83 protein-coding genes (1 of these 83 cut by a window edge) are annotated in these 115,343 nt (G+C 40.3%); 44 read left to right on the top strand and 39 right to left on the bottom strand.

Annotation, left to right across the window (positions count from 1 at the left end; all coding sequences use genetic code 11):
- Window positions 1–612 precede the first annotated feature (612 nt).
- Window positions 613–3,900, top strand: a complete 3,288-nt coding sequence (locus BMW86_RS07345; protein WP_089780422.1) for a SusC/RagA family TonB-linked outer membrane protein — start codon at window positions 613–615, stop codon at window positions 3,898–3,900.
- A gap of 242 nt (window positions 3,901–4,142) precedes the next feature.
- Window positions 4,143–5,561 (top strand): RagB/SusD family nutrient uptake outer membrane protein, encoded by a 1,419-nt coding sequence (locus tag BMW86_RS07340; protein ID WP_089783590.1) that lies wholly within the window; start codon window positions 4,143–4,145, stop codon window positions 5,559–5,561.
- A gap of 1,222 nt (window positions 5,562–6,783) precedes the next feature.
- Here BMW86_RS07340 and BMW86_RS07335 read toward each other — a convergent pair.
- A complete protein-coding gene (locus BMW86_RS07335) occupies window positions 6,784–7,281 on the bottom strand; it encodes a TlpA family protein disulfide reductase (protein ID WP_089780420.1) in 498 nt (165 codons plus the stop codon).
- A gap of 20 nt (window positions 7,282–7,301) precedes the next feature.
- Complete coding sequence (locus tag BMW86_RS07330; protein WP_089780418.1) at window positions 7,302–8,810, bottom strand: hypothetical protein; 1,509 nt, start codon at window positions 8,808–8,810, stop codon at window positions 7,302–7,304.
- 401 nt (window positions 8,811–9,211) lie between these two features.
- Here BMW86_RS07330 and BMW86_RS07325 point away from each other — a divergent pair, with 401 nt between their 5' ends.
- The gene (locus BMW86_RS07325; protein WP_255372865.1) at window positions 9,212–11,875 is read left to right on the top strand and encodes a glycoside hydrolase family 2 protein; all 2,664 of its coding nucleotides are present in this window, start codon (window positions 9,212–9,214) and stop codon (window positions 11,873–11,875) included.
- A gap of 194 nt (window positions 11,876–12,069) precedes the next feature.
- A complete protein-coding gene (locus BMW86_RS07320; protein ID WP_089780414.1) occupies window positions 12,070–14,748 on the top strand; it encodes an alpha/beta hydrolase family protein in 2,679 nt (892 codons plus the stop codon).
- A gap of 439 nt (window positions 14,749–15,187) precedes the next feature.
- Here BMW86_RS07320 and BMW86_RS07315 read toward each other — a convergent pair whose 3' ends face one another.
- From BMW86_RS07315 to BMW86_RS07295, 6 genes are all read right to left on the bottom strand, one after another.
- The gene (locus BMW86_RS07315; protein WP_089780412.1) at window positions 15,188–15,523 is read right to left on the bottom strand and encodes a hypothetical protein; all 336 of its coding nucleotides are present in this window, start codon (window positions 15,521–15,523) and stop codon (window positions 15,188–15,190) included.
- A 409-nt stretch (window positions 15,524–15,932) separates the two neighbouring features.
- Window positions 15,933–16,073 (bottom strand): hypothetical protein, encoded by a 141-nt coding sequence (locus BMW86_RS32755; protein WP_177189183.1) that lies wholly within the window; start codon window positions 16,071–16,073, stop codon window positions 15,933–15,935.
- 81 nt (window positions 16,074–16,154) lie between these two features.
- On the bottom strand, window positions 16,155–16,514 hold the full coding sequence (locus tag BMW86_RS07310; protein ID WP_089780410.1) for a transposase: 360 nt from the start codon (window positions 16,512–16,514) through the stop codon (window positions 16,155–16,157).
- Window positions 16,515–16,934: 420 nt separating this feature from the next.
- Complete coding sequence (locus tag BMW86_RS07305; RefSeq protein WP_089780408.1) at window positions 16,935–17,267, bottom strand: hypothetical protein; 333 nt, start codon at window positions 17,265–17,267, stop codon at window positions 16,935–16,937.
- A gap of 1,117 nt (window positions 17,268–18,384) precedes the next feature.
- Window positions 18,385–18,717: a hypothetical protein gene (locus tag BMW86_RS07300; RefSeq protein WP_089780406.1), complete on the bottom strand. Its 333-nt coding sequence runs from the start codon at window positions 18,715–18,717 to the stop codon at window positions 18,385–18,387.
- A gap of 425 nt (window positions 18,718–19,142) precedes the next feature.
- Window positions 19,143–19,475, bottom strand: a complete 333-nt coding sequence (locus tag BMW86_RS07295; protein ID WP_089780403.1) for a hypothetical protein — start codon at window positions 19,473–19,475, stop codon at window positions 19,143–19,145.
- A 1,817-nt stretch (window positions 19,476–21,292) separates the two neighbouring features.
- Here BMW86_RS07295 and BMW86_RS32465 point away from each other — a divergent pair.
- From BMW86_RS32465 to BMW86_RS07275, 3 genes are all read left to right on the top strand, one after another.
- A complete protein-coding gene (locus tag BMW86_RS32465) occupies window positions 21,293–21,820 on the top strand; it encodes a TlpA family protein disulfide reductase (protein ID WP_143056514.1) in 528 nt (175 codons plus the stop codon).
- Window positions 21,821–21,957: 137 nt separating this feature from the next.
- The gene (locus tag BMW86_RS07280) at window positions 21,958–25,068 is read left to right on the top strand and encodes an NAD(P)/FAD-dependent oxidoreductase (protein WP_089780397.1); all 3,111 of its coding nucleotides are present in this window, start codon (window positions 21,958–21,960) and stop codon (window positions 25,066–25,068) included.
- A 207-nt stretch (window positions 25,069–25,275) separates the two neighbouring features.
- Complete coding sequence (locus BMW86_RS07275; RefSeq protein ID WP_089780395.1) at window positions 25,276–25,512, top strand: hypothetical protein; 237 nt, start codon at window positions 25,276–25,278, stop codon at window positions 25,510–25,512.
- An 80-nt stretch (window positions 25,513–25,592) separates the two neighbouring features.
- Here the strand turns inward: BMW86_RS07275 and BMW86_RS07270 are convergent, their stop codons facing one another.
- The 3 genes from BMW86_RS07270 to BMW86_RS07260 form a co-directional block, all read right to left on the bottom strand.
- The gene (locus tag BMW86_RS07270) at window positions 25,593–28,292 is read right to left on the bottom strand and encodes an alpha/beta hydrolase family protein (protein ID WP_089780393.1); all 2,700 of its coding nucleotides are present in this window, start codon (window positions 28,290–28,292) and stop codon (window positions 25,593–25,595) included.
- Window positions 28,293–28,304: 12 nt separating this feature from the next.
- Complete coding sequence (locus BMW86_RS07265; RefSeq protein WP_089780390.1) at window positions 28,305–29,303, bottom strand: helix-turn-helix domain-containing protein; 999 nt, start codon at window positions 29,301–29,303, stop codon at window positions 28,305–28,307.
- A 308-nt stretch (window positions 29,304–29,611) separates the two neighbouring features.
- The gene (locus BMW86_RS07260) at window positions 29,612–30,166 is read right to left on the bottom strand and encodes an RNA polymerase sigma factor (RefSeq protein WP_089780389.1); all 555 of its coding nucleotides are present in this window, start codon (window positions 30,164–30,166) and stop codon (window positions 29,612–29,614) included.
- Between the two features lie 198 nt (window positions 30,167–30,364).
- Between BMW86_RS07260 and BMW86_RS07255 the strand changes: the two genes are divergently transcribed.
- A complete protein-coding gene (locus BMW86_RS07255) occupies window positions 30,365–32,770 on the top strand; it encodes a glycoside hydrolase family 2 protein (protein ID WP_089780387.1) in 2,406 nt (801 codons plus the stop codon).
- A gap of 56 nt (window positions 32,771–32,826) precedes the next feature.
- On the opposite strand, the gene BMW86_RS07250 is transcribed toward BMW86_RS07255, so the two are convergent.
- On the bottom strand, window positions 32,827–34,164 hold the full coding sequence (locus tag BMW86_RS07250) for a thioredoxin family protein (RefSeq protein WP_177189182.1): 1,338 nt from the start codon (window positions 34,162–34,164) through the stop codon (window positions 32,827–32,829).
- A 187-nt stretch (window positions 34,165–34,351) separates the two neighbouring features.
- Here BMW86_RS07250 and BMW86_RS07245 point away from each other — a divergent pair, with 187 nt between their 5' ends.
- Window positions 34,352–34,771: a MauE/DoxX family redox-associated membrane protein gene (locus tag BMW86_RS07245; RefSeq protein ID WP_089780384.1), complete on the top strand. Its 420-nt coding sequence runs from the start codon at window positions 34,352–34,354 to the stop codon at window positions 34,769–34,771.
- A 150-nt stretch (window positions 34,772–34,921) separates the two neighbouring features.
- On the opposite strand, the gene BMW86_RS07240 is transcribed toward BMW86_RS07245, so the two are convergent.
- Window positions 34,922–35,968, bottom strand: coding sequence for a helix-turn-helix domain-containing protein (locus BMW86_RS07240; RefSeq protein WP_089780382.1), 1,047 nt, complete (start codon window positions 35,966–35,968; stop codon window positions 34,922–34,924).
- 230 nt (window positions 35,969–36,198) lie between these two features.
- Here BMW86_RS07240 and BMW86_RS07235 point away from each other — a divergent pair, with 230 nt between their 5' ends.
- Entirely contained in the window at window positions 36,199–37,881 is a 1,683-nt protein-coding gene (locus tag BMW86_RS07235; RefSeq protein WP_089780380.1) for an NAD(P)/FAD-dependent oxidoreductase, read from the top strand.
- Window positions 37,871–39,397, top strand: a complete 1,527-nt coding sequence (locus BMW86_RS07230) for a hypothetical protein (RefSeq protein ID WP_089780378.1) — start codon at window positions 37,871–37,873, stop codon at window positions 39,395–39,397. The genes BMW86_RS07235 and BMW86_RS07230 overlap by 11 nt, the downstream gene beginning before the upstream one ends.
- Before the next feature lie 125 nt (window positions 39,398–39,522).
- On the opposite strand, the gene BMW86_RS07225 is transcribed toward BMW86_RS07230, so the two are convergent.
- The gene (locus BMW86_RS07225; protein WP_089780376.1) at window positions 39,523–40,302 is read right to left on the bottom strand and encodes a hypothetical protein; all 780 of its coding nucleotides are present in this window, start codon (window positions 40,300–40,302) and stop codon (window positions 39,523–39,525) included.
- 135 nt (window positions 40,303–40,437) lie between these two features.
- Between BMW86_RS07225 and BMW86_RS07220 the strand changes: the two genes are divergently transcribed.
- Window positions 40,438–40,932: a TlpA family protein disulfide reductase gene (locus BMW86_RS07220; protein WP_177189181.1), complete on the top strand. Its 495-nt coding sequence runs from the start codon at window positions 40,438–40,440 to the stop codon at window positions 40,930–40,932.
- Here BMW86_RS07220 and BMW86_RS07215 read toward each other — a convergent pair.
- Together BMW86_RS07215 and BMW86_RS07210 are read right to left on the bottom strand one after the other, a co-directional pair.
- Window positions 40,909–42,690, bottom strand: a complete 1,782-nt coding sequence (locus BMW86_RS07215) for a glycoside hydrolase family 2 protein (protein WP_089780372.1) — start codon at window positions 42,688–42,690, stop codon at window positions 40,909–40,911. The two genes, BMW86_RS07220 and BMW86_RS07215, sit on opposite strands and share 24 nt — an antisense overlap.
- A 157-nt stretch (window positions 42,691–42,847) precedes the next feature.
- A complete protein-coding gene (locus tag BMW86_RS07210; protein WP_089780369.1) occupies window positions 42,848–43,849 on the bottom strand; it encodes a helix-turn-helix domain-containing protein in 1,002 nt (333 codons plus the stop codon).
- Window positions 43,850–44,096: 247 nt separating this feature from the next.
- On the opposite strand from BMW86_RS07210, the gene BMW86_RS07205 reads away from it, so the two are divergent.
- The 4 genes from BMW86_RS07205 (at window position 44,097) to BMW86_RS07195 (ending at window position 50,722) form a co-directional block, all read left to right on the top strand.
- A complete protein-coding gene (locus BMW86_RS07205) occupies window positions 44,097–45,314 on the top strand; it encodes a PepSY-associated TM helix domain-containing protein (RefSeq protein WP_089780366.1) in 1,218 nt (405 codons plus the stop codon).
- A gap of 374 nt (window positions 45,315–45,688) precedes the next feature.
- Complete coding sequence (locus BMW86_RS07200; protein WP_089780364.1) at window positions 45,689–47,320, top strand: M28 family metallopeptidase; 1,632 nt, start codon at window positions 45,689–45,691, stop codon at window positions 47,318–47,320.
- Window positions 47,321–47,848: 528 nt separating this feature from the next.
- Window positions 47,849–48,088 (top strand): hypothetical protein, encoded by a 240-nt coding sequence (locus tag BMW86_RS32460; RefSeq protein ID WP_143056513.1) that lies wholly within the window; start codon window positions 47,849–47,851, stop codon window positions 48,086–48,088.
- 57 nt (window positions 48,089–48,145) lie between these two features.
- Window positions 48,146–50,722: a S9 family peptidase gene (locus tag BMW86_RS07195; protein ID WP_089780363.1), complete on the top strand. Its 2,577-nt coding sequence runs from the start codon at window positions 48,146–48,148 to the stop codon at window positions 50,720–50,722.
- On the opposite strand, the gene BMW86_RS07190 is transcribed toward BMW86_RS07195, so the two are convergent.
- The 3 genes from BMW86_RS07190 to BMW86_RS07175 form a co-directional block, all read right to left on the bottom strand.
- Complete coding sequence (locus BMW86_RS07190; protein ID WP_089780361.1) at window positions 50,723–51,586, bottom strand: hypothetical protein; 864 nt, start codon at window positions 51,584–51,586, stop codon at window positions 50,723–50,725.
- A 584-nt stretch (window positions 51,587–52,170) separates the two neighbouring features.
- On the bottom strand, window positions 52,171–54,456 hold the full coding sequence (locus BMW86_RS07180) for an outer membrane beta-barrel protein (RefSeq protein WP_177189180.1): 2,286 nt from the start codon (window positions 54,454–54,456) through the stop codon (window positions 52,171–52,173).
- A 313-nt stretch (window positions 54,457–54,769) separates the two neighbouring features.
- Window positions 54,770–55,219, bottom strand: a complete 450-nt coding sequence (locus BMW86_RS07175; protein ID WP_089780355.1) for an RNA polymerase sigma factor — start codon at window positions 55,217–55,219, stop codon at window positions 54,770–54,772.
- 179 nt (window positions 55,220–55,398) lie between these two features.
- Between BMW86_RS07175 and BMW86_RS07170 the strand changes: the two genes are divergently transcribed.
- A complete protein-coding gene (locus BMW86_RS07170) occupies window positions 55,399–57,942 on the top strand; it encodes a lanthionine synthetase LanC family protein (protein ID WP_089780353.1) in 2,544 nt (847 codons plus the stop codon).
- Between the two features lie 79 nt (window positions 57,943–58,021).
- Here the strand turns inward: BMW86_RS07170 and BMW86_RS07165 are convergent, their stop codons facing one another.
- From BMW86_RS07165 to BMW86_RS07155, 3 genes are all read right to left on the bottom strand, one after another.
- Window positions 58,022–59,020, bottom strand: a complete 999-nt coding sequence (locus BMW86_RS07165) for a helix-turn-helix domain-containing protein (RefSeq protein WP_089780351.1) — start codon at window positions 59,018–59,020, stop codon at window positions 58,022–58,024.
- A gap of 258 nt (window positions 59,021–59,278) precedes the next feature.
- A complete protein-coding gene (locus tag BMW86_RS07160; RefSeq protein WP_089780349.1) occupies window positions 59,279–60,190 on the bottom strand; it encodes a hypothetical protein in 912 nt (303 codons plus the stop codon).
- Between the two features lie 119 nt (window positions 60,191–60,309).
- Window positions 60,310–61,092: a fatty acid desaturase family protein gene (locus BMW86_RS07155; protein WP_089780347.1), complete on the bottom strand. Its 783-nt coding sequence runs from the start codon at window positions 61,090–61,092 to the stop codon at window positions 60,310–60,312.
- Window positions 61,093–61,215: 123 nt separating this feature from the next.
- Between BMW86_RS07155 and BMW86_RS07150 the strand changes: the two genes are divergently transcribed.
- Window positions 61,216–61,806 carry a 2OG-Fe(II) oxygenase gene (locus BMW86_RS07150; RefSeq protein ID WP_089780345.1) on the top strand — a complete coding sequence of 197 codons (591 nt, stop codon included), beginning with the start codon at window positions 61,216–61,218 and terminating at the stop codon, window positions 61,804–61,806.
- Here BMW86_RS07150 and BMW86_RS07145 read toward each other — a convergent pair whose 3' ends face one another.
- The 6 genes from BMW86_RS07145 to dnaA form a co-directional block, all read right to left on the bottom strand.
- Window positions 61,807–63,621 (bottom strand): alkaline phosphatase, encoded by a 1,815-nt coding sequence (locus BMW86_RS07145; protein WP_255372864.1) that lies wholly within the window; start codon window positions 63,619–63,621, stop codon window positions 61,807–61,809. It abuts the gene before it with no gap.
- A 113-nt stretch (window positions 63,622–63,734) separates the two neighbouring features.
- Window positions 63,735–65,246: a RagB/SusD family nutrient uptake outer membrane protein gene (locus tag BMW86_RS07140; RefSeq protein WP_089780341.1), complete on the bottom strand. Its 1,512-nt coding sequence runs from the start codon at window positions 65,244–65,246 to the stop codon at window positions 63,735–63,737.
- 22 nt (window positions 65,247–65,268) lie between these two features.
- Complete coding sequence (locus BMW86_RS07135) at window positions 65,269–68,652, bottom strand: SusC/RagA family TonB-linked outer membrane protein (protein ID WP_089780338.1); 3,384 nt, start codon at window positions 68,650–68,652, stop codon at window positions 65,269–65,271.
- 91 nt (window positions 68,653–68,743) lie between these two features.
- Window positions 68,744–69,697, bottom strand: coding sequence for a FecR family protein (locus BMW86_RS07130; RefSeq protein WP_089780336.1), 954 nt, complete (start codon window positions 69,695–69,697; stop codon window positions 68,744–68,746).
- A 120-nt stretch (window positions 69,698–69,817) separates the two neighbouring features.
- The gene (locus BMW86_RS07125; protein WP_089780334.1) at window positions 69,818–70,384 is read right to left on the bottom strand and encodes an RNA polymerase sigma factor; all 567 of its coding nucleotides are present in this window, start codon (window positions 70,382–70,384) and stop codon (window positions 69,818–69,820) included.
- A gap of 155 nt (window positions 70,385–70,539) precedes the next feature.
- A complete protein-coding gene (gene dnaA / locus BMW86_RS07120) occupies window positions 70,540–71,973 on the bottom strand; it encodes a chromosomal replication initiator protein DnaA (protein ID WP_089780332.1) in 1,434 nt (477 codons plus the stop codon).
- A 575-nt stretch (window positions 71,974–72,548) separates the two neighbouring features.
- Between dnaA and BMW86_RS07115 the strand changes: the two genes are divergently transcribed.
- From BMW86_RS07115 to BMW86_RS07090, 6 genes are all read left to right on the top strand, one after another.
- Window positions 72,549–72,938, top strand: a complete 390-nt coding sequence (locus BMW86_RS07115) for a DUF3127 domain-containing protein (RefSeq protein ID WP_089780330.1) — start codon at window positions 72,549–72,551, stop codon at window positions 72,936–72,938.
- Window positions 72,939–73,039: 101 nt separating this feature from the next.
- Window positions 73,040–74,602, top strand: a complete 1,563-nt coding sequence (locus tag BMW86_RS07110; protein WP_089780328.1) for an NAD(P)/FAD-dependent oxidoreductase — start codon at window positions 73,040–73,042, stop codon at window positions 74,600–74,602.
- Between the two features lie 68 nt (window positions 74,603–74,670).
- Window positions 74,671–76,179 (top strand): sensor histidine kinase, encoded by a 1,509-nt coding sequence (locus BMW86_RS07105; RefSeq protein WP_089780326.1) that lies wholly within the window; start codon window positions 74,671–74,673, stop codon window positions 76,177–76,179.
- Entirely contained in the window at window positions 76,176–76,868 is a 693-nt protein-coding gene (locus BMW86_RS07100) for a LytR/AlgR family response regulator transcription factor (protein ID WP_089780324.1), read from the top strand. The genes BMW86_RS07105 and BMW86_RS07100 overlap by 4 nt, the downstream gene beginning before the upstream one ends.
- A 44-nt stretch (window positions 76,869–76,912) precedes the next feature.
- Entirely contained in the window at window positions 76,913–77,833 is a 921-nt protein-coding gene (locus tag BMW86_RS07095; RefSeq protein WP_089780322.1) for an ABC transporter ATP-binding protein, read from the top strand.
- Between the two features lie 4 nt (window positions 77,834–77,837).
- A complete protein-coding gene (locus BMW86_RS07090; protein WP_089780319.1) occupies window positions 77,838–79,145 on the top strand; it encodes an ABC transporter permease in 1,308 nt (435 codons plus the stop codon).
- Window positions 79,146–79,396: 251 nt separating this feature from the next.
- On the opposite strand, the gene glyA is transcribed toward BMW86_RS07090, so the two are convergent.
- Window positions 79,397–80,674 (bottom strand): serine hydroxymethyltransferase, encoded by a 1,278-nt coding sequence (glyA, locus tag BMW86_RS07085; protein WP_089780317.1) that lies wholly within the window; start codon window positions 80,672–80,674, stop codon window positions 79,397–79,399.
- Between the two features lie 231 nt (window positions 80,675–80,905).
- Between glyA and BMW86_RS07080 the strand changes: the two genes are divergently transcribed.
- Window positions 80,906–81,898: a sugar phosphate nucleotidyltransferase gene (locus BMW86_RS07080; RefSeq protein WP_089780315.1), complete on the top strand. Its 993-nt coding sequence runs from the start codon at window positions 80,906–80,908 to the stop codon at window positions 81,896–81,898.
- A gap of 13 nt (window positions 81,899–81,911) precedes the next feature.
- The gene (locus tag BMW86_RS07075; protein ID WP_089780313.1) at window positions 81,912–82,859 is read left to right on the top strand and encodes an NAD(P)H-dependent flavin oxidoreductase; all 948 of its coding nucleotides are present in this window, start codon (window positions 81,912–81,914) and stop codon (window positions 82,857–82,859) included.
- Here the strand turns inward: BMW86_RS07075 and BMW86_RS07070 are convergent.
- Window positions 82,840–83,880, bottom strand: a complete 1,041-nt coding sequence (locus BMW86_RS07070) for a hypothetical protein (RefSeq protein WP_089780311.1) — start codon at window positions 83,878–83,880, stop codon at window positions 82,840–82,842. The two genes, BMW86_RS07075 and BMW86_RS07070, sit on opposite strands and share 20 nt — an antisense overlap.
- A gap of 185 nt (window positions 83,881–84,065) precedes the next feature.
- Between BMW86_RS07070 and BMW86_RS07065 the strand changes: the two genes are divergently transcribed.
- Genes BMW86_RS07065 through BMW86_RS07050 form a run of 4 tightly spaced genes read left to right on the top strand, consistent with a single transcriptional unit; the run spans window position 84,066 to window position 86,797 of the window.
- Window positions 84,066–84,899 carry an ABC transporter ATP-binding protein gene (locus tag BMW86_RS07065; RefSeq protein ID WP_089780309.1) on the top strand — a complete coding sequence of 278 codons (834 nt, stop codon included), beginning with the start codon at window positions 84,066–84,068 and terminating at the stop codon, window positions 84,897–84,899.
- Entirely contained in the window at window positions 84,900–85,733 is an 834-nt protein-coding gene (locus BMW86_RS07060) for a hypothetical protein (protein WP_089780307.1), read from the top strand. It abuts the gene before it with no gap.
- Window positions 85,734–85,743: 10 nt separating this feature from the next.
- A complete protein-coding gene (locus BMW86_RS07055) occupies window positions 85,744–86,115 on the top strand; it encodes a GntR family transcriptional regulator (protein WP_089780304.1) in 372 nt (123 codons plus the stop codon).
- Window positions 86,116–86,122: 7 nt separating this feature from the next.
- Window positions 86,123–86,797, top strand: a complete 675-nt coding sequence (locus BMW86_RS07050) for a hypothetical protein (RefSeq protein ID WP_089780302.1) — start codon at window positions 86,123–86,125, stop codon at window positions 86,795–86,797.
- Window positions 86,798–86,856: 59 nt separating this feature from the next.
- Here the strand turns inward: BMW86_RS07050 and BMW86_RS07045 are convergent, their stop codons facing one another.
- The 4 genes from BMW86_RS07045 to BMW86_RS07030 form a co-directional block, all read right to left on the bottom strand.
- Window positions 86,857–88,032 (bottom strand): M20 metallopeptidase family protein, encoded by a 1,176-nt coding sequence (locus BMW86_RS07045; RefSeq protein WP_089780300.1) that lies wholly within the window; start codon window positions 88,030–88,032, stop codon window positions 86,857–86,859.
- An 11-nt stretch (window positions 88,033–88,043) separates the two neighbouring features.
- Entirely contained in the window at window positions 88,044–88,490 is a 447-nt protein-coding gene (locus BMW86_RS07040) for an SPOR domain-containing protein (RefSeq protein WP_177189179.1), read from the bottom strand.
- 10 nt (window positions 88,491–88,500) lie between these two features.
- Complete coding sequence (deoC, locus tag BMW86_RS07035; protein WP_089780296.1) at window positions 88,501–89,154, bottom strand: deoxyribose-phosphate aldolase; 654 nt, start codon at window positions 89,152–89,154, stop codon at window positions 88,501–88,503.
- Between the two features lie 104 nt (window positions 89,155–89,258).
- Window positions 89,259–89,987, bottom strand: a complete 729-nt coding sequence (locus BMW86_RS07030) for a glycoside hydrolase family 12 protein (protein WP_089783589.1) — start codon at window positions 89,985–89,987, stop codon at window positions 89,259–89,261.
- 190 nt (window positions 89,988–90,177) lie between these two features.
- Between BMW86_RS07030 and BMW86_RS07025 the strand changes: the two genes are divergently transcribed.
- Window positions 90,178–90,684, top strand: a complete 507-nt coding sequence (locus BMW86_RS07025; protein WP_089780294.1) for a CAP domain-containing protein — start codon at window positions 90,178–90,180, stop codon at window positions 90,682–90,684.
- 136 nt (window positions 90,685–90,820) lie between these two features.
- On the opposite strand, the gene secA is transcribed toward BMW86_RS07025, so the two are convergent.
- On the bottom strand, window positions 90,821–94,159 hold the full coding sequence (gene secA / locus BMW86_RS07020; RefSeq protein WP_089780292.1) for a preprotein translocase subunit SecA: 3,339 nt from the start codon (window positions 94,157–94,159) through the stop codon (window positions 90,821–90,823).
- Window positions 94,160–94,505: 346 nt separating this feature from the next.
- Complete coding sequence (locus BMW86_RS32750; RefSeq protein ID WP_177189178.1) at window positions 94,506–94,649, bottom strand: hypothetical protein; 144 nt, start codon at window positions 94,647–94,649, stop codon at window positions 94,506–94,508.
- A 223-nt stretch (window positions 94,650–94,872) separates the two neighbouring features.
- Here BMW86_RS32750 and BMW86_RS07015 point away from each other — a divergent pair, with 223 nt between their 5' ends.
- Window positions 94,873–95,694: a glycosyltransferase family 2 protein gene (locus tag BMW86_RS07015; RefSeq protein WP_089780289.1), complete on the top strand. Its 822-nt coding sequence runs from the start codon at window positions 94,873–94,875 to the stop codon at window positions 95,692–95,694.
- A 43-nt stretch (window positions 95,695–95,737) separates the two neighbouring features.
- Window positions 95,738–96,469, top strand: a complete 732-nt coding sequence (locus BMW86_RS07010) for a class I SAM-dependent methyltransferase (protein ID WP_089780287.1) — start codon at window positions 95,738–95,740, stop codon at window positions 96,467–96,469.
- Here BMW86_RS07010 and BMW86_RS07005 read toward each other — a convergent pair.
- The gene (locus BMW86_RS07005; RefSeq protein ID WP_089780286.1) at window positions 96,444–98,060 is read right to left on the bottom strand and encodes an LIC_10190 family membrane protein; all 1,617 of its coding nucleotides are present in this window, start codon (window positions 98,058–98,060) and stop codon (window positions 96,444–96,446) included. The genes BMW86_RS07010 and BMW86_RS07005 overlap by 26 nt on opposite strands.
- A gap of 9 nt (window positions 98,061–98,069) precedes the next feature.
- Window positions 98,070–98,819 carry a glycosyltransferase family 2 protein gene (locus BMW86_RS07000; RefSeq protein ID WP_089780284.1) on the bottom strand — a complete coding sequence of 250 codons (750 nt, stop codon included), beginning with the start codon at window positions 98,817–98,819 and terminating at the stop codon, window positions 98,070–98,072.
- 406 nt (window positions 98,820–99,225) lie between these two features.
- Between BMW86_RS07000 and BMW86_RS06995 the strand changes: the two genes are divergently transcribed.
- The 7 genes from BMW86_RS06995 (at window position 99,226) to BMW86_RS06965 (ending at window position 108,188) form a co-directional block, all read left to right on the top strand.
- Window positions 99,226–100,461 carry an MFS transporter gene (locus tag BMW86_RS06995; protein ID WP_089780282.1) on the top strand — a complete coding sequence of 412 codons (1,236 nt, stop codon included), beginning with the start codon at window positions 99,226–99,228 and terminating at the stop codon, window positions 100,459–100,461.
- Window positions 100,462–100,482: 21 nt separating this feature from the next.
- A complete protein-coding gene (locus tag BMW86_RS06990) occupies window positions 100,483–101,646 on the top strand; it encodes a Gfo/Idh/MocA family protein (RefSeq protein WP_089780280.1) in 1,164 nt (387 codons plus the stop codon).
- A complete protein-coding gene (locus tag BMW86_RS06985) occupies window positions 101,646–102,698 on the top strand; it encodes a sugar phosphate isomerase/epimerase family protein (RefSeq protein WP_089780279.1) in 1,053 nt (350 codons plus the stop codon). The genes BMW86_RS06990 and BMW86_RS06985 overlap by 1 nt, the downstream gene beginning before the upstream one ends.
- Before the next feature lie 91 nt (window positions 102,699–102,789).
- Window positions 102,790–103,194, top strand: coding sequence for a c-type cytochrome (locus BMW86_RS06980; RefSeq protein ID WP_089780277.1), 405 nt, complete (start codon window positions 102,790–102,792; stop codon window positions 103,192–103,194).
- Window positions 103,195–103,271: 77 nt separating this feature from the next.
- Window positions 103,272–103,985 (top strand): 3-keto-disaccharide hydrolase, encoded by a 714-nt coding sequence (locus BMW86_RS06975; RefSeq protein ID WP_089780274.1) that lies wholly within the window; start codon window positions 103,272–103,274, stop codon window positions 103,983–103,985.
- A gap of 9 nt (window positions 103,986–103,994) precedes the next feature.
- Window positions 103,995–104,747: a ThuA domain-containing protein gene (locus BMW86_RS06970; RefSeq protein ID WP_089780272.1), complete on the top strand. Its 753-nt coding sequence runs from the start codon at window positions 103,995–103,997 to the stop codon at window positions 104,745–104,747.
- Between the two features lie 18 nt (window positions 104,748–104,765).
- Entirely contained in the window at window positions 104,766–108,188 is a 3,423-nt protein-coding gene (locus BMW86_RS06965; RefSeq protein ID WP_089780270.1) for a ThuA domain-containing protein, read from the top strand.
- A gap of 61 nt (window positions 108,189–108,249) precedes the next feature.
- Here the strand turns inward: BMW86_RS06965 and BMW86_RS06960 are convergent, their stop codons facing one another.
- Window positions 108,250–108,627 carry a transmembrane 220 family protein gene (locus BMW86_RS06960; protein ID WP_089780269.1) on the bottom strand — a complete coding sequence of 126 codons (378 nt, stop codon included), beginning with the start codon at window positions 108,625–108,627 and terminating at the stop codon, window positions 108,250–108,252.
- Window positions 108,628–108,942: 315 nt separating this feature from the next.
- Here BMW86_RS06960 and BMW86_RS06955 point away from each other — a divergent pair, with 315 nt between their 5' ends.
- From BMW86_RS06955 to BMW86_RS06940, 4 genes are all read left to right on the top strand, one after another.
- A complete protein-coding gene (locus BMW86_RS06955) occupies window positions 108,943–110,343 on the top strand; it encodes an RtcB family protein (RefSeq protein ID WP_089780266.1) in 1,401 nt (466 codons plus the stop codon).
- Between the two features lie 3 nt (window positions 110,344–110,346).
- On the top strand, window positions 110,347–110,961 hold the full coding sequence (prfH, locus tag BMW86_RS06950) for a peptide chain release factor H (RefSeq protein WP_089780264.1): 615 nt from the start codon (window positions 110,347–110,349) through the stop codon (window positions 110,959–110,961).
- A gap of 638 nt (window positions 110,962–111,599) precedes the next feature.
- Window positions 111,600–114,854: a SusC/RagA family TonB-linked outer membrane protein gene (locus BMW86_RS06945; protein WP_089780262.1), complete on the top strand. Its 3,255-nt coding sequence runs from the start codon at window positions 111,600–111,602 to the stop codon at window positions 114,852–114,854.
- A 22-nt stretch (window positions 114,855–114,876) separates the two neighbouring features.
- Window positions 114,877–115,343, top strand: partial view of a RagB/SusD family nutrient uptake outer membrane protein gene (locus BMW86_RS06940; RefSeq protein ID WP_089780260.1) — the 5' portion only. It continues 1,330 nt past the right edge of the window; 467 of the gene's 1,797 nt are visible here — the first part of the coding sequence; it begins with the start codon at window positions 114,877–114,879; its stop codon lies beyond the right edge, outside the window.

Below are 115,343 nucleotides of genomic sequence, written 5' to 3'. Positions count from 1 at the left end.
CAGAAGTGCATTAACGCATCCCAATTAACAGTTTATAACATTTGGAATAGTTGTTCATTATTATAATCATCTAATGCAGTATGTGTAAATAACATAATGCATAATGGTTTTTCGATAAGCTGTTTTGTCGCTCTGGTAATACAATAATAGTTTTTTCACTAGATTATAAAATAATATTCTCTTGAGTTACTCCAATGAATAAAATAGATGATTGGCTGCCAGTAGGTGACTCTTGTTAAACTACAGTATTCATTTTTTGTTCGTTAATGGGCTGTTAATAATTTAAAATTGTAGTTGTTAGATTTTGCTTGTGTTAACAAAATAAATTTTTGTTAATTATTTTTTGAGTACTTCTTTTTGGCAATAACGACTACTATAAAACCGACCTAAGCTAACCGTTAACAAATAACAACGTTTAAAAGGGAGGGCGACTAACTAACAAAAGCGGATAAGGAACAACCACGTTTAATTTTTTATTGATTCTGAACTAACGAGTTCAAACTTTCATTCATGAAAAATAGATAGCACTGTTAAGTGTGTTGTCAATGACCCACCATCATGTATAATACACTTTGACTTTATTTTACTCACCAAAATCAACCAATCACTATTATGCAAATTCCTACACCTCGTGGTAGTTTATTAGCCAGATTTCTGACTCTTGTACTTATGTTGCATAGTTTTCTTTGTTTGCCTGTTTTAGCTAGTCAGACAGGCAAACAAAAGATTACAATAGTTGCAAATGATATCACATTAGATAATGTGTTTAAACAGATTGAAAAGCAGACTGGTCTGCGGTTTATGTTTGCTGTTGATGCATTGAATGTGAGTGAGAAAGTAACAGTAAGTTTTCAAAAAACGATATTAGATGAGGTGCTATCTGCTTTATTAAGTAGCAGAGGTATTATATGGCAATATCGGGAAGGGACGATTTCTTTGAAGCACCAGACAGTAATTGCTAAGCCCATGAGTATTGGGGGGGAAAGAACTCCAGCCATTGAGCCACCTTTTACTATTACAGGTAAAGTACTAGATGCCCAAGGTAACCCTGTTCCCGGTGCTACTGTGGCGGTGAAAGGAGCGAAGAAGGGGACGAAAACAGATGGAGATGGAAGTTTTGTGCTTGCAGGGGTGGATGCGAATGCTGTACTATTGGTAAGTTCGATAGGTTTTGAGACAAAGGAAGTAAATGTAGCGAATGTGCGAAATGTGATCATTCGCATGAATGAAGTAGTGAACCGTTTGGATGAGACAGTGATTATTGGTTATGGCACTACTACTCAGCGATTTAATACAGGGAATGTAACTTCGGTAAAGGCTGAGGATATTACAAAGCAACCGATTACCGATCCACTTTTGGCGTTGCAAGGGAGAGTACCAGGAATGATTATAACGCAAACTACTGGTATACAAGGTGGGGTGGTGAAAGTGCAGATAAGAGGACAGAATAGTATTAATAGTGGAACGCAACCTTTGTTTATAGTAGATGGTATTCCTTATACTCAATCTATTACAGGAATGTCGAATTTTGGCGCTATTGGGGGGAGTATTTCTGCTTTGAGTTTTGTTAATCCTGCGGATATTGAAAGTATTGATGTATTAAAAGATGCTGATGCTACTGCTATTTATGGTTCTAGGGGTTCTAATGGGGTAATATTGATCACTACAAAAAAGGGAAAAATGGGAGCAGCCAAGGTGGATATCAATGTATACAGTGGTTGGGCAAATGTTACCCGCAAGCGTAAGCTACTCAATACTTCTCAATATCTAGAGATGCGTCGGGAAGCATTTAAAAATGATGGGGTAACTCCTAATACATTTAATGCTCCAGACCTGTTAATATGGGATACTACCCGATATACAGACTGGCAAAGAACCATTATAGGAGGGACAGCACGTTATACAGATGCACAGGCTTCCGTATCAGGCGGTAATGTTGCTTTACAATATCTAATGGGAGGCAATTATCATAAGCAAACCTCCGTATTTCCAGGTAATTTCTCTAGTGAAAACGGGGGCGGCCATTTTAGCATTATGGGAAATTCACCTGACCAGAAATTAAAGACCGTTTTAACGGGCAGTTATGCTACCAGTAAGGCTAATTTCCCTGGTGGGGCTTATGCCGATTATATTGATTTGCCCCCAAATGCGCCTCCTATATATAATAATAATGGCAGTTTGAATTGGGCCAATTCTACTTGGGATAACCCTTATGCTGCTTTGTTATTGAGAAATATATTGGATATCCAAACCGATAATTTGTTGAGTAGTGTAGATGTCAGCTATAGGTTATTACCAGGGTTGGTATTCAAGGCAAATTTGGGATATAATGAATTAAGTGTAAACTCCTTTAAACAAAGCCCGATTGCTAGCATTGATCCTAAGTATCTCAGCTTTATCAAGGCATCTGCTACTTATTTTAACAACAAAAGAAGATCATGGTCATTTGAACCACAGATTACCTATATAACTACAATATGGAAAGGTGCATTTAATGCCATGGCAGGGGCAACAATACTTAGCAATAAGGAAGATGCGGATCGTTTAACGACAGGTGGAATCAAGGATGACGCTTTAATCAGGAATCCTGCTTCAGCTACTACTTTTTCTGCAGCAGCTACAGGCAGTCGCTATAAATATGCGGCTGTTTTCGGGCGTGTAGGGTATAATCTTGAGGACAAATATATATTAAACCTCACTATTCGTAGAGATGGTAGTAGCCGCTTTGGCCCTCGGAAGCAGTTTGCTACCTTTGGAGCCATAGGAGTTGGCTGGCTCTTTTCACAAGAAGATTTTATCAAAATAGCATTGCCTTGGCTAAGCTATGGTAAATTAAGGGCAAGTTATGGAACTACCGGGAATGATCAGATTGGAGATTACCAGTACTTGGATAATTATCAATATGAAGAACAACCTTATCAAGGAGTAAAAGGACTGCGGGTAAATGGGTTGTACAATGCTGATTTTGCGTGGGAATTAACCCGGAAAGCAGAAGTGGGATTGGAAACAGGATTTTTTAAGGATCGTATACTATTGACAACTAGTTATTACCGAAACCACTCTACCAACCAATTAATTGGCTATCCTCAACCTAGTATGGTGGGAGCTGAATTTATTACTGGTAATCTGCCAGCGGTGATCCAGAATGCAGGTTGGGAATTTGTATTGACTACTAAAAATAAGCAAAGTCGTTATTTTGAATGGTCTACTACTTTTAATATATCCTTCGTTCGTAATAAGTTAGTGTCTTACTCAGGAAACGGTCAAATCTATGCCCGGGTTGGTAGGGCATTATCTGAAAAACGAACGTATAAAGTTCTAGGTGTGGATCCTGCAACGGGTTCCTATCAATTTGCAAATGCAGAAGGGAAACCGGTATCATATGATCAAAGTGTTTCAGATTATTTGTCTGTAAATCCTGTACCTGTTTATTTTGGTGGTTTTCAGAACAGTTTTCGCTACAAAGGCTTCAACTTGGATGTTTTTTTTCAGTATGTAAAGCAGCAAGGAGCTAACGGGTTATTTTCGTCTTCTTGGGTACCTGGATCTCTAAGAAACCAACCTGTTAATGTATTGACTCGTTGGAAACAGGTGGGTGATAACGCTGATGTACAGAGGTTTAGCCAGGATGGCAGTTTGAGGGATGCTTATCTCGCATCTCTGTATAGTAATCGTGGCTACGCAGACGCTTCTTTTATACGCTTTAAAAACTTGGCGCTTTCTTGGCAATTACCAGATAGTTGGAAGCAAAAAATGCGTATAAATAATTGTCGTGTTTATATACAAGGACAGAACCTACTCACAATTACTCATTATCCTGGTTGGGATCCTGAAACACAGTCAGTAAATGTAATACCTCCCTTGCGTGTAATGACTGCGGGTTTTCAACTTACCCTTTGAGCATCAGTCCATGATGTGCGGCGGTGGAGTACAAACGGTTTGTTCGCTATGTACAATGTATATAATGGCTTCAAATTAACCGGTTGGAAAGCAGCCAAGTTGTTAGACGATAAGAACGGGACATGAATTTTTAACGAGAGCGTAGCGTAGGAAAACCACTTGCTGCGTTCGATGAGGTGGATAGCTGGAAATATGGTAGTGATACTAATACACCAGGTTCCGACCTAATAAAAAATATGTATATGCATTTTTCTTATAATAAGCTGTTGTTGTACATACTGTTATTTGTTATAACATGTAGTTCTTGCAAAAAATTTCTGGATGTTGGTAATCCGCGGGATCAGATTGTAGCAAAGTATGTCTATCAATCGAATACTTCTGCGGCTAATGTACTGACTGGCATATATTTCGATTTATCGCAACAAGGTAGTTGGGCGCAAGGCCAATATGGTTTTTCTGCAATATGTGCGTTGTCTGCTGATGAATTGGTAGCATTTCCGACAAATTATTCTTTAAATGGATTGTACACTAATAATTTTGGTGGGGATGGATTCTGGTCTCTTTTATATGCTGCCATTTATAGGACTAATGCTGCTATTGAAGGATTGTCTGCCACTACAACTCTAACACCTGCAGTGCAAAAGCAATTGCTGGGAGAAGCCAAATTCATTCGAGCTTTCTGTTATTTTTATCTGGTGAATTTATATGGAGATGTACCGATTTTAACTGTGTCAGATTATAAAGTTAATGCTGTAGCTACTCGGTCATCTGCAGCTAACGTATATAAACAAATCATCTCAGATCTGCAGGAAGCCCAGAATATGTTGAATGATAATTATGTGGATCAAGACGCTATTACTACTACTTTGGAGCGTATCCGCCCCAATAAATGGACTGCTACTGCCCTGTTGGCTCGGGTTTACCTTTATACTAGTAACTGGTCTGCAGCAGCTACTCAGGCAGGTATGGTGATTGACAATAAATCATTATTTGATACTGTTGCGTTAAACGATGTTTTTCTGAAGAACAGTCGAGAAACTATCTGGCAATTACAGCCTAATTATATTGTAGCTGATTTTTTTAACACGCTTGATGCGCGGACATTTGTGTTGGAAAATGGACCTGATGAATCTGAACATCCTTTTTGGGTAAGTCATTTTTTATTGGATGAATTTGAAAATGGAGACCAACGTGAGGTGAACTGGATTGCTGTAGATTCTTCCACTGGAATTGCTTATTATTTCCCTTTTAAGTATAAACTTTACAAACCAGAAGATCCTCAGGGCGAATATCTAATGGTATTCCGACTAGCGGAACAATACCTGATAAGGGCGGAGGCCCGGGCGCAATTAGGACAATTGGGAGATGCTCGCTTGGACCTTGATGTGATTCGGAGAAGGGCTGGTCTGAATGCTACTACCGCATCAACAAAAGAGCCTCTGTTAGCAACTATTTTACATGAGCGGCATGTAGAGCTTTTTACAGAATGGGGACATCGCTGGCTGGATCTTAAACGGACGGGTATGGTGAATACCGTTATGGCAGAGGTAACACCTCAAAAAGGAGGGACTTGGCAAAGTTATAAACAGTTGTATCCACTTCCATTCGGTGATCTTCAGTTAAATCCTAATCTTATCCAAAATGAAGGCTATAGTCATTGAGGTGACCTTTATAAAATAACTGTTGTACTAGTAGGGGGACCTATATGGGGAAAAAAGTCCCCGAGATAAAAAAGCCTTTTTCGAACGACTTTTATTGTATATCAGGCATTTCTATTCGCTCTTCCATATAATTTGTAATAGCTACTACTTCATGTCACAGTACAGAGAGTTTTGTTTGATGAAGTAGTCGCTATTATGCCTGATTTACTGTCTAAGTGGCATCCGATCCAAAGATCGTATATAAGATGAGTTAGTAAACAGATCCTTATTATTATCCCAGAATGTATACAGTATTCTAATTTGACTTCAGATTATCTTTAACGATACTTCTTCAATGGTTCATCGCATTCATCTTCTTAAAATCTACTTGATACTTTGTGGTACACCGTTTCTTATATTGTCTACGACCATACCTTTACAGTACAGTTGTATGTGGTAGTTTTATACTCAATACCTATACACCGACTTCTGTGATTTGTTCTCTATCAACTACATAGCGTTAAAGAAATTTATTTAAAGTGCCCCATTTGTGTTACATTATACATAACATTAAAGCATTCAATATTGATTCGATATATATATTAATTAAAAATAATAATTTTTATTCACTGATCTCTAATTTATATTCTCTCACTTTTTCAATAATTTATTTCTATATGAAGAGCATTTGCCTTCACTGAGATAATGGACACGTTCAGGAAAAATACCAACAACCAAAATGGTATCTTCTAACAGTAGACTTCTGTCTTATTATCTTGCAACTCTTATTTATAGCCATAAGGTTACTAGTGTATTAGTTGAGATACACACTGTTTTTATAAATGTAGTTGTAAGCCTAAATAGAGCTATCCGTGTTAATATTCTTAACTCAACGATATGAATGGGGCGAAAGAAATTTTCAAAAATGACCTAAAGAGCTGTTACTGTGCATAAGGGAACTGCTGCAATGTGTGGAATACCATTGATACGATATTCCTATACTAGTATAAAATTGGTCTTAGGGGGTGAATTTTTTAGCTAAAAAACCAATATGGCATTTATGATTGCAATACAGCGGCTAATTTTAAACAATTTTAATAACTTAATGTACCTATTCGTTTCTGGTGGTTTTCGGCTTTCCCTCTTATGGTTGCAACCGCGAATTTTATGGTGTTGTCAATATTCAAGTATATCAGTTGGCGTTTTGGGAGATATATAATAATTAGTAAACATAATGTTTCAATCATTTGTTAATAACTGTCCTGATAGAATCAAGTCCCACAGCACCTATAATTACCTGTTTTAACATTTTTTTCCCATTATATATAACCAAAAAAGGGAAACCGGGAGCTCTATAATAATTAAAAAAGTAATTATTATAATCCTGCCCCACGGTGATATTGTTATATCTATTTAATTTGAAGGCTGAATCATACACTTTTATGTCATGAAAGCCGGCAATACTTAAAAAGAAAAACCGGATATCTTTTAGTGAATCAACATGTGTAATAATATCCCTAGTTAATGCTTGACAATGCGGACAGTCAGGACCAAAAAAAAATAATACAATTGGACTCCCATACGAAATCTTGGCAGTATTAAATCTTGTAGTAGTATCCATGAGCAATATATTAAAAGGGGGCAATGAATCTATTCTCAATTTTGTTTGTTGGGTAGGCTCTTGGCGTGTACAGCTTACGATATTTATTAATACTATTATTATCAGCAATAACATTTTCATAATAGATCATTTTGAGTATACTAATTTTTTTTCCCCTCTGTAAAAGCTGCTTTGAAAACATATTCTATCAGCATTAAGGCGAATGATAATGCAACTAGTAAGGGGAATACCTGGAATCGAAGGGCGATAGGCGCAGCAAAAATACTGAAACCCATATTCATTAGCAGCAAACTGCTTACCAACGATAGGCTAAGTGCCATTGCAGGATATTGTTTATTCCCCTTTAGTATAATGAACCCAACTAATCCTAGCATAAATAACACGTTTAGGATAGCCGTAGTAACCGGATAAAAGTTTAATATGGTTACCTTCATATCTTTGAAAATGGTTTTTACTTTCCTACTTTTATACCCGAACCAAGCTTGGGCAATTGGGGCAATACTATCTTTTCCCATATTATAAGTTTCCAGAAATTCTACTGGCGGTGTATAAAACTTTACTGCATTAGGCCATAAATAAAACTGAACAAACTCCATGGGATATTGTTTGATTAGATAAGCCCCATAATCTGCATATAATGGAGCTACAGTTGCCCATGGCTTTAGATTGCCAAGAGTATTGTCCATATAAAAATGCTTTTGCATGTATAGTCGTAAAGGCGACCTGAGATTCCACATATACCAACTATTGGCCAAGAACATTTCCTGTGGATTCTCATATACATTACGAGTGGTATCAAAATAAGTACGCACCATTGCATCTAACTGTTTGAAACGAGTGGGCAGCATACTATCAAGTTGTGTATCCTGTACATAACGATAGGCATATAAGGCATTATTCGCCATCTGCCATCCACTGAACGGAGAAAATTGTCTGATCCCTGTCAGCTCTTTATATTGATTACTGGTATAGTACATAAAACTTGCTATTACCAGTAAGCTGGCTACAATACCAACGAGCTTCATCCTCAATGGCTGATGAGATAAAACAAAAGCTAGTATGGCTATTAGCGGATAAAATAATGCACTATACCGCACCATAAATACCAATAATAATAATAACGTATGTATTACAATTAGTTGACGCGTTAATCGATGAAGTATCCATAATAACGTAGTGAGCCATAATAAACTTAAGGAAATAAATAGTGCATCGCTGGTTACATAGTTGCTTACATACAGAAATAATGGATTACCTACCATACAGATGAATAGTAGTATGGCTAATATTCTTCCTGGTTTATACAAATAATACAATGTAAATAAAAAATATAGAGCACTACATTGTAATAACAAATACTGGAAAGCCACAAGGGCCGTATCCGAATGAGTGAACGCACTGAGAATACGCAAGAATTTTGGGTAGCCTATAGGGTAAATATTAACGTTAAAATTCAAGTACGCAGTTTCTAAGTAGACATAGGATCCTCCATCAAAAAAACCTGCATAGGGATACATGTACTTGAATACAATAAATTGTAGCAGGATAGTGATACCCGCTATCCATAATAATGCTTTGTTCCTTCTGCTATGCAGTAGAAAGTCCTTGAAAGAATTACCAATAAAGGCTTTTGTATTTGTAGTATTCATTATGATGATATTGCTTGGGGTATTATAATGGGTACTATTTTTAAAGGGTACAAATTATTTTCTCATGTTCAGGTTAACAATCCTAAAATAGGAATATTATCAGAAAATGTGCTTAGGAGCAAAAAGAAAAAAATGAGAGATTGAGAAAATCGGGGTAGCAAGTGTTATGATCTCAGTGTTTATGCAACTAAGATCCTATAATTTACTTGGTTATTTTTTCCATGTTTTTCCCGCCACAAACTTCTATTTGTCACTTTATAGTAATGTTCGGAAGAGTATTTATTAATGTATGAAAAGTGAAGAGTTCGCATTGTCAAAAATGCAAGCTTGCATTGATCTGAAGTAGTAAAACAGCTTGTTAAATGGAACAATAATGTATATATACCATAAAAAATCAACCAATGAAACGAATCAAAAGAATGCTCCTGTTTTGTACTATAGTTTGTATTACACAGGTTTATACATATGCCCAAATTAATCCCAAACAACAGGTAGGCTTCATGGCTTCGACTAGCGAATGGAAAATGCAACCTGTACCTATACAAACCCGTTGGGCAGAGGACGTTACTCCATTAAATGTACTTCCTGAATATCCCCGTCCACAGATGGTGCGCAATGAATGGCAAAATCTGAATGGTCTTTGGCAATATGCGATTACAAAAAAAAATGCCGTCCAGCCTACCCAATATGACGGCCAAATTTTGGTTCCTTTTCCATTAGAATCGGCACTCTCAGGAGTAAAGAGGCCTTTACTTCCCACTCAGCGCCTGTGGTATAAACGAAGTATTGTTAAACCCAATATCAAAGGTGGCAAACGTGTCCTGCTACACTTTGGAGCGGTCGACTGGCAGGCTACTGTATACATAAACAACAAGGAAGTAGGTGGACATACTGGTGGTTATCAGAATTTCTCATTTGATATCACCGATGCGCTCAAAAATGGCAATAACGACTTGATCGTGACTGTGTACGACCCTACAGACCAGGGACCTAATCCTCACGGCAAGCAAGTGCTGGAGCCACGAAATATTATGTATACTGCCAGTAGTGGTATTTGGCAAACAGTTTGGTTAGAAACGGTACCAGTTGCATATATCCGGAGCTTATATATGACGCCTAATATTGATAGTGGTCACCTGCGTCTGTGGGTCAATACAAATGAGAATACTAGGGATTACACAATAGAAGCTATAGTAGCCAATGGGAGTATCATAAAGGGGCCCGTCAACACAGACTTACTATTACCTATTCCTAATATGCAGCTGTGGAGCCCGGATAATCCGTACTTATATAATTTGAATGTGCGTTTGCTTTATAAAGGTAAAGTAATAGATACTGTAGGCAGTTATTTTGGTATGCGTAAAATCGAAATAAAGAAAGACGAAAAGGGCATTGACCGCATCTTCCTTAATAATAAATACACTTACAATCTGGGTGTGCTGGACCAGGGCTTCTGGCCGGAGGGGCTCTATACTGCTCCTACTGATGCGGCCCTGAAGTTTGATATCATGGCCATCCGTAATATGGGTTTTAATACCATTCGCAAACACATCAAACTGGAACCCGCTCGTTGGTACTATCATGCAGATAAAATGGGGATACTAGTATGGCAGGATATGGTTACTTGTGCCGATGGTACTACTGATGCACAAGCCCAGTTTGAAAAAGAGAATAAGGAGAATATGGCCCAGTTGCATAACTATCCTTGTATCGTGGTATGGGTGTTGTTCAATGAAGGCTGGGCAAGATATGATCAACAACGCCTGACTCAATGGATGAAAAATGAAGACCCTTCACGTATTGTAAACGGCCATACCGGAGAAAATTATGATCAGGGAGCTCCTTGGAATCTGAATCAGAAATGGCTTGGTAGTGATCTAACCGATATTCACGAATATCCCGGTCCCAACATTGCCCCTGTATTACCTGGCAAAGCATGTGTACTTGGTGAATGGGGTGGCATACGTATTCCTATATCAAAGCATCAGTGGAACGATACGGAGGGATGGGGATATCTGCAAGTACCTGCTGCAGTATTTTCACTCAAGTATGATTCCATGCTACAACGCTTGAAAGTATACGAAGTAGAAGGTCTTTCCGCCTCCATTTATACCGAGCCATTTGATGTGGAAACGGAAGAAAACGGTATGATGACCTACGATCGTAAGGTGATAAAAATTCCGGCAGAAAAACTTCGAAAAATACATTCTCTGCTACTACCACAGTCGGAAAAATATGCCACCGCAGGTGGTATGTTTAACGTACAAGTAGCCGATACCGCCAACCCAGATTTGCAATATGGGGCCATGCTACAACAATACTTTCAAGGAAAAAAAGATCCTCAATTCCTACGAGGACTTTCCTTGATGGCTACAAGGCTGAATGATAAATCCAATGCTGGGTTAATTTGCAATACTTATATACAAGGTATGTCAGATCCTTTCACTTATGATAATCTTACTTTTATACAAAAGTTTACCAAAACTACACAAGATCCTGGCTTTGACATCTTACTCAATAACCCAGAAAAGGTAGACCAGGTACTGGGCCCAAACAAGGCAATGAATAAAGTAAAATCCATTATTTCGAACAATGAAATCAGACCACTGTTATCCTCTATAAATGTTATACCTGACTGGAAGATTTTAGAAAGAGAAATAGTGGCCAAATATGGTTTAGCAGGAGAAGAGGCTATATGGTATACAAAAGCAATACATAGCCATAACGTAAGGGACTGGAATAGCCTTTTTGCATCTGCTACACTGTTGATGAAAAAATATTCGGTACGTATATCTTCTCAAGATCTGAATAGGTTTGCATGGGATATATTTGAAAACGTAACCGACAGGACAATGTTACGTGCGGCGCTAACCTGGAGTAAAAATAGTTTGCAAATGCAAGCTAATCCAAATTATATGGATACATACGCTAATCTACTCTATAAACTGGGGTACAAAGAAGAAGCTATTAAGTGGGAGAAAAAAGCACTGCACCTGCTTCCTGAGGATATAACGTTTAAAGATGCATTGGAGAAAATGAATAATGGGAAAAAAACTTGGAATTAATGAATTATTCAGCAGAATTATATAATCGGGAGAATGGTTATCCCTTTTGTACCGATGGTGGAAATATCCCACTCTCCTAATTTTTGGCAGCTATTTCCAAGGTAACATTCCTTAGGCATGTAATATTTTACATCTCATGCGCATGTACCCTTGCAATTATTGTTATTCTTCAATCAAACTTTTGTAATTATAATATGATGAAAGAATTTTTATTCACCTGCATGTTCTGCTGTTGCGGTGTCAGCATTATAGCACAAAAGAAACTCATAGATAATGATACCTACAAAACATGGGTTGCACTTCGTAACTATAACATTAGTAATGATGGGAAATATGCATGGTACGAATATGGCTCTGAAAAAACAAAGAACATGTTGGTTATTTGCACTACAGATGGAAAATATAAAGAGGAATTCTCTGATGGAGGCAATGCAGTGTTCACAGAAGATAGTAGGCATTTGATATTAAGTACCTCTGAAGGTATGGGGATCTTTCATACTGGAGCAAACGCTATACAATATATCAAAGATGGAAGGGGCTTTGTAGTACCCGAAAATGGTAATGGACGATGGCTTGCCTATAATTTGCATGAAGACATCATACTTAAAGACCTTATTTCTGGTAGAGAAAAATGTTATTCGGGTGCAACTGAGGCCCGTTTTAATACACAGGGAAATGTGTTGTTGATACTAACTGACACCTCCCTGCTATGGGTATCCCTGCCTAGTTGTAATGAGAAAGTAATTTTGCATGATTCTCCTCCAAGTAATATCACCTTTGATGACACTGGCACAAGGCTCGCCTTTTTCACCCCATACGAGCAAGGCTATTCCCTGCGTTACTATCAATCAGGAATGGACAGCGCAACCTGTCTTGTTACTAATCATGCTTCAGATCTAGGTCCAAGATTAACAATCGCAAATGAAACACTTCGTTTCAGTACTGATGGGGAGCACATTTTCTTTAAACTTGCAGAAGATAAGATCCTTCCCATCATACAACCTGACAGTACCGTGATAACCCCAAAAGTAAATATTTGGAATTATAGAGACGAGTACCTGCAAGCTCAACAACTCGAGAATATTTCCCGATTATCCTATCGAACTTATGCTGCGGTAACATCAACGACTACCGGTTCCATTATACAACTGGAAAGTATGGATACCGCATTGGTTCTCACTACCGGTGGCAATAGAGGGAGTCGATATGTACTGATTCGCAACATCATTAATAATAATGAATCCTATTGGAACAAAGATGATGTAACATCATACCTCCTCAAATCTACTCGCGATGGTAGTCATAAAACCGTTATCCCACACTCTTCTACTTTCTCGCCTCCACCTGACCTTTCGCCCAGTGAACATTTTGTCATCTGGTACGATTCTGCATTAAAAAACTATTTCAGTTATGAGATATCCACGGGTATCACCCGTAACATTACACAAGCCATCAATGTAGCTTGGTATAATGATGAACATCATGCATTAGTAGCCCTTGGCTATAACTTCGGTATCGCTGGATGGTTAATCGATGACAGTGCCCTACTTATTTATGACCGTTATGACATTTGGTTGATAGACCCCTTTGGGAGAAAAACACCACAGAATATCACAGCAGGTTATGGTAAGAGTCACAATATTATATTCCGTATAATTGCTACTAAAAACAGTTTCAATCCAATACATTCTACAGATACCTTATTGCTCGCAGCATTCGATAGAAACAATAAGTATAATGGGTTCTGGAAAATACAACTGCAAAAGAAGTCCTCCCCAGTGTTAGGTAATATGGAGCCTTACCTATTTTATTTCCCGAGGATATTCATTGCTCCGAGCCTACCTCCTCCCATTAGAGCAAAAAATGCCCCTGTATATCTCGTGCAGCGCATGAGCGCTACACAAGCTCCTAATCTTTTAGCCACCAGAGACTTTAAGTCATTTATTATCCTTTCAAATATTCAACCACAGAAGGACTATAACTGGGTGACGACGGAGTTGCATCACTGGAAAATGCCTGACGGACGTATCGCTGATGGCATCCTTTACAAACCAGAGAACTTTGATCCTGGAAAAAAATATCCAATCATATTTCATTACTATGAAAAACGCAGTCATGAACTATATATGTTCCGAAAACCAGGCTTGTCTAAAGAAGAATTAAACATTCCTTGGTATGTCAGTAACGGTTACCTCATATTTATACCAGACATTTATTATCTACCGGGACACACTGGGCAAGGAGCGGTTGATGCAGTAGTATCTGCTGCTAAATATATAAGCACATTTCCCTGGGTAGATGCCAACAAAATGGGACTACAAGGACATAGCTTTGGGGGATATGAAACCAATTATCTGATTACGCATACAACATTATTTGCTGCTGCGCAGGAAGGGGCTGGCCCATCTGATATGATAAGCCATTATGGAGGGCTTGGATTTGGAGAACAAAGCTTCGCATTTTTTTACGAAACAAGCCAAATCAACCTGCGGGCCACACCTTGGGATCGACCAGATCTTTACGTCGAAAATTCTCCAATATTTAAGGTTGACAAAGTAAATACCCCCTTGCTCATCATGCACAATAAAGATGATGGAGCAGTCCCTTTTACACAGGCAGTGGAACTGTTCACGGCCTTGCGACGACTTAAAAAACCTGTATGGATGCTGCAATATGATGGACAAGGACATTCACTTACTGACCCTGACTGCATACTTGATTTTACGATTCGCACGCAACAGTTCTTTGGCCACTATCTGAAAAATGAACCGCCCCCAACATGGATGACTGGGGGGATCCCTGCAAAATTCAAAGGATTACGATCGGGTCTTGAACAGGATAGCACAAGAGGGAAAATTGATGCTGGCTATTAATAGGCACTTACTTTAAGTGCTTTGTGATTTATGGCTTTGAGATTTTGTAATTAAAGTTACATGTCATCTCAAAGCCATATTCTTTTTTAACATAAGACTATATTGAAAAGCCAGCCCCGTTTTATTTTTACTCTCCAATATTCCCTCTTATCTCCTAACTTTTTCCCATTGGTTGCTGTTATTTTTGAATTATAAATAATCTACTTGTTAATCTATTAGGATGACTTGCTGCAAGGTTGAAGAAATGAAAGATCAATTGTTATCTTCTGCCTCGGATAAATTGATAGCAGTACGCAGATGTTTATTTATTTGCCATGCTGTTTCTGCTGGTTACTATTTAGTCTCTCCGTTTAATAGGCACAAGTAATTATCTCCTTGTGTTATAATTCAGTTTATGCAATATACTAATAGGTTTTTTTACCTATTATTGTATCTTTTGTTAAAGAAGCAATGATACAAGTGTGGTAGTTGGAGTACATGCTAATTCTTGCCACGTAGTTGTAAGTCCAATTGGAGATTTTCCTGTTAGTACTTTTATTGTAGTTGAAGAAACAACAGACAAGAAGCCTCCATCATAAGTGAACCAGAGAGCTGTTGTAGTACATAGAGGAACTATTGTAGTGTATACAACGCCATTAATGGTAGTAGATGTTATTATTGAGCCTACACTAGTAAAAGCCTGAAAAGGAGAGAACCTTTGAACCTTAAATGCTAATATACCTCCCACTACAGCAAATACAGCGATTGCTGTTAGAATAATTTTTGCATTTTTCATGATCTTATTTTTACTCGGGGTATAAAAAATTATTTTACATAATTTGTGTCGAATTCTGATAAATAATAATCCATTTCGTAATTCTTTTATCAGAGAATCTTCTCCAAGTCCTCCTTTATGGATGCACTGTTGGGGACAGTCGGTATAACCTCCTGTTTTTTGTATTATTCTCGCCTCATCTGTTGTATCAAATATGGCTGGCTTACCTCTCCATTGTGCGAATATAAATCCATCTATAAAAACAAATAGTGGGATGTTCCATCTGCTTATAGGGATGTAAATAATATCACCTACTATGTTGTATTAATGCTCGATGGAAATCCCTATTTCTTCAGCAGATTAGGACTTAGGGTGTAGGATGCGAGGCTATTGGTTGTTTTATGTACGAAATATCTGAGCTGAATAGCTTTTAATCCATTCTGATCAAGGCCTTCTTGATCTTATAAGGACTTGCTTTGATTCCCTGATGTTCTTCTAACTCAGCAAGAATCCTTTGGGTGCCATAACGACGCTTATTTACCTTAAAAACAAACATTACCTTATCTTCCATTGATTGGCTTGCAGAATTGAACTGAGACGTTTTCTTATTTTTCTAGTCATAATAGCAATTGTGACTAACAATCAATACTTCTCATTGGCGCTGGAGAAGATACTTCATCTTCAACTTATCTATCGCAGTATTGATCTTTACTAATTCTCGCGACTTTTTTAAAATATTTCTTTCCTGTTCTGTACATCGCAATTCAGCCTTCATCTGTTCATTTTCAACGAACAGATCAGATTGTGTAGAAGCGCTGTTTTCGCTATTATTATCCTTTTCGGCGTTATTATCATTTTTCCACCGATAGACCAAGTTTTCCCCGATACCCAGCGATTTGCTTATTTCTTGTACAGGGTATCCAGATGCTAACATCATCGAAGCTTCTTTTTTAAAGACAAAATCATACTTTCTTTGCGTCCTTTTGTCTTTTTTGCAGTCATTGTTGTACAAATGTAAGCAACTTCGTTATCCAGATAAACCGGTTATAAAAGCTTTATATCCTTTTATAGGTAATAATTCCATAGGAATTTTTCCTTACGATAAGCTTAAGTTTACGTTATGACCTTTTCATATCAGGATTTTCTTTTTGTCTATCACAGAGGTAATTGCAATTCCATTTCTCTATTTTATTCATTTCCTATGGGATTCGGAGTTTCCATTGATGCCCCTTATGACTAAGATTATATAATCCGATTAATACAGGTTCAATTATTCCTTATTTAACTTTTAAAGGAGACTACTTTCTACTATCAAGCAGATAAGTAGTCTCTCCATCTAATAGCTATGCCGCAATTATCTCCTTATAGCGTACTTCAATTTATGCAATACAGTAGTAGGTTTCTTTCACCTACTATTGTCTTACAAATGTTATTAAAGCAATGGGACTACAAGTGTGGTAGTTGGAGTACACACTAATTCTTCCCATGTAGTCGTAATTCCATGTGGAGTTTTTCCCGTTAGTATTTCTGTCGTGGTTGAAAAAACAGCAAACAAGTCTCCTTCCACACTAAACCAGAGGCTCGTTGTAGTGCATAATGGAACTGTTGTAGTGTATAGAACGCCATTAATAATTGTAGATGTTACTACGGGTCCTATCTTGGTAAAAGCCGGAAGAGGAGTGAACTTTTGGGCCTTAAATGCTAGTGCTCCTCCTACTAGAGCAAATAGGGCGATTGCTGTTAAGATAATTTTTGCATTTTTCATGATCTTGTTTTTTATTTGGGTTACAAAAAATTATTCTGCTTAGTTTGTATTGAATCCAGATGAATAATAATCCATTCCAAAGACCATTCATCAAAAAAAATCCCTGAGCGTGAAACTTATTTAAATTTATGTTCAAGACCTGGATAATAATAAGATAAATAACTTCCCTTGCCCAATCTAGATTAATACTGGTTACTATTTTTAACCTTTTAACCCGTATTATCCGGGTAAACCTGGTATAAAAACTTTGTGTCCTTTTATAGGGAAAAGCTTTGGTTTTTTTATTTTTTAAAGGAGTTCCCCCTGCTTTGAGCTTAAGTCTGCGATATAGCACTTTCTGCTAATGCATCTATTATAGTTAAACGACCAATCTCCAATCCTTTTAAAGCATAGTTACTAACACTGCTCCACCAACAACCTAAGTCAGGGGTTTACTTGCCTCATCTAAGAAGATAAATGGGGTCGAAGGTCACGACAAGGTCTTTACCACAATGATGTTTTATAATTTGGCTATTGAATCTGGGGAAAATGAAATCCCCCTTCCATATGGAATCGGATACTTTTCTCACAATAATTATCAAATCTACCCAGATTTAATATCGTGTATCATACCAATAAGCTTAACTATACTTCAAATAATGATAACATAAATTAGAACTGAGTTTTGACAATTCCTGTAAACTTATAATAACAAGGTCTTTCACCTCGCCCAATGCATGGAGATCAGTACTAAACATACTTTCTCTAATGCTTTTTTCTTTTTAAAAGGTTAATTTCTCAAACCTTTATTTATCTACATTCGTTTTGCAAAACGAAGCTGTGAAAAAAATTACCGAACTATTGTTAAACTAGAGGTGAATAAATTTATCTTATTTATCTCTTATGGTATTCGGTGTTCCCATTGATGTCCATTATGTATACCCAGATTATATAGTCTGAACAATATCAGTTCAATTATTTCTCTTTTAACTTTTTAAAGAGACTACTTACCTGCTACCACGCAGATAAGTAGTCTCTTCATTTAATAGCTACGCAGAGATTATCTCCTTGTAGCGTACTTTAATTTATGCAATACAGTAATAGGTTTCCTTCACCTACTACTGTCTTGCCTCTTTTACTAAATAAGCAATGTTACAATTGTGGTAGTTGGAGTACATACTAATTCTTGCCATGTAGTTGTAAGTCCAATTGGAGATTTCCCTGTTAGTACTTCTGTTGTAGTTGTAAAAGCAGGAAACAAGTCTCCTTCAAGACTAAACCAAAGAGCGGTTGTAGTACACAATGGAACTGTTGTAGTGTACACAACTCCATTAATGGTAGTAGATGTTATTATTGGGCCTATCCTGGTAAAAGCTTGAAGAGGAGTGAACCTTTGGGCCTTAAATGCTAATGCTCCTCCCACTACAGCAAATAGAGCGATTGCTGTTAAAATAATTTTTGCATTTTTCATAATCTTGTTCTTTTAAAAAAGATTTATAACAAATATGCCTACTCGTTTCTACTGGTTTTCGGCTTCCCCATTTATCGTTGGCAATACCTTAATTGGCATATTGCCAACATTGTTGCGCAACTTCTTTATTTATAATAACCAATAGTAATTGGCAGAAACATTATGGTAAGTAAATAAACGTCTGCGTACTGCTATCAATTTATCCGGGTCAGAAGACGGGAATTGATTTTTTAACATAGCTGCAGGTCATCCTAATAGATTAACAAGTAGATTATTTATAGTACAAAAATAGCAGTGACCTATGGAAAACAAATTAGGAGATAAGAGGAAATATTTGAGATAGGGGGAAATATAAAATGGGGCTGGTCCCTGCTTTTAAACCAGCCCGAGATGAAAAATAGAGAACATTTGTCTTAGACCTGTTGCTAGATAAACAGTGTTACCAGTGTCGTAGTTGGAGTACATACTAATTCTTGCCATGTAGTTGTAAGTCCAATTGGAGATTTTCCTGTTAGTACTGCCGTCGTAGTTGAAAAAACAGGGAGCAGATCTCCGTCAACACTGAACCAAAGATCCGTTGTAGTACACAATGGAATTGTTGTAGTGTATACAATTCCATTAATGGTAGTAGATGTTATTATTGGGCCTATCCTAGTAAAAACCGGAAGAGGAGTGAACTTTTGAGCCTTAAATGCTAATGCTCCTCCCACTACAGCAAATAGAGCGATTGCTGTTAAAATAATTTTTGCATTTTTCATGATTTTGTTTTTTAAAAGAAAATTATAACAGATATGCCTACTCTTTTATAATGGTTTTCGGCTTTCCCATTTATCGTTGGTAACATCTCATTTAGTATATTGCCGACATTGTTACACAACGTCTTTATTCCTTTATAATAGTCAATCACGACTGGCAGAAATAGTATAGTAAGTAAATGAATATTTGCGTATTGATATCAATTTATCCTGTTCTGAAGATGGTAATTTATTTTTCATTTTTAACATAGCTGCAGGTCATCCTAATAGATTAATAAGTAGATCATTTTTATAGTACAAAAATAACAGCAACCAATGGGAAAAGAATTAGGAGAAAAGAGGAGATATTTGGGAGCGGAAAACATAAAATGGCGCTGAGCTTTGTGCTTGAACCAGCTCCGATATAAAAAATAATTTTTTTTCTTACTCCTTTTGTTAAACAAATAATGTTACAATTGTGATAGTTGGAGTGCATACTATTTCTAACCAAGTAGTAGTAGTAATAGTGAGCCCAATTGAAGATTTTCCTGTTAGTGCTGTAGTTGTAGCAGAAAATGCACGAAGCAAGTTTCCTTCAATACTGAACCCAAGATCCGTTGTAGTACATAATGGAACTGTCGTAGTATATATAGGTCCATTAATAATAAATGTCATTACTGGGCCTATCCTAGTTAGAACCTGAAGAGGAGTGAATCTTTGGGCCTTAAATGCTAATGTACTTCCCGCTACAACAAATGGAATGATTGCTGTTAAAATAATTTTTGCATTTTTCGTGATTTTGATTTTAAAAAAATGGGTATAACAAATATGCCCAATCGCTTCTACTGGTTTTCGGCGTCTCTGTTTATCATTGGCAATACCTTATTGGCATATTGCCAATATTGTTACGCAACTTCTTTATTTATAATAGTCAATAGTAATTGGTAGAAACTGTATAGTAAATAAATGCCTTCGTACCACTATCAATTTATTGGATCAGAAGATAGTAATTTATTTTCATTTTTTAATATAGCTACAGACCAACCTTATAGATTAACAGGTGGATTATTTATAGCACAAAAATAACTGCATCCTATGGAGAATGAATTAGGAAATAAGTGGCAATATTAGAGAGGAGAATATAATAAACGATCTGTACTTTTCAACTGATTGATATTTCTTATCTCTGTCAAAATGATCATGGCTGTTAAGACTCCTACGGAAGGAACTAACCCTACTCTATCATAGTACTTTGGTGCCTCGAAAAGGTACTTGATGACATATCTATTTGCTTTCGCTGATCTGGCTGGCATAAATATCGCTTTCCTGATATAGAATTGGAGCACCGTTTGACGCTGGATTTTATAAATAGAAACAGTTATGGCTATAAAAAATGGTTACTTCAACTTCCTCGTTTATGGAAATTAGGAATGGAGTAATAAATAAAGGAGACTACTACCTGATTGGTTTCATGTAAATGACCGTCTTTATTATTAACCAGCTTTTTGGGGTATTGTTCATTCTAGGATATAAAACATTAATTTAATGAGATGTGTTGAGTTTCCTTATTAAGTAGATATGGTTTGAAACAATATACAAAGAACTATTGGGGTTGTTTACAAAATAAGGCATGTAATAAATACTACAAAGTACGTCTTGTTATTATACTGTAGTATCCAGAAGATAGTGAGAAACAGTTTTTTCTCTATGTCCCAATTTCTTTTCTTTGCATCCTATGTGGATTTTTTAATGATGTTTCTATTTTAGGCTTGTTAACTTTGAATGTGAAAAATTGTACTCTTATAAGATAGTCCCTGTTATACCTGTAGCAATACCATAATATGAATACAAAGAATAAGAAATCCATTATCATTAGCGCCATTATTGCGTTGAGTTTTTTATCTGGCAGTATAATTAGCTGCAATAACATAGAATTCCCTGCTAGGCAGTCGTTAAAGGATTCAACGGTTTTGCCAGCTTTTAGTATCCTTCTTAAGGATACAACTACAAAATTTGATATTGGAAAAATTCCTACAGGAAGGCCAATACTATTGATCTTTTTTGGCCCAAACTGTCCTTATTGCGATACGTTAACCCGGAATATCCTCTCCCATATTTATATGCTGAAAGATGTCCGGTTATTTATGTTAAGTGTTGCTTACTTTCATGACACTAAGGTATATGAGGAAAAATACCAGTTAAATAAATATGATAATATTATGCTGGGGCAAACATATGATAATTCATTCAATAATTTCAAATTTTCTGGTTATCCACTGGTGGTAGTCTGTGATAGGAACAAAAAAATTAAACTGGCTAATATTGGTCCATTGACTGTTGATACTATTAGAGCCATCATAGATAAATGAAGGGATAATAACAGTATTTTCCTGATCTTCTATGTGCATTTTATATTTATACTTTAGAATTATTAACCAGATGTGAGATCTTAATTTGTACTCTGTAATAATAAACCCTGTTATACCCAAACCAATATTACAATAATATGGACGCAACAAATAAAAAAGCCATTATTATAGGTGCAGGCCCGGCCGGACTAACTGCTGCCTATGAGTTATTGAAACGCACAGATATTATTCCTATAATAGTGGAAAAAAGTGGGGATGTTGGAGGTATTTCTAAAACCATAAATTACAAAGGAAACCGCATGGATATTGGTGGTCACCGTTTCTTTTCCAAAAGTGACCGCGTAATGCACTGGTGGTTGAATATCTTGCCTTTACAACAAGGAGAAAGACAACCTTTTACTATTAAATATCAGAATAAATCCAAGAATATAAATACAAGTGAGTTGTCCAATGAGGAACAGATTACTGATCCTGATAAAGTGATGTTAGTACGGAAACGTTTATCAAGAATTTATTTCTTGCGCAGATTTTTTACTTATCCTATTACTTTGTCTATTGAAACCTTACATAAGTTGGGTATTGCAAGAACAATTACAATTCTTTTTTCCTACCTGAAGGCACAGTTATTCCCCCGCAGACGAGAGAAAAGTTTGGAGGATTTTATGATTAATCGCTTTGGGAAAACATTGTATGAGCTGTTTTTTCGGGATTATACAGAAAAAGTATGGGGCGTACCCTGTAATGAAATATCGGCAGAGTGGGGAGCACAACGTATAAAAGGAGTAAGTATTAAAAAGGCAATTCAACATGCCATACAGGAAGTGACAAAAAAGAAAAATACTAGTGACATAACACAGAAGGATACGGAAACCAGTTTGATAGAACAATTTCTGTATCCTAAATTTGGCCCAGGGCAGTTATGGGAAGAGGTAGCCAGACAGGTACAGGGAATGGGAGGAATTATACAGCTGCACCATGATGTAAAGCATATTCATACCTCTGGTAACATTGTAACTGCTATTACAGTAGTTAATAGAGAGACGGGAGAGGAATTACAGCTGGCCGGAGATTATTTTTTTAGTACGATGCCGGTGAAGGAACTAATAGCGGGAATAATTGGGGTGATTCCTGAGAATGTACAAGAGATAGCAAACGGTTTACAATATAGGGATTTCATAACAGTGGGTATTTTACTGCAGCGTTTGTCATTCCAGGACAAGCAAAGTGGGGAATGGAAGCCATTACGGTTACAGGATACTTGGATATATATACAGGAGAAAGATGTAAAAGTAGGACGGCTGCAATTGTTCAATAATTGGAGCCCTTACATGGTAAAAGACCCTGATACGGTTTGGGTAGGGATGGAGTTCTTCTGTAATGAAACGGATGATTTCTGGAAGCAGTCAGATGCTCGTATTGTTGAGTTGGCGATACAGGAACTGGAAAAGATAGGTTTGGCTACAGTAGAAAATGTACTAGACAGTACTGTGTTACGCATGGAAAAAACTTATCCTGCCTATTTTGGCGCATACGAACATTTTGATATTATACGCGCATATACGGATCAATTGGCAAATTTATTCCTTATTGGGCGTAATGGTATGCACAAATATAACAATGCAGATCATAGTATGTTAACAGCTATGGTAGCAGTAGATAATATTGTAGCAGGTATTGCTTCTAAAGAAAATATCTGGGCCATTAATACAGAACAGGAATACAATGAAGAGAACGTTACAGAAGAAGGAAAGCCTAAGACTGCACAGCATTCTTTTAAAGATTTTATATTATGTGTAAATTGGAATAAGACTATGTTATGGATAGCGGGTATCGTTGTATTGCTGCAGTTTATCGTATTTAAATATTTGTATTTTACGCCTGGTTTTGTTGATGGAGACTCTTATGTATATCTTGAAACAGCATTTCATAACTTAAACATAAATACCTATCCGATCGGCTATTCCAAATTCCTACGCATTTTTAGTGCATTCACAAAATCAGACATTGCTCTGGTTGGATTTCAATACTTGTTATTACAGGGCAGTTCCTTATTTTTTATTTTCACATTAGCGTGGTTGTACAAACCTGGGAAAGTAGCATTTGCAATATTGTTCTGTTGTATGGTGTTTAACCCGGCATTTCTGTATATGAGTAATTATGTGACAAGTGATGCATTATTCTTGGGATTGAGCCTCATTTGGTTCACTTTACTATTGTGGATTCTTCATCGGCCTACCCCCAGATTAATCATCATACACGCAGTAATTATTTTATTGGCATTTACGGTACGATACAACGCCTTATTTTATCCAATTGTAGGAGCCATTGCTTTTTTATTGAGCCGGCAACCGTTAAGAATGAAGATAGGAGGTATTGTCGCGAGTATCCTGCTAATAGCCGGTTTTATGTATCATACCAGTAATCAGTATAATAAACTGACCGGCATCCGGCAGTTCTCTCCCTTCTCCGGATGGCAGATGGCAAATAATGCATTGTACGTTTACCGTTTTTTGCAGGATAAAAAACTTCCTAATTTACCTCCAGATTTTAAGCAACTGGATCATACGGTACGAACCTATTTTGATACTACCAGGAATATATATGCTCATCCACAAGAAATGCTTATTGCTAATACCTGGTATATGTGGGACCCTAAATCTCCACTTCAGATCTACATGAATCAGCAGTTTAAAAATGATTCTACTGCTAGTTCGCTAAAAAAATGGGCTACTGTGGGACCTTTGTATGCTGATTATGGTGCTTACCTGATCAAACAATATCCTGCAACATTTGCCTTATTCTATTTGTTACCTAATTTCATGAAATATTATGCGCCACCGGTAGAATTTTTGGATACTTATAATATGGGAAAAGATAGCATACGTCCGATGGGACAGATTTGGTTTGGTCTCAAGAATGCAAAAGTGAACACGCATTTCAAGAACCCGAAAGTAACAGTGTTAGGTTTTTATCCTGTACTGGTAGGGATACTAAATGTAGTCTTCTTGTTTGGTCTGGTAGGATTTGCGATGTTGAAGGGATTCAAGCGCCAGAAGTTGCTCTCTAGTGGATTATTATTAGTATTCGGTTTATGGCTGGTGAACTTTGGGTTCAGCGTATTTGCCTCTCAAATAGCATTGCGATTCCAGATGCTACCAGTATTGGTATTTATGTCATTTGCAGTACTACTGATAGAATATGTATGGAAGCAGGCTTTTACAGAGGAGAAACAAACGAGCAAAAAATAGATTAAATGTTGTTTAGTTTAAACCTTCTCCCAAATCACTTATGTTACCTCCTAAGAGGGTTTCAAGAAAGTGGGTTTACTTTTGAAATAATATACAGAAAGGAGATCTGCGCGTTTATGGATAGTCATAGGCTAAAAATCGTAAAAGAGGATAAATGAATTTTCATCAAATTAAGTTTAGCTTTTTGAATTTAAAAAGCACCCTATTATGAAAAAGGCAAAAATAATATTGATAGCGATCGTCATTTTTACAGTAGCTAGTGGAGCATTGGCTGTTAAAGCAAATAGATTTGGGGGTGTAATATACATCAATAACCCACAAAACCAATGCGTTATTCCCATGTTTAATGATGCTATTACTACTATAGGGGGCTTTATAGTTTCTGCAAGTCCTATTCCTCTCCCAGGGCCCTGTCCTCTTGCAAGAATAATCCCGTTCCCTTGATTAATAATGCATGTAGTGTTGTTCGTCTATTTACCCAATCTCTTTAATAGGCAACCTATTAAAGAGATTGAGTTCTGTTTTTAAGGTTTTTTTCCTGACGTATCACGCCCGAGGCCTGTCTTTATTCCTTTCAGCCTGGTTGATATGCCTTCAGTCATCCATTTCGGAGCTTCGTGCCCTTTGAGGTAATAATCAAAAAACTGTGTAATCCTAATCGTGTAATCCTTGGTGGCATTGTTATCAAATAGCGAATGCTTTTCTCCATCATACTGCAACAGCCATACTTTTTTATTGAGACGACGTAATGCCGTGAAAAATTCCACGCCCTGGGCAAAAGGAACTATACCGTCATCCTTATTATTCATCATTAACAGTGGTGTAGTCACTTTATCTGTCTGGAAAATAGGAGAGTTTTTTATATATAAACCCGGCCTTTGCCATAACGTAGCTCCGATACGACCATGGCCGGTTTCAGCCCAACTACTAAAAAACGGGGCTCCTCCATTAGACATAACAGATCCATAAGCACTGATTAAATCACAGAACCCTGATGATGAACAAGCAGCAGCAAACTTATTGGTATGGGTAATGAGGTAGTTAGTTTCATAGCCCCCAAAACTGTGTCCCTGGATGCCCATTTTTGTAGTATTTATATATGGTAACCTCGCAAGGTATTTTGCAGCAGAAATCACGGAATTGTAGGCGTTTTTTCCAGGCTCTCCAATTGTATAATGAATATCAGGTGTAAAAACTAAATAGTCATTGCTGACAAACCATGGAATATTTAACCAACCACCAGCAGCCTCAGGTTTTTCATATAGGTTTAAGCGATCTGACAGACGCTCATAGTAATGAAAAATGACAGGATACTTTTTCCCCGGATCAAAATTTTCCGGTTTATACAGTACTCCCTGTACTAAACGATTATCCGGTGTTTTCCATATCATTAGTTCAGACCTTAGCCAATTGTAGTTTGCTTCAGGATAAACAGCACTTAATTGGGGAAAGGTTTTAAAATCAGTTGTAGTAAAGTAATTAGGTGATTGGCTGGCACTTTCGCGACGTACCAGGTAAAGCGCTGTATCCCGGGCTTTCAGGGGAGGAAACGTGGATATAAATGAAATTGGCCCCAAATGTACATCGTATACATAAGCACCCATTGTTAATAGTACTGGATCTCCTTTTTGATTCAGTACTTTGCTGTAAAAACCATTGTCTTTGGTATTTCTGTTAAAAGCACTCAGAACGAGTTGTTCTTTACCAGAGAGAGGTGTATGTTGATAATCTTTTGCCAGACGAAAAACAATATTATGCTGGCGGCCATAGCCATTTGTCAGGTTGACAGGAGGTACATGACCTAAGGGATCTACCAGCCATATATCATATTTGTCATAAAGCAAAAATCCTGCATCATTATCCAGCCAGGTAGCAGTTACGCACATGCCCCTCGATTTTGAGACCACTTCTTCATATTCATTATCAACGAATGGAATAGGAAGCGTCCGGGTAATATTGCGTATCACATCGGTTCCAAGCTCATAACTGAAATAATCTCTTCCAATCGTATCTGTAGCAATTAAATATTTCCCTCCCGGCGATATATCTGCCGGGAAACTTTCAGCGTTCAGTTTTATCTCTTTTCTTTTCCCATTCCTGGTAGATATAATATAATAAAAGGGTTGAGCAGCCGGATTCCAATGTTTTTCATTATAATCTCCTTTACTATTGCTGATGAATGCAACATCATCCGATTCTTCCCTAAAGAAAAGGATAGTCTCATTCTCTTGTTGTAACCGGATAATGTGATGCTCCTGAATGCCTATGACTGCAGAATAGCTACGCGGTCCTCCTCTCCACTGATGAGGATCTACTTCGGATAATTGTTGTGATTGCAATTTTGGATCTTTATAGCTCCAGATATCTACTTTAACGGCATCTGGTGAGAGTATGGGATAATCTCTCTCTTTTAAGTTGAAAAATAATCTGCTGCCGTCATTACTGAAACGCTCAATATTATCTAAGCGTAAACCATTGTCTATACCTGCTGATTGGTTATCAGCCAGCTGAACAGCTTTGTCAGTTCCCTGTTTATAATACCATAAAGAAATGGCAGATTGGTTATTGACTTTTTCGTCTTTGGTAAACGCCAGTTGGGTACCGCTTTTGTCAAAAACAAAGCCACCAGCGTTTGCGCCCTGCCCGATTGAGATCATCTTCCCGCCAGGTAGGTCTACCCAGTACGTGATAATATTATCATTCATTGACTCCGATTGCAGAAGTAGGGTATTACCATTATCACTTAACCAATAATTGACTATTGCTGTGAAAGTGTTTTTGTTGCCAGTTCCCAGGTCCTGTATTACCAGTTCTTTCGCCGGATTGTTCAACTGGTAAATCAGGCACTCATTGTCACCTTGCTTAAAAAGCCTGAAAGAATAAACATGAGGAATATACTCAGTGAAAACACTATCCAGTGTGAGTATACAGAGACTATCCCCAGGTTTGATAAAGAGGGCCTTCCTGCTGTCTTGTGTGATTGCTCCAGATACGACTCCCGGTATTTCCATTTTCCATTTAGTCCGGGTTGCCTGTATGACCAAGGTGGAATTTCCCGTAGGTTGATTATTGATCGTATATACTACATAGTGACCATTATTACTTATAGCAGGAGTACCTACTGAAGGCCATTTATCGAAGACACTGGTATCTATAGGTGGTTTCTGTGCAAGGCTGCAGGTAGCGTAAAGAGAGAAAAATACGAATAGAAGAAAGTATCTCATATATATAGCTATTTACCACATCTTCTTTTTTCTCAGATCTTTAGGCCCCAACCCAAACCGTCTCTTAACTGCAAAGGAAAAACTGGAATAATCTGTATATCCAAAACTTGCAGCCAGATCCTGCAGAGGAATATCCGTTTCTGTTAGCTTTCTGTAAATGACTTGCATGCGTGCATTCAGGAAGTAGTCGTATATAGTCACCTGATGTTTAGTCTTGAATATCATTTCCAGTTTTTTCTCATTGGTACCCGCGTATCTGGCCAGTTGTTTTAATGTAGGAGGAGTGGGGCTTTGTAAATGAGCTAATAAAAGGGCTTCGGTTTTCTCTGCTCTTTCATTATCTGATAAACCAAGACCACTATTCTTTGCCAGATTTTGGGAGAGCATATCCAGCGATTCAATGATCAGTTCTATAGTTTTCTGCAGGTGATATTTTTCCCTGGCTGTATTTATCAGCTGACGATCGGTTATATCTTGTACAATGTTACGTAGCCGCTCATTTACTATAATGCTTTGATCAAACAAGGCCACTGAATTGCCGGATGTGGTTTGCTCTATGAAGCGTTGCGCCTCCGGGAAACTATCGTTCAACTCTTCCAGTTCAGTAAAAGGGATATGTATATTAAGTGCCACATATAGCCCTGGCGTTTTGAAACGGATGAGGTGATTGAGCCGCTCGCATATTATGATGTTCATCTGATGATTAGTAGTCAGGAATTCCTGACGGTCCAGCACATAGAACATATTGCCCTGTATAGTATAATGCAGGAGCAGGTCATTAACAGCAGCCTTAACCATGAATGCAGTTGGCCTGGTAATTACATAGTGGCTGATCCAGGTAGTGAACCTGTCATTGGCAATCTGCTGATACAGGATGAAACCATCATTATCGTATGATGCATGATAAGCATGTGCACCATGTAGTTTGTAATCTGAAAAGGCTTCAGGAAAGCCATCTCTAAATATCAGTGGTTGCCCTGATTGGGTTTTAATGGACAATGGTAATCGCATAGAAGTTAGCTACAATTACATCAATGGATGCAATGTAAGGAGAGAGACTGCAACATCACTATCACTTAGCAAATAGGATATTGATCTTCATAATATTCTATAACGAACTTGTCCATTTCATCTGAAGTATCAGATCATAGGGCGTCATCATTTTTAACATATGCGTAAACGTTTTTATGCTGATGTAGAAATGTTGTCTGAAACTGGCTACCAGTTGTACTGCCGGTATATAGAATATATAAGCAAGCTCAGGCAATGAATGGTCTTTAAAGGGATATTTAACCAATAACCTACTTTCGCAGATGCAGTCAACAATGTGAAAGCACTCTATGGCGCCGGTTCATTCTGGTAAGATGTTTTATCCCCCGGCTGGCCTGGCTTTTTACTGTATGGAGCTGCACATTTAATTCTGCTGCAGTTTCCTTGTGGCTTTTTTGCTGCAGGTAAGTCAGTTTCAATACTTTCCGGCAGGTATCGGAAGAAAGATTGTTGATCGCCATTTGCAGCTGGTGGTTTAATTCCTTTTTTTCCAGTGATTGATAACCTGTTTCGTCTGTCACTGGAAATGGGGTAGCGGCAAGAAATTTTTTATTGGATTGTTTTTTTCTTATCCTGGTGGTAAATTGAAAATGTACAGCCTTATATAAGAACCCTTTAAGCGACGTATTAATGTCGATGTCAGCTCTTCGTTTCCATAACGAAGCAAATACCTCCTGTACGATATCTTCAGCTTCCTGTTGTTGTAGTATTTTGTGATATGCTTCCAGGTGAAGCATCGGCTGGTAATGATTATAAATGACGGTAAAAGCAGTTTGGTCATCCTGTTTTATCCTGGCAAATAATTCTCGTTCATTATAGTTCATAATGATGATACATGGTTTAAGACAGGTATCTTGTATGCAATTTAAAAAATGGGATTTTTAATTCAGTTAATACAACGTTAATGAGAATGAATTGAAGAGGGATAAAGTTAAAATTATGTTAATCCGAACCGGTTGCGCAACTATTTACCTCGTTGAGATACCTTCATTCTTTAAACAAAACACCAAACATATTTCAGCATGAAGTTATTTAAGAAAACGCTGGCCGTTTTTATTACTTGTTGTTTATCCGTTGGATTCCTTTATGCCCAAAGTGGCACAACATGGAAAATGCAGCCGGTAGGTATACAAACCCGATGGGCTAAAGATGTAAGTCCGGAAAATGTACATCCGGAATATCCCCGTCCCCAGATGGTACGTACACAATGGGAAAACCTGAATGGATTGTGGCAGTATACTATTACTGAAAAGGATGCAACTATGCCTTCTCAATATGAAGGACAGATATTGGTGCCCTTCCCACTGGAATCGGCATTATCCGGCGTCAAGAAAAGTTTATTACCCTCTCAGTTATTGTGGTATAAGCGTACGCTTACCAGGCCTGATACGAAAGGTAACAAACATGTATTGTTGAATTTTGGTGCAGTTGACTGGCAATCTACCGTGTTCATAAATGGAAAGGAAGTTGGAGGCCATACTGGTGGTTATCAAAGTTTCTCTATTGATATAACTGATGCCTTAAAGGATGGTGACAACGAACTGGTTGTACGCGTATATGATCCTACAGATGAGGGGAGTAATCCTCACGGTAAACAGGTATTAAATCCACAGAATATTTACTACACTCCCAGTAGTGGTATCTGGCAGACGGTTTGGCTGGAAACAGTACCTGCTGTCTCTATTGCCGGTTTGAAAATGACACCGGATATTGATAAGGGAGTGATGAATATCACCGTAAACGCACCTGCCGGTAGTAGCGTAGAGCTTGTGGCAAGTGAAGCAGGAAAAGAAGTAAGCAAGATAAAGGGGAAGGCTGGTGTAAATATTGCATTGCCAGTAAAGAATGCAAAATTATGGTCACCGGATAATCCATTCCTGTATGACCTTTCAGTGAAAATAATGAAAGGCGGAAAAGTGGTAGATGAAGTGGCCAGTTATTTCGGGATGCGTAAAATTGCCATTCAGAAAGATGAAAAAGGACAGGAACGTATCTTCTTAAATAATAAGTATACTTATAACCTGGGTAATCTCGACCAGGGATTCTGGCCCGAGGGTTTAATGACTGCGCCTACTGATGAAGCCCTGAAGTTTGATATCGAAGCAAGCAAAGCAATGGGCTTTAATACGATAAGGAAACATATTAAAATAGAACCTGCCCGCTGGTATTATCATGCAGATAAAATAGGGATGCTGATATGGCAGGATATGGTAAATGCTCCACATGGTATGCCGGAAGGAGCCAAAGCGGAGTTTGAGAAAGAAAGTAAAGAGAACCTGGAGCAACTGCATAACTATCCAAGTATTACTACCTGGGTATTGTTTAATGAGCAATGGGGATCTTATGATCAGAAACGTATGACGGAATGGGTTAAATCCACTGACCCTTCCAGGATTGTGAATGGTCATTCCGGAGAATATATATTTATCAACGGTCAGGAAAGCAAAACAGGGAAAGAGAACTGGGTAAGCAGTGATATGACAGACGTACATTCTTATCCTGATCCTATGATTTCTCCTGCACAAGCTGGTAAAGCAAGGGTGCTGGGCGAATTTGGGGGTATTGGTGTGTCAATTCCAGGCCACCAGTGGACGGCACTGAAAGGTTGGGGTTATATCCAGGTTTTACCTTCACAGTTACAGGGGAAATATGCGATTATGAACCAACACCTGAAATTACTGGAAGCAGAGGGCTTAAGCGGTTCTATCTATACAGAACCTTTTGATGTGGAAGGAGAGGAGAATGGTTTGATCACCTATGACAGAGAGGTTATCAAAATCCCTTTTGAAGAATTGAGAAAGATCCATGCACCTCTGGTACATAATATCGGTACTATACCGGTGGTAACAGCTAAAATAGCTGATATGTCTGATCCCGGGATGAAATACAGCGGGTTATTTCAGGAGTACATGAATGGTAAGAGAGAGCCTGCGTTTCTGCATGCTCTTGCAGAAATGTCCATATTCGTGAGTGACAAACCCGGAGGAGCAATGGTGGGTAATGATTATATCGCAACACTGAAAGCCCCTTTAACAGAGGAGCAAATCAGATTTATTGCTCAGTTTACCAAAAGCACAACAGATCCGGGATTTGCTCTTATGAATGCCAATCAGACAGATTTCAGAAAAGTGCTGGGAGATCGTCAGCTCACTGTGAGTTTAATGAACATGATCTTTAACGGGGAAATAAATCCTTTAATGCAGGGGAATAATAATGTGGACTGGAAAGCTATTGAAACGAAGGTAGCAGGTTATGGTACTCCGGGCGATGAAATTTATTTGAGGGCTAAGGCTATTTACTATTATAATAAACAGGATTGGGCAGCTTATGCACCGGTGGCTACGAATTATTTAAGTAAATATGGAAGCAATATATCCGAGCAGGAACGCAATATGTTCCAGGGTGCTGTAGATAGAGCGAAACCATAATTTTTTCCGGCTATGGGTTTACCTTAAACCCATAGCCGGATATTTAAATATAGACTTCAATTTGTACTCCAGGTAGGTTCTCCCTTTTTCATCTTTGCTAATGTTGCATTAAATTCATCAAAGAAATACCCTTTATTTACACCATTTTTTTGCGCCAGGCTAATTCCCGTTGCAATTGCCTTTTGCTCTGTAGCAAGGGCTTCTTCTACTCTTCCTAATTTGTATAGCAGGTTGGCATTAGTATCATAAGCTTGCATGATTGCATACTCGTTTCCTTCAGTAGACATAGCTAATTGTAAAGACTTGTCACTCCAGGTAAGCGCTTTAGATAATATGCTTTTATCATTACAATGCAAAAAGATATCCCAGGCATCCCCATTTAAATCACCGGCATCAATAACAGTTTGCTGCTCCATTTTATGGTCTTTGAGTTTTACGTATCTCGGCCAGTCTTCTATACGTCTGTAAAAGCTAATTTGAGCATCAGGAACAACACTTTTAGTATAACTATGATTGTATTTTTTGTCAATGGCTGCACTCATTTTCTGCCAATCGGGGTTTTTAGTGACAGGTTTATTGCCCTGCCATAATTTCTTTTCTATTTCTTCTTTTGTAATAACGGATTTAACCAACCCGTCTGATAGTCCCTGATGATTACAGATTTTATCAACCTGCTCTGCCTGATGATAAAATAACTGGAAGAACTTATCTTTTGAGTGAAGCAGATCAGGATATTTATTGATGAAATCAATATGTTCCTTATTAAGCAACTGGACAGTAGCTAATTTGTCTAAATAGTTTTTCTTATAATCCGCTGCTATTATATGGGAAAACTCCTTGTCTCCAAAGTCATTTACTGCAACAGCTAACTCCTGCATTGTAGTATAATCCTTTTTACCTTGCCGGTAGTTTGCCAGTAAAGTATAATATTGCCTGGAAGGATTAAGCGCATCAGTTAGAAGTGTTATAAAAACGGGCTCGTCTTTATAACCCATGTCCCGATGTACTATTTTTCCATCCGGGGAAAAGAATAAAAAGGAAGGCAACCCAGTTATTTTATATTCCTTCTGGATATTATGTGCATCCTCATACCAGGCTTGTATCTCTTTGCTGTCCTTCCGACTCTTGTCAAATTGTACTTTTACTGCAATAAATTTGTCATTCGTGACAGCAGCTACGTTTTCTGATGGGTAGATGCCACTATCCATAGCTTTACAGGGCCCACACCAGGTAGCATAACAATCCAGGAAAATATATTTATTTTCTGCTTTAGCTTTTTCTTTCACCTGCTGCCAGCTAAGCCCCTGTTCAAATTTAATTCCTTTATCCTGAGCGGTTAAGGTAGATATGATGAACAGGCAGGCAATAAGAGCTACAATCAATTTTCTTATCATTCTTATAATTTTAGTACCTGTCAATTGCATATACAGATCAAACGTAACATCATTTTAGAGGAAGGCCTCTTTGTGTGTGGAATTCATATGGATGTGGTAACTTTTTTTCTTATCTCCTAACTTTTTTAGGGAACCATGACATTATCTTTGAATTATTACATCATGTTAATCCACAGAATATCTCGCCATGAAAAAATCCATTATCATTGAAATCATTTCAATATTATTTGCCTTATTATTTTTATATGCTGCTGTTGGTAAACTGATGGAGTATAATTTTTTTAAAGGACAAATAGGCCTTTACCCGGTGTTGAAACCTATAGCCCCACTTATAGCATGGTTTTTACCGGTATCAGAAATTATAGTATTCGCTTTATTGCTGGTTCCTGCCTGGCGGTTAAGAGGATTATATGGCGCATTGGCGTTGATGATATCGCTTACAGGGTATGTTGTTGGTATACTCACTTTGAGTAAACGGCAACCCGCTGGTCTCGTTGTTCCAGAGTTTTTGTCATGGCACCAGCAATTGGCATTTAATATCTTTTTTTTAGTGTTGGCAGTAGTAGGTATTGTACTGCAAAGAAAGTCGCCTCGGTTGGCTGTATGAAAAAGCCAACTTTGTTAATATTGTTGATTGGCCCGTGCAGCTGGCGAAGAATGTAATATAATGAATAAAAGAATCCCGGCTCTTTAACCGGGATTCTTTCATTTGCCATTAAATATTCTTCTAAATTTAAACCTTCATACCAGCAATTCTTTAAAGAATTGCAATAAAGAACTGAAAGACCATGAATGCTTTCGATAATAAATCAATTAGCCTCTTCCTTAATTCCCGCGGGCCAAATGAGAATCTTTTTTTTACCGCATATGAAAAACTGGAATAATCCGTATACCCAAAATCCTCTGCAATATCCTGCAATGGCATTGTTGTTTCCGTGAGTTTTTGATAAATGATATTCATACGGGCATTCTGAAAGAAGTCGTATATAGTTACTTTATGCCGGCTCCTAAAAATATGTTCCAGTTTTTTCTCATTGACACCAGCAAAGGCAGACAGTTGTTTTAACGTAGGAGGACAAGCTTGCTGCAAATGGGTCAGCAGAAACACTTCTGTTCTTTTACCCTTTTCATGGTCGGCAGGAGTAAGCCCATCTTTATCGATCATATAGCGGGATAACATATCCAGTGATTCTATGACCAGTTCGCCTGTTTTCTGTACACGGTATTTTTCCCCGGCGGAACTTAGCAACCGGCGTTCTGTTATATCCTGTACAATATTACGTATACGGGTATGTGTTATCATGTTTTGTTCAAGCAGCATTACAGCATTCCCGGCATTAACCTTTTCCAGGAAACGCTGCACAACCGGAAAACTGTCGTTGAATTCTTCCAGTTTGCTAAGGGGGATATGTACGGTAAGAGCTGTATAGACGCCAGGTAGATTAAAGCGGATGATATTACAAAGTCGGTTAGCAACCAGCAGGTTCATCTGATGTTCCTCTGTTTCTACTTCCTGCTGATCTATCAGATAAGACATTTTGCCTTTGATAGTATGATGCAGCAGGAGGTCGTCTACATTAGCTGTTACCACAAATTCAGCCGGACTGGTAATAATAAAGTGGTTCATCCAGGCAGTATAACCATTACTGGCTACCTGTTGATATATGAGATATCCGTAACTTTTATTGTGTGCATGATAAGATTTTGCACCGTGGATCTCCTGGTCTGAAAATATTGCTGGCAGATTGGGTGTAAAATGCACAGGATTTCCATTTTGGGTTTTGATTGACAATGGTAGAGGCATGGTAGGGTCGATATGATTTAAATGTAAATTAGGTAGCAATGATGCAATATTATCACATCTGTGGAAGGATGAACGTTTTTTCCGCGATATCCGGAAATTATTCCCTGTCTCCTAAGTAGAATACTGCCAGCATTTTTACCTTCGAATATATATTATATCAGCATAAAGAACCGTGCCTCAAAATCAAAATATGCTGAAAGCCATGTTACCCAAAGCATAAGACCCACAATATGGATACTATAAGGAAAAAAGCCATCATTATTGGTGCTGGCCCTGCAGGCTTAACTGCTGCCTACGAGATGTTAAAACGCACTGATATTCTGCCTGTCATTCTGGAAAAAAGTGATGATATAGGCGGCATCTCCAAAACTATCAATTATAAAGGCAATCGTATGGATATCGGCGGTCACCGGTTCTTTTCCAAGTCGGACAGAGTGATGAACTGGTGGATGAATATTATGCCCCCACAACAGGAAGCGGGATCTTCCTTTACTATTAAATATCAGAATAAGTCCAGGGAAGTGAATGCGAATGGTACTGTTGCCGGAGATCCCGATAAAGTAATGCTGGTGCGCAAACGCTTATCCAGGATTTACTTCCTGCGCAAATTCTTTACCTATCCCATCACCTTATCAATAGAAACCCTCCGTAAACTAGGCGTCGGAAGGACGATTGCCATCCTGTTTTCCTACCTGAAAGCACAGTTATTTCCAAGAAAACCGGAAAACAACCTGGAAGATTTTATGATCAACCGGTTTGGGAAAACATTATATGAGCTTTTTTTCAGAGACTATACCGAAAAGGTATGGGGCGTTCCCTGCCGGGAGATCCCCGCAGAATGGGGTGCTCAGCGCATTAAAGGGGTAAGTATCCGCAAAGCACTCCAGCATGCCATTAAAGAAGCCACAAAGGCCAAGAAAAAAGTAACAGGGGATATTGCCCAGAAAGATACCGAAACAAGCCTTATTGAGCAGTTCCTGTACCCTAAGTTCGGACCGGGGCAATTATGGGAAGAGGTGGCCCGCCAGGTGCAGGAAATGGGGGGTATTATTCATATGCACCATAGCGTAAAATATATTTACACCGGATATAACAGGGTAACTGAAGTGATTGCCATTAACCAGGAAACAGGGAAAGCCCTGCCGCTGGAAGCGGATTACTTCTTCAGCACTATGCCTGTGAAAGAGCTGATAGCCGGGATAGCAGGCCCCGTTCCTCCCCGGGTAAAGGAAATCGCCGCCGGATTGCAGTACCGGGATTTCATTACCGTCGGCATCCTGCTCAAACGTCTTTCATACCAGGATAAACATACCGGTGAATGGAAATCGCTGAAACTGGAGGATACCTGGATCTATATACAGGAAAAAGAAGTGACAGTAGGAAGATTACAACTCTTCAACAATTGGAGCCCTTATATGGTTAATGATCCGGATACCATATGGGTAGGAATGGAGTTTTTCTGTAATGAAACAGATGCTTTCTGGAAATTACCTGATGCTGATATTTCAGCACTGGCGATAAAGGAATTGGAGAAAATAGGACTGGCCACCGCAGAAAATGTGTTGGACAGTACCGTATTAAGAGTAGAAAAAACATATCCTGCTTATTTTGGTGCTTATGCACATTTTGATAAAGTGAGGGCTTATACAGATACACTGGAGAACCTCTTCCTGGTGGGCCGTAATGGAATGCACAAATATAATAATGCAGACCATTCCATGTTGACTGCAATGGTAGCCGTAGATAATATCATTGCAGGTATCACCTCCAAAGAGAATATATGGGCAATTAATACAGAACAGGAATACCATGAAGAGAAGACCGCAACCGACACACCTGCAGCAATACCGGTGAGTCAGGTTCGGTCTTCCTTTAAGGATAAAACAACCAAACAGGTGAACTATGACAATTAAACAACCCTTACTACCCCGTGAATTCGGGCAATATATATGGCATAACAGGGAGAATCGTATCTCCCTGTTATTGTCAGTTACTGCTGCCTTAATCATCTTTTTTGTATTCAAAAAACTATACCCGTTCCCCAATTTCCTGCCGGATTCCTATTCCTACCTGGATGCCGCATTTAACAATGTCAATATTAGTATGTGGCCGGTAGGATATTCAAAGTTCCTGCGTTTTATCAGTGTATTTAACCGTTCTGATACAGCAATGGCCCTGGTCCAGTATTTATTGCTACAGGCAAGCATGCTGTTTTTTCTGTTCACGATACGTTATTTGGTACAACCCGGTAAATGGGTGATGAGAATCCTGTTTGCTTTCATGGTATTAAACCCACTATGGTTTTATATCAGCAACTTCGTTTCCAGTGATGCTTTGTTTGCAACTTTAAGTGTGTTATGGTTGACCAGCTTACTCTGGATCCTGTACCAGCCGAATTTACGTATGGTAATCCTGCATGCGCTGGTATTGGGCTTTGTATTTTCTGTCCGCTATAATGCGCTGTATTATCCTTTTATCAGCATATTTGTTATTATACTGACAAAGGGAACCGTTAAACTAAAATTCACCGCGTTGGGTATTATCCTGCTGCCAGTCTCCTGGTTTGTAATTTATACTACCTGGATGTATCAGGAAAAAACGGGTGTAGCACAATTCTCAGCTTTCGGCGGCTGGCAGATGGGCAGTAATGCGCTGTTCATGTATGCGCATGTTCCTCCTGATTCTACGAAACCTGTTCCCGCTCAATTCAAAAAATTACACGGGATCACGATCAAACATATGGACTCCCTGCGGCATGTGAAACAACGACCGGATGATAGACTGGGGATCTATTACCTGTGGGATGAGAAGGCGCCGTTGAAAATGTACATGGCACAAAAATATAAGAAAGACAGTACTACAGCCAATCTGAAAAGATGGTCAAGTGTAGCGCCATTATACGGGAACTATGGTTTCTGGCTGATCCGCCAATATCCTGCTGATTTTGCCCGTTATTACCTGTGGCCCAACCTGATAAACTATTATTCCCCTGCTGTTGAATTCCTGGATATAGATAATATGGGGAAAGATTCGGTAGACCAGATGGCGGTTGTTTGGTTTGGTTATAAAACACCCAAAGTGACCTCTTTGTCGAAAGACAGAAAGATCCTCCTGACAGCGGCTTTCCCGCCTATACTGGCCGTAATCAATATTGTTTTCTTTATGAGCTTTATATGTTTCCTGCTCCTGGGTGGTTTTGCAAGAGTGAGCCCTTATTACAAAAAAGTCTTGCTGGTTATGCTGCTGGTATGGATCTCCAACCTGGTATTTAGTGTGGTAGCCTCACCTATTGTATTACGCTATCAGGCATTCCCGTTCATTATTACACTTGCTTTTGGTGGATTATTGCTGGGATATGTGATTAAGGAGAGTTTTGTTGCCAAAGAAGAAAATGTAAACCTTATCCCGGGCGAACCCGGGATAGGATGACAGGAAGTTTTGGGGGAAACATCAGGAGGATAAAAAAGTTGTGTCTTATAATGTCACTTACCTGGGATAAAATAAGTGTGTGGACTTAAAGTTGCACTACCTTTAAAAAAGTAACATCCACACACTTATTTTTCTGTTTTCATTTCTTCCAGTGCAACTTTTATGGCCGGTTTATTTTTTTCAACGACCAGCACCAGTGCTTTCTCTTCCCATTCAATGGCTTCCTTTGTCTTTCCCAGCTTATAGAGTCGCTCCGCATTTGCACTCATAAATACCCCGAAAAGATTCAGCACATTGGGAGATACCTTTTCGCCATACTTCATAATATAAGGATCAATGGCTGCGGAAAAATTATTCCAGTCGTTATTATTCAGGCTATATAAAGCCCTGGCTTTCAGATAGATTTCCTCCCCCGGATCGCCGTATAACGTGATAATATGTTTTTCGAACATGGTCCAGTTGGGGGTATTATCCTGACTGGCGATGAAAGGCATGATCTCGTCCTGGAAAATAATGCTCATCACCTTTAGTTCCGCCTGATTTTGTCCTAATACGGCATCAATCCGCGTCCTGTTCTTAAGAAAGAACTGGAATCCCGGGTCGATTACACTGTTGGTAAACTGACTGATGAATTGAAGATTTGCAGGGGTATAGAGATCAGGTACCGTTTTAATAAACTCTCCACTGAGCCTTGAAGCATTCTCTTTATCATTCACCCTTACCGCCATCTGTGCCAGGCTACGGATGAATGCAGGATCTTTTTTACCCTGTTTATATTGCGCCAGCAATGCGGCATATTGATTATCCGGGTTGGCAGTATCGGCCACGACGGTAGTTTGCCAGTTCACTGCACCAAAATGTGCAGAAACTATCAGGGGTAACAGGCAACAGAGTAAGATTTTCATGGCTATATTTTGGGTAAGATAAAGTAGCCTAAAGACGGAATATAATTGTTAGGAGATAGCGAATAAATAATTCGCTATCTCCTAAGTGCTGCCATGTGTAGTAGGTCTAATTTTACAGACGTAAATTTCCCCAGTATGAAGTTGTTAACCGTATTGATATTAATGATTGGTTTGTCTGGCTGTTTTGCTAAAGAACGTACTACAACCGGAGAACGGGTGGGTACTAAAATGCCAGCGTTTAGTTTGTTGCTCAGTGACAGTACTACCTATTTAAGTACAGAGAATATTCCTACCGGAAAGCCGGCAGTATTCTTTTATTTTGCTACTTATTGTCCTTACTGTCGTTCGCAGTTGGAAGATATCATTAAAGACATCAATAAATTTAAAGATACCCATATTTATATGGTGACCAACTCTCCCTATTCAGAAGTAAAAGACTATATCAAAGAGTTTAAGCTGGATAAATATCCTAACATTACTATGAATCTGGATTATAAAAATTTCTTTATTGATTCTTTTAAAGTAAGAGGAGTTCCTTTCATGGCACTGTATAACGGAGATAAGAAATTGCAGGAAACGTTTTCTGGGAAGGTGCCTACCCGCGATCTATTGAATAACCTCGACAACTGATGCATTGATCTTTTTTAATACTGCCACAGGAATTTTCATCACTTTCCGGTCGTAAGTCATTAACCCGTTCTCCTCGGATTCAACATCATAAGGTTGGGTATAGATAGACCCTGAGAGTCCGTCTTTTTGATAACGGCATAACTTACGGATCATATATGCATACTGACTGGCAAACTCCGTTGCCGGAACATCCAGGTATCCCCAGCCTTTGGAAGCATTCCACTGATGACCGGGAGTGATGACGCGTACACCACCCCATTCTCCCAGTACACTGGCCTTACCGGGTAAAGTAGGTGCCAGCCCCGGCCCCGGATAACGATGTATATCTGTAATATCACTGCTGATCCACATATCCTTTAATAAAGGAGGGCCATCTTCATCAAGATTCGCCCCTGAATGCCCGTTCACCAGTCGGGAAGGATCCACTTCTTTTACATATTCAGTCAGTCTTTTCTGATCATATCTTCCCCATCCCTCATTAAAAAGTACCCACATTACAATAGATGGAAAGTTATGCAACTGCAATATATTATCCTCATTCTCCGATTCAAATTCAGCTGCTGAAAAAGCAGAATAACTGGCGCAGGTAATCATATCCTGCCATACCAATACACCTAATTTATCTGCATAATAATACCAGCGATCAGGTTCTACTTTCACATGTTTCCGGATAGTATTAAATCCCATGTCTTTGATCGTTTGTATATCAAATATCATAGCGCTGTCTGTTGGCGCTGTATATAAGCCTTCCGGCCAGTAGCCCTGGTCCAGCACTCCCAGATGAAACAGGTATTTATTATTAAGATATAATCTTTCATTTTTTACTGAGATTTTCCGCATACCAAAATAGCTGTACACGGTATCGACCACCTTACCTTTATATAATAATCTTACAGAGAGATTATATAAAAAAGGATCATCGGGGCTCCATAAATGAGGGTTCTCTACCGGTAATTCCAGTAAAGCTCCCGGGGCACCGGTAATAGTAGAAACAGTATTGTTGGAAGTAGTAGCTACCGCTTCTACGGTATAATCTTTTGAAGTTCCTGCGGTGAATACATACAGCTCTAAACAGTTGGCATCAATATCGGGTGTCATATACAATGTACTGATATAGGTAGACGGTACTGTTTCCATCCACACGGTCTGCCATATGCCACTACAGGCAGTATAGAGAATATTCCTGGGACGTAATGTTTGTTTGCCATGAGGATTACTGCCAATATTAGTAGGATCGAACACACTTACCACCAGCTCATTTTCACCATCCTTCAATGATGCGGTAATATCAAAAGAGAAATGCTGATAACCGCCCAGATGTGAACCAATGAGTTTTCCGTTCAGATAAACAGTCGCTTTCCAGTCTACCGCGCCAAAATGTAACAGTACGCGCTGACCATTCTTCGTATCAGGTTTTGTGATGCTCCGTTTATACCATAACCGTTGCATAGGGTAAAAAGCTTGTTTGACTCCGGACAAAGCAGATTCAATGGGAAAGGGTACAAGTATTTCACCATCAAACACCGCAGGAAGAGGTGCATCCCAGTCTGTAACAGCATATTTCCATAGTCCGTTCAGGTTTTGCCAGTTGTTACGTACCATTTGCGGACGGGGATATTCGGGCAGTACATTGCCCGGGTCTACCTGTTTAGCCCAGCGGGTTTGCACTGGTATTGGCTGCATGCGCCAGCCGGAAGTAATGGTATTTGCCTTTGTATAAATGGGAATGAGCAGGAGAACAAAGATCAGGTGCTTCATGGGTTATAAAAATGATGTCCCGATTAGAAAATCAGGACGTTATTTTTCCTCAATATACCATTAAATGTTTTTTATAGTCGCGCTTTAAAGTTCGATTACAGACGATTAAAATCACCTAGGGTTAAGAGAAAAAACTTTGGAGACAGAGAATATCTTTTCATACTAATTTGCTTTTTTTTCTCAATTCTCTTGGACTGGATGAAAATCGTTTCTTTACCGCATAGGAGAAGCTGGAATAATCCGTGTATCCGAATTCTTCTGCCAGGTCCTGTAAAGGAGTATATGTTTCAGTTAGTTTCCGGTAAATGATTTTCATCCTGGCATTCTGGAAGAAGTCATATACTGTCAGTCCATGCCTGTACCGGAAAATATCTTCCAGTTTCTTTTCATTTGTACCGGCAAATTTGGCCAGTTGTTTTAATGTAGGAGGAGAAGATGCCTGCAGATGTTGCAGCAGATGTATCTCTGTGCGTTCTCCTTTTTCGTGATCGGCCGCATTGAGGCCATTATTGTCTGTGAGGTAACGTGAAAGCATATCGAGTGATTCAATAATGAGTTCTCCTGTCTTTTGTTCTCTGTATTTTTCACTGGCGATACTGGGAAGCTGGCGTTCCATAATATCGTTGATAATATTCCGCAGGCGTTCAGGAGCAACCATACTTTGTTCCAGTAATGTAACAGCGTCACCATTCTCTATTTTTTCGAGGAAGGGACTCACAACAGGAAAACTGTTGGTATATTCTTCCAGTTCAGCAATAGGAAGATGTACGTTGACCGCGATATAAATTCCCGGCGACTTAAACCTTATTACATGATGCAGATTATCTGCAATCACAATATTCAACTGATTATCGCTGGTGACACTTTCCTTATCTTCAAGCAAATAGTACATGGTACCATTCACCGTATAATGCATCAGCAGATCGCTTACATTGGCAGTAACCCTGAAATCAGCGGGATTCGTAATGATATAATGACTTACCCAGGCGGTATATCTTTCACTGGTGATCTGCTGATAAATAAGATGGCCAAAGCTATCACCGTGCGCATAATATGGTGTAGCGCCTTGCAGCAGGAAGCTGGTGAAGGCGAGGGGCAAACCGGGCGCGAAAAGTATAGCATGCCCATTGAGGGTTGTAATTGACAATGGTAGGGTCATCTGTATACCAAATTAAATAGAAGTACTGCAGTACCATTGCCATATCACTGATTAGTTGACTTTTAGGAGCATTTTAACAATATTGATTATTTCGTTTTGCGTAAATAATTTTCCTGATTCGTCTGGTTTGTTTTTGGACAAAAGCAGACATTTGCCAGCTCAAACCTATGCGTATTTTGGTAATTGCTTTATTATCAATTACTTGTTTGTGAAACCACAAGGGAAGCGTGGATTCAAATTGTAATGAATGAGGAAGCAGAATCAGCCACCAGGAAAAAAAGGCAAATCCTGGCTGAAAAGATTAAATGCCTGGTTACATCTCTGGCTCGGACTTGCATCCGGACTGATAGTCCTTATAGTTAGTATTACCGGATGTTTATTCGTATTCCAGAAAGAGATTTCTGAGATGATCTACAAGGATCTGCTTTTTGTAACCCCTCAATCTACTCCGGTACTCCCGCCAAGTGTATTGCAGGAAAAAGCACAGGCTGCCATTGGTAAAGACAAGAGCATCAATTATATGACCTTCTACAGGGAACCCGACAGGGCCTGGGAATTTATGGTATATAAGGCTGGTAATGAAAAGGCTATTACCTGGTTCGGTTCCGTAGATTATTATGGAAGTGTATTTGTAAATCCTTATACAGGAGCCATCACCGGCATCCACGATTATAAACACGACTTCTTTGTTGTTGTAAAATATATCCACTGGAGTTTATTATTAAATGGCCCTGTAGGAGAAGGGATTGTAGGCTGGAGTACCCTCATCTTTGTGATCTTGCTCATTACCGGACTAATCCTCTGGTGGCCTAAAAAATGGACAAAAGCCAGCAGGGAGCAGAGCTTTAAGATCAAATGGTCTGCGAAGTTCAAACGGGTTAATTATGATCTGCATAACGTACTTGGGTTCTACAGTATGTTACTCGCATTAGTAATAGCCTTCACCGGCATGGTATGGGCCTTTAGATGGTTTGAAGCTGCCGTATATGTAGTGGCAGCCCGTACAACTACTCCTCCTCAACACGCAGACTTCAAATCAGATACCTTACATGTCGCTTCCACTAACGGAATGGACATCGCATACGCCTGGTTGCTAAAGGAAATGCCGGATGCACAACGTTTCAGCGCCAGTGCGGTGGCTCCGGATGCAACGGCTCCTTTATATATGTCAGGTTATTATAGCAAGGAGACTTACTATAACCGGGATGATTTTCAGTTTGATAAACATTCCGGTAAAATGCTGGGTCGTATTACAGCTAAAGACCGGAATGCAGGAGAGAAGCTGAGCAATATGAACTACGATATTCATGTAGGCGCTATCGGCGGAATAGCCGGAAAGATCCTGGCCTTTATCATTAGCCTGATCTGTGCAAGTTTACCGGTGACAGGCTTGCTGGTATGGTTGAATAAGGGGAAGAAGAAAGCTAAAACAGACAAGAAGATAGTAGCAGAAGCTACTGTATAATAAGAGCTAATGCATACCTGATGCATAGCTCCTTCATGTCTGCGTCATGTCTCCTTCATACCTGAAGCATATTAACCGCGCACTTTGACTACGTCAGATAATATCTAACCAGGTAGTGCCTCAGTATGATTACATAATCTTCGTGCCAGATGTTATTGATAAATAGACCTTATCTGACGTGAATATTAGGTGAAGTTAAATTGAAAAACAAATCCTGCACCCATATTCCAAAGCTAAATCAGAGAACTAAACAGTCAGATGCAGTGTATTTATCAATAACATCTGGCAATCTACACAGTCATAACATTCAAACTGAGCCTATCCTACTAAGCAGATTAAACATTTAGCTTTATCTTAGTCCAAACTATCTCTCAATGAAATCATTATACCTTGTCATGTGCCTCGCAGCCTTAGCTGCCTGTAACGGTACTGGTGGCAATGATGCCAACAACGACTCTACTGCCATTAAAGCTATAGACTCCGCCGGATTTGTAAAAGACATCGGCAAACTGGCCTCTGACGAATTCCAGGGCCGTAAGCCATTCACCATTGGTGAAGAGAAGGCTATCAATTATATGGAACAACGCTTTAAGGAAATAGGGCTGGAGCCAGGTAATGGCAACAGTTACTTCCAGGAAGTGCCTATGGTAGAATTGACTTCCAAACCCGATGGCCCGTTAGTGTTCAAAGGCAAAAACGGTAGTCTTAGTTTACCTTATCTGGATGAATATGTAATAGCTACCCGCAGAGTACAGGAAAAAGTGACCATCAGTAATTCTGAGGTGGTATTTGCCGGCTTCGGTATCGTAGCCCCTGAATACAATTGGAACGATTACGAAGGGCTGGATGTAAAAGGCAAAACAGTAATCGTAATGGTCAATGATCCCGGTTTCTATGATGCAGCACTTTTCAAAGGCAAAACCATGACCTACTATGGCCGCTGGACATATAAATTTGAAGAAGCAGCCCGTCAGGGAGCCACTGGTATCATTATTATTCATGACATGGGACCCGCCAGTTACGGCTGGTCTGTAGTCCGTAGTGGCTGGTCCAAACCACGCCTGGATTTACAAACGCCTAATGATAATATGTCACGCGCTGCAATGGAAGGCTGGATTTCCAGGGAATCCGCACAGAAGTTGTTCAAACTGGCAGGAGTATCAGACTCTTTAATGAATGAGGCAAAGAAACGTGGCTTTAAAGCGGTACCATTAAACGTGACAACATCAATGGTCATCACCAATAAAATTAAAAAATCCACTTCTCATAACGTAATAGCCAAATGGCCGGGTACCGACCTTAAAAATGAGTACATCATCTATTCAGCACACTGGGATCACCTGGGTGTAGGAGAGGCCATTAAAGGAGATTCTATTTATAACGGAGCGGCCGACAATGCTTCTGGTTCTGCTGCTTTATTACAGCTTGCAACCGGCTTTAGCAAGCTGAAACAGCGCCCCCGCCGCTCTATACTGTTCATTGCACTTACAGGCGAAGAACAGGGCTTATTAGGCTCAGAATACTATGCTTCACATCCGGTGTATCCACTGGATTCTACCGTAGTGGATATCAATATGGATGTGCTGAACTTCTTCGGACGTACAAAGGATATTACTATTATTGGTCTGGGTCAGTCTGACATGGACGATTACGCTGCTGTAGCAGCTAAGAAGCAAGGGCGTATTGTTGTACCGGAAACAAACCCTTCTAATGGCTGGTTTTTCCGTTCAGATCATTTCAACTTTGCCAAAGTAGGTGTACCTGCATTGTATCCTGGCAGTGGTAATATCTCTGTTTTCCATGATACTGCCTGGGCACCCACTCATGCCACCAATTATGGCCGCGAACGTTATCACTCACCTGCAGATCAGCTGGACAGCACCTGGGAATTCTCCGGAATGGTGGAAGATGTTCGTTTACTGTTTGATGTGGGAGTGACACTGGGAAGTGAAAGTAAATTCCCCGGCTGGAAGCAGGGATCAGAATTTAAGAATAAAAGAAAATAAAATAAAAAAGGCGAATGTACTTCATTCGCCTTTTTTATTCGTAATACCTAAATATTTCTCCTATCTCCAATATCTCTCTGTCATCTCTTAACCCTTTTTTCGATGACACGCATTAGTTTTGATAGAAAAGGAAGCTTCAGCTAAAGGATTTATAGATTCTCCACAGGCGGTAAATGTCTGCAACCTTCTGTGGGTAGACCGCTAAAGGTAGACAGTAACAATCTAAAGTTTAGCTTTTTGAATTAAAAGGCCCCTTTATTATGAAAACAAGAAAAATTATGTTGACCATTTTGTGCATGGTTGCATTTGTCACTGGTGCAGTGGCATATAATTCAGTCCGGATGAATGGGACTCTTTGGTGTAATACACTCCCATTAACAACTCCCTGCAACCCATTATATAGTCAAAGCCCCTCAGGTGTAGTAATGAATTGTACAACTGATGTCAATAGTACGGTATGTACTATACATTTACGTGTTATAATGAATATGTAAATGAAGATAATATAAAACACTAAGCCTCTTCACTATGAAATATGCAAAAACGCTATTGATAATTTTCAGCGTACTTGTTGTTATTGGCGGTGTAATTGCATTTAAAATATACAAACAAAGTGAAGCCCTTTTCTGCACCAGTATAACCGCTCCCAAAGATGCACTTTGCATAGGGACCTATACAACGAATACGATGGGAGTCGTTCTCCGTTGTACATCTAAACCCAATACTACAGCATGTACACTATTACGTCGCGTAGCTGCAAGCAATTAATAAGGTAACATCAACAGGCATTAAACAGTCCGTTGATGTTATTTTTTATACGCATTTATGAAATATATCTTCCTCCTGATGCTGTTATATGTGAACAGCTGTTTCTGCCAAAAGAAAACACTTGATACAGGTATATTGAATAATTGGCCGCTGATAAAAAGGGTGGCTCTCTCTGGCGATGGCAAGTACATTATGTATACAATCCGTTACCAGTTAAAAGGAAGTGGGACTTTAGTAATTCGATCTACTCATACTAATCAGCAAACAACACTACCGGGAATATTATCTTCTGAAATGATTGAGGCAAATGGGACAATCGTTCTCTTTCTGAATAAGTCAGATAGCCTGGGAATAGTTTCACTAGTTGATTCTACAACAGAATATGTTCCTTATGTAAAGGCTTACAGGCTTTTTAAACAAAAACAAATCATCGCTTATTTATCCGAAAAAGATTTGGTTATTCGTAATCTGCTAACTGGAAAACAACATGTTTTTACAGGAGCTGTAACTTACGAGTTAAGTGATGATGGTAATATCCTGCTATTACAAAGAGCTGAAAATCTGGAAAGAATCGACCTGCTCACAGGAAATAAAGCCATAATCTATAATGGGGTGAAACCTGGTAATCTTGTACAGGATCCCTGTGGAACGCAAATTGCCTTCACTATAGGAGATACATTGTGGTATTATCAGACAGAAACAGGTAAAGCTGTTGCATTGATAAATGGACAGGTAGATGGAATATCTGCCTTCAGCAAGGATGGAAGTAAACTGTTTTTTAGCCTGAAAGAAAACATCCCTCAGGGTCCTCGGCCAGATGCTGTAAAAGTGGATGTATGGAGTTATAAAGATCCCCGCTTACAGTCACAGCAATTAGTAGAAGAGTTATGGCCCAGAAGCTTTGCGGCTGTAATACGATTGAAGGATCATCAGATAATCCGGTTGGAACAGGAAGATGAAGTGGTGCTAATAAGAACAGATGATATAGCATGGATTAGTCATAGTAAAGGTAATATTGAAGAAGACCATTGGAATTCATCAGTAAAACCTTCTTATTATATCATGTCTGTAAATAATGGAGAAAGGAAACCGACAAATATCCGGATGTCAGTTTTCTCGGAATCAACGGGAGGAAAATACCTGGTAGATATGGACACTACCGGAAATGACCTTTATAGCTATGAATTGGCAACAGGTGAAAGTCGTAATATTACTGCCGCTATCTCTGTTCCTTTAATTGATAGTACATTCGATTTATACATGGATCAAAGACCCCGTGGATTTGAGGTCGTAGCCTGGCTGGAAAATGATGCAGCGGTCCTGGTTTATGATCAGTATGATATATGGAGACTCGATCCTTCCGGGAAGCTGCACCCTGTTAACCTCACCAATGGTTATGGCCGGCGGCATAATATAATTCTTCGCCTCGCTGATAATTATACTGGTAAAACAATTGCATTGAATGAAGAACTGATATTAATGGCATTCAACCGGCAAACTAAAGAAAGTGGCTTTTACAAAAAAAAAGTCAGCCAACGGGGGGATCCGGTACGATTGACGATGGGCCCCTATTATTATGACTTACCAGGTAACAATTTCCTTTGCGAGTTATCCTCCATTAAAGCCCGGAATAGTGCAATATACCTGGTAAAACGAGAGAGCGCTACAGAATCCTCCAATTGTTTTTTAACTATTGATTTCAAGACTTTTACCCCACTAAGTAATATCTACCCTGAAAAAGCATATAACTGGTTGAATGTGGAACTACTCAATTGGGTGGGGCCGGATAACCGGCCAGTACAAGGGTTATTATATAAACCCGAAAATTTTGACGCTGCTAAACAATACCCTGTTATTTTTCATTTCTATGAAAGAATGTCAGATGAGTTAAATAAATACCGTGTTCCATCCTTTACAGGCGTTTATGGTCCTCTTAATATTCCTTTGGCTGTAAGTCAGGGCTATCTGGTATTTATCCCTGATATTTATTATAAAACAGGTAGTCCTGGTCCAAGTGCTTTTGACGCTGTAATGTCAGCTGCCGGATATTTAAGTAAGTTCCCCTGGGTGGATACCACAAGGATGGGATTACAGGGGCACAGCTGGGGCGGATATGAAACCAATTATATTATAACCCATACTCACCTGTTTGCAGCTGCAATGTCTTCGGCTGGCCCCTCGGATCTCATAAGCGATTATGGAGATCTGTTTCAGTCAGGCCAAAGCAGGCAACCACTCTACGAAGTAAGACAATTCCGGATGAAAGCCACATTATGGGATCAGCCAACATCATACATCAGCAATTCTCCCATTTTTGACATAAACAATGTCACAACCCCTCTGTTGATCATGCATAATAAAAAAGATAGTAATGTGCCTTTTTCTCAGGGAATAGAGCTTTTTACTGCGCTGCGTCGTCTTGGGAAAAAGGCCTGGATGTTACAATATGATGATGATGGACATGGAATTTTCTTTCTTAAAGATGCAACAGATTATACGATCCGCCTTACACAGTTTTTTAATCATTATCTAAAAGGAGCTCCTCCTGCAAGATGGATGACAAAAGGAATACCGGCTTCAAAAAAAGGGATTGATACCGGCCTTGAGCCCGATACATCAGGAGCAATACCATAACTAACTGGTAGAATTATCCTTTTTTAACAGGGAGCCGGCTAATAATATTGAAAAGCTGAAACATAAGATCATATTGAATAGCTGATATCTGAATATGATAGGGGCCGCTAACACACTGAAAAACAGATTGAGAATCCAGTATAAGTACATAAATGATAAGACCATATGAAATTGTTTGGTCTCCATTTTATATGCCCCGCTTATGAAATAGAAAAAATTAGCTACTAAAAAAACCATAGTAGTTACAGGTACCAGTATAGTTGAAATACGAAAAGGTTCATAATCTTTTCTTTTTAGGTAAGTACTTACTTTATTAGTTTTATATGAGAACCATTTTTTGGCAAGCGGTTGTATAGTATCCTGACCATTATTATAAAAACGTAAGATATCATCCGGAGGTAATAAATAATAAGAGAGATTAGGCTTTACATAATAATGCAAATAATCAGTTGGGTATTTTTTTATAAGATATAATCCATACTCTCTGTACAGAGGGGCCAAAGCAACCATTTGCTTGGAAGAAAGATAATAGTTTGTTTTGTTCAGGGTTCTTCCATATAAATGCAGAGGGGAATAATAGTCATTTGAGTAATACCCATTTAACCCATCGTGCCGTACGGATAAAAGTTGTAACGTGTCAATATAATGTGTAACGACTTTGTGTAGCGCTGCAAATTTTTTTGGTACGCTATCAGACTTTCGTTCTTTTTCCGGTATTTTCTCATACATAAGCATCGCATTATTGGTTAATTGCCAATCACCAAAAGCCGACAGCTGGTTAACCCCTAATGTTCTCCCATTTTGATGGACTGTAAGCAAAATAAGGCCACTTGTAAATAGCACAATCATCAGCCATCCAATCATCTTTTTTTTGTGGGATAAGTGACAATAAGTGAAAACAGTCAGGCTAATGAGAGGATAAAATATTGCCTGATATCTAACTGTAATTATGAACAGGAGTACTGCTGCATGCCACAACAAAATCTTCGTTGTTGGATGGTATATTATTCTGAAAAGTTGTGATATCCATATTAAACTCAAACTGATAAAAAAAAGATCGCTTAAAATGAAATTGCTTAAATACAGGAATATAGGGTTTAGAAACAGGAAGCAAAATATGCCATATTTTACCCATCTGCTACAGGATGTTAAATTAATAATAGTAAAAAAGAAATATAGGGCAGCAATATGATAAAAGAGCCATTGACAAAAGATCAATATAACATCTGAATGTGTAAATGCACTGATAAATCGTAAAAAATTGGAATATCCAACCGGCCATATATTTGAATAGGTATTTGTATCTGCATTTTCTAGATAATGATAAGAATCATATGTAAAGCTCGGGAAAGGAAAGAAAAATTTAAGCAATATAAACTGTAATATCATAGTGATAAGGGCTAGAGAAATATATTTATTATCCCGGATGAAATTTACCTGCATAGAATTTATTTTTTAAATGTTTTCCTTAGATCATATTGGATAGTTAGTATAAAATATCGTTCTGCCAGATTATCCTGCTTTTGGGTAATCGCATTGCCTGAAATAGATTGTGATAACAGCGCGGCTTCATTTAACAGGTTACTGCCTTGGAGGCGAACCGTTAATTTATTTTTAAAAAGTAGTTTTTCAATGGAAGCATTTAATAGTAAGGGGTTCGTTCCAATAGCATATCCGGTATTCATTTGTTTACTTACATCTGCTGCCAGTATAAGTGTTTTGGCGAAATTGACTTTGCCATTTAAACCGAATACCCATGTGCCAAGATTAGTAATATTATTCTCCGAAAGGATGTACACATTCCGGTTGTAGGTATAATTCACTACTCCGGTTATTTCAAGCCAATCCCGAGTAATAGAGGCTTTCGCGGACAGCGTACTTGCCAGGTTATGTGTCGTTCTTCGTACATTATTCATATATAATATACTATTGTTGTAAGTATTATTCCCATTGAATAATAGATTGTATTTCCCGTTATTAAATCGTCTGGACCAACTATAAAGGAAACGGAAAAAATAATCACCATTGGTATTCAAGAAATGTGTTTCCTGCTTTACGGTATTGAAACTATCCTTTACCAACAAGCTATTCGTTACAATTTTATCCTTTGTATAACTGGCTGCAAAGAGTAGCAGTAGCGTACTCGTTTTTACTGCACGATAGCTCAATAGGATTGAGTGAGTAAGTGATGACTGTAAATCCGGATTGCCTATAATAGGGAACTGGTTGTTGCTAAGGTCTGGTACAGATTGTAATTGCTGGTAGCTAGGGAAGATGCTCTCGCCTGAATAAATAAATGTGATGGCTGATTTTGGTAATTTATATTGCATATTAACAATCGGTACCAGGGGTGCTATACGCTGTGTACGTGTTATCCCCGTCTGGAGAATGGATGGTTGAAATAACGCGCCTAATGTATAATCGAACTTGCCCTTTTTTCTCTGGTAGTTGAACGATACCTGATGTTGTAGCCTGGTATACTTGTATTTACTACTGAGAGAATCAATATATTTTTCACCCCATTGTATTTCCTGTTCGTTCTTTATTATGGTAGAAGTAACACCATATTTTAGCTCAAGACTGGAAACCGTATTTAATGGTTGTACAAAAGATATTTCCGGTTTGGTTATAAGATTGTGATTCTTTTTATATAAAGACTGGTGTAATAGAGAATCACCTATAGCGGTATCATTATTGTAATATCGTAGGCTGTCATAGCTATTCTGTTTATTGTCATTATTAATTTTAATAACGGAAAAGTTAAACGATACAATCCTGCCTGATTTGTTAAAGCGGTGAGAAGCTGATAAATTGCCAGACCATGTTGGCTCGTGGCTGCTGATATTATTGACGGTTAGCTGATCTTTACGTTGAAGACCACTTTGTATTGCGGTAAACTGACTGCCACTGGCAGTATTATTCAGTGTAGTATTTATCATAACGTTGATGAACGTCGTGGGGTTCGGAATATAATTTGCTTCACCGGTAAAACTATGGTTGTTATTATTACTATTGTTATTGCTGCTATTATCTACATGAAGGAGACCTTCGGACGTTATATTATTAATAAAACTGTGAGACAGCAGCTCATTGGTAGTATGCCCGGAGGATATACCGGAATTTACAGATAATGCTTTACTTATTGTATGTTGATAATTAATGTTGCCATTAGTATTGGTGTTATTCCCCGTTAGGGTATTTATATTATTACTGGTCCCATTTATTAATAACTGTTGCTGATCATTAAAATAATTGGCCATTACGGCCGCATTATATCTGCCATTATTACCCGCACCGGCAATTCCTTTCCCTTGAAGTATTTTATTCATAACCGTTTGTATATTGATAACCTGTTCCGGCTCTCCTGTTTTTCTGCCGATAACCCGGGCCATAATACCATAATCATCTATCAGTTGTATTTTTTCAATCATGTCTGCAGGGAACAGGCGAGTCAGACTTTTAATATCATTTATAAACACATCTTTGCCATTAATCCGCACCTTACGGATCCTCTTTCCCATAAAGGTGATATTCCCATCCATATCGATTTCTATGCCCGGCAAACGTCTTAAAAGGTCCTCTGCCGAACTATTCCTCATCAGGTGATACTCATCTGCCCTATACTCAAGTGTATCTTCTTTTATAACTATCGGCGGGTATTTACCTTTTACAATTACTTCCTTTAAGAGGATAGGGTTAGTGGTTTGGCCCGATGCATCATACAGACTAAACAAAAGAGATAGGGAAAAAAATATCCTTTTTATGCTAAACATGAACTGTATGCAATGGAATAACAAATCGTTCCTGATGGAATGGGGAATTACATAAGTTACCAGGAGCTATTAATTTAGTATAGTGAAAATGGGTTCCTCGCTATACTTGTTAACGTATCGGGCAATGGGTCATTTATTTGTGCAATCACACATCTAACTCGTATAATGTAAAGTACTAAGTATTTACGTAATTAATGTTAGGACATCAGGGAGAAAACCGGGAGGCTTTGCCTCCGCACTATAGCGGAAATGCTTAACTGACTTTTTATGAGAATTAACTATGCTTTAGCTTTTTACGTAATGATTTAAGCCCCCGGTGAATCCGGTTCCTAAAGGATTGTATATTCTTAAGAAAGAAAAATCTCCATATGCTGCGACTCCCAACGGCAATATTGATCTGTTGTGCCAACTCTTTATTTTCACTCCATAAATTATGATGGGTGCGGTTTTTTTTACGGATCAGATCAATAGATTTATTCCTTATTACCTTTGAAAGATAAGCTTTCAGACAATTACTTATATCCAGCTTTTCTTTTTTACTCCATAATAAGATAAATGCTTCCTGCATAATATTCCTGGCATCTTTTTCATTTCCAAGGATGGCAAATGCTTCTATAAATAAACGTTTATGGTAGCGGTCAAATATAGCATTGAATGCATTCTCATTACCGGATTGCAGCAGAAAGAACAAATCATGATCACTATAGCCTTCATAAACTAACATAAGGAGGATTTTAGGTTAGCCGGCATTTAATCATAGAACTATAATAAAAGAGTTGTTATTGGTTCATGTAATTTACAAAATTGTCCTATAAATAAAAAATAACCACTACTTTCCAAATTTTTTAAGGATCCTATTAATTATTTCTTCATGGGGGTTAATTAATTTTGAATTATTTAACTATGCAACTTAAAAACCATTCTGCGTTAGTAAATACAGTTATCCTCTTTCCTGAGAACATAGATTATACGATTTTCTTACAGCCGTTTAATATTAATTATAAATTATCGGAATATTATTTACAGGTTGGAGAAATAGTAGATATGCTTGGGTGGATGTTTTATATCCCCGTTTCTTTGCCTCATTTATCTCCTTTATTAGAGAAACTGGTTCCTTATCTCTCATCCAGGAATATCGCATTTAAAATACCCTTTAACCGCGAGATGCATTATCATTTGAAAGAAGGGTCTTTTGGGTATGAACGATTGGGAAAGGTAATTTGTATTTATCCGGATAATCAGTCTGACATTGAATCTCTTGCCACAGAACTGATTTCTCTTACTGAAACATATAAAGGGACGATTGTACCCAGTTCTGCTTACCTGAATGGAATTGTACACGTCCGGTATGGCCCGTTCATTCCGATAGTCCGGCCAAATGGAGAATATTTTTATGATGATAGTGGAACGCCGGTAGAAGATAAATATACGATCCCATACCGTTTACCGGAGAAGATTCACTGGCCGTTTAAAAATATTGCCAATTGGCAGCTACCTACATCCGGAAAGATCCTGAATAATAAGTACTATTTAGAAAAAGAGATAGAAGTATTGCCCAAGGGAAGAGTGATGCGGGGAAAATTCAAAAAGGGATTATTGAATTCTCAGCAATGTTTAATTAAAGAAGGAAGATCGGGCATGTTTTCAGATAATATCGGTCGTGATATAGGGGACAGACTATTATGGCAGCAACAATTACTCCTCTTGCTGGGAGATAAAATACCATTGCCATATCTGATTGATTACTTCATAGAAAATGGGAATACTTATCTGGTGATGGAGTATATCAATGGGATTACTTTCCATCAGTTTTTAGATGAACAATTTATGTTCCATAACTGGGTGGAACTACCGGAAGAAAAGAGGCGGACCGTAATCAGTTATCTGCTTGAAATTACAAACCTGATAGGTATTATGCACCAGGAAGGATACGTGCATCGGGATATCAGCACCACTAACTTCATGGTTGACAAAAAGGGGAAACTACACGTATTGGATATTGAACTGGCCTATGATGTGTCAAAGTCAGATTCCCCTTTTGATGGAGGAACACCCGGGTATATGTCTCCGGAACAAAAAACACATGCTATTCCTGATTTCAGGCAGGATATTTATAGCCTTGGTGCGCTTATCCTGACGGCAATAATCCGCTTGGAGCCTCAGAAATTCACCGGAGAAAACCTGTATAATAATTTGTTTTACTTTATCGGTAACAAGGAGCTGACAGACCTTATTATCAGATGTCTGGATTATAATCCGGAAAGGCGTCCATCTATTCCGGAAATAACGGAGGTATTATCAGAATACAGGAAACAGCCGGATATAGAATTTATGCCAATAATAAACAAAGGAGTAATAAAACGATTGGTAGAACGTGCTGTTTCGGGATTATATGCACCTGAAGTAGTAGATCAGGAGGGTTACTGGACCTCACAGATTTATTCTTTTCGTCAGGACCGTAACGTATTTGTTGGGTTATATAAAGGGATTGGAGGAATCCTTTATTTACTGAGCCGGGTTGAAAAGGCCGGGATGCCCATAGATACCCATAATAGCATATTACAGGCAAATTGGACATTCCTGTGTGAGCGTTACCTGGATTTTGCATTAGAGGCTCCTGCAGGCTTATTTAATGATAAAACGGGTATAGCTGTTGCGTTGACAGCAGCCTTAGATGCAGGTCTTATCGAAAACAATAAGGAACACATTACTTATCTTAAAAACTTGTTGCACGACCTTCCTGAAGGGATAGATGTAGAAAATGGGATTGCCGGATATGGCATTGCATTATTACGATGTCTTCGTTACCTGGACCTGAATTTTGTAAACGAGCGCTTATCAGCTGTAATTCTCACGGTATTAGAATTACAAAATCGAAATGGGACATGGTTATCTGATAAGAAACTCCCGGTTTTTGAAAAAGGGAATGCTGGTATTACATGGTTTTTATTGGAATGTTATCAGTTAACCCAGAACCTTGACCTTTTAAAAAGAGTAGAGAAATCCCTGGAATGGCTGGAGGAAAAATATAAAGCTACTTCTATTGCTTTGAATGGTATTGCAGGTGTTGCATTAACGTTTATCAAAGCTTTTGAGGTAACGGAGGATGTAAGGTTCAAAAACTATGCAGAGAAAATGTTATTATCAATACCTTCCCGTATAACTACTAATAACTATACATTTAATAATGGGTTAGCTGGTTTAGGGGAAATATACCTGGAAGCTTACAGGGTATTTAAAAATAATAATTGGCGTCATCGTGCAGACTGGATTGCAGGAATATTCCTGCATACCAACGCAGGCAATGAAGAAAAAACATACTGGATCCAAAATGATGCACACGCCCCATATGCCGATCTGATCATTGGCAATAGCGGAATTATTCATTTTCTGCTCCGGTATCTGTATCCCGAAAAGGTACCGTTAATGATACTCTCTGATATCTGACGTTATACATAGAAACAATGTCCCGGCTAGAAAACCAGGACCGGAATTTTATAACGTTGTAATAAATATAAGAGACTCTTTAAATAAAATTTTTATTCCTCAACTCCTTCGGGCCAAACGAAAATCTCCTCTTCACAGCATACGAAAAACTAGAGTAATCAGTATATCCAAACAGCACCGAAATATCCTGCAATGGAATATCCGTTTCCGTTAACTTCCGGTAAACAAGATCCATCCGTGCATTCTGGAAATAATCATACACCGTCGTGCCATGTCGGCACCTGAATATTTCTTCCAGTTTTTTTTCATTAGTACCAGCATATTTAGCCAACTGCTTCAATGTGGGAGGAGTAGGATGACGCAAATGATTCAACAGATATATCTCTGTTTTATTGCCTCGCTTATGATCCAATACAGTAAGGCCATGTTCATCTTTCAGGTATCTGGAAAGCATATCTAATGATTCAATAATAAATTCGTTGATTTTTTGTTCGCTATACTTTTTTCCTACAGTTTTAGGTAGCTGACGATCTGTAATATCAGATACAATGTTACGCAGGCGTTCATTGGCTACAACCCTTTGTCTCAGGGAGACTGTTTTTCCGGTTGTTATCTTATCCAGGAGTATTTGCACAATAGGGAAGCTATCTTTATATTCCTGCAGTAGAGGATGATGGACCTGTACACTAATAGCCATGTATATACCAGGTTCTTTAAACCGCATAATATTATACAAGCTCTGAGGGATCATAAAATTCAACTGGGACTCATCTGTATCTTTCTCTTCGTTATCTATAACATACTGCATTTTACCTTTTATAGTATAATGCAGCAGCAGATCATCTATCTTACCGGAAACATGAAACTCAACAGGTTTGGAGATAAAGAACTGGTTGATCCATGCAGTACATCCATATAAATTAATTTGTTGATAGAGTAGTAAACCAAATTTTTCAATTTCAACATGCCATGATGAAGCTCCTTCCAGTATATTATAACCTGGAAACGTGTGTGGCAAACCTTCCGAAAACAATATAGGCTCTCCTGATTGAGTAGTAATAGACAATGGGAGGGTCATGTTTATACAATTTTAAATGAAGTATTAAGTTTCGACCGTTATTTGACCTGATGATTTTGAAATGTATAAGCGGCTGTTTGATCTTTATTTAGGATATATAATTTTGGTTATTGACTCTACCTGTTGACATATCTGGCCGTTGGCTATTATGAGTATTACATATTATCTGATTCCTCGGATATATAATTTGTATATACTAAGATAAAAAGGATTTACATATTAAATGTTAGGACATCACTCGAAAAAATAAGGAGATTCTTACAACGAAAGGGTTTTAACAGGCTCTACCGCGCTAAATCCTCCTGATTTACTAAACTTCATATGATGCGTAAAATTCCGCATGCTATCCGCAGGGTCAACAGACTCAAATCTGAGCCTGTTCAGCACATTCAATGGGATAGCTACAGACACAATGGTTACATCCTGTGAAATTACATGAATGTATATGAGGTCAACTGGCAGATAGGCATATGTTTCGCGGGCCAATCTCAATATGCAACTGCATACATAATCCTGGTATAGTTCATTGAACTTTGATAACGGCATTTCCTTCTTCGTTAACTTGCCTCTGGATGTTTGTATAAGATTATATGCAGGAATAGTACCTGTTGCATTTACAGTAAGATTGATAGTAATATAAGCAGGCTCAAAGTTCAAAATGATAGCAGCACCTGATTCTTTGATCTCATTGAACGGCTCGAAGTATGCGATCGCTTCTTTATATGCATCGGGATTCTTCGCCAACACGCCTTCAGCTATCTTTTGCAGCCGTTGCCAGTCAGAGACTGCTGATTGATAATCCTGCAGGTATTGTTCATAATCTGCTTTGTCAAAGATGATAGCCTGTTCCAGGGCTGATGTCAGTTGCCTTATTCTCTTCTCTTTCTTATTAAAGAGTTTATCAAAAAAGGAAGGAGAGTAGGATAACAGCCGTTGTCTGGCCTGTTTTTCTTTCTTATTCTCCGCTGCTTCTTCCAGAGGCGGTGGTGTTTTCTTTACATCATTCCAGTTTATCAGCTCGGGACTGTCTTTATGCAGGGATCTGAGCATCTCTATATATTCATTGTATTGGATATCCTGTTGCAGTCGGAGGTGCTTGTAATTACGGACAGCGTCTTTTATACGGGCGCGCGTAGCAGCAGATGGATAGGGACTAATAACAGTGGCCATTATCGTGGTTATTGGTTTAAAGCAGGGATAAGAATCTCACTAACAAACTATATCTAATCTATGATATATTTGTTAAATCACCAATAATCTGTTTAAAGAGGGCAGGAGTCCCCTTTTTATTAAAATGTTGTTTTCTTCTTTAGCTCAGGTAACACATCATCTATCCTTTTAGCCAGCTGGGGAAGCTTGATAGTCGGTACTGCAGGGAACAGGTGGTGTTCCTGGTGATAAAACATACTAAAAGTGATCTTATTCTTCCAGCCTCCTCTTTGCGTTCTGGCAAGTTCCGGATGCTCTTCTGTATCATGATGCACTGTCCATACAGCAAAAAATGCCATCAGGAACTCCCCGATCACCATTACAATAATGTGGTAAATCAGGAAAGCAACGTTGAAATAAAAAAACAGGAAGGTAAAGATGGCAATAGAGGCCAGCTCCAGTAACACATTCTTTACATACTTCTTATTGCCCAGTTGCAGAGTGATTTTATGAATAAGAAACATATGAACGGGGCCATAAAAGATAGCTCCGTACCAGCTCATACCGGCAGATTTACCCTCATAATCCTCCTCAGACAGGCAATATTTATGATGCCTGATATGATTGAACTTCACCGCATGAATAGAAGCCATCATCAATATACTGTTGGAATACAGTGAAAACCAGGTAAGGAACCTGTTAGTCCCTAATGAATTATGAAAACCATTATGTACCTGTCGTAAACCTGTTAAGAAAAAGAAGGCAGAAAAAGGAAGGGCAAGGATATAATAACCAAAGTAGGCCAATACCCATGAAGTGAGCACCCATGGAATGGTGAGGTTATTCTCAATCAGCATTTCTTTAACAGAAAGGCTTTTCAAATCTTTCCACTCCACTTTCTTCAGAATTTCAGCATGTGTCATAGATAAGAATTTGAACAAAGGTACAGATCATAGAATGATGACATATGACAAAAGTCAGCTTCTCGCTTATTAAGCCTACCTTGCCACCCTGCTGACGATTCTGTCAAATGTAATCCATCCTTTTTGCAAGAGATCTTTGATGTACTCATCAACAGTTTCATAGAAACTAAAATAGGAATCACCAGTAATTTTTTAAGTAAGCAATTGTCAGCTCACCTGGTCAATAACCTAAATACCCTGTATGACAACAAACATATGCAGGCTGCCGGAACCGGGAATGATAGTATAGCTGTACAAAATAAACTGGTGAGAAGTGATGTGATTTACTGGCTGGACAGAAAACATGAAGATCAATACGAAAATGCATTTTTCGATCTGATGGACAGTTTTGTGGAATACCTGAACAGTAGTTGTTACACAGGTATCACAGGATATGAATTTCATTATGCGTTGTATGAAACAGGTAGTTTCTATAAGAAACACCTGGATCAGTTCCGCAATAATGAAAGCCGTCAGTATTCAATGATTATCTATCTCAATGAGAACTGGATAGAAGGGGATGGGGGACAATTATCTATTTCTCATGATGGGATAGAATATAAGATAGATCCTACCGGAGGGAAAAGCGTATTCTTTAAAAGTAGTGAACTGGAACATGAAGTGCTGGTCACCAACAAACCGAGAATGAGTATCACCGGTTGGTTGAAGAGGTAACTACCTCTTCAACAACCTGATAATCTTTTCAAAAATCTCCGTATTCTCATACACACCTCTGAACTCCAGCGAGTGAGGACCATAAGCAAATACAGGAACCATCACCGCACTATGGTCATTGGAACTGAAATTGCCATCAACCTGCCCTTTGCTGATATTCCCGTCTAACAGGCTCAATCCACCGGTTTCATGGTCTGCGGTAACGATCACCAGTGTATGGCCATCTTCGTCTGCAAATTGCATCGCGGCACCAATCGCCTCGTCAAAGTCCATCATCTCCGTTACTACATAAGACAGGTTATTTGCATGACCGCCATAATCTATCTGCGCACCTTCTGCCATAATAAAGAACTTGTTGCCAAGTGTCTTCATTGTTTTCTGTAATGAACGGGTTAAGAAATCCCCTCTTCCTTTTAACATGGACAATTCAGCTGTCGGTGTCAGCATCAGCCATTTCTTAGACTGAATAGTATCCAGATCATCGAAATGAGTGCTGAATCCGTATCCTCTTTCTTTCAGCTGATCAAGGCGATAGTTGAAGTGTGTAGCACCACCACCAATCATAATGTCAACAGGACTGCTTAAGAAGTCTTTCGCAATAGAATCTTCTTCACTCCTATCATTTGCATGGCCATAAAAAGCCGCAGGAGTAGCATCTGTGATATCTCCGCAACTGATTAGTCCATTCTTCACTCCGAAGGGCGCCAGTATATCTGGAATGGCCGGTAAACGCATACCGGTAGCATCTACTCCGATGTAACGGTTGTTCGTCTTATGACCGGTAGCCATCGCCGTTCCGCCAGCAGCAGAATCAGTAATATAACTATCAGAAGAATAGGTTTTAGAGAAACCGATATTGATCATCTGCAACAGGTTCAGCGCACCACGATTACCGGTAAAACCGGAATAGATCTGTGTAAGCCCCATACCATCACCAATCAGCAGGATTACATTGTTCACCGTACCCATACTATCGTTATTCACATAACGGGCTTTATAGATAGCATGAGGAGCAGTTGTTCCGTTATACTCGTGGCTTGCACGGTTAGTTAAAAAGTCAGATAACATTTCTACTTTATCAGTGCCGATATAATCAGCCCCCATATTCATCTGTGTCTTCCAGGTATTCACATTATCAGCAGCACCCCAGATGCGTATTTTTTTACCGGCAGTATGTACACTATCTATCCAATGCTGAATATGGTCCTTTTCAGCTTTCACAATAATCCCTTTGCCATTCCAGGTAGTAAATGCTTTAATATCCTCACTGTACAAAGGAATACGTAACGCCTGTACCAGTGTATACCGCAGACTGCGTTTACCATCAAAATGAATATAAGCAGGGTATTGTGACCATAACGCCGGTGCCGGTTGATCTCCACTGATCACCACCATTACAGTAGGGTTTTTACTGATCTCCGGATATTTATCCAGGATAGCTATCAATGCTTTTATAGTAGGAATACCAACAGTTTTAAAATCTATCAGCAGCTGTAAGGTATCACGGCTATTCTTATACGCAGTACCACCGTTTTTCTGAATAACCTTTTTTAATGGTTGCAGATACAAGGCTTCCAGGGAACGATCAGGGACTATATCTTTCTCTTCATGAGCAACAAGTAGTTGTCCGTTTCTTTCATATACATCTGCTTCTATAGAACCAAAGTTACGATAGTAAGCAGTTAAGAATGGAATAGGATGTTCATAGTCATTATGTGCATGTGCATTCTTTGGCGTGTAGGACCTTTCCTGAGCCATGCCCAGGGATGAGATGGTTAGCAGAGCGAGAGAAAAAAAGCTGTTTTTGATCATCATGAGTTTTTAATTGGCATACTCCTTTAGAGTAAGTAAAATTAGTATAAAAAAGAACGCTCCTGGCTGAACGGAATGAAAAACCGCCAACCAGGAGCGTCAGCATCCTTTTATTTTTACCAGCCCGCGTTCTGTGTAACCACGCCGTTACTGCTGGTTACTTCAGTTTGAGGTACCGGCCATACATTGTGAATAGCAGGATTGAAAGTACGTGCAGGCCATACAACACTACCGGTAGCACCATGCAGTGGTTGAGCATAAGCCGCCTGTGCATCACCCCAGCGAACCAGGTCAAAGTGACGGTTAGCCCACTCACCCGCTAATTCGCAACGACGCTGTATCTTCAGCTCATTCATATCTGCATTGGTGGTATCAGCCAGACCAGCACGATGTCTGATCATATTGATTTCCGCATCTGCATTCTGTCCCTGCATCAGCTTTGCTTCTGCTTTGATCAGGATCACTTCTGCGTAACGGATCAAAGGAAGGTTCAGGTCTGTAGTAGGGTGGTCTCCGTTAGGGCTAAGGTGAATACCGCCGGCATAGGAGAATGGCTCCATGTACTTGCGGAACTGATAGCCTGATAAGCTATTGGTAGAGGAATAAGCCATCTGACTGCCGAAGAACGTGAATAAGTCTCCTGGTTTCAGGATAGTAGCTTCTCTTCTTATATCACCAAACTCATAGGCATCATATAATTCTTTGGTAGGCATATAATATCCCCAGCCATTGTATGCACCCCATCCTTTGTTTTCGAGCATCACACCGGGTAAGATACTACCCCATCCGCTGGCGCCTTTTACATTAGAATAAACAGACCAGATATATTCGCCTGTCCAGTTGTTGGCGATGGTAAATACATCTGCGAAATTATCCAGCAGCTGATGTTTGCCACTCAGGATAACAGAGTCTGCATATTTTGCAGCATTTGCATAATCCTTTTTGTACAGGAACATTTTGCTCAGGAATGCATAGGCCGCAGTTTTGTGAGGTTTGCCGTATTCATCTGTGCTGTATGTGTCAAAATAAGGGAGTAATGTAGCTGCTTTTTTCAGCTCACTTTCTACATATTCATACACAAGATTCACATTCGCAGAACGGGGAATAGGTTTATCACCTACAATGCTGTCGCGGTTGATGATAGGAACACCTGCGCGGGCATCTCCATAGGTGTATGCCAGTTCGAAGTACATTAATCCGCTTAAGAAATATGCTTCCCCAAGGATACGGTTTTTCAGCGCTTCATCCATATTAATGGATGGTACATGAAGGATCACATCGTTAGCACGTTTAATAACGATGTAACGCATTTTCCACTGGGTTTCAGTGTAAGCACCACCAATGAAACTGCTGTTGAAGTTTTTGATATTATCACCTTGCGCTTTTACACGTCCTGTCACCATATCATCACTGGCATTAATGAACCACCAGTAACCACGTCCGTAGAAGTCTTCATTGTCAAACTGATCGTACATGGCATTTGAACCGGAAACGGCATCACCTTCTGTCTGCCAGAAATTACCACTGGTAGGAGCTCCTTCAGGGGTTATCTCCAGCTTTTTATTACAGGCTGCAAGCAGGGAAATACCTGTCAGTGCAAGCGTTATATTCTTTATGATTCTTTTCATTGTCGTCGGCGTTTGTGCTTAATTAGAAATTAACATTCAGTCCCATCAATACGCTTTTTGCCTGAGGATAGCGTCCTGCATCTATACCTAACTGGTCCATCCCAACTTCAGGATCATATCCTTTATATTTGGTAAATGTGAACAGGTTGTTAGCGGTTACATACAGGCGAACAGCACCAATATGAGCGAGGTTGGTAAGATTAGCAGGTAAAGTATATCCCAGTGTAACGTTCTTGATACGCATGTAAGAACCGTCTTCAATATACCAGTCGGAGGCATTTCCGTAGTTGCCATTGGCATCTGTAGAGATGATCCTTGTTACATCAGTATTTGTATTGGTCGGGGTCCAGGCATTCAGGATTCCCTTCAGCATGTTAAAGTTTGTACCAATACTTGGGTTCATGTTGGTATACTTCAGTGCATTGAACAGTTTGTTACCATGTACGCCCTGTGCAAATACGTTCAGGTCAAAACCTTTGTAATTCAGGTTCAGGCTGAATCCATAAGTAAAGCCAGGATAAGGACTGCCTATTATCTGTCTGTCGCCGTTGTTGATGGTACCATTACCATCATAATCCACAAATTTACGGTCGCCTGGTTTAGCGTTTGGCTGGATCACAGTACCATCCTTACTCTTGTAGTTATCTACTTCTGCCTGTGTCTGGAAGATCCCTGCGGTTTTGATCAGGCTATATGCATAGATGGAATTACCAACACGGGTAACGAGTGGATTAAGTGAACCGCGAATGTTTACAGCGGAAGTGCTTACAACTTCATTCAGCCCGTTATCCAGGGATAATAGTTTGTTATTTACTTTAGTCAGTGTAGCTCCTACATTATAAGTAAGGTCTTTACCTGCTTTGCCATTATAGTTGATACCTAATTCAATACCGTTATCACGAGCTTTCCCCATGTTCTTATACATACCTGTGCTTACACCGGCAGTACTTGGAGGAGCGACCTGAAGGATCATTTTATCTGTTGTTTTGACAAAATAATCAGCTGTTACAGAAAGGCTGTTTTTTAACAACGCGATGTCTGTACCAAAGTTCACCTGTTTGGATTCTGCCCATTTCAGATTAGGATTGGATAATGCATCTTCAGCAAGACCGGTTGACTGTGTTCCATTAGCACCAGTATAGATACTGATAGATTTCAGCGGAACGTTGATCGCGTTTGAAGGAAGACTACCCAGGTTTCCTAACAGACCATAGCTGGCGCGTAATTTCAGGAAGCTGAGCAGATCATTATTCTGCAGGAATGATTCTTCTGTTAATACCCATCCACCAGACACTGAATAATAGTTCTGGTAACGGTTTTGTACAGATACACGGGAACTACCATCACGACGACCCAGTAAGGTCAGCAGGTATTTGCTTTTGTAGTCGTAGTTCACACGGGCAAGGAAAGATTCCAATGCGTTCTGGTCTCTGCCACTGGAAGGTTTAACCCATGAAGTAGCATTGTCAAAATAACGGTATGCATCCCTTTCATCATTAAATGAACTGGCGCTGGCAATAAGGTAGGTACCATCATGATGCTGATAACTATAACCTGCCACCGCATTCACATTGTGATCACCAAACTGTTTGGAGTAGGTCAACGTTTGTTCAGACAGGAAGTCTGTAAAGTTGTTGATCTGTTCATACAGTGAATTGGTCGAATTGATCTTCCCTATTTCCAACGCACGGGTCGTAAATGTTTTCTGGTCACTGAATGATTTGGTGATTACGTAATTAGATCGGAATAGCAGGTCTTTTGTAATATGTATTTCTGCATAAGGATTGAGATTGATGTTACTCACCGGAGTGTGGTCATCAAGTCTTGTCAATATTGCAACAGGATTTGCAAGGTCTCCATAAGAACCCGCATAAGCTAATGGCATTCCACTGAATGAACCATCAGCCGTATAAGGAGTGATATTGCGTGGATAACCAAGTGCGGTGAAGATAGCGCCGGTATATGGACTGGTAGTATTTGCACCATTACCATTGGTATAAGTATAAGAGAGATTTTCTCCTATTTTTAACCATGGTTTTATTGTTGCATCAGAATTCATGCGGAAGGAATAACGTTCAGCACCTGTATTAAGCAGGATACCATCATTCTTACGGTATCCAAAGCCCATGTAATACCTGTTTTTATCTGTACCACCTTTTACACCCACATTATAATCCTGGATTTTACCGGTACGGAATATTTCATCCTGCCAGTCGGTACGGGTAATCTGACCATCCGGATAAATAGTAGCATTAAATGCAGCAGCGCGGGGAAGGCCGGCAGCATCGTAGGCGATGTTTTCTACGTCAGCAAATTCTTTGGCTGTTAATACATCCAGCTTTTTAGCTGCATACTGCCATCCTGTTTTTGCATCCAGTGAAACTGTAGCGATACCAGACTTACCTTTTTTAGTAGTGACCAATACCACACCACCGGAAGCCCTTGCACCATAAATAGCTGCAGATGCATCTTTCAGCACGTTCATGGATTCAATATCATTCGGGTTGATAGGACCACCTGTATAGATAGCTCCATCAACTACGTACAATGGATCTTCCCCATTGATACCACCCATACCACGGATATATACCTTAGGAGTAGAGGTTGGATCTCCACCATTGTTCTGTACAATTACGCCAGGCGCTTTTCCCTGTAAGGCTTCTGCCATATCATTCAATGAACGGGAGTTCAGTTTATCTAACTGTACATCCGCTACAGCACCGGATACGGTTGCTTTACGCTGTGTACCATAACCTACTACTACCAGCTGATTCAGGTTCAGGCTGTTCTCTACCATCACTATCTGAAAACTGCGTTGGCTGCCTACAGCGATCTCCTGTGTTTTATATCCTATCATACTTATTACCAGTACGACACCACCACTGTTGTCTACATTGAGTTTAAACTGTCCGCTGCCATCTGTGCCGGTACCGTTGGTAGTACCTTTTACCAGTACTGTTACACCGATCAATGGGCCATTCTTATCCGAGATAAGACCGGTAAGGGCGATTTTTTCAGCTGGTTTCTGAAAGGAAGAAGAGCTATTTATTGTTGTGCTGTCATAGATAAGAACAGTGTTATATCGTTCTTCATATTTTAAGGATGACTGACTTAACAGGTCCTGTAAAATATCGACAACAGCCTTACGTTGATAAGTATTAGCGTGTACCTGAATCTTTTTCAGTGCATCTTCATCATATGCCAGATTGATCTGCGCTGTAGATTCTAATTTTTTAAGTGCAGCAGAGAGGCTACCCTGTTGTACCTGGAATTTTTGCAGCATTTTGTGCAGCGCCTGTGCCGTTGTTGGCAGGGCGAAAGCTCCTGTAGCCAGTAGCAGCAACGCCATCCCCGCTGTGAATGCGGTTTTGATGCGTGTAGAGAATAATCGTTTGTCCTTTTGCATATCAGTTTTTGTTAAGGTAAAGGCATGACAATGTCAGTCCGGGTGTTTTAATCCGTGATAGTTGGATAGATCCTAATTGTGATTGAATTTTTTAGTAAATACTCAGCTGATCCTTGTGCATAATGAAATGAATTTTTGGTTTGTAACTGATTTTTTGAATAATGTCCAGTACTTCCGGTAGCGCCATAGTTGCTGGAAAGCGAATAGTGTAATTTCCCTGGTTCACATTCAGGGAGGTGGTGGCGGTGATACCGTATTGATTCTTTATAATGAGCAGTAGTTCTTTTAATGTTGCATTACGTAATACGATCTCTTCTCTTGTCCAGGCCATCAAATCATCGGTACTGATGCTATCCTGTACTAATACATTGCCATGAAGCATCAGCCTTTGTGCAGGTAATAATATGGTAGAGGTATTGTTTTTCCCCTGCACTTTTACTTTACCGGTAGCGACTGCTACCCTGGAAATCTGCAGGGTACGGTTACTTTCCACAGTAAAGGACGTTCCCAGTACGGTGGTACGTGTACCGGATATATCTTCTACTATAAAAGGATGCTTTTGATCAGTAACGGTTTCAAAGAAGGCTTTTCCTTCCAGCATTTTCACAGGTCTTTCGGTACCGGAAAAACGTTCCGGGAATTGAATAGTACTGTATCGTCCCAGTAATACGGTGGAATTGTCTGGTAATGTGATGGGGAGCAGCCGTTTCCCGGTATTCTGTACAGTGCGCCAGGAGCTGTTTGTTGCATATTGTTTACTAACATGCTGCTGGTATTGCCAGATAAAATAACCGGCAATAGCAAATGGCAATACTACAGCTGCCGCCCTGATGAAATGCATCCGCATCCGGTTTTTCGTAACAGGAAATAATTGTTGTAACATTTCCTGTTTGATAGCCTGCTTCTCAGTATCTGATAGTGCCATATGGTCTGCACTATCCTGTTCCAGGGCATCCAGCCATTTGTATAAAAGCTGTCTTTCAGCTGCCGTACAGTTGCCCTGTCTGAATTTTTTAAGTAATAATAATAATGTCCCTTTGTCCAAACTTGAGCTGGTTTATTATAAGACACTTGCAAAAAGGGGAATAACTATCGGGTAGAGGCTGTTAACAATTCGGTAACAAACTGAGCTTGTTATTATTTAATCCTGTATGCAATGAGGTAATTATAATAACCAGAGTACGATCAATATTTCAACGATCCATAAAGATTTGATGCGTTGTAAGGCTGTATTGAGCTGGTTGCGTATTGTTTGTGGGGAAGTTCCCTGACGAAGGGCAATCTCTGCAACGGAGAGGTTTTCTATCCGGTTAAGATAAAAGACGTCTTTCATCTTACCTGGTAATTGGTTAATGGAGTGCAACAGTTGTTGTTCAGTTTCTTTGAATTGCAGGTGTTCTACTATGGAATGGTCGTTTTCTTTATTTGTTTCTTTGAAGAGGTCTACATGACGCTGGTAAAGGTTTTCGTCCCGCAGCGCATTCAGAAGCCTGTTTTTTAGCGCACTATGCAAATAGGGTAATACCGCGTTCACTTCAGGAAGGGCGCTGTGTTTTTCCCATAAATGAATAAACAGTCCCTGTACAATATCCTGTGCAGTAGAATGATTCCGGGTTATTTTACAGGCATAGGAAAACAGGTCTTCCCAGTATTCTTCGAATAACTGGCGAAAGGCCTTTTCATTACCCTGCCGGATGGAATTCCACAATTTATGTTGACATTCTGTTGGCATAAAGCTATTGTGCCACAAAGTTATTGGTTGTTACTGAAGCTTCCTCTACAATTCAATTATGAAATTGTTAAGCACAATATAATAAAGTAGTAGCAAATTAAAAAAGTCCTGGTAACATTACCAGGACTTTTTAAGAATGTTATATGGGGGATAATTTACATGGCTGCCAGTTGCACTTTCTGTTGCAGTTCAATGACGCTATCTCGGAATGTATTATCAGTGTCCATCAGATCTTTTACAGTTTGGCAGGAGTGGATCACGGTAGTATGGTCACGGCCGCCAAAATGTTCCCCGATGGTTTTAAGAGAATTTTTAGTAAAAGATTTAGCAAGATACATGGTAATCTGCCTGGCCTGCACAATTTCACGCTTACGTGTCTTCTGTAACAGTTTATCATAAGGCACATCAAAGTATTCGCATACCATCTTCTGAATACTTTCGATTGTAATTTCTTTGGAAGAGGTTTTTACAAAAGATTTCAGGACACGTTTAGCCAGTTCCAGGTCAATTTCTTTTCTGTTAAGAGAAGACTGAGCCAGTAAGGAGATCAGAGCGCCTTCCAGTTCACGTACATTGCTCTGAATATTATAGGCAACATATTTTACTACTTCTTTCGGCATTTCCAACCCATCGTTACGCATTTTCATTTCTAAAATCTCCATGCGTGTTTCGAAGTCGGGCATCTGCATGTCTGCACTCAGGCCCCAGCGGAAGCGGCTCAGTAATCTTTCCTGTAAGCCATCCAGATCTTTTGGAGGTTTGTCGGAAGTTAATATAAGCTGTTTACCGGATTGATGCAGGTGATTGAAGATGGCAAAGAATGCATCCTGTGTTTTTTCTGCACGGGCAAAAAATTGTATATCATCTACAATTAATACATCAATCAGCTGGTAAAAGTGAATGAAGTCATTAATGATACTATTCTTGGAATGATCTATAAACTGGTTAATGAATTTTTCAGCGCTTACATACAACACTGCTTTAGTGGGATGTACACGTTTCACTTCATTACCGATGGCTTGTGCAAGGTGAGTTTTACCTAAACCTACACTACCGTATATAACTAAAGGATTAAAGGAAGTGCCTCCGGGTTTTTCAGAAACGGTTTTACCGGCCCTGCGTGCAACACGGTTACAGTCACCTTCGATATAAGATTCGAATGTATAGTGTGGGTTCAGCTGAGAATCGATCTGTACACGTTTGATTCCGGGTATAACGAACGGGTTCTTTACCGGGTTCTGTATGGTTAACGGAAAGTCAACGTCACTATCTTTCTTCGATTTGGTAAACTGCGTAGGCATATTTACCGTTTTCGGATGCTGATGAGGAGTACCGTTCTCCACCACTATACGATACTCTAACCGGGCTTCTTTTCCCAGTTCCCTTTTAATTGTTTTACCCAACAATCCTACGTAGTGCTCTTCAAGATATTCGTAAAAGAACTGACTGGGGACCTGAATGGTTAAAACATTGTTTTCAAGTTGGATTGGCTTAATAGGTTCAAACCAGGTTTTAAATGGCTGCCATTCCACAATATCCCTAATTATATTAAGACACCTTTCCCAAACTTGGTCGCAAGTTTTATTCATTGAGATTTTAAAAATTATGTTGTTCTTGAATTAAGGATGTTTCTCGAATTTTAAATCTTTCAACGTGGGGAGTTGAGAGATTTTCAGACAGGACGACGAATATCTGTAGAAAATGTTGAAAAAAAAAATTTATCTCCCCTTGTTTCTGATTCTCGTATTACAGTTCGCCGACTGTAATTTTTACTCTTTTATCCATTGTTATCACGCTCTTTTTGTTATCAATTTGATATGATGTAATATACTGCCACACTGCTTTGATATACAGGCCTTTTCCAATCGGCATTAACTCCTTTGCCATAGATATGTATACTTACAGATAAAATAATATTGTACACTTAAAAACCACCTTTCATGGTTATCCCCTTATGTTAATAATTCCCCGAGGGGGTGCAAAACTATGTTAGTAATTGCACTTAAAAAAATGTGCTTTAGGTATGCAAATACCATGCAAATTTATTATATACGCGCCTGTAATTTTGTTACTCTACTGATAACTAATTGTTTTAAATTTTATTGCGCTGCACTTCTTTTAAAAAACCTATCTTTGACCCTCTAGAACAGTTAAAATTTTTTATATGAGTTTTGAAATAACCGGAAAGCTGATCGTGAAGTATAATACGATGCAACGTAGCGAAACCTTTAAGACACGGGAGTTCGTTATCGAAAAGTCTGATGATATCAATGGCCGTGTTATCAACAACTTTATCAAGTTCCAGGCGGTACAGGATAGAACAGCTATCGTAGACCGTTTCAACGAAGGCGAGACAGTGAAGGTTTACTTTAACATTAAAGGTACACGTTGGGAAAAAGACGGTCGTGTTAACTACATCACCAACCTGGACGCATGGCGCATGGAGTCTGTTGTTGCTGGTGGCCCAACCACAGACGCGCAACCTAACTACAATACCTCACAGGAAGTTTCCTCTGGCGGTAGCAGCTCACAGGCTGATGATTTGCCGTTCTAAATAACAACTCATTAACAAAATATATTGGCGGGTACATGGATAAAACCATGTACCCGTTTTCTATCTTTACAATGTTTTAGGATAAATACCTAACCGTCAGTATGATACAACAAATCTCTCTCAAGCTCCTGCCTTCACAGGCTGCATCTGATAATACTATTCTCACACAGGCAGCTGCTGCATTAGGTATAAAACCATCAGCCATCACTGGCTTCCACCTGCTAAAACGCTCTATCGACGCACGTTCCAGGCAAGTGTACTTCATGCTCACTGTAAAAGTATTTATAGATGAACCCTTCGTTGAACGCGAAAGGATCATACCTGTATATGATTCTCTCCCTGCCAATGCTCCTGCTGCTATCGTTATAGGTGCTGGCCCCGCGGGCTTATTCGCTGCTTTGCGACTGATAGAATCCGGTATCAAACCAATCGTACTCGAAAGAGGGAAAGATGTACGTGCCCGTCGCCGTGATCTCGCTGCCTTAAATAAAACAGGTATCGTACATCCCGATTCAAACTATTGCTTTGGGGAAGGTGGGGCTGGTACTTACTCAGATGGGAAATTATATACCCGTTCTAATAAAAGAGGAGACATTAACCGTATCCTCAGCATTTTTGTTCATTTCGGCGCCACAGAAAAAATAATGTACGATGCTCATCCTCACATCGGCACCAACAAACTTCCGCATATCATCATCGCCATGCGCGAACAGATTGAAAACAGCGGAGGAGAAGTTCACTTTGAGCAAAAAGTATCAGATATTCTGATAAAAAACAATCAGGTTACCGGAGTGCAAACAACTACCGGACAAACATATTCTTCCCCTCAGATTATTCTGGCTACAGGCCACTCAGCCAGAGATATCTTCAGGCTATTAGCACAAAAGGACATATTAATACATGCAAAGCCATTTGCTTTAGGTGTAAGAATAGAACATCCGCAACAATTAATAGATAGTGCACAATATCATAACCCTATCCGCAATGAATTATTACCACCAGCCAGTTACAGTCTCGTTGAACAGATAGATGGCCGCGGTGTATTTTCATTCTGTATGTGCCCCGGTGGTATCATCGCTCCTGCTGCAACAGATCCCGGAGAATTGGTAGTGAATGGCTGGTCTCCTTCAAAACGTGATAACCCCTACGCAAATTCCGGCATGGTGGTGACCGTAGATGAATCAGATTTTATTCCCTTTGCAGATAAAGGGCCCTTATCTGCCATGTACTATCAGCAAATGGTAGAACAGGATTCCTTTCATGCAGGCGGCGGATTGTTTGTTGCGCCCGCTCAGCGAATGACTGATTTCGTAAACAATAAAGTATCTTCTTCCTTACCACCCTGCTCTTATTTACCCGGCCTCAACAGTGCTAACCTGCGTGAGGTTTTGCCAGCAAGCGTACATAACAGGCTGGCAAAGGCTTTCAAAGCATTTGGAAATAAGATGAGAGGATATTATACAGAAGATGCTGTAGTCGTAGCCACAGAATCCCGCACTTCCTCTCCTGTACGTATTCCTCGTAATGATGATACACTCATGCATCCGCAAATCAATGGTCTGTATCCCTGTGGGGAAGGAGCCGGTTATGCTGGTGGGATTGTATCCGCTGCCATGGATGGAGAACGCGTAGCAGAGATGATTATAGGTTTTTACACCCGATAATTATGCTTTAGTCACATATATTAAAAAAGTGTGCAAGGGATAATTATCATTGCTGAAAGTTTATCCTTATGAACAAATTCACAAAAACAGAACTTGCTGCCGCCACAGGCATCTATCTGCTCATCATATTTACACTACTCTCCCGAAGTGTAACATCGAATGTATTCGACCTGCAACATGAGTTTGGATATAAATTCGATCACTACCATCAGGTGTTTGATTATTATAAACATTATCTGTTACCATTACTCGCTTATATCACAGTTGTATATGCTGCCTTTGTATTCATTCATGGATTTATAGTCCCTGTATACCTGGAGCAAAGACGCTTTTTTCTTGGAATACTTTTTTCCGGAATTACGTGTGGCGTAGTATTCCTTACTATTATGATCTCCGATACCTGGTACTACGGTTATCTTTTCGGGGTATACAAAACTGTAAAGGGAGTATATACACATTGCGTAAAACAAGCCTTCATCATCACCATATTTTACGCCACTATATATATATTGTATTACGCCGCCCGCTATCTGTTCTTTGATCAGCTGTATCGCAAAGTAATCAGCAAACCATGGTTCAAAGAAATAAAAACAGAAGTAATAATAATGCTGGCGATATTGGTAGCATTCCCGGTATTGGGTGCGGGAGCCAGAGGCGAAATCAGAGGTGTAGTAATACTCTTCCTTATCACCCTGTATTATTTCTTCATTTACTTTGTTTGTCAGTACCGGGTTTTTCCAAACTTTGAACAACATAAAAACAAACGTGAATTAATCCGGGAAATAGGGCTCGTCTCCCTCACAGCATTTATCCTGGGGGCGTTTATACTAATGGTAATACCCGAGATAAAAGCAGCAATCTTTGCAATTGTGCCGGCAGTATATGCTTTCGAAGCAGCTATTGTAATACCTGTTTCCTGGTGGATCTACCAGGCCCGGCACAACAGAAAAATTGAAGTCCGTGGATTAAAGACTGCATTGGATCATTCAGAAGCAGGGCTTGATTTTCTCCGCTGGCAGATTAATCCGCACTTCTTATTCAATGCCCTCAATACATTATATGGTACTGCCTTACAGGAAAAAGCAAGCGCTACGGGAGAAGGTATTCAGAAGCTGGGAGACATGATGCGTTTCATGCTGCACGACAATGTAATGGAACATATTCCATTGGATAAAGAAATCGCGTACTTACAAAATTACATAGCACTGCAACGGTTACGTACACAGGGATCTCCGGATATTCTCATAGATGTGACTATCAATGAAACATTATGTGATCATGAGATAGCTCCTATGTTATTGATTCCTTTTGTAGAAAATGCATTTAAATATGGAATAAGTCAGCGTAATAAATCCCGTATCTCAGTATCATTATCCTGTACTGCAGATAAGATTTATTTTGATGTATTTAATACCGTACACGCCATCAGGAGCAGCGATGTAGAATACGATAGCATGGGTATCGGTTTGAATAATGTAAGACAACGACTGGCATTATTATATCCAGGCAAACATGACCTCAGCATCCGTGAAACAGGCACAGAATTTTTTGTACATCTCACTATACAAATAGGATGAAAATAAATGCTATCGCCATTGATGATGAACAGGTGGCTTTGTCTGTCATCAGCACACATGCGGAACAGGTTCCTTTCCTGGACGTGAAAGGTTATTTCACCGATCCTTATGAAGCACTGTCATATTTGAAAGATAATAAAACAGAGCTGGTATTCCTGGATATAAAAATGCCGGATATATCCGGACTGGAACTCATGACTGCCCTGCCTGGTTCGCCATTGGTCATCTTCACCACGGCCTATTCTGAACATGCGGTACAAAGCTTTGAACTGGATGCTATCGACTACTTATTAAAACCGTTCTCCTCAGAGCGGTTTTCAAAAGCCTGCAATAAGGCAAAGTCGTTACTGGAGATGATAGCCAAAAGCTCCATGAAAGATGCGCCTACTTATATCATGATAAAAAGCGGGTATGAACAATTCAAACTCCCGCTGGATGAAATACTTTACCTGGAAAGCGCCGGTAATTACATCAGTTTTGTAATGAAAGACCGGCGACTTCTTTCCCGTTTATCCATGCAGGAAGCATTAGCCCTGTTACCTCCATCCCAGTTTACACGTGTACACCGCTCTTTCATTGTCGCTAATAATAAAATAGAGAAAGCAGACAAAAACAATTTATATATCGGTGCTGTGCCGGTAAGTATAGGTGCTGCTTACGCAGATGAAGTAGATAAAATACTTAAGTAATACAGGCAACTACTAGTAAGCAAATAAAAACTTACTTTTAGTTTATGAACCTCATCGAAGTCAAAAACCTGAGAAAAGACTATGCTACGCATAAGGCTGTAGACGATATCAGTTTTGTTATCCCCCGTGGTAGCATCTTCGGATTGCTGGGACCTAACGGCGCGGGCAAAACCACGCTACTGCGGATGATCACCGGTATCTTTTACCCGGACCATGGTCAGATATTATTCAACAATAAACCCTTTGATCCTGAACGGGATATACAGTCCATCGGCTATATGCCGGAAGAAAGAGGGCTCTATAAAAAGATGAAAGTAGGGGAGCAAACCCTCTACCTCGCACAGCTGAAAGGCATGCGGGAAAAAGAAGCAAAGGAGAAGATTAAATACTGGTTTGATAAGCTGGATATCAATACATGGTATAACAAGAAAGTGGAAGAACTCAGTAAAGGGATGCAACAGAAAGTGCAGTTCATTTCTACTATCATCCACAATCCTTCCCTGCTGATCCTGGATGAACCCTTCTCCGGCCTGGACCCTATTAATGCCAATCTTATCAAGCAGGAAATATTCGACCTCAGTAAAAGTGGCACCACCATCATTTTCTCTACCCACCGTATGGAACAGGTAGAAGAAATCTGTGACAGGATCATACTGGTAAATAAAGGAAAGAAGATACTGGATGGAGAAGTGAAACAAATCAGACACGACTTCAAACAACACCTGTTCCGTATAGGTGTTGGTACCATGCCTAACTTCGCTCAGATGGCTACCTGGCACTTCAGTATCATCAAGCAGGAAGATCATGCATACACGGTAAAACTAAGCGAAGGAAGTACCACCAACGACATCCTCATGCACTTTATTAAACATGATATCCCCATCACTTATTTCCAGGAAATTCTGCCCTCTATCAACGAAGTATTTATCAACAAAGTACAGGAGATGGAACAACCACTAAACTAATTTTATGAATAAGATCCTGCTCATAATAAAAAGAGAATTCTTAACACGTGTACGCAAACGCAGTTTCCTGGTAGTGACTTTATTAATACCCGTTTTCTTTGCCGGACTGCTCGTCATACCTATATTAATTGCTACCAGTGGCAGTGAAGATAAACGCATCGCAGTGGTAGATGACAGCCATCTGTTTCTTGGCCGTTTTCCTGATAGTAAAGGCACTTATTATAAATACCTGACGAATATAAAAGTAGATACCTTCAGGTACGAACAATACGGTTACTCCGGTTTACTGTACATCCCTGACCTGGATATAAAACGGCCTTCCGGTATAACTTACTATAGCAGCGGGCAGCCAGGTATTGGGGTGGAAAGCAACATCACAAAACATGTAAATGATATCATAGAGGAAAAACGACTGGAAAACGCCGGTATCGACAGGGAAAAACTCTTTGCTGCAAAATCAGATATCAGTATTGATTTTAAATCCGGGGCTGATGGTAAAAAAGGTAACTCCGCCGTGGCTTATGGTGTAGGTTATGCCAGTGGATTTATCATTTACATTATTCTCATGTTCTTTGGAATGGCGGTGATGCGTGGTGTGATGGAAGAAAAGGTAAGTCGTATTGCAGAAGTAATGATCTCCAGTGTAAAACCATTTCAACTGATGATGGGGAAGATCATTGGTATCGCAGGAGTAGGATTATTACAATTCCTGATATGGGTAGTACTGATCTTATCCTTACAACTCATCTTACCCCTGTTCTTTTCAGCAGAAACATTACATGCTGCAACACAGGGTGGTGGGGTTATGCAGAGTGGTGGTAATGCCGCTGCAATAGACGCTATAGAAAAAATCCGTTATGTAATCGGCAGTGTTAACTGGACGCTCATCATTTCCTGTTTTATATTTTATTTCCTGGGAGGATACCTGTTTTATTCTGCCTTATTTGCCGCAGTAGGCAGTCTGGTAAATGAGGATCCAACAGATGCACAATCATTGACATTTCCCATCACTTTACCCATTATTATAGGGTTGATGATAATGATCTCTACTGTACAGAATCCGGATAGCCAGTTGGCTTTCTGGGGAAGTATCATTCCATTTACATCACCTATGGTGATGATGGCAAGATTACCTTATGGAGTACCTGGTACCGTTCCTTACTGGCACCTGGCATTATCCATGGTGTTGCTGATAGTTGGTTTCCTGGGTATGACCTGGATGGCGGGGAAAATATACCGTACAGGTATACTGATGTATGGAAAGAAGATTACGTGGAAAGAAGCCATTAAATGGATCGGCAAGAAGAACTAAAATAAAACATAATAGGCTCCGTTAGGAGCCTCGTGTTTGTAGGAAACACATTAAACAACAAAACACAGACTCCGTTAGGAGTCCCCTAAATTTGCTAATAGAAGGGGACTCCTAACGGAGTCTATTATGTAGAAGATAGATTGTTGCTATAAACACGTGGCTCCTAACGGAGCCTATTATGTTTTGCTGTAAACAAAAGGGAGTGTATCAAAAATAGCTGATACACTCCCTTTTTATAAAAGCTGTTTTAATTATAATTCAGGATACAACACGAACTGTTTCATAAAGTCGTTCACCGCACCTCTGACAGAAGTAATCTTTGCTTCATTATCAGCATCCATCAGCAACTCGTCTATCCAGGAAACAACCTGTCCCATGTGCTGTTCTGTCATACCACGACTGGTAATAGCAGGAACGCCCACACGAATACCGGAAGTAACGAATGCAGATTTATCATCAAAAGGAACCATGTTCTTGTTAACAGTAATATCTGCTTTCACTAATACCTGTTCAGCTTTCTTACCAGAGATATTCTTGTTACGCAGATCTATCAGCATCAGGTGATTATCTGTACCACCGGATACGATTTCATACCCTTTCTCTACAAATGCTTTAGACATAGCCTGTGCATTTTTGATCATCTGTTTAGCATAATCTCCGTATTCATCTGTCAGGATCTCAAAGAAAGAAACTGCTTTGGCAGCAATCACATGTTCCAGCGGACCACCCTGAATACCAGGGAATACAGCCATATCCAGCAGAGAACTCATCATGCGGATTTCTCCTTTTGGCGTCTTAAGACCGAATGGATTTTCGAAGTCTTTGCCTAACAGGATCATACCACCACGAGGTCCACGTAATGTTTTATGTGTAGTAGTAGTAACGAAATGACAATGTTCAAAAGGAGAGTTCAATAAACCTTTTGCAATCAGACCTGCAGGATGAGCGATATCCGCCATTACAAATGCGCCAACCTGGTCAGCGATCTCACGGATACGTTTGTAATCCCAGTCGCGGCTGTAAGCAGAAGCACCACAAACAATTAACTGTGGTTTCTCGCGCAGTGCGATTTCTTCCATTTTATCATACTCAACAAGACCAGTCTCTCTGTTCACACCGTAGGAGAACGGCTGATAAAGTTTACCGGAAAAGTTTACAGGAGAACCATGTGTCAGGTGTCCGCCCATGCTCAGGTCCAGTCCAAGGATCTTATCACCTGCTTTCAATATCGCCAGCATTACTGCCGCATTAGCCTGTGCACCGGAGTGAGGCTGTACGTTTGCGTATTCAGCGCCAAAAATCTGTTTTGCTCTGTCAATTGCCAACTGTTCGCTCAGGTCCACAATTTCACAGCCACCATAATATCTACGTCCGGGATAGCCTTCTGCATATTTATTGGTCAAAACGGTTCCCATAGCCTGAATAACCTGCAGACTGGTAAAGTTTTCCGATGCGATCAATTCTATGCCATGACGCTGACGCTCCAGTTCCTGGCCGATGATATTAAATATTTGCTGATCTCTTTGCATTGTATGTTGAAAATTTGCTGCAAAGGTAATCGAATTTGTGAATAGTGCATAGCCAATAATAGATAGTCCGTAGATATTTTTCCTATTTAAATTGCATGACATAGTTATATATACTATTGATCTCTATATTATCAATGGTTTAAACTGTCTGTAATACCCACAGCTATGGATTTTTTAAAATTTATACTACCTTCACGCCCTCAGTAACATCAAATCTAATTAACTGCGTACATGAAGGCCATTATACCAGTAGCCGGTGCTGGCACCAAGCTACGACCGCATACATATACACAGCCTAAAGCACTAATCCCCCTGGCGGGAAAAACCATACTCAGTATAATAGTTGATCAGCTGGTAGAAGCCGGCATCTCGGAGTTTGTGTTCGTGGTAGGTTACCTGGGCGAGAAGATCCAGGATTATATACTGAAAAAATATCCGCACCTTACCTGTCATTTCGTGCAGCAGAGCAGCCGCGAAGGAACAGGGCATGCTATTTTACTGACAAGACATGTGGTAAAGGATGATGAAATGCTGATCGTATTAGGGGATACTATCTGTGAAGGGAATTTCAAGGATCTCATCCATTCTCCTGTTTCCCAGCTGGGACTCAAGAAAGTAGATGATCCGCGTAATTTCGGGGTAGCAGAACTGGACGATACCGGCAGCATCTGCAAAGTAGTGGAGAAACCACAGATCCCTAAGTCGAACCTTGCACTGGTAGGTGTATATAAGATAAAAGAAACCGAACAGTTATACGATTGCCTGGAGAAGAATATGCTGGAACATCGTAAATCTCACGATGAATTTCAGCTGACAGATGCCCTGCAATGTATGATAGAACATGGGGTAGTGTTCAAACCGTTTAAGGTAAGCAACTGGTTCGATTGTGGACGTAAGGATACCCTGCTGGAAACCAACGCTATCTTGTTGAGTAAATACAAACTGGCCACAGCGCCTGTATTGCCTTACGAAAACACGATTATCATTCCGCCGGTGAGTATAGGGGAAGGATGTAATATCAAGAACTCTATTATCGGTCCTAATGTGGCCATTGGAGACAATACGGTCATCAACTATTCTATCGTCAAAGATTCCATCATTGGCTCTTTCAGTAACTTATATGAAGTAGTATTGAAGTCTTCTCTTATCGGTAGTGATGCCAATATACGGGGGCTTAGTCAGAGTTTGAATATAGGGGATAATACAGAGATAGATCTTGGTTGAACAAAATATTGAAATGAATCCCGTTACAGCACTATTCCACATTCAATACCCTATCATTCAGGCTGGTATGATCTGGGCCAGCGGATGGCGTTTGGCCAGTGCTGTCAGTAATGCAGGCGGACTAGGTATCATTGGTGCCGGTAGTATGTACCCTGATGTGTTACAGGAGCATATCCGCAAATGCAAACTGGCGACTACACGTCCGTTTGGGGTTAATATCCCGCTGCTTTACCCGGGTATAGAACAACTCATCGATATCATTATCAAAGAAGAAGTACCGATCGTATTTACTTCTGCCGGTAATCCCAAAACATGGACGCCTACGTTGAAAGCCGCCGGTATTAAGGTGGTACATGTTGTATCGAGCGCCGCTTTCGCTAAAAAAAGCGAGGCCGCCGGTGTAGATGCTGTAGTAGCAGAAGGTTTTGAAGCAGGAGGGCACAATGGAAGAGAAGAAACCACTACGATGGTACTCATTCCCGCAGTCTGCGAACAGGTGAGCATTCCTGTGATCGCAGCAGGGGGGATAGGCTCCGGAAAGGCGATGGCAGCTGCTTTTGCATTGGGTGCTACAGGCGTACAGATAGGCAGTCGTTTTGTAGCCAGTCCGGAAGCATCTTCACATCCTCTTTTCAAACAGGCCGTTGTAGACGCTAAAGAAGGAGATACCTTTTTGGCTATGAAGAAACTTACCCCGGTACGGTTATTAAAGAATCCGTTTTTTGAAACAGTAAAAGCGGCAGAAGATAATGGGGCTGATAAAGAAGCCCTGCTAGCGTTATTGGGCCGCGCAAGGGCTAAGACGGGCATGTTTGAAGGACAGCTCGAAGAAGGGGAACTGGAAATAGGGCAGGTGTGTGCAACCATTCATGAGATCAAACCCGCCGCTGCAATCGTAGCAGAAATATGGGAAGAGTTTGAAGCAACGATAAAAAAGCTGGCTACTCTTTCATTGCCTTAGCAAAATTCTTAATATCCTGGTTTCTGATCTTTTTAAATCCAACCATTGATTTTCCCATCTGAGGAATCAAAGAAAAGCCCCATGCCTGAAACATCTCATCACTGATATCAGTATGGCATAACGGCATTCCGTTCACAGGGTCCAGCACTACCGGCACATTCACTTCCATACTTGGATAATTCGTATCAAACGTAGAAAATACCCCGGAAGGCACATAAGCTATCGCACTGTTTCCAAAGGCATCTTTCTTAAAGATCTCATCCAGTTCTTCCTTACTCACAAAACGGATGGGATAAGGGTAATCGGCTTGCGCTGTTCCCTCTGCAAAATCATCATCCAACCAGTTCTTGCAGAGAATCAATGTTTTATCTTTCAGATACACCGCATTATGTTTTATTTCCGACTGCATACTGCGTTCGGATATTCCGCCTAGTTGCTCGGTAAATACGTAAGTGGCCAGTCGCAAGCCCACTGCCAGATCGGTATAATCCGGGAACCGGTCGGACATATTCTGGATGTAAAAAGGGTAGGATACGTCATTCTCAATGAAGTACATGTTAATGACGGGAACGCTCAGGTCTTTATCATCAATTTTCCAGGCAAGGGAAGAGGTGTAAGTCCTTGCATATTTAGACTTTTTCACCTTACTGCCTGGTTTTACTTTCATCGACTGACAGTCGAAAACAATGTAATTCCTGTTATTACGTGTGCGTAACCGCGACACCTCTTTTTCTGTTTTCTGTTCTACTGTAATAGCGCCGTTCAACGCCCAGTATTGCTTTACTACTTCCGGGAAGTCCCGGTTCAATTGCTTAATGGCTTGCTTATATTCAGCTACCTGACCAGGAGCTTTTTGACTCAGCAGTTTTATGATCTTTTTATCCGGCCGTTCTTTCACCACAATGAAGCTGGTACGCTTCTTCATCTTCTCTATATCTTTCGTTTTTACGAACTGTGCTGAGGCATTAACTACTGATAATAAGAGGCTTAAACCAAGCAAGGCGGATAGGGTACCTTTCATAGGAGGATATTTAATTTAAACCACATTGCAAATATAATGTTTTAAAAAGGTTTAATATGTAGAAATGCGTCTACAGCCGGGTTTGCCTATCCTGAAAAATAATTTTCCCCCATCATTAGGAAATATCAAAAATTAGCCTGTACATTTACAGTGTACTAGATGTGTAGTACACTAAATCACTTACTATGATATCCATCCAAAATCTTTCTTTCAGTTACAGGAAAAACAAGCCCTTGTTTGAAGGCTTGAACCTGAACCTGGAGGCGGGCTATATCTACGGACTATTAGGAAAAAACGGAGCAGGCAAATCCAGCCTGCTAAAACAAATGGCCGGACTATTATTCCCACAGGGCGGCGTTTGTAAGGTGATGGGGTATGAGGCCCGTTACCGTCAGCCGGATTTTCTGCGTAACCTGTTTATGGTGCCGGAAGAGTTTTATTTGCCACAGGTACAGATCAACAACTACGTAAAAGCCTATGCCCCCTTTTACCCCGACTTCAGCAACAAATCCTTCCGGGAATACCTGGAAGAGTTTCAAATCCCTACAGATCAGCGCTTAACAGAAATGTCCTATGGACAGAAGAAGAAAGTCCTGATCAGCTTTGCCCTGGCTACCAATACCAAAGCGCTTATCATGGATGAACCTACCAATGGTTTGGACATCCCTTCCAAAAGCCAGTTCCGTAAGGTCATTGCTGCCGCTGTGAGCGATGAAAAGTGTATCGTCATTTCTACTCACCAGGTACGTGATCTCGACAATCTGATAGATAATATCGTGATCATCGATGATCATAAGATTGTTTTTCGTCAGGATGTAGGTGCTGTAAGCGATAAGCTCAGCTTTAAAACTGTCAGCAACGTAGAAGATGCAAGTGGCGTACTATATGCCAACAGCTCATTGAGGGGTCATGCCGTAGTAACAGAAAATACGGATAAAGAACAAAGTCGTATTGATATGGAAATGCTGTTTAATGCTGTACTGGAACAACCTGAAAGGATCTCTAAAATATTCAACTAAATGCAAGTAAATAATATACTCAGCGCAAGCCGCTTTGGCGCCTACTTCAAAAAGCACCTGGTTGATAATTACCGACTTTATCTCATGTCCTTAATTGTATTAACAGGATTATTATTATTCGCCCTGTTATTCGCAGTATTCGCAGAGCCGAGTATCCACACATACACCGACCTGATACCAGCCTTTTTGATAGGCTTATACGTGGCCGGATTGATATTTACCAGTAAATCGTTTAGTGAACTGGGAAATAAATCAAGGGGGATAGATTACTTATTATTACCAGCTTCTCACCTGGAGAAATTTCTCACCACATTATTAATTACTACGATTGGCTTTCTCGCCATATATCACGTCGCATTTTTCCTTGCAGTAAAAGCAGGAGAAGGCATTATCTCGTTACGCAATGGTACTCCTCTTGTAAACGATCTCGCGTACAACAGAGAGGCTGACAACTGGTACATAAACTACTTTATCTGGTTTGTTGCACAAGCTATGTTCCTGCTGGGCACTGTATATTTTCAAAAATATAGTCTCATAAAAACAGTGTTATGTTTCTTTATATTCTTAACCGGCATGTACCTCATTAATGCAATATTTGCGCAGATCTTCTTCCATGAATACATGAGAGACTGGAAAGAGCAATTCCCTTTTATTGGTGTAAATATTTTACTGCCTCATAACATGGAAGCGCATACAGCTCAATACTCTATGAACTTTGTGATGCTGGAATTGCCTAAAAAAGCATGGAAACCACTGCTGTATTTTTTCGAATATTTTGTTCCGCCAGCACTATGGACAGTGGCTTATTTTAAATTGAGAGACAAAGAAATATAAATTACCGATCATGGAATTTAAAGAGTCACAAGCGATATACCTGCAGATCGCAGATCACCTCTGCGAACAGATCCTGCTGGATAAGTGGAAGCCGGACGATCGTATTCCTTCTGTCCGCGAACTGGCCGTGCAGCTGGAAGTAAACCCAAACACGGTGATGCGTACCTGCGAATATTTGCAGCAATACGATATCATTTATAATAAAAGGGGCATCGGTTATTTTGTTTCGGAGAACGCTGGTAAGAAAATAATACAGCTTAAAAAAGAACGCTTCCTTGCAAACGAGTTGCCACAATTCTTCCGTAATATCTATTTACTGGATATGGAACTGGATGAATTGAAACCGCACTACGAGAAATATAAAAAATCTAATTTCAAATAGTTAAGATATGCGAACAGCTAACAAATTATTACTTTCATTTGTAGCACTACTTGTGTTACTGATGCTGTTTTCCGATATTGTTTTATGGGCTAATTTTAAAAAGGGAAGGAGTGGGGATAATGACTTGCATATAAGTGAGAGACTTGCTGGTATAGCATTACAGCCGGTTAAAGTATTGCGTCTGACAGGTGTGTCCCATCAGCTTCAGATAACAACTTCAGATAAGCCAACATTAATTTTAAGAGGTGATACTGCCGGTCAGTTTACTTATTCACAGAAAAACGATACACTGTTTTTTGATATGCATAAAGATGGAGGTAGTACGATGTTGGCTTTGCCTGCTATCAATGCTATCTGGTTGTCGCAGGGATGCGGCGTAATGGTAAGCAATTTTGATATACCTCAGTTAGATATTCATATGGGAGACAGCTGTACAGTTGATTTAAATTCTGTGAAAATCAGTAAGCTGAATATAGACGGAGGAAAAGAATCAAAATTATCAATGATGGGAAATGGAAGAGGAAGTGATAATGGTATTGATTCCTTCAGATTAGAACTTGGTAAAAACGGCGAATTCAGATCTTTTGATGTACGGTATCAGTATACAGATATTAGGGTAGACAGTCTTAAAGTACTGGAGATGAGAGATGCTTCGCTGGATGTACTGAAAAAAATTAAATAATTATATAAAAGAGCTAATGAGATAAGGCCGGGTATTCACCCGGCCTTCCCTGTTATAATTTAAAATTGTGTAGCCAGATAAGCCATAGTACCTATCCCTACTTCAATCGCATTTTCATCTACATCAAACGTTGGGGTATGTACGCCGGAAGTAATTCCTCTGGCTATATTCCCTGTTCCTAATCTGAAAAAACAGGCTGGTACTATCTGGGAATAAAAAGCAAAATCTTCTGCTCCCATTCTTACTTCTGTATCTTCTACCTTATCTATTCCAAGATATTCTTCTGCCAGTCCACGGGCTTCTGCGGTAACTGCTTCATTGTTATACAGGCAGGGATAACCTACCAGGATCTCAATATCAATTTCAGCGCCCATGGCATGGGCCAGTTCAGTGGCTTGTTTTTTAATGATATCATGTGCTTTAAAGCGCCATGTTTCATCCATAGCCCTGAAGGTACCCATCAGTTTCACTTCACTGGGGATTACGTTTGTACTGTTTCCGCCGTTAAAAGCACAGATACTTAGTACAGAAGGAGAGAAGGGATTATTATTCCTGCTGATCACCTGTTGCAGACTCACCACCAGGTGAGAAGCCACTAATATAGTATCTACTGTCAGATGAGGAAGTGCTGCGTGTCCGCCTTTTCCTTTGATCGTAATATATATTTCATCCGCGCTGGCCATATACTTACCTTCCCGGAAGCCCAGTTTACCGGCTTCCATAGTAGGTTGCACGTGCATACCCAGTATGGCATCGGGACGTGGATTTTCCAGCGCTCCGTCTTTTATCATGAGGCTGGCTCCACCGGGGTGTTTCTCTTCCCCTGGTTGAAACAACACTTTAATAGTACCCTCAAATTCACCGCTCAGTTCCTGCAGAATGCGGGTAGCGCCGAGTATGCAGGTAGTGTGTACGTCGTGTCCGCAGGCGTGCATAACGCCTGTATTCTGTGATTTATAGGGAACGTCGTTGATTTCTGTAATAGGTAATGCATCCATATCTGCCCGTAGCGCGATCGTTTTGGAAGAGGGGTTCTTCCCTTCGATAATAGCTACGATCCCTGTGCCTGCAATCCCGGAAGTGTAACGAACGCCAAATTCATCCAGTTTCTGCTGGATGAACAATGAAGTTTCAAATTCCTGGAAGGAGAGTTCCGGATGAGAATGAAGATGATGTCTGATGGCTATAAATTCCGGTGCATACTGCTTTGCCAGTTCCTTAATTCGATGCTTCATTTCCCGTTTTCTTAATTGGTTTCTTCATTTCCTGCTTCTTTCTCCGGAGACAGATTAATAACTGCCGGCACTACGAAGATCGCACCCGGGAAGTTGGTAGATAATTTCTCACGGAAATCAGTGGCTTCATCGCGGGATTTGAAGTCGCCGATACGTACTTTGAAATAAGGGGGTTGATATTCCAGGTAAGTCCGGTAATCAGGATAGAGCTGCATCACTTTAGCTTTGATGTCATTGGCTTCATTCCTTTTATTGGTAGAAATGAGCTGTACCCTGAATCCTGGCTGGTTACGGATAGCCAGGGTATTAATGTAGATCTGTTTTTTGATGAGCAGATCCAGGCGGCTGTCCTTCACTACTTTAACGCCGCCATCTGTGTTGGCAGCAAGGGCATTGTCCTGGGCAACGGCCATACCGCCGATCAGTAATCCTGAGAATAGTAATATTAACTGTTTCATTGTCATAAGGTTAAACAGATGCCTTCATGATTTCCACGCTTCCACTGCATCCTAATCTTGTTGCACCGGCATCTATCAGTTCTTTAGCAAACTCAAAGGTACGAATCCCCCCTGATGCTTTTATCTGAATATTTGCCGGCAGGTTTGCCCGCATCAGCTTTACGGCTGCAACGGTGGCGCCTTTCTCTGCGTATCCGGTAGATGTTTTTACAAAGTCTACCTGGTATTTAGCGTATAGCTGGCAGCATCTGATGATCTCTTCTTCCAATAATATGCCACTTTCTATAATCACTTTGATCACTTTCCCTTTATTCCTGATGATAGGCATCATGGTAGCGATCTCTTTTTCCACATATTCCCAGTCGCCGTTTCGTATAGCTAACAGGTTAGCGACCATATCCAGCTCGTCTGCTTCATCGATAATAGCGAGTACGGTTTCGGCTACTTTAGCTTCTATGGCAGAATATCCGAAAGGGAACCCTGTAACAGTGGCTACTTTTGTATTGGTATTACCTACAAATGTTTTAGCCAGCTTCACAAAAGGGGGTGGGATGCACACTGCTGCAAAATCATATTCCACTGCTTCCATGCACAGTTGACGGATGTTATCCAGGGTAGTCGTCGGTTTCAGCACCGTATGGTCTATATATCTATTAAGCAGCATTTATGACAGATTTCAGGTACGAAAGTAATATATCCTGATTAAATAAAAGGGGCCGGTCAGTAACCGGCCCCGGATAAAGCCCCTATTGATAAGCAGGAAATGCGTTAGTTAAAGGAAACGGAGTAACTGTTGCTAACGAAATTCAGTCCTCCGCTGGAAGACGTGATTTCAAAGCCGAACTGTACATCGCCCAGTGTGATATTTCCATACCAGCCCTGGTTTTTGATCCAGTTAAGGATCGCTTTAATATCTACAGTACCTGAATTGGTATTGCTGGTCCTTATAAAGGAGAATACCTGGTTGCTGCCATTGGATCCTCTGTATACATTCCAGGTATGTCCACCCAGACTCAGGTTGGTATTTACAGGTACGGCTCCATTGGCATCATAATTATATGAAATGGGACCTACACTGCCTCTTTTGTTCATCCACAACATTACTTCATATGCATAATTTGAATCCCAGATATCGTAGGCGCTGGAGAAGGAGCCACTACCAGGAGGTGTTACGTTGAAACTGCTGGTGCAGCTGTTGATTGTACTGAGAGTTTTGCCTACATACCTGGCGCTGTGAGGGTAGGACTTTACACCGGATGTGTTGGGATGATCTGCCCATACACCCCAGTTACTGTAGGAGTTGGCCCAGATAGTCTGTGCTCCGGCACCGCTTCCCCAAACATCGTTTGCTATTGTGTAACCGCCATTAGACCAGGTTGCCCATTTGTCGGTTGATGACCAGTTCGCAGCTACTGCTGCATCTTTTTTCTCTACTGCTTCTTTTTTACAGGCAGTGAAAATGAGGGCCAGGATAATAAATGCACTTAATTTTTTCATAAAGAAACGTGGGTTTAACTGAAATAAATAATTGGTAATAAGCATTACTGTATCAATAAGGGCAACGGTTTTCATGTATGTGGAATGCTCATGCTTATGGGTAGTAAATTATCTTCTTTTATTGATGGGCATAGTCTGCAATTGTTTTTATTTAGGGATGATAATGTTGCATGAGTAAAATATATCAGGAATGAAATGTTACTTTCGGGATACTATGTTACCCTCCACGCAAAAATATATACAGGTGATAGTCGCCATATATCTGTTATGCGCCGCCTGTAAGAAAGAAGAGATGCCTGATCCTTCTCCGGTACAATTGCTGAATGCCGTGAACCAGTTAAGACAAACCGGTTGTACCTGCGGTACTACGCTAATGCCTCCTGTTCCTCCGCTTGTATGGAATGATACGCTGGCCATTGCTGCACAGGGGCATGTCGCTGACATGTATACACATAATTATTTCTCACACATTGCACCAGATGGTAGTTCTCCCATTCAAAGAGCGGCAGAAGCCGGTTATAAAGGGAATTATGTGGGAGAGAATCTGGCGATGGGATACAATACTATTAATGCCGTTATGATGGCCTGGCAGAACAGTGAAGAGCATTGTAAGGCGATGATGGATACATTATACAGAGAGATGGGGGCTGCTGAAACACATGATTACTGGGCGCTGGAATTTGGCAGGTATAAGTAAATCAGTTTGATTATTGGGTGCAGGGCGAAGCCCTGCAAAATCCCCTTCAATTTTATTGCCCTCTACCTTGGCAGGTATAAATAAAAAACCAGCCTCAAAACTTTTGAGGCTGGTTATAATTTTATAATAGCAGGATTTAGAAATCCTTACCGTGACATTGTTTGTACTTCTTACCACTTCCACAAGGACAAGGATCATTACGACCTACCTTAGGACCAGTATTTCTTATGGGATCCTGTTTCACAGGCTCAGCGTTGGTAGCGTAATCCTGTACATCTGTAGCTGCAGCAGGTACCGCCCCCTCAAACTCCTGGTGAGAAGCACGCATCCGGCTCATATCGGTCTTTGCCTCACGGCCTTCACGGATCTGTACCGGTGCCTGTTGCTGCTGACGGCTGTCATCCTGAGTGCGGATACCGCATTTGCTAAGGAATGAAACGATTTCACGGCTGGTATCACCATCCATTTGTTTGAACAGGTTGAATGCTTCAAACTTATAGATCAATAAAGGATCCTTCTGTTCGTACACCGCACCCTGTACAGATTGTTTCAGGTCATCCATCGCACGCAGATGCTCTTTCCAGGACTCATCTATCAGTGTAAGGGTAATACTGCGTTCCAGGGCATTCACGGTTTCAAAGCCTTTGCTATCTACTACTTTCTGCAGGTTAGCAAGAACGTCCATGCCTTTCTTACCATCTGTAAACGGAATAGAGATATTCTCTATCTGATGGCCCTGGTCTTTATGTATCTGCTGGATGACAGGCAGGGTATTATCCGCCAGTTCCTGCGTTTTACGTACGTAATTATCTTTTGTCTGATGATAGAGACGTGATGCCAGGTTGTTGATATCTGCTTTCACCAGCTCATCGCGGGTAATATCAGTATCTATTGCGAAGTTCATGATCACATCTAATTTAAATGCATCAATATCTCCTGTTTCCCTGTGACCGGTAATAATACTTAAAGCCACATCATAGAAAGCATTGTCGATATCTATTGCAAGACGTTCGCCAAACAAAGCGTGGTTACGTTTAGCATAGATAACAGTACGCTGCTTGTTCATCACATCATCATACTCCAGCAAACGCTTACGTATACCGAAGTTGTTCTCTTCTACCTTCTTCTGTGCTCTTTCAATAGAACGGGTGATCATGCTGTGCTGAATCACTTCTCCTTCCTTATAACCCATACGGTCCATCAGACCAGCTATACGGTCAGAACCGAACATACGCATCAGATCATCTTCCAGAGACACAAAGAACTGCGAAGTTCCCGGATCACCCTGACGACCGGCACGACCACGTAACTGCCTGTCAACACGACGGCTTTCATGACGTTCCGTACCAATGATCGCTAAACCACCTGCTTCTTTTACACCAGCACCCAGCTTGATATCCGTACCACGACCCGCCATGTTGGTAGCGATAGTGATAGCACCAGCCAAACCTGCTTCAGCAACGATCTGTGCTTCACGGGCATGTTGTTTTGCGTTCAGTACATTGTGAGGGACCTTCTCGAAGGTGAGCATCTTACTTAACAGTTCGGATACTTCCACAGAGGTAGTACCTACCAGGACTGGCCTTCCGGCAGCCTGTAACTGTTTCACTTCTTCGATAACGGCTTTATATTTATCACGTTTGGTCTTGTAAACCAGGTCTTCGGAGTCTTTACGGGTAATAGGCAGGTTGGTTGGAATGGTTACCACGTCCAGCTTGTATATTTCCCAGAACTCACCAGCTTCGGTAGTAGCTGTACCGGTCATACCGGCCAGTTTGTGATACATACGGAAGTAGTTCTGGAGGGTAACGGTGGCGAAGGTCTGGGTAGCAGCCTCCACTTTCACGTTTTCCTTTGCTTCTATCGCCTGGTGTAAACCGTCGGAATAACGGCGGCCATCCAGGATACGACCAGTCTGTTCATCTACTATTTTCACTTTACCGTCCATCACCACATATTCCACGTCGATATCGAACAGGGTATATGCTTTCAGCAATTGCTGTACGGAGTGGATACGGTCGGATTTCAGGGCAAAGTCCTGCAGCAGGGTATCTTTACGGTGAAGTTTCTCATCAGCTGTCAGTTCCAGTTTCTCGATCTCAGCGATCTCGGAACCAACATCCGGCATGATGAAGAAGTTTGGATCTTCGCCGGACTGGGTAATCAGGTGAAGACCTTTTTCAGTAAGATCTACGCTGTTATTTTTTTCGTCAATGCTGAAGTAGAGTTCTTCGTCTACTTTAGGCATTTCGCGTTGCTGATCTGCCAGGTAGTAGTTTTCTGCTTTCTGCAGTAATACTTTGATACCTGGTTCGCTCAGATACTTGATCAGCGCACTGTTTTTAGGTAAACCGCGCCATGCACGCATCAGGGCAAGACCACCGGTTTTCGCATCGTCTTTACCTTCTGCTATCAGTTTCTTTGCTTCCAGCAAATATTGTTGAGTCGCTTTTTTCTGTGCATCCATCAGGCGTTGTACACGTGGTTTCAACGCATGGAACTCCTGTTCTTCTCCACGAGGGATAGGACCGGAGATGATTAACGGCGTACGTGCATCATCGATCAGTACGCTATCCACCTCATCCACCATGGCGTAGTGGTGTTTACGCTGTACCATTTCATCCGGTGTATGCACCATGTTATCACGCAGGTAATCGAAACCAAATTCGTTATTGGTACCATAAGTGATACCGGCGAGGTAAGCATTGCGGCGTTCCGGAGTATTAGGTTGATGCTTATCTATACAATCAACTGTTACGTCGAGGAATTCGAAAATAGGACCGTTCCACTCAGAGTCACGACGGGCCAGGTAATCATTCACGGTAACGATGTGAACGCCTTGTCCTGCCAGTGCATTGAGGTAAGCGGGGAGAGTGGATACCAGTGTTTTACCTTCACCTGTAGCCATTTCGGAAATCTTACCCTGGTGGAGTACGATACCGCCTATTAACTGTACATCGTAATGAATCATGTTCCAGGTGACAGGACTGCCAGCTGCCGACCAGGTATTTTTCCACGTCACATTGTCACCCTGGATAGTGACATAATCCCTTTTAACTGCCAGTTGGCGGTCCAGTTCAGTAGCGGTAGCTGTGATAGTAGTGTTCTGGGTGAAGCGGCGGGCGGTTTCTTTTACCACGGCGAAAGCCTCTGGTAACAGTTCTTCCAGTACTTCTTCCAGTTGTTTGTCGCGGTCTTTCTTCAGCTTATCAATTTCCTGGTAAACAACATCCTTTTCAGTGACATCCTCTGCATTTTCAGCAGCCAGCTGCCTTTCTGCAATAGTACTGTCTATCTTGGCCAGATGAGCACTTATACGTTGACGGAACTCCTGTGTTTTGTTACGCAGTTGGTCTACAGGCAGGGATTGCAGTTTTTCAAACGCGTCATTGATCTGCTTTACAACGGGCAGGATCGTCTTAATATCCTTCTCCGATTTATGCCCGCCAAAAAGTTTTGTTAAAAAACCTAACATGTCTAATTTATTACGAATGATTGTTAAAATAGTTGTTCTCAGTTGTACGGTAGCCCACACTTATCCAAAAATTATGCTTGGAAAGCTCCGGTGACAAGGTGTCAGATTATCTCCGGTTCTTGCGAGGCCTGTAAAATTAGGAATTATTTGCACATAGTGAATGCAATATGATATCAGTTCCAATATTCTCTGCTTTTAAGTTGTCTTCTTTCAATTATTCTGATAACCAGGTATTTAGATTATTTGCTGTATACCGGAAGTATTAAAACATCAAAATTATTTGCTGACAGGACCTGCACAGGCACTGATCTTCATTGAAATCCTATATCCCTTCATCATAGAAAGCTCATTCCTTCAGCATTCTTTCGTCATAGCTATATCGTTTGGATATAGGAATGCCGGTAGAATGATATAGGAGTGATATAGGAGCGATGAAGGAATGATGGCAGAATGCCAGTACCAACGCCAGTTTCAGACCTGCTTTAAGCACTTTTTTGGTTTACATGAAGAGGAGATTGAAAACACAGATTTTAATGCGAAACTTATCAAGATGTCGCTCCAGTGTTATATTTCAGCATCATTTACATTATTTATATTATATTTGATTTCTGTTATATAAGTATTGTACTGTATTTATATCACCTGTTATTCTGTCTCGTTTATATAGCATTTACCATTAGAGATATCCTATTTCCTTCTAGAAAACTTTTCATATGTATGAAATTGCCCACGATATTGATGTTACAACCGGGCTTCAGGCTGATGCCAGGGGAGAAATAAGAAAATTATCGATCATTATTCCGGCATATAACGAGGAGAAAACGATCTCGTTCATTCTGGATAAGATCCGTCATGTGAGATTGATACACAACATCGAAAAAGAAGTAATTATTGTAAATGATTGCTCTAAAGATGATACAGAACAGGCGATAGCTGATTATTGTTCCAATCATCCTGATCTTACTATTAAATATTTTAAACTCCCCGTCAATAGTGGTAAAGGAGCCGCTATTCATGCCGGAATAAGACATGCCACAGGCGAATATCTGCTTATTCAGGATGCAGATCTTGAGTATGATCCGTATGAATATAATACACTGCTGAAACCTATTGTACATGGCTTTGCGGATGTTGTGTATGGTTCCCGTTTTATGGGGAATGGCCCTCACAGGATACTGTTCTTCTGGCATACCATCGGTAATAAGGTATTGACTTTCCTGTCCAATATGTTTTCCAATCTGAATCTCTCTGATATGGAAACCGGTTACAAAGTATTCAAAACAGATACTATCCGCCAGATATCACTGCGGGAAAAACGCTTTGGATTTGAACCTGAAGTGACTGCAAAGATATCCAGGATACCCCGGATAAGAATATACGAAGTAGGTATTTCGTATTATGGAAGGACCTATGCAGAAGGTAAAAAGATCAACTGGAAAGACGGTGTAAGAACAATCTATTGCATCATAAAATATGGGATCCTTACACGTAGCATATTGAAAAAAAAGGTAGCAAAAAGCGTTGTGGAAAATTAAGACAGGCTCACTTCACGTTATTACAAAATTCAAAAAATTAAAAATGACCAGATCAACAATTGATGAGGTAGGATTATCTACCCTGGACAATCTTAGTGCCGCTGACCGGCTGAATGACTGGATGTTTGAATCTATTCAACCTTATTTGAAAGAACAGATCCTAGAGATTGGAAGTGGAATAGGTAATATATCCGGTTGTTTTGTAAAAAACAATGTGCCATTGTATGTAAGTGATTACAGTGATCATTATTGCAGATTACTTCAACAGAAATTTGACCATGAACCTTTGATCCGTGACGTATTCCAGATAGACCTTTCCGCATCCGATTTTGAAAGTAAGTACGCCTCTTTAATCGGGAAGTTTAATACTGTATTTGCACTGAATGTGGTAGAACATATCGCAGATGATGGCTGTGCGATAGCCAATTGTAATAAATTACTTGCTCCCGGAGGTCATCTGATCATACTTGTTCCTGCCTACCAGATGTTATATAACGGATTTGACAAGGAACTGGAACACTTCCGGCGATATACCCGCACCTCTTTAAGAAACCTCTTCCTTGCAGAAAAATTTGAGATCATAAATAGCTGGTATTTTAACCTTGCAGGCATTTTAGGATGGTTTGTGTCAGGAACGATTTTACGAAAGAAAGAATTACCCGCAGGGCAGTTATCTTTCTATAATAAACTGGTTCCCCTTTTCCGCGTTGCAGACCGCCTTATAATGAATAAGATGGGACTATCGGTTATTACTGTTGGGAAAAAGAAGGGATAAATACAAATCCATCTCCTAAACCCGGCCCTCTCATCTTCACGCCTTTAGGCATATGATCTGCACAGGGCAGGGGTGTATCCCAGCATAATTCTGTATTCAATGGAATATACAACTGAAAAGGTGTTTCATGCTTTTCTACGGGTTGCAGCGTGTAAGGTGCTGGTGTAAGCAATGTTTGAGAAGGTACATCCTGTATTATCTTCTCTGCTGCGAACGTATTATGTAAACGTTGGTATAATACTAATGTCGCTGCCTGAAACATTAACACGCCAGACAAACACATGGCTACCAGAAGACGTATATTCAGCAAAGAGGAAAAACAAAGCGCAAATGTAATGACGAATAACGGCGCTAAATAGCCGTATGCAAAACGGGGATCAGGCGCTTGTACCAGCCAGAAAATAGTTCCTGCAATCAGGAATATATATACCGGTAAGAAATTCTTCGGCAAGGATTTCCGTTTGAAAAATACTACAACAGGAGAGATCAGCGCAATCAGCAATAACAACTTATCATACACCCGTACACTATGAATAAACCAGGTGCTAAAACGCTGCAATAAAGAATCATTCATCAAACGTGCAATATCGGCGGAACGATAAAATGCAAATGCGGTAATATCCTGTCTTGTAGCATGTATAACGGAGAGTGGTACACTCCAGCCGGTGTGGAAAACATCCGGTAATTCCATGGGGAATAATGGGTAGCCTGTAAGAATAATGTTTCTTATCACCCAGGGCGTAAAGATTAATACACCCATACCCACAAGAGCGAATCGTTTATGACCTTTTATAAACAAAAACAGACTTATCAGCAGGACTGGTATCGCAGATACTTTTACTGTTACCAAAAACAAGGGGGCCAGTAATAAAAACACAGTTTCTTTAGGGTTGTTTTCCAGCCATACGACCACAATCAGACAACCCAGGTAAAACACCGCTAAATCCGCGGCGGGAGCAATTATATTATATACGCAAACCTGCGGCATATTTATCAATACCAGCAGTCCAAGTTTCAAAAACTTAATAAAAGGAAGATCTTCATTGTCAGAGGTAAAAGAGGGTAACAGGTACAACATCACCAGCAAATAAAGCACCCCGTTAATATGATTATCCGTCCCACCGGTTATCCAGGAAAAGTTAAAGACGGCAGCTAACACGTGCCAGTGAGAGTTTAATCCAAACCTTACATGTAAGTTAGCCAGCCCCGGTACTACCTTATAATGTTGCATCCATTTGATGAACTGGGCATAATATAACCCCTCATCATAAGTAAACGACTGCTGGGCCGATAAATACACCACATATACTATCGCTATAATAAACACCCAGGAAAATTCACGGGGAAAGGATAGACTCTTTCTGTAAAACACAGCCCCTGCAACGCCTAAAAGGAGTATGATCCCCTGGGCCAGGGTGCCCAGCGGCATAAATAAAGAAAGGTAGGCCGAGATCACAGAAATCCCGAACAACCCCGTTAGCGCAGTTAGAGAAAATGAAGAAGACTGCTGCCCCAGCAATCGCTGAATAGTATGCCCATACACAAAAGACAGTATAATGATATACAGGAATTTAACGAACAGGAACAGCATAAAGTGAGTTTATTTTTCTATACTAATAGGCGTTTTCTGCCTTGCAAAAAGGTTATATTTCAGGATACAGTAAATGGCCCGGAAACCATCTTTATAATTGATTTTCTTGCCTTCTTCATAGGTACGCCCGTAATAGGCAATCCCTACTTCATAAATCCTAATTTTAGGGATACGGCTTATTTTAGCTGTCACTTCCGGTTCGAATCCAAACCGGTTCTCCTTTAAATCCACCTGTTTAATAATATGACTGCGGAACAACTTATAACAGGTTTCCATGTCTGTCAGGTTCAGATTCGTCAACGCATTAGACAGGGAAGTAAGGAACTTATTACCGATTGTATGCCAGAAGAACAGTATCCTGTGAGGGCCATTCCCCATAAAACGACTGCCAAATACAACATCCGCCACTCCCTTCAGCATCGGTTTTAACAGGCGGTTAAACTCTGCCGGGTCATATTCCAGGTCGGCATCCTGGATAATCAGGTACTCCCCGCTGGCTTTTTGAATGCCTGTCCGCAGTGCAGCACCCTTCCCCTGGTTCACTTCATGACGTACATATTGCAGTTTCACATGAGGATAACCGGCCATAAAACGGGCCACTTCTTCCCCCGTATTGTCAGTCGAATGGTCATCAACTACCACCAGTTCCTTCTGCACATTTTCTATCAACTGTACTGCCGTTACTCGTTCCAGGATATTGTAAATGTATCTCGATTCGTTAAATGCCGGAATGATTACGGATAGAAGATGTTCTGACATAATGACAATTTTCTTATAAGAAACGTGTGCAAAGAAGCAAAAAAGTTATGTAGAAAAAAAATTAATCATGATTAACCCAGATAAAAAAAGTTTTAAATATTAACGACTGCTTAACAACTATAGTTGTTACAACACACTATCTTTACAGGATTAGGGTTTTCATAGGATAGTAAACAAGAGCCAGGTAGTCTTATCCGGCTCTTTCTTTTTTACCTAACTCCTTCTCCTCTATTCCCTTATTCTTCTAATTTCCTAATAAAGTTATTGTATTTATCATCTGAATAATTGTACAAAATGTATTAAAAAGCATTGACTACTATTATTAGTTATTAAAATCGCTTAAAAAATATCCATGGAGTTTTTTTACATTTAATTGAATAAATCCTTAAATAATTCCACTACCGTTATGAAAAACAATACTATTCAACCTGGAAAACTCTTTTTTACCAGTTGCCTTGCTTTAATCGTTACCGCTATGACCTTTGCTATCAGGGCAGAGATCGTAAAAATATGGGGCAATGATTTTAACCTGAATGGAGAACAACTGGGCTTTATTGCCGGTACAGCATTCTGGGGTTTCACATTAGCCCAGATTGTAGGCGGCCCGCTTATTGACCTGTTAGGGATGAAAAAGATCATCTACATTGCCTTCTTCGGGCATATCGCAGGGGTTATTATGACAATCATGGCCTGGAATTTCTGGTCGCTTTTTGCCGGTACTTTACTCATAGGCATTGCCAATGGTAGCGTTGAAGCTACTTGTAACCCACTGGTGGCTACACTTTTCAGCACACAGAAAACAAAAATGCTGAACCGCTTTCACATGTGGTTCCCCGGTGGTAATGTAATAGGGGCGCTCATCGCCTATTTTATGATAGAACAACTGCATATGAGCTGGGTCTCCCTGATGTGTGTACTGTTGGTGCCTACCTTATTATATGGCGGGTTATTCTTCTCCTTACGTTTCCCTCAGACAGAACGTGCCGCTTCAGGTATCAGCTATAGCGGGATGTTGAAAGCCTGTGTAGGGCCATTTTTCCTCTTTATGGTACTCTGTATGTTCCTGACCGCTTCAACTGAACTGGGTACAGGACAATGGATCAGTGCATTACTGGGACAGGTAGGGGTTTCTGCTATCCTTATATTTGCGTTCATTAACGGCATCATGGCCATAGGCAGATTATTTGCAGGACCAGTCGTACATCGCCTGAACCCGGTAGGAATGCTGTTATTTTCTTCCATCTTTGCGGCATTAGGTCTGTTCTGGTTAAGCAGGGCTTCCGGTTATGAAACTTTTGCTGCTGCCGGTGTATTTGCTATAGGTGTATGTTATTTCTGGCCAACGATGCTGGGTTTTGTCTCAGAATATATGCCACAGACCGGTGCATTAGGATTGAATATCATGGGTGGCGCAGGGATGCTGTCTGTTGCCGTTATATTACCTTTTATGGGAAACTGGTTTGATGCCAATAAACAAAAAGCAATTACACAGGGCGCTGATCAGGCATTGGCGGAATTACAGGCAGGCAGAGATACTCTCACAACTGTAGCTATTTTACCTATTATATTGATTGTTGCCTTTACTTTTTTATATATTAGATTCCGGAATAAGCCTAAAGTAGTATTAGCCCATAACGTTTAAACTCAATAAGAAATAAAGAATATGAACCGTAAGTTAAGAATGGGAATGATCGGAGGCGGAAAAGATGCCTTCATCGGTGCAATTCATCGCATTGCAGCCAACATGGACGGACTTGTAGAACTCAAAGCCGGCGCTCTCAGCGTAAACCCGGAAGTGGCCATAGAATCAGGAAAGATACTGTTCCTGGATCCAAGCCGCACTTATACAGACTATAAGACCATGCTGGAGAAAGAAGCCACTTTACCCGCAGCCGAAAAACTGGACTTTATTACCATTGTAACCCCCAACTTCGCCCACTTCGAACCTGCTATGATGGCACTCGATAAAGGCTTTAACGTAGTGGTGGAAAAACCTATCACCTTCACCCTCGAAGAAGCTAAACTGCTGAAAGCGAAAGTAGAAGAAACAGGTCTTACATTACTCCTCACTCATACTTATACCGGCTATCCACTTGTGAAACAGGCCCGTCAGATGGTAAAAGAGGGCGTATTCGGAAAAATCCGCAAAGTGTACGTGGAATATCCACAAGGCTGGTTAAGCAAGCCTACCGAAAAAGACAATGCAGGCGCGGCCTGGAGAACAGATCCTAAACGCTCCGGTAAAAGTGGTTGTATGGGAGATATCGGTACACATGCTGCTAACCTCGCCGAATATATCAGTGGTACAAAAATTGACCAGTTATGTGCCGATCTCAACATCGTAGTACCAGGTCGTGGTCTGGATGATGATGGGGCTGTACTGCTGCGTTTTGATAATGGCGCTACCGGGGTATTAATGGCCTCTCAGGTAGCTGCCGGTGAAGAAAACGCATTGAAAATAAGGGTATACGGTGAAAACGGTGGCCTGGAATGGTCTCAGATGGAGCCAAACACCCTGCTGGTAAAATGGCTGGATAAACCTACCCAGGTATACCGCGCAGGTAATAACTATGGTGGATACCAGAGTTCCTTTGCTACCCAGAACACCAGAACTCCTGGTGGACACCCGGAAGGTTACCTGGAAGCATTTGGCAACCTCTATCGCAACTTTGCCCTCACTTTACAGGCAAAGCTCAGCGGTACCACCCCTTCCGCAGAAGCACTGGATTTCCCAAGTGTGGCAGAAGGCGTACGCGGAATGGCATTTATTGATAACGTGGTGAGATCGGGACAAAGTGAGCAGAAATGGACAAAATTTGAAATCTAATGAGAACGATTAAAGGCCCCGGAATATTCCTGGCACAATTCCTCGGAGATAAAGCTCCTTTCAATACACTGGAAGGTATCTGTAAATGGGCGGCAAGCCTGGGCTTCGAAGGCGTACAGATCCCTACTTCAGATCCAAACATACTCGACCTTAAAAAGGCAGCGGAAAGCAAAACCTACGCTGATGAGATCAAAGGCATCGTCAATGCTGCCGGACTCGAAATCACCGAACTGTCTACGCACCTGCAGGGACAACTGGTAGCAGTAAACCCTGCTTACAGTGAATTGTTCGATGTATTTGCAGCGCCGGAAGTAAGAGGCAATCCAAAAGCAAGAACAGAATGGGCTGTTAACCAATTGAAATACGCGGCTAAAGCCAGTAAGAACCTGGGATTAAATGCACATGCTACCTTCAGCGGTGCTTTAATGTGGCATACCGTATATCCATGGCCACAACGCCCGCAGGGCCTGGTGGAAGCAGGATTTAAAGAGCTGGCGGCCCGCTGGTTACCTATATTAAACGAATTCGACGCAAACGGAGTAGACCTCTGCTACGAAATTCATCCGGGTGAAGACCTGCACGATGGTATTTCTTACGAACGCTTCCTCGAAGCTACCGGCAATCACAACCGTGCCTGCCTGTTGTACGATCCAAGCCACTTCGTACTCCAATGCCTCAACTACCTGGAATACATCGATATCTATCATGAGAAAATAAAGATGTTCCATGTAAAGGATGCAGAATTCAATCCTACCGGCCGTTCCGGCGTATACGGAGGTTACCAGGGATGGATAGACCGCCCGGGAAGATTCCGCTCTCTTGGCGACGGACAGGTAGATTTCAAGTCTGTTTTCAGTAAACTCACCCAGTACGATTATGCCGGTTGGGCCGTTTTAGAATGGGAATGTTGCATCAAACATCCGGAAGATGGCGCCAGGGAAGGTGCACCGTTCATCAAAGATCATATTATCCGCGTAACCGAAAAGGCATTCGATGACTTTGCCGGAGGGGCAGCAGATGATGCTATGAATAAGAAAATACTGGGACTGTAATTACCGGATATCATATTCATCCATCATTATTCGTCATAATAATTATTTTACGGGTCAAATCTGAATTTTGGAACATATAAATGAATTGAAAATGAGAATGCGTTTTTTGGCGCCTTTTGTACTAAGCGCTGTTTTCCTGGCAGCCTGTGGCGGAGGTCAAAACACTGAGAAAAAAGAAGAAGCTGCCAGTGAAGCTCCGGCAGACAACTCTATGGTTAAAGCAGGTGCCGCTGAGGCAGCCGCTTCTAAAGGTGCAGCACTGATAGAGCAGAAAGACTGTAAAACCTGCCATAAAGTAGATATGAAACTGGTGGGTCCTGGTTACAAAGAAGTAGCAGCGAAATATGAAGCTACCGATGCTAACATCGATATGCTGGTAGACAAGATCATTTCTGGTGGTAGTGGTCATTGGGGTGAAGTAGCAATGCTTCCTCATCCGGACTTACCAAAAGACGATGCGAAAGAAATGGTGAAATACATTCTGTCTTTGAAATAAATCATTATCCACGAAGGTTGATCAATCATTTTTGATCAACCTCTTTTTTTACTCAGGTCCAACTTAAAAAACTCATTATGAAGAATATAGTTCCCGTTCTGGCGCTCAGCCTGATCACATTATCCACGTCTGCACAGAAAGTAAATACCCTTACTGACAAAGAGAAAAAAGCAGGCTGGAAATTATTATTCGATGGTACAGATAAAGCCGGCTGGCATACTTACCTGAAAAGTGAGGCAACTGCTTCCTGGCAGGTAGTTGATGGTGCGCTTACTACAGACGAAGCAGCAAAGAAAAACGGTGCAGAAGGTGGTGACCTCGTTACCAATGATGAATATGAAAACTACGATCTGCAACTCGAATGGAAAATATCCGAAGGTGGTAATAGTGGTATCATCTTTAGTGTTCATGAAGATCCTAAATTTGGCGCTACCTATTTAACTGGTCCTGAAATGCAGGTACTGGATGATGCCAAACATCCGGACGGTAAAATCACTAAACACAATTCCGGTGATCTGTATGATCTGAAGAAGTCTGTTAGCAATGCTGCTAAACCAGTGGGAGAGTGGAACAAAGCAAGGATCTTAAAGAAAGATGGTCATCTTACTTTCTGGCTCAATGGTACTAAAACCGTAGAAACAACTGTAGGTAGTGCCGAGTGGAAAGAACTCCTGGCTAACAGTAAATTCAAAAACTGGAAAGGTTTTGGTGAATATGCAAAAGGGCATATCGCTTTACAGGATCATGGCGACCAGGTTTGGTACCGTGATATCAAGATCCGCGTACTATAATAAAATATCATGAATAAGAACCACGTAAAAAAACTACTACTGCCAGCATTTATAATAATGCTGGCAGTTTTGCCGCTCATACGTATACAGGCAAAAGCAAAACCCCGGTTACTGGTGTTTTCCAAAACAGCAGGTTTTCGCCACGACTGCATTCCTGCAGGTAAACTGGCTATGATCAAACTCGGACAGGAAAACGGTTTCGAGGTAGATACCACAGAAGATGCCAGCGTATTTAATAACAAGAACCTGAAAAGATATGCCGCTATCCTCTTCCTTAACACTACAGGTAATGTATTGAATGAGGAAGAACAAACTGCTATGGAAACTTATATTCATAACGGTGGTGGATATATGGGTATTCATGCTGCAACGGATACTGAGTACGACTGGCCATGGTACAATAAACTGGCCGGCGCCTGGTTTACCAGTCATCCGAAACAACAAAACGCTACCCTGCAAATAGTAGACAGAGATAACGATGCTACCCGTCATTTAGGTGAAACATGGGTACGCTGGGATGAATGGTATAACTTCAAAGATCTTAACCCCGATGTACATGTACTCATCAAAATAGATGAACATTCTTATGAAGGTGGTAAGAATGGAGATAATCACCCCATGTGCTGGTACCACGATTTTGAAGGTGGACGTGCATTCTACACGGAACTGGGACATACAAAAGAATCCTATGCAGACCCCATATACCTGCAACATGTATTAGGAGGGCTCCGTTACGCAATGAACATTAAGAAGAAATCATAGACCCAATTATAGACTATCATGCAAATCAGGTACCTATTTATCACATTACTGTTAGTACTTGGAACAGTACTAACAAGCTGTCAGAAGAAAATCCGTCCGGGAAATCCCCGGGTACTGGTATTTACCAAAACCGCGGGCTTCCGCCACGCTTCCATCCCTGCCGGCATCAAAGCCCTTCAGAAACTGGGACAGGAAAATGGTTTTGATGTAGATACTACAGAGAATGCTGCCAACTTCAATGAAGATACGCTGCAAAAATATGCTGCTGTCATTTTCCTGAATACCACAGGAGATATACTGGATAATTACCAGGAAGCAGATTTTGAAAGATATATACAGTCGGGCGGTGGTTATGTAGGGATTCACTCCGCTACAGATACTGAATACGACTGGGGATGGTACGGAGAACTGGCCGGTGCTTACTTTGATAATCATCCTGCCGGTGTTCATAAAGCCACGCTGACAGTAAAGGATAAAACATTCCCTGCTACCGTTGGATTACCTGAAAAATGGGAACATTCCGACGAGTGGTACAATTTTAAAAAGATCAGCAAGAATACACATGTACTGATCACTGTAGATGAGAAAACTTATGAAGGTGGTAAAAACGGTGCTGATCATCCTATCAGCTGGTACCATGATTTTGATGGTGGTCGTGCTTTCTATACAGAGTTAGGTCATACCGATGAATCTTATTCAGAACCAAATTATCTCAAACATATCCTTGGTGGTATCAAATATGCGATAGGTGGTAATGAGACGCTGGATTTCAGTAAGGCGACTACACTGCGTGTACCTGCTGAAGATCGTTTTACCAAAAACGTATTAGTATCCGGCGAGTTCTTCGAACCTACTGAAATGACTGTATTACCTGATTTAAATATCCTGATAACGCAGCGTCGTGGTGAGATCATGTATTATAATCAATCTACTAAGAAATTATCTCAGGCAGGTTTCTTACGTGCATACTACAAAACAGAAACACCTAACGTAAATGCAGAAGAAGGGGTACTTGGAATATGTGCTGATCCCGACTTTAGTTCTAACCATTACGTATATATTTATTATTCTCCGGCAGATACATCTGTAAACAGGTTGTCCCGTTTTAAATTTGAGAATAACATAATAGATTCATCATCAGAAAAAATAATCCTGCAACTATATTCACAACGTAATATCTGTTGTCATACCGGTGGTTCTATAGCCTTTGGCCCTGGTGGATTATTATATCTTTCTACAGGAGATAACAGTACACCGTTCGATGAACCCGGACAGAAATATGTGACCAACAGTTATGCCCCATTAGATGATCGTCCTGGTCATCTGCAATATGATGGTCGTCGTACTTCAGCTAACAGTAATGATCTGCGTGGTAAGATCCTGCGTATTAAAGTGGCCGCGGATGGTACTTATTCTATTCCGGAAGGCAACCTGTTTAAACCAGGAACACCTAATACCAGACCTGAAATATTTGCGATGGGTACACGTAACCCTTACCGTATTTCCATAGATCGTAAAAATGGTTTTGCCTATTGGGGTGAAGTAGGACCTGATGCTAACAATGATGATCCTAACCGTGGCCCACGTGGTTATGATGAAATCAACCAGGCAAAGAAAGCAGGTAACTTCGGATATCCGATGTTCGTAGGTAACAACTACCCATATCGTTTATACAATTACGAGACAGGTGAAAGCGGCGCTGCATTTGATCCTGCCAAACCAGTAAACAACTCACGTAATAATACAGGTATTAAAGAGCTGCCTCCTGCACAACCAGCCTTCATCTGGTATCCATACGCGAAGTCTCCGGATTTTCCATCTGTAGGCAGTGGTGGACGTAATGCGATGGCTGGTCCGGTATACTACAATGAGCTTTATCCAAAAGAGACCCGTTTACCGGATTACTATAACAATAAGTTCTTCATTTACGATTGGGTACGTGGATGGATCAAAGCGGTTACATTCGATAAGGATTATAACTTCTCCAAGATGGAGCCTTTCATGCCTAATACCAAATTCAATGCTATCATAGATATGGAAATGGGACCAGATGGCCGCATTTACGTGTTGGAATATGGTAATGGATGGTTTAGTAAGAATAAGGATGCTGGTCTTGCCCGTATTGACTACAATGGTGGTAACCGTGCCCCTGTTGCGAACATAGAAGCCAGTAAATTGTCCGGAGGGTTACCATTTAAAGTAAAACTGAGTGCTAAAGGATCTAAAGATCCTGATGGAGATAAACTGACGTATCTCTGGTACCTGGGTAATGGTAATAAGAAAGAAACGACCGAGCCTGAAATAGAATATACTTTCACTACTGCCGGAGAATATGCGGTAGCTGTAGAAGTAAAAGATAGTAAAGGAGTGGTTACGCGTAGTAAAGGAATTGAGTTATATGCCGGTAATGAAACGCCTGAGGTAAAGGTGGATATCACCGGAAATAAAATGTTCTATTTCCCTGGTAAACTGATCTTCTATAGTGTATCCGTTAACGATAAAGAAGATGGTTCTACTGTGAATAAAAAGATAGATGTAAATAATATCTTCATCCACGCAGAATATATGGAAGGAAGTGATAAAGCAGCTATTCCTCAGCAGGGGCATCAGATTATTACGGGCGTTATTGCCGGTAAGAACATGGTAGAATCCGGTGATTGCAAAACCTGTCATAAGGTGGATGAAAAATCTATCGGGCCTTCTTTCAAACAGGTAGCGGATAAATACAAAGATGATGCTGGTGCGCCTGATTACCTCGCCAACAAGATCATCAAAGGTGGCGGTGGTGTATGGGGAGAAACAGCGATGGCTGCGCATCCTGTTTTAACACAGGGAGAAGCGCATCAGTTGGTAGAGTATGTAATGTCTCTTGGTTCAACTGCTAAGAAGCAGGTATCTCTTCCTTTGGTAGGTACTGTAGATGCTACTAACAACAATCCTGAAAAGGATAATGGCGTATTATATATCATGGCCAGCTATACCGATAAAGGTGGTCCTGGTATCCGTCCTATTACAGGTAATGATGCGATCATGTTGCGTAATCCAAAATTACCGGCTACTGAATCTGATAAATCTGATGGTGTATCTTCTTACGAAACAGAAGGTATGAAGTTGCTGATCCCTACTGCCAATGGATGGGTGCTTTACAAAAACATGGATCTCACTTCTGTTGCGGGTATCAATGTCATCTATTTCTCTCAGGAAGCATTACAATACGGTTATGTGGTGGAAGCTTTCCTGGATAAGATGGATGGTACTAAACTGGGTGAAGTAACAATTGGTCCTGGTGCGAAACCGAAAGTGCCTAACAACGCTTTCATTTCCATCACTACTCCTGTTACTGACAGTCAGAATCATTCACTCTACTTCCGTATTAAAGCTGCTGATGCAAATGAAAAAACAGCGCTGGGTATCGGAGCGTTCCAGTTACAGACAAAGTAATTTATTACATAATAAAAAAGCCACGGCATTATGTGCCGTGGCTTTTTTTATTTATAAACATTTATTTCTTAGCGAATCTTCCTGCGTAAAAATAGTTCGTCATTAATACGGCTATCACAATAAATAATCCGAAGAATTCTCTGGTTTCTTCTATCCATGGTGTGGATGCTTTCATTGTTCCTGCGATATTCTCACCATGATGTTCTATGGCCCAGTCTAGTACTCCTGTTTTATCAAAGAAGAGATAAGCGGCGTATATGAGGTAGATAAAAACCCCTAACAGATATGCCTTCCTGTAAAAACGTTTCCTGGCAGCCAGGAAACAAAATAATGCACCATATAAGTAAATGGGCATCCATACATATGGATCAGGATCATTGTATTGCAGTCCTGCAAAAATGATAAACACAACAACGAAAAAGATGTTAAATATTTTCATAAAGAGATTTTATCGGAGATAAGCGAAGATATTGATAAAAGATATATCTTTGCATCCGCATTCCTTATTTATCACTTCTAAAATTAAAGGAATCATGACAGAACGTATTCACATATCGCCCCTTTCGCCCACTGCCTAAACAGGCAACAATTTCCAATATAATCATCTGGAATAAGCATCTGTATTGATTTTGATCAATGCCTTCAATTGCTATGTCTATCAGGGTCAGCCTTGTGCGTTAATATAAACATGGATTGTTTGTAAGGGGATTTTATTGCAAAAAAATCATTTACAATAATATTTATCCGTACCCACATGGGCAGCATAAAAACAAAGGAACTGAGTAAAATCGGTTACACCAATGACAGGGCAAGAAGCCTCGTCATTAATATTATATCCAAACATTTTAAGCATCATACAAAAGAGCAGTTAATTACCCTTTTAACTAACATCAAAAATAATCCTGCAGCATATGCAGCAGATGAAATAGTAGGGGTCATTGCTGAGAATTTTATTGATAAAGAAGAAGTCTGCAACTTCCAGTCTTTTGGCCTGTTACAACAAACAGGACAATTAAAGATCTATGGTGCAAAAGAAATAGAACACTCCGCTAAAAAGCAAATGGAGCTGGCAATGTCTCTGCCAATTACTGTGCAGGGGGCTTTAATGCCGGATGCACACACCGGTTATGGATTACCTATTGGTGGCGTATTAGCGACTGATAATGCAGTAGTTCCATATGCAGTAGGTGTAGATATCGGTTGTCGTATGGCATTATCTATTCTTGATGAAGGAGAGAGTTTTCTGAAACGTTATTCTCATCAGATAAAAGTGGCGATGAAAGAGTTTACACACTTCGGTAATGAAGGTGCGCTGGAATTTCCACAGGAACATGCGGTAATAGATAGTGCTGCTTTTCAATCTACGGAGTTGTTGAAAAAGCTACAGGCAAAAGCTTTGCGTCAGCTGGGTTCTTCCGGTAGTGGCAATCACTTTGTAGAATTTGGGATGATCACATTGGCAGCAGATAATTCATTAGGGCTTCCGGCTAAAGATTATCTCGCATTACTCTCGCATTCCGGTAGCCGTGGACTAGGTGCAAACATCGCGCAGCATTATACTAAAATTGCGATGGACACCTGCAAACTGCCCCGCGAAGCGCAGCAGCTTGCGTGGCTGGATTTAAACAGCGAAGCTGGTCAGGAGTACTGGATCAGTATGAACCTGGCGGGAGATTATGCCAAAGCCTGTCATGAGAGGATTCATGCCAACCTGCTGAAAGCACTGGGTTTACAAAGCCTGGTAACAGTAGAGAACCATCACAACTTTGCGTGGGAAGATACACTGACTGATGGTAGAAAAGTGATTATTCACCGCAAAGGGGCCACACCGGCACATGCCGGGGAATGGGGGATTATCCCGGGTAGCATGACTACCGCCGCTTACCTGGTAAAAGGTAAAGGAGTAGATAATGCGTTGTTCTCTGCTTCGCATGGTGCTGGCAGGGCGATGAGCCGTAAAAGAGCAAGAGAGAACATGACAGCGTCCGGATTAAAGAAGATGTTGTCTGATGCCGGAGTAACGCTCATTGGTGGTAGCGTGGAAGAGAACCCGCTGGCATATAAGGACATTGAAAAGGTAATCGCTGCTCAGCAGGAGCTGATTGCTGTAGAAGGGCGCTTTTTGCCCCGTATTGTAAGAATGAATAAAGAGTAAATCATGGACAAGGTAATCATACAGATCACATCGGGCAGAGGCCCTGTAGAATGCTGCAGGGTGGTTGCCCGTGTGACTGAATTAATGCTCAGAGAAGCAAAAAATGCCGGTATAGAAATAACTGTACTGGAAAATAAAAAGGGAGATATAAACGGGACTTTATTATCTGCTACATTGTTGGCAAGTGGAAAACAGTTAGATCCTTTTATAAAAGAATGGGAAGGTACTGTTCAGTGGATTGCACAAAGTCCTTACCGTAAATATCACAAGCGTAAGAACTGGTTTGTAGGTGTAGCTGTTTTTGATGTAAAGAAACAGTTGCAGTGGAATATCAATGACGTAAAGTTTGAAACTTGCAGGGCTTCTGGTCCGGGTGGACAAAACGTCAACAAGGTAGAAACAGCAGTAAGGGGTATTCATCTCCCTTCGGGTATACAGGTGATGGCGATGGACAGTCGTTCTCAGTTACAGAATAAGAAACTTTGTATTGAAAGACTGGAAGCTAAGTTCATGGCCTGGCAAACGGAGAAGCTGGTAGCGCAGCAGCAAAGCCAGTGGCAGGAGCATAATGAGCTGGAAAGAGGAGGAGCTGTAAAGACAATCACAGACAAACTTTAAATTAACCCGGTTTGATTACATAATCTTCGTACCAGATGTTATTGATTAAATACACCTTATCTGACGTGAATATTAGGTGAAGTTAAATTGGAAAACAAATCCTGCACCTATATTCCAAAGCTAAATCAGAGAACTAAACAGTCAGATGCAGTGTATTTAATCAATAACATCTGGTAATCTATGCTGTTATAACATTCAAGTGGAGGCATTACCCAATCATAAAAAAATTGCGTTATTACTCAATAATGATACTCTTCCATCCAATTGTGATAAAAAATTATCCCAAGTCTTGTATTAATTAAACGAATGTGTTACCTTAACGCCCTGTTAACAGTTGACTTTTTAACTCATTTGAATAACCGAAATCTAAATTCCATGAACTCTTAAAATTTTGATGTCAACACGTATGAAAAAATGCTGTGTGTAGTAGAATTCCAAATTTTATATGATAGCCCGGAAGTGTATAATGCATTGAAATTGCATTAATTAGCCTAATAGCTTGGAACTATATTTTTTTTAACCCAGTTAAGACCCTGATCAGGATTTAACCCGGTACTGTTTGCTGTGCCTGTATCCGCCGCTCCGGCTGAAACAGGCAAGAAGATGCCATTTATTTAACCAAAAAAACGATTCACGTTATGAACAAGCACGTCTACCGCACGGTTGCGTGGTGCTGGCTGTTGTTATTTATTGCCGGCAGCGCATTAGCCCAGACAAAATTTTCGGGCAAAGTCACGGACGAAAAAACAGGGAACCCCCTGCCTGGGGTGACTGTCGCTGTCAAAAATTCCAACAGGGGAACCGCCACAGATCCCGGTGGAGCCTTTTCTCTCCAGGCTAAAAAAGGAGAAACACTTATATTTTCATTTGTAGGTTACGCACAAAAAGAAGTACAACTGGGAGATGCATCCCAGGTGACAGTAATACTAAGTGAAAAAGTAGGATCACTGGATGAAGTAGTCGTAACAGGTTACGCTACACAACGTAAAAAAGACCTTACAGGAGCGGTATCTGTTGTAAATGTAGATCAGATCAGCAGACAACCCACCGCACAGGTAAGCAACCAGTTACAGGGTCAGGTATCCGGTATTACGGTACTGGGATCTGGTCAGCCAGGTAAAGAACCTCAGGTGCGCATCCGTGGTGTGAACACCTTTGGTAACAATACTCCGCTGTATGTAATAGATGGAGTACCAACACAAAATATTGTAGACCTTAACCCTTATGATGTTGAGACCATGCAGGTTCTGAAAGATGCAGGTTCCGCTTCTATCTATGGTGCAAGAGCTGCTAATGGTGTGATCATCGTTACTACCAAAGCAGGTAAGGTAGGGAAAGGAAAAGTAAGGGTAACTTATGATGCTTATTATGGTACCCAGCGTCCAAAAAGCGGTAATGTATGGCATCTCCTGAATCCACAGGAAGCCGCAGATCTCAAATGGATGGCATTGAAAAATACAAATCCCAATGTTGTTTATAATGATGGATTGTATGGTAGTGGCGCTACTCCCGTATTACCTGATTATATCGCGCCAGGTGGTTTACATGAAGGAGATCCTGGTGTGAGCCCGGATTTGTATAATGTAGATCCAAACTATAAAAATGCATCAGACCTTGATGGATTTTACCGTATTACAAGAGCAAATAAAGGCGGTACTGACTGGTTCCATGAAATCTTCAAACCAGCTCCTATTACCAGTCATAACGTATCTGTAAGTGGTGGAAATGACCAGGGCGCTTATTATCTGTCTTTCTATTATTACAATCAGCAGGGTACTTTACTGAACACTTACCTGAAACGTTATTCTATCCGCTCCAACAGCCATTTTAATGTAAGTAAAAATGTGCGCATAGGAGAAAATATGGAGTTCTCTGTGATCGATAATCCACAGATTACTGACCTGGTGGAAGGTAGTGCGATCGGTATGGCATTCCGTGAACAATCCATCATTCCCGTACATGATATCAAAGGCAACTTTGCAGGTTCATTTTCGTCCAATGGTGCACAGTTAGGGAACGCACGTAACCCGGTAGCTATACAGGACCGTACACGTAATAACAGGGGCCTTGGCAACCGTTTATTCGGTAATGTATACGGAGAAGCAGACATCCTGAAACACTTCACTTTCCGTACAAGTTTCGGTGGTGAAATATTCTCTGCTTCCACACATTCGTTCATTTATCCTGAATACGAAAACTCAGAGAACAATAAAGTAAACTCTTATACAGAAGGAGCCAGTTCAGGATTTAACTGGACATGGACCAACACACTCTCTTACCACCAGAATTTTAACAACCTGCATGATATTAAAGTCGTAGCAGGTACAGAAGCATTTGATAACAGGGGCCGTACAGTTACAGGTACTACACAGGGGTATTTTATTTTCGATCCTAACTTCACAGGTTTATCTACCGGTACCGGTACAGTAACCAGTGGTAGTGGCAGATATTCTGATGGATTGTTTTCTGTTTTCGGTCGTTTGGATTATAGCTTCCACGACCGCTACTTATTAGGCGCTGTTATACGTAGAGATGGTTCCAGTAAGTTCAGTTCTAACTTCCGTTATGGCTGGTTCCCGGCTGTCAGCGGTGGATGGCGTATCTCTCAGGAAAACTTCATGAAAGATATTTCCTGGATCTCCGATTTAAAGATCAGGGGAGGATATGGTGTAATGGGTAATCAGCTGAATGTGGAAGCATCCAATGCATTTACACAATACGGTCTGAATAAAGGTTCCTCTTTTTATGATATCACTGGTACGCCAGGTACACTTACTTCAGGTTTCCTGAAAACACATATTGGTAACCCTAATGCCAAGTGGGAAAGCAACATCAATTCTAACATAGGTATTGATGCAACGCTGTTCAAAGGCAAACTGGAAATCAGTGCAGATTATTACAAGAAGAAAGTAAAAGATCTGCTGTACAAACCAGAGATCTCTGCTACAGCCGGGAGACAGGAGCCTCCTACTGTGAACATTGCAGAAATGCAGAACCATGGTATAGACCTCTCTGTTTTCGCAACAGGTATTAACATTGGTAAAGACCTGACGTTGAAAGCCAATGCAACTTTCACTACTTATAAGAATAAGATCGAAAGTATCTCTTCTGATGCTCCTTATTTCGACCAGGAATCACGTCGTTTTAATGGTAGCTTCATTATCCGTAATGCAGTTGGACAACCTATTTCCAGCTTCTACGGATATAAAGTAGCTGGGTTCTTTAACAGTGCTGATGAAGTAAATCAGCTGAATATTCAGGCACAGAAAGCGACTAACAATCCAAATGCAGTGTATCAGACACAACTTGGTGTAGGCCGTTTCCGTTATGCAGATACAAATGGTGATGGTATCATCACTGAAGCTGACCGTACTTTCTTAGGTAACCCTAATCCTGATTTCAGTTATGGATTAAACCTTGAACTGGATTATAAGAACTTCGACTTCACTGTATTCTTCTATGGTGTACATGGTAATGAAATCTGGAATCAGGTACGCTGGTGGACAGACTTCTATCCTTCTTTCGCTGGTGCAAAAAGTAAAACAGCTTTATATGATTCATGGAGACCGGATCATATGAATGCGAAAGCGCCTATCCAGGAAAACGATGGTACATTCAGTTCAAACACAGTACCTAACTCATTCCTGGTAGAAAATGGTTCTTATCTCAGGGCAAAGAATATGATGCTGGGTTATACACTTTCTCCTGCTTCATTAAAGCGTGTCGGCATTGAAAAATTCCGCATTTATGTACAGGCTGCTAATGTGTTTACCATTACTAAATACACTGGTATAGATCCTGAAATTACAGGTGGTACTACCAACTTTGGTCTGGATGAAGGGGTTTATCCAAATCAGCGTCAGTTCCTGGTAGGTGTAAACGTTGCTTTCTGATGAATGTTTAAAACTTTTTACAATGAAACTCATAAGATCTAAATACATATTCATCGTCTCAGTAATCGCCGCAGGTTTGTTGCTGGACGCATGTAGTAAAAGTTTCCTGGAACGTGCGCCCCTGGGTACATTAACATCAGGAGATGTTTCCAGCAAGGATGGTATCAATGCATTACTGATTGGTGCTTATGCGGCACTGGATGGTCAGCAGGATGGCGTTGCAGCTATCGGTGGTGGTAATCCATGGGAAGCGGCACCGAGTAACTGGATTTACGGTAGTGTAGCGGGAGGTGACGCACACAAAGGTAGTGATGCCACTGACCAGCCTCCTGTAAGTCAGATTGCTACCGGTCAGTTTGACGCCAGCAATGGTTTTTTCAACACAAAATGGAAAGTATTGTTTGATGGTATTGTTCGTATAAACAATATCCTGTCATTATTACCAAATGCTGTTGGGATGACTTCCGCAGAAAAAACGGAAGTAAGAGC

The sequence above is a fragment of the Chitinophaga sp. YR573 genome (assembly GCF_900110995.1).
In the GTDB taxonomy this organism is placed as follows: Bacteria; Bacteroidota; Bacteroidia; order Chitinophagales; family Chitinophagaceae; genus Chitinophaga.
The sequence above is the reverse complement of the archived record's forward strand: the minus strand, read 5'-3'. Positions and strand labels throughout refer to the sequence as shown.

What these genes read in the sequence shown, in the direction of transcription:
- BMW86_RS06970 (WP_089780272.1), top strand. Translation starts at nt 103,995, where the DNA reads ATGAATAAGAACCACGTAAAAAAACTACTACTGCCAGCATTTATAATA.
- BMW86_RS07265 (WP_089780390.1), bottom strand. Translation starts at nt 29,303, where the DNA reads ATGCGATTACCATTGTCCATTAAAACCCAATCAGGGCAACCACTGATA.
- prfH (WP_089780264.1), top strand. Translation starts at nt 110,347, where the DNA reads ATGGACAAGGTAATCATACAGATCACATCGGGCAGAGGCCCTGTAGAA.
- BMW86_RS07340 (WP_089783590.1), top strand. Translation starts at nt 4,143, where the DNA reads ATGCATTTTTCTTATAATAAGCTGTTGTTGTACATACTGTTATTTGTT.
- BMW86_RS07255 (WP_089780387.1), top strand. Translation starts at nt 30,365, where the DNA reads ATGAAGTTATTTAAGAAAACGCTGGCCGTTTTTATTACTTGTTGTTTA.
- BMW86_RS07090 (WP_089780319.1), top strand. Translation starts at nt 77,838, where the DNA reads ATGAATAAGATCCTGCTCATAATAAAAAGAGAATTCTTAACACGTGTA.
- BMW86_RS07115 (WP_089780330.1), top strand. Translation starts at nt 72,549, where the DNA reads ATGAGTTTTGAAATAACCGGAAAGCTGATCGTGAAGTATAATACGATG.
- BMW86_RS07205 (WP_089780366.1), top strand. Translation starts at nt 44,097, where the DNA reads ATGAGGAAGCAGAATCAGCCACCAGGAAAAAAAGGCAAATCCTGGCTG.
- BMW86_RS07010 (WP_089780287.1), top strand. Translation starts at nt 95,738, where the DNA reads ATGACCAGATCAACAATTGATGAGGTAGGATTATCTACCCTGGACAAT.
- BMW86_RS06980 (WP_089780277.1), top strand. Translation starts at nt 102,790, where the DNA reads ATGAGAATGCGTTTTTTGGCGCCTTTTGTACTAAGCGCTGTTTTCCTG.
- BMW86_RS07080 (WP_089780315.1), top strand. Translation starts at nt 80,906, where the DNA reads ATGAAGGCCATTATACCAGTAGCCGGTGCTGGCACCAAGCTACGACCG.
- BMW86_RS07045 (WP_089780300.1), bottom strand. Translation starts at nt 88,032, where the DNA reads ATGAAGCATCGAATTAAGGAACTGGCAAAGCAGTATGCACCGGAATTT.
- BMW86_RS07345 (WP_089780422.1), top strand. Translation starts at nt 613, where the DNA reads ATGCAAATTCCTACACCTCGTGGTAGTTTATTAGCCAGATTTCTGACT.
- BMW86_RS07295 (WP_089780403.1), bottom strand. Translation starts at nt 19,475, where the DNA reads ATGAAAAATGCAAAAATTATTTTAACAGCAATCGCTCTATTTGCTGTA.
- BMW86_RS07055 (WP_089780304.1), top strand. Translation starts at nt 85,744, where the DNA reads ATGGAATTTAAAGAGTCACAAGCGATATACCTGCAGATCGCAGATCAC.
- dnaA (WP_089780332.1), bottom strand. Translation starts at nt 71,973, where the DNA reads ATGAATAAAACTTGCGACCAAGTTTGGGAAAGGTGTCTTAATATAATT.
- BMW86_RS07040 (WP_177189179.1), bottom strand. Translation starts at nt 88,490, where the DNA reads ATGAAACAGTTAATATTACTATTCTCAGGATTACTGATCGGCGGTATG.
- BMW86_RS06990 (WP_089780280.1), top strand. Translation starts at nt 100,483, where the DNA reads ATGAACCGTAAGTTAAGAATGGGAATGATCGGAGGCGGAAAAGATGCC.
- BMW86_RS07155 (WP_089780347.1), bottom strand. Translation starts at nt 61,092, where the DNA reads ATGACACATGCTGAAATTCTGAAGAAAGTGGAGTGGAAAGATTTGAAA.
- BMW86_RS07160 (WP_089780349.1), bottom strand. Translation starts at nt 60,190, where the DNA reads ATGGCCACTGTTATTAGTCCCTATCCATCTGCTGCTACGCGCGCCCGT.
- BMW86_RS07275 (WP_089780395.1), top strand. Translation starts at nt 25,276, where the DNA reads ATGAAAAAGGCAAAAATAATATTGATAGCGATCGTCATTTTTACAGTA.
- BMW86_RS07175 (WP_089780355.1), bottom strand. Translation starts at nt 55,219, where the DNA reads ATGTTAGTTTATGAAGGCTATAGTGATCATGATTTGTTCTTTCTGCTG.
- BMW86_RS07195 (WP_089780363.1), top strand. Translation starts at nt 48,146, where the DNA reads ATGAAATATATCTTCCTCCTGATGCTGTTATATGTGAACAGCTGTTTC.
- BMW86_RS07110 (WP_089780328.1), top strand. Translation starts at nt 73,040, where the DNA reads ATGATACAACAAATCTCTCTCAAGCTCCTGCCTTCACAGGCTGCATCT.
- BMW86_RS07315 (WP_089780412.1), bottom strand. Translation starts at nt 15,523, where the DNA reads ATGAAAAATGCAAAAATTATTCTAACAGCAATCGCTGTATTTGCTGTA.
- BMW86_RS07320 (WP_089780414.1), top strand. Translation starts at nt 12,070, where the DNA reads ATGATGAAAGAATTTTTATTCACCTGCATGTTCTGCTGTTGCGGTGTC.
- BMW86_RS07100 (WP_089780324.1), top strand. Translation starts at nt 76,176, where the DNA reads ATGAAAATAAATGCTATCGCCATTGATGATGAACAGGTGGCTTTGTCT.
- BMW86_RS07050 (WP_089780302.1), top strand. Translation starts at nt 86,123, where the DNA reads ATGCGAACAGCTAACAAATTATTACTTTCATTTGTAGCACTACTTGTG.
- BMW86_RS07225 (WP_089780376.1), bottom strand. Translation starts at nt 40,302, where the DNA reads ATGAAAATCTTACTCTGTTGCCTGTTACCCCTGATAGTTTCTGCACAT.
- BMW86_RS07220 (WP_177189181.1), top strand. Translation starts at nt 40,438, where the DNA reads ATGAAGTTGTTAACCGTATTGATATTAATGATTGGTTTGTCTGGCTGT.
- BMW86_RS32465 (WP_143056514.1), top strand. Translation starts at nt 21,293, where the DNA reads ATGAATACAAAGAATAAGAAATCCATTATCATTAGCGCCATTATTGCG.
- BMW86_RS07075 (WP_089780313.1), top strand. Translation starts at nt 81,912, where the DNA reads ATGAATCCCGTTACAGCACTATTCCACATTCAATACCCTATCATTCAG.
- BMW86_RS06945 (WP_089780262.1), top strand. Translation starts at nt 111,600, where the DNA reads ATGAACAAGCACGTCTACCGCACGGTTGCGTGGTGCTGGCTGTTGTTA.
- BMW86_RS07335 (WP_089780420.1), bottom strand. Translation starts at nt 7,281, where the DNA reads ATGAAAATGTTATTGCTGATAATAATAGTATTAATAAATATCGTAAGC.
- BMW86_RS07015 (WP_089780289.1), top strand. Translation starts at nt 94,873, where the DNA reads ATGTATGAAATTGCCCACGATATTGATGTTACAACCGGGCTTCAGGCT.
- BMW86_RS06975 (WP_089780274.1), top strand. Translation starts at nt 103,272, where the DNA reads ATGAAGAATATAGTTCCCGTTCTGGCGCTCAGCCTGATCACATTATCC.
- BMW86_RS07245 (WP_089780384.1), top strand. Translation starts at nt 34,352, where the DNA reads ATGAAAAAATCCATTATCATTGAAATCATTTCAATATTATTTGCCTTA.
- BMW86_RS06960 (WP_089780269.1), bottom strand. Translation starts at nt 108,627, where the DNA reads ATGAAAATATTTAACATCTTTTTCGTTGTTGTGTTTATCATTTTTGCA.
- BMW86_RS07325 (WP_255372865.1), top strand. Translation starts at nt 9,212, where the DNA reads ATGAAACGAATCAAAAGAATGCTCCTGTTTTGTACTATAGTTTGTATT.
- BMW86_RS07105 (WP_089780326.1), top strand. Translation starts at nt 74,671, where the DNA reads ATGAACAAATTCACAAAAACAGAACTTGCTGCCGCCACAGGCATCTAT.
- BMW86_RS07250 (WP_177189182.1), bottom strand. Translation starts at nt 34,164, where the DNA reads ATGATAAGAAAATTGATTGTAGCTCTTATTGCCTGCCTGTTCATCATA.
- BMW86_RS07260 (WP_089780389.1), bottom strand. Translation starts at nt 30,166, where the DNA reads ATGAACTATAATGAACGAGAATTATTTGCCAGGATAAAACAGGATGAC.
- BMW86_RS07005 (WP_089780286.1), bottom strand. Translation starts at nt 98,060, where the DNA reads ATGCTGTTCCTGTTCGTTAAATTCCTGTATATCATTATACTGTCTTTT.
- BMW86_RS07215 (WP_089780372.1), bottom strand. Translation starts at nt 42,690, where the DNA reads ATGAAGCACCTGATCTTTGTTCTCCTGCTCATTCCCATTTATACAAAG.
- BMW86_RS07070 (WP_089780311.1), bottom strand. Translation starts at nt 83,880, where the DNA reads ATGAAAGGTACCCTATCCGCCTTGCTTGGTTTAAGCCTCTTATTATCA.
- BMW86_RS06995 (WP_089780282.1), top strand. Translation starts at nt 99,226, where the DNA reads ATGAAAAACAATACTATTCAACCTGGAAAACTCTTTTTTACCAGTTGC.
- BMW86_RS07190 (WP_089780361.1), bottom strand. Translation starts at nt 51,586, where the DNA reads ATGATTGGATGGCTGATGATTGTGCTATTTACAAGTGGCCTTATTTTG.
- BMW86_RS32755 (WP_177189183.1), bottom strand. Translation starts at nt 16,073, where the DNA reads ATGGAAGATAAGGTAATGTTTGTTTTTAAGGTAAATAAGCGTCGTTAT.
- BMW86_RS07300 (WP_089780406.1), bottom strand. Translation starts at nt 18,717, where the DNA reads ATGAAAAATGCAAAAATTATTTTAACAGCAATCGCTCTATTTGCTGTA.
- glyA (WP_089780317.1), bottom strand. Translation starts at nt 80,674, where the DNA reads ATGCAAAGAGATCAGCAAATATTTAATATCATCGGCCAGGAACTGGAG.
- BMW86_RS07230 (WP_089780378.1), top strand. Translation starts at nt 37,871, where the DNA reads ATGACAATTAAACAACCCTTACTACCCCGTGAATTCGGGCAATATATA.
- BMW86_RS07145 (WP_255372864.1), bottom strand. Translation starts at nt 63,621, where the DNA reads ATGATGATCAAAAACAGCTTTTTTTCTCTCGCTCTGCTAACCATCTCA.
- BMW86_RS07200 (WP_089780364.1), top strand. Translation starts at nt 45,689, where the DNA reads ATGAAATCATTATACCTTGTCATGTGCCTCGCAGCCTTAGCTGCCTGT.
- BMW86_RS07280 (WP_089780397.1), top strand. Translation starts at nt 21,958, where the DNA reads ATGGACGCAACAAATAAAAAAGCCATTATTATAGGTGCAGGCCCGGCC.
- BMW86_RS07165 (WP_089780351.1), bottom strand. Translation starts at nt 59,020, where the DNA reads ATGACCCTCCCATTGTCTATTACTACTCAATCAGGAGAGCCTATATTG.
- BMW86_RS07125 (WP_089780334.1), bottom strand. Translation starts at nt 70,384, where the DNA reads ATGCCAACAGAATGTCAACATAAATTGTGGAATTCCATCCGGCAGGGT.
- BMW86_RS07000 (WP_089780284.1), bottom strand. Translation starts at nt 98,819, where the DNA reads ATGTCAGAACATCTTCTATCCGTAATCATTCCGGCATTTAACGAATCG.
- BMW86_RS07305 (WP_089780408.1), bottom strand. Translation starts at nt 17,267, where the DNA reads ATGAAAAATGCAAAAATTATCTTAACAGCAATCGCCCTATTTGCTCTA.
- BMW86_RS07095 (WP_089780322.1), top strand. Translation starts at nt 76,913, where the DNA reads ATGAACCTCATCGAAGTCAAAAACCTGAGAAAAGACTATGCTACGCAT.
- BMW86_RS07235 (WP_089780380.1), top strand. Translation starts at nt 36,199, where the DNA reads ATGGATACTATAAGGAAAAAAGCCATCATTATTGGTGCTGGCCCTGCA.
- BMW86_RS07060 (WP_089780307.1), top strand. Translation starts at nt 84,900, where the DNA reads ATGCAAGTAAATAATATACTCAGCGCAAGCCGCTTTGGCGCCTACTTC.
- BMW86_RS07025 (WP_089780294.1), top strand. Translation starts at nt 90,178, where the DNA reads ATGAAATGTTACTTTCGGGATACTATGTTACCCTCCACGCAAAAATAT.
- secA (WP_089780292.1), bottom strand. Translation starts at nt 94,159, where the DNA reads ATGTTAGGTTTTTTAACAAAACTTTTTGGCGGGCATAAATCGGAGAAG.
- BMW86_RS07240 (WP_089780382.1), bottom strand. Translation starts at nt 35,968, where the DNA reads ATGCCTCTACCATTGTCAATCAAAACCCAAAATGGAAATCCTGTGCAT.
- BMW86_RS06955 (WP_089780266.1), top strand. Translation starts at nt 108,943, where the DNA reads ATGGGCAGCATAAAAACAAAGGAACTGAGTAAAATCGGTTACACCAAT.
- BMW86_RS06985 (WP_089780279.1), top strand. Translation starts at nt 101,646, where the DNA reads ATGAGAACGATTAAAGGCCCCGGAATATTCCTGGCACAATTCCTCGGA.
- BMW86_RS07330 (WP_089780418.1), bottom strand. Translation starts at nt 8,810, where the DNA reads ATGAATACTACAAATACAAAAGCCTTTATTGGTAATTCTTTCAAGGAC.
- BMW86_RS07140 (WP_089780341.1), bottom strand. Translation starts at nt 65,246, where the DNA reads ATGAAAAGAATCATAAAGAATATAACGCTTGCACTGACAGGTATTTCC.
- BMW86_RS07170 (WP_089780353.1), top strand. Translation starts at nt 55,399, where the DNA reads ATGCAACTTAAAAACCATTCTGCGTTAGTAAATACAGTTATCCTCTTT.
- deoC (WP_089780296.1), bottom strand. Translation starts at nt 89,154, where the DNA reads ATGCTGCTTAATAGATATATAGACCATACGGTGCTGAAACCGACGACT.
- BMW86_RS06965 (WP_089780270.1), top strand. Translation starts at nt 104,766, where the DNA reads ATGCAAATCAGGTACCTATTTATCACATTACTGTTAGTACTTGGAACA.
- BMW86_RS07065 (WP_089780309.1), top strand. Translation starts at nt 84,066, where the DNA reads ATGATATCCATCCAAAATCTTTCTTTCAGTTACAGGAAAAACAAGCCC.
- BMW86_RS07135 (WP_089780338.1), bottom strand. Translation starts at nt 68,652, where the DNA reads ATGCAAAAGGACAAACGATTATTCTCTACACGCATCAAAACCGCATTC.
- BMW86_RS07210 (WP_089780369.1), bottom strand. Translation starts at nt 43,849, where the DNA reads ATGACCCTACCATTGTCAATTACAACCCTCAATGGGCATGCTATACTT.
- BMW86_RS07030 (WP_089783589.1), bottom strand. Translation starts at nt 89,987, where the DNA reads ATGAAAAAATTAAGTGCATTTATTATCCTGGCCCTCATTTTCACTGCC.
- BMW86_RS07270 (WP_089780393.1), bottom strand. Translation starts at nt 28,292, where the DNA reads ATGAGATACTTTCTTCTATTCGTATTTTTCTCTCTTTACGCTACCTGC.
- BMW86_RS32460 (WP_143056513.1), top strand. Translation starts at nt 47,849, where the DNA reads ATGAAATATGCAAAAACGCTATTGATAATTTTCAGCGTACTTGTTGTT.